The following is a 113,000-nucleotide window of genomic DNA, read 5'->3' on the forward strand; positions in this document are numbered from 1 at the left end:
TGCCAGAACTCGCCCAGGTCGAAGCCCTCGGGCCGGGCGAACCGTCCCGGCAGCGTCTCCAGCGTCAGGATCCGCGCCACCCGGTACGTGCGCGGCGTGCCGTCCGGCGGCGCGGCGACGAGGTACCAGGAGCCACCCTTGAGCACCAGCCCGAGGGGGTGGATCACGCGGTCCACCTCCTGCTGTCCCCAGCGCCGGTAGGTCATGTGCAGGGGCCGCTGGTCCCACACCGCCTCGGCCACCTCGCTCAGGTGCGGCACGTCGTCGCCCGAGCGGTACCAGCTCGGCACGTCCAGCACGAACCGCTCGCGCATCCGGGAGGCGTGCGAGCGCGGCTCGGGCGGCAGCGCGGCCAGCAGCTTCAGCTCGGCGTTGGCCGCCACCTCGGCCAGCCCGAGCTCGGCGGCCGGCCCCGGCAGCCCGGCCAGGAACAGCGAGGACGCCTCCTCGGCCGTCAGCCCGTTGAGCCGGGTGCGGTAGCCGTCGAGGAGCTGGTAGCCGCCCGCCGGTCCGCGATCGGCGTAGACGGGCACGCCGGCCGCCGACAGGGCCTCCACGTCGCGGTACACGGTGCGTACCGACACCTCCAGCTCGGCCGCCAGCTCGGGCGCGGTCATGCGGCCGCGGGTCTGGAGGAGCAGGAGCAGGGAGAGGAGGCGGCTTGCGCGCATATTTTCATTGTATTGCGCACATATGCCGTGTTTGTATGAACACATGGAACGTGTGCGAGCCATCATGAACACCTTGCGTACCCACGACAGCGTGTCCGTGGCCGAGCTGGCCGCCGAGCACGGGGTGTCCGAGATGACGATCAGGCGCGACCTGGACGAGCTGGCCCAGCAGGGGGTGGTGCGGCGGGTCAGGGGCGGCGCGCTGTCGCTGCTGCTGCGCGGCGAGGAGCCGCCGTTCGGGGTGCGCGAGCGGGAGGCGGTGGAGGCCAAGCGGCGCATCGGCGAGGAGACGGCCGCGTTGATCGCCGACGGCGAGGCGGTGGTGCTGGACGGCGGCACGACCGCGCTGGAGGTGGCCCGCGCGCTGACCGACCGGCGGGTGACGGTGCTGCCGCTGGCGCTGCAGCCGGTGATGCTACTGGCCGCCGCGCCGCGCGTGCGCCTGGTGCTGCCCGGCGGCGAGGTGCGCAAGGGCGAGCTGAACGTGATGGGCCCGCTCACCGAGAGCTCGATCGGGGCGCTGCGCTTCGACACGGCGGTGATCGGCTGCTGCGGCCTGTCCGCAGAGCACGGCCTGACCGCGCACGACCTGCCCGAGGTGGCGGTCAAGCAGGCGGCCATCGCCGCCGCGCGGCGGGTGATCGCGGTGTGCGACTCGGGCAAGTTCGCGCGGACGGCGTTCGGCGCGGTGTGCCCGATCGGCCGGCTCGACGTGGTGGTGACCGATCCCGGCATCCCGCCGGAGGAGCGCGACGCGCTGGCCGCGGCCGGGGTGACGGTCAAGGAGGCCGCGTGACACGGGAGCGGGTGGCCGTCTACCTGCTGTTCTTCCTGTCGGGCACGGCCATCGGCACGTGGACGGCCCGCATCCCCGCCATCAAGGAGCGGCTGGATCTCGGCGACGGCCAGCTCAGCCTCGCGCTGCTGGCCGTGGCGGCCGGGGCGGTCGTCGGCATGACGGCCGTGGGCCGCCTGGTGGACCGGTACGGCAGCAGCCGGGCCGTGGTCCCGGCGGCCCTGGCGCAGGGCGCGGTGCTGGTGCCGCCCGCGTACGCGCCGGACCTGCTCACGCTGTCGGCGACGCTGCTGGTGTTCGGGGTCGTGCACGGGATACTCGACGTGGCCATGAACGCCAACGCCGTCGAGGTGGAGCGGGCCCACGGGCGGCCGATCATGTCGTCGTTCCACGCCGTCTACAGCGTGGGCGGCTTCGCCGGGGCGACGGCGGGCGGGCTGTTCGCGCACCACGACCTGTCGGCGGCGGTCACGTTCTGGGCGGTGGGGGCGGGGATCGCGGTGCTGGCGGCCTGGGCGGCGCGCTGGGCGCTGCGCTCGGCGCCCGCCGGGGAGAGCGCCGCGCGGGGCCGGGGCGGTCGGCCGCAGGGCATCGTGTTCCTGGGCGTGCTGGCGTTCTGCTGCCTGGTGGGCGAGGGGGCCGCGGCCGACTGGAGCTCGGTCTACCTGCGCGAGGACCTGGCGGCCTCGCCGGGGATCGCCGCCGCCGGGTACGCGGCCTTCTCCCTGATGATGACGGCGGGCCGGCTGGCCGGGGACCGGCTGGCGGCGCGGTTCGGACCCGTCGCGCTGGTGCGTTGCTGCGGGCTGCTGGCCGCGGCGGGGCTGGGGCTGGCGCTGCTGGGCGGGCACCAGGTGGCCGGGGTGGTCGGGTTCGGCTGCTTCGGGGCGGGGCTGTCGTGCATCGTGCCGCAGGTGTTCTCGGTGGCCGGGCACCGGGATCCCGCCTTCTCCGGGCGGGCGCTGGCACGGGTGGCCTCGATCGGCTACCTGGGGATGTTGTCGGGGCCGGTGTTCATCGGGGCCGTCGCCGAGCTGACAGGGCTGCCCCGGGCGCTGGCCATCCCGGCGCTGCTGGCCGCCTTCGTCGCGCTCGCCGCGACGGCGCTGCGCGTGCGGGCCGAGGAGCCGGCCGCTTAGCAGGCCGCGTGCGCCGCACTCGCCGTTGACGGCACTGCGCGTACGGGCAGCCGGCCGGTCAGCCGAAGTGCTGCCAGCCGAGCCTGATCACCATCGCCACCACCACGACCAGCAGCACGATCCGGACGAATCCGGCGCCCCGCTTGAGCGCCATCCGCGCGCCGAGCTGGGCGCCGGCCACGTTGCACACCGCCATGCCGAGGCCGAGCGCCCAGTTCACGTGCCCCTGCACGCCGAACACGAGGAGCGCGCCGACGTTCGTCCCGATGTTGATGATCTTCGCGGAGGCGGAGGCGGAGACGAAGTCGAGCCCGAGGATGGTGGTGAAGGCGATGATGAGGAACGTCCCGGTGCCCGGCCCCATGATGCCGTCGTAGAAGGCGATCACCACGCCCGCCGCCGCCACCGCAGCGAACACGCGGGGCCCGGTGCGCAGGTGCGGCACGGGCAGCGCGCCCATCGACGGCCGCAGCGTCACGAACGCGGCCACGGCGAGCAGCACGACCATGACGGCGGGCCGCAGCACCTCGGCCGAGATCGACGCCGCCGCCCACGCGCCCAGCCCGGCGCAGAGCACGGCCAGCGCCGCGCCGGGGATCGCCACCTGCCGGTCCACCTTGGTGGAGCGGGCGTAGGCGACGGCGGCGGAGGTGGTGCCGAACACCGACGAGAACTTGTTGGTGGCCATCGCCTCGACCGTCGGGATGCCGGTCACGAGGAGGGCGGGCAGTTGCAGCAGGCCGCCGCCGCCCACGACGGCGTCCACCCATCCCGCTCCGGCCGCTGCGACCAGCAACACCGCGATCTGATCCAGCGGCACGCGCCACTCCCCCGACTTCCCCCGATAAAACCGTCATGAGTGTATAAGTCGGGCTTTAGTTGCTTTGCCGCGCCCTGTCCTCGGCTGCCAGATATTCGTTTCACCAGGACACGGGGGCTTCGATAGGGTCGAGGGCATGTCGATCTTCGGCCCGGCCATCGATGTCCGCCCCCTGTTCCCGCACGAGCGGGAGGCCATGCTCGGCCTGCTGCGCGGCCTGGAGCCGGCCGACTGGGCCAGGGCGACGGTCTGCCCCGGCTGGGACGTGCACGACGTCGTCGCGCACGTGCTCAACGACTACATGCGGCGCCTGTCCGGCGCCCGTGACGGGCATTCCGGCGCCGTCTTCGCCGATGACGAGACGCTGCCCGCCTACCTCGCCCGCACCAACGACGAGTTCGTCAGGGCGGGCCGCCAGCTCAGCCCGCGGCTGATGATCGAGCTGCTGGAGCACCTGGGGCCGCAGCTCGACGCGGTGTGGGCGGCGCACGACCTGGAGGCTCCCGCCGGGCTGAACGTGTCCTGGGCCGCCGCCGACGTCGACAGCCCCGGCTGGCTCGACGTCGGCCGCGAGTACACCGAGTTCTGGGTCCACCAGCAGCAGGTGCGCGACGCGGTCTCCCGGCCGGGGGCGACGGAGCCCGAGCTCCTGGCGCCGGTGCTGGGCGTCTTCGCGCAGGCGCTGCCGTTCACGCTGCGGGCCCACGACCGCCCGGAGGGGACGGTCACGGTCCTGGAGGTGCTCGGGCCGGCCGGCGGGCGGTGGAGCGCGGTGTGGCGTGCGGGCCGATGGCGGATGGCCGCATCCGGCGACCAGCCCGCCCCGCCCGTGACGGCCACGCCCGGCGACGAGCCCGTGACGGCCGCGCCCCGCGACGAGCCCGCACCGCCCGTGACGACCGCGCCCGGCGGCGAGCCCGCTGCCCGCGTCTCGATGGACCAGGACACGTTCTGGCGGCTCGCGACCAGGGGCATCGGCGTCGAGCAGGCCCGGGCGCGGGCCGAGGCGAGCGGCGACCCGGAGCTCACCGCCGCCATGACGACCCTGCTGGCCGTCGTCGCCTGAACACCGGCGCGCGAAGCCGTCCAGCGCGTCCCGATGATTCACTTCCCGGCCATCCGCCCGCCATCGCCCCCGCGCGAGAATCTGAGCGCGGCAGCGGAGCGGACCGGGGAGCAGCACTTTGACGACCGACCAGCGGCGCCATGCCACCGGCGGTGGCCGGTTCCTGCGGGAGTTCATCAGGTCGCCCCTGCGCACGGCCGCCGTGCTGCCGAGCTCGTCGCGGCTGGCGGCGCAGATGGTGGTGGGGGTCCCGGAGCGCGGCGAGCCGCTGGTGGTGGAGCTCGGCGCGGGGACCGGCGCCTTCACCTCCGCCATCCAGCGGCGGCTGCGCGGCCGGGGCAGGCACGTCGTGATCGAGCTCAACGACAGGTTCGCCACCGAGATCGCCCGCGCGTTCCCCTCGGTGGAGGTGGTGTGCGACGACGCCGTGCACCTGCCGCGGCTGCTCGCCGGGCTCGGCGCCGGGCCGGTGGACGTGGTGGTCAGCGGCCTGCCGTGGATCGCCTACGCCGGGCGGCCCCCGCTGATCGAGTCGGTGGCCCGGGCCCTGTCGCCCGCCGGGGGTCTACACGCAGTTCGCCTACACCTGGACGCGCTGGGCCGCCCCGGCCAGGCGGCTGGCCGGTGGCCTGCGGGCGGCGTTCGAGGAGGTCGTGACGAGCACGACGGTCTGGCGCAACCTGCCGCCCGCGGTCGTCCACGTGGCCCGCCGGCCCCGGGCGCCCCTGGCCGGTGGGGACGTCACCGGCTCATGACGCCGGCCGTCCCGCCCTGCCGTTCCGTGAAGCGCTGCTGCCCCAGCACCGCGAGCAGCCGCAGCTTCTCGTGGCCCTCGGTCCGCGGCGGGGCGGTGAGCACGAGCAGCGCCTGCGACTGGTCCTCGGTGAACAGCACCTGGCAGTCCAGCTCGATCTCGCCGAGCTCGGGGTGGACGAGGATCTTGTGGTCCTCGAAGCGCTTGGCCACCTCGTGCCGGTCCCACAGCTCGGCGAACTCCGCGCTCGCCTTGCGCAGCGCCCGTACGAGCTCGCCCGCCCGCGACTGCGGGCCCCTCGTCCCGTGGGCGGCGCGCAGGTTCGCGACCAGGGCGCGGCTCTGCCGGTCGCGGTCGGCCTCCGGGTAGCGCAGCCGCTCCGCCGGGTCGGTGAACCAGCGGTAGATCTCGGTGCGGGCGTGCCCGGTGTACCCGGACCTGTCGCCGAACAGGGCTTCGGCCATCCGGTTCTGCACGAGCGTCTCGCCCAGGTCGGACAGGATGAGCGCCGGGGTGTCGTCGAGCCGGTCCAGCACGCGCAGCAGGGCGGGGGCGACGTGCGTGGCGTCCGTCACCGAGGCCGGGGCGTTGTGCCCGGCGATCTGGAACAGGTAGTCGCGCTCGTCGCTCGTCAGCCGCAGCGCCCGGGCGAGCGAGGCCAGCATCTGCACGCTCGGCTGCGGGCCGCGCTGCTGCTCCAGGCGGGTGTAGTAGTCGGCCGACATCACCGCGAGCGACGCCACCTCCTCGCGCCGCAGGCCCGTGGCCCGCCGGCGCGCGCCCGCGGGCAGCCCGACGTCCTCGGGCTGCAGCGCCTCACGGCGGCGGCGCAGGAAGTCCGCCAGGGCTGCACGATCCATACGCCCATTATGTTCGCCCCAGGCCGGTGCTCCGAGGGCCGAGCCAGGGATCGCCGATCCCCCTCTGCGGCACGCGGCGGGCGCCCGCGCGACGCGAGATATGATCCATTCGCCGCATGGCGCGGGCCGGCGAACGGGTATGTCCCGGGAGAAGAGGCAGCGGAGGACATGAACCGGGCACCAGGCATGGTGGATGTGGCACGCGAAGCGGGCGTGTCGCACGTCACCGTGTCCCGCGTGCTCAACAACCACCCCTCCGTGCGGCCGGAGACCCGGGCCCGCGTCGAGGCCGCCATCGAGAAGCTCGGCTACCGCCGCAACAGCGTCGCCCGCGCGCTCAAGAGCCGCCGGTCCTCGACGATCGGCCTGGTGCTCGCCGGCACCGAGCTGTACGAGCTGCCCCGCATCCTGCGCGGCGTGCAGACCGCAGCGCAGCGGGCCGGCTACTGGGTGAACCTGGCCAGCTGGCAGGGCGGCAGCACCGTGGACCTGACCGAGACGCTGCAGCGGCTGACCGACCAGGCGGTCGAGGCCATCGCCGTCATCGCCGACCGGCCCATGGTCGTGGACGCCCTGACCGGCATCGTCACCGGCGTGCCGATGACCGTGATCATGTCGGGCAACGTGCCCAACCCGGACCTCGGCTTCGTCGAGCTGGACCAGGAGCTCGGCGCGCGGCTGGCCGTGCGGCACCTGGCGGAGCTGGGTCATCGGCACATCGCCCACCTGACCGGCTCCCTGCGGACGTTCGACGCGCGGGCCCGGGTGGAGGGCTGGCGGGCCGGGCTGAAGGACACGCCCGAGGCGCGCGGCGAGCTGCTCGAAGGCGACTTCACGGGCAACAGCGGCTACCGGCTCGCCCACTACCTGGTCACCCGCGAGGGCCACGAGCGCCCCACCGCGATCTTCGCCGGGAACGATCAGATGGCCATGGGCGTGCTGGCGGCCTTCGCCGAGCTGGGGGTGAAGGTGCCCGGCGACGTCTCGCTCGTCGGGTTCGACGACATCGCCGGGGCGGCCTACCTGGTGCCCGCGCTCACCACGGTGCGGCAGGACTTCGTCGCGCTGGGGGCGCGCTCGATCGAGCAGTTGCTGCGGATGATGCAGGGCGAGCCGGCCTCCTCCGAGCGGATCGCGCCCGAGCTGATCGTCCGGCGCAGCACCGCGCCGCCCCGGTCGCCGGCCTAGCCCGGCTGGTAGTCGAACCAGCGCACGATCGCGCGGCCGGTGCCGGGCCGGCCGTTGCCGGTGGCGTAGAGGCCGAGGTGGACCCCGACGAACCCGCCCGCGCGCTCGGTGCTGAAGAAGGACCGCTCGACGGTGGCCAGGTCGGTCCAGCCCTCGGCGTCCGGGTGCCGGGCGCGGAAGGTGTAGCCGGCCTCGTCCGCCTCGACGGCCAGCAGCGCCTGCCCCGGCGGGAGCGGGACGGCGGCCAGCCGGGTGCTCGTGCCCGCCTCCCTGACGGTCAGCACCGCCTGCGGCGTTCCTGCCCCGTCTACGGTGAGGGCGAGCGTGGCGTGGTGGTCCTGGCTCTGGAAGACGGCCAGGCCGGCCTCCTCGGACGGATGCGCCGCCGCGAAGCCGATCCGGGCCCGGGCCTGGAAGCGGACGTGTTGCTGGCGCCGTCCGATGAAGGCGGGGACGCCGGTGGAGCTGAGCGGCTCGGGCGCCACCCTGATCTCCAGGCCGTCCGCGGTGGGTTCGACGAGATCGGTGACGGGTCCGCGCAGGCTGTTCCACTCCAGGCCGAGCCGCGGCTCGTCGAAGCGCGTGCGGCCCGCCGGGGCGGGCTCCTCCCGCTGGGCGGGGGCGGAGGGGAGGCGCGGGAGGCGTTCCGTCAGCCGGACGCCGCCCGTCTCCGGGGCGAAGACCGGCCCGTGGGCGGTCCAGCCGACGGGCACGAGGAAGACCTCGCGGCCCAGCGTGTGGGTGCCCTCGATGGGGCGTACGCCGAGGGTCACCGCCCAGGTCTCGCCGTCGGGGGTGTCCACCAGGTCGACGTGGCCGACGTTGTGGATGGGCTCGTCCGGGCCGCGGTGCCGGTGGGTCAGCAGCGGGCTGCGCGGGTCGGTGACGTAGGGGCCGGTGACGGTGCTCGACCGGGCGGCGGTGACGCTGTGGTTGCGTTCGGTGCCGCCCTCGGCGGCGATCAGGTGGTAGACGCCGTCGCGCTTGTACAGGTGCGGCGCCTCCACCCAGGCCCCGCGTACGGCGCCGTGCCAGAGCACGTGGGTGGGGCCGACGAGCCGGAGCCGGTCCAGGTCGAGCTCGCGCATCCACAACTCGCCGGGGCCGCCGTCGCCCGCGGCGTCGCGGCAGGCGGTGAACCAGCAGCGGCCGTCGTCGTCGAAGAACAGCGACGGGTCGATGCCCTCGGCCTCCAGCGGTACGGGGTCCGACCACGGCCCGGCGGGGTCGGTGGCGGTGACGACGAAGGTGAGGCTCCCCCGCCGGTTCACCGCCAGCGTGGAGACCACGTAGAACGTGCCGTCGTGGTGGCGGATCGTCGGCGCCCACACTCCGTCGGAGACGTCCAGCCCGTGCAGCGGGAGCTGCCCCGGCCGGTTCAGCACGTGCGTGAGCTGCCTCCAGCGCACCAGGTCACGGCTGTGGAACAGGGGCAGGCCGGGGTAATACGCGAACGACGAGGTGACCAGGTAGAAGTCCGCCCCGACCCGGCAGATCGACGGGTCCGGATGGCAGCCGGGCAGGACGGGGTTGCGGAAGGTGCGCACGGGGGTGGGCTCCGAGGGGCTTGTTACAAGAAGGGGCTTGACAGCATGACAACGTTAACATCAGGTTAGATCCCAACGCACGAACCCGGCATCCCGCCGCGGAACGCACCACCTTGCCGAGGAGCCCGTCCATGACTGCACCGACCCCCACCTCGCCCCGAGCGGGGGGACACCGCCGCCGTACGCTGCTGGGCGCCGCCCTGGCGATCGCCCTGACGGCGTCGCTGGCCGCCTGCTCCTCCGGCGACAGCCCTTCGGAGACCGCGAGCGCGAGCGGGCCGGTCACGCTGGAGTTCTGGACCTGGAGCCTGAAGGGCAGCGACCCGGCGGCCAAGGCGATCGCCGACAAGTACCACCAGTTGAACCCGAACGTCACCGTCAAGCTGTCGGAGGTCGGCGGCACCACGGAGACCGCCTCCAAGCTGCTGGCCGCCGACCAGGCCGGCGACACCCCCGACGTGGTGCAGATCGAGTACCGCGGCCTGCCCGCCCTGGTGGTGGCCGGAGCCGTCAAGGACATCACCGCCGACGTGGCCGGCGTCAAGGCGAACGTCGAGCCCAACATCTGGGCCCAGACCACCTTCGGCAACCAGGTCTACGGCGTGCCCCAGGACATCGGCCCGATGGTCCTCACCTACCGCAAGGACCTGTTCGACAAGTACGGCGTCAAGGTCCCGACCACCTGGGACGAGTACGCCGAGGCCGCCGAGCAGATCCGCGAGAAGGACCCCGAGGCCTACATCGCCAGCTTCGCCGCCAACCAGCTCGAGTTCTTCGCCGCGCACGCCGCCCAGGCGGGCGCGGCGTGGTGGAGCACCGACGGCAACGCCTGGAAGGTCGGCATCGACGGCGAGTCCTCGCTGAAGACCGCCGACTTCTGGCAGGACCTGGTGGAGCGGGACCTGGTCAAGGTCGAGCCGCTGCTCACCCCCGAGTGGAACGCCCAGGTCAACAACGGCAAGATCCTGAGCTGGGCCGCCGCGGCGTGGGCGCCGAGCGTGATCTACTCGGTCGCGCCGGACACCGCCGGCAAGTGGGAGTCCGCGCCGCTGCCGCAGTGGACGAAGGGCCAGGCCGCCGTGCCGTTCCTGGGGGGTTCCGCATACCTGGTGCCGGCCAAGTCGCAGCACGCCAAGGAGGCCGCGGCGTTCGCCGCCTGGCTGGGCGCCTCCGAGGAGGGCTCCAAGCTGCTGCTCGGCCTCGATCTCTTCCCCGGCGGCAACGCCGGCAGGCAGGCGACCCTGACGCACGAGCCGCCGAAGCTGATGCCGCAGCAGAAGGACTTCTACCAGGTCACCGACCAGGTGATCAAGAACACCACGATCCCGGTGACGTGGGGGCCGAACGTGAACGTGGCGCAGACCGCCTTCGGTGACGCGCTCAACAAGGCCGCGCTCGACAAGACCTCCTTCCGCGCGGTGTACCAGGCCACGCAGCAGGCCGTCGTCGCGGACCTGCAGAAGTCCGGCTACACCGTCACCAAGTAGCGCTCGATCCCACTCTGGACGTCTCATGCCCGCCACCTCCGCCGGCCGGCGCCCCCGCCTGCGCGCCGTCGCCACCCCGTGGTTGTTCGCCACACCCGCGATCGTCTTCTTCGTCCTGTTCCTGGTCGTCCCGATCGGCTACGCCGTCTACCTGAGCTTCCGCGGCTTCCGCGTCGAGGGCGGCGGCGCGTTCGGGCGGCGGACGCAGGCGTTCGTCGGCTTCGAGAACTACCTCGCCGCGCTCACGGACCCCGAGTTCGTGGCCGGGCTCGGCCGGGTGCTGCTGTACGGGGTGATCGCCATCCCCAGCGTGCTCGGCCTGGCCCTGCTGTTCGCGCTGCTGCTCGACACCCCGAGGGTGCGGGCGCGCGGCTTCTCCCGTACGGCGATCTTCCTGCCGTACGCGGTGCCGGGCGTGATCGCCAGCCTGCTGTGGGGGTTCCTGTACCTGCCCAGCACCAGCCCCGTCTCCTACCTCGCCAGGCAGCTCGACGCCGGCCCGCTGGACTTCTTCGGCTTTCCCGCCCTGTACTTCTCGCTGGCCAACATCGCGCTGTGGTCCGGCGTCGGCTTCAACATGATCATCATCTTCACGTCGCTGCGCGCCATCCCCACCTCCATCTACGAGGCGGCCCGCATCGACGGGGCCGGCGAGCTGCAGATCGCCTGGCGCATCAAGATCCCGCTGGTGGCGCCCGCGCTCGTGCTCACCGGCCTGTTCTCGGTGATCGGCACCCTGCAGCTCTACAGCGAACCGGCCACGTTGCGGCCGATGACGACCACCATCAGCTCCACCTGGGTGCCGCTGATGAAGATCTACCAAGAGGCATTCGTGAACGACAACCTCGGCGGGGCCGCGGCCGCCTCCGTCGTGCTCGCGGCGGGCATCCTCGTCCTGTCGCTCCTGCTGCTGCGCTTCTTCCAGCGCCGCACGTTCGGGGACAACGCATGACGGCCATCACCTCCACCGGGGACCGCCAGTTCCGCCGCCGCCGTCCCCGCGCCGGGCGCCGGCCGCAGCTGCCGCTCGTGGTGCTGCTGCTCGGCGCGCTGTACTGCCTGACCCCCGTGGTCTGGGTGGTCATCGCCGCCTCCAAGTCGCCGCGCGAGCTGTTCACCACCTTCTCCTTCGCGCCCGGCAGCGGCCTGCTGGACAACCTGGCGAACCTGAGCTCCTACGGCGACGGCCAGTTCTGGCGGTGGGGGCTCAACTCGCTGCTGTACGCCGGCCTCGGCGCGGTCCTGTCCACGCTGGTGTCGGCCATGGCCGGATATGCCCTGGCCAAGTTCCGCTTCCGCGGGCGCGAGGTGCTGTTCTCGGTGATCCTGGCCGGGGTGCTCGTGCCCGGCATCGTGCTGGCCGTCCCGCAGTACCTGCTGCTGGCGAGCGTCGGCCTGGCGGGGACCCACTGGTCGGTGCTGCTCCCGGTGATCATCAACCCGTTCGGCATCTTCCTGTGCCGGGTGTTCGCCAACGCCGCGGTGCCGGAGAGCACCCTGGAGGCGGCCCGCCTGGACGGGGCAGGCGAGCTGCGCATCTTCTGCACCATCGTGCTGCCCATGATGGTGCAGGGGCTCGTCACGGTGTTCCTGCTGCAGTTCGTCGGCATCTGGAACAACTTCCTGCTGCCCTTCATCATGCTCTCCGACCAGGAGAAATACCCGATCACCCTGGGGCTGTACACGTTCCTGTCCAAGGGCGCGGGCGACAGCGACCTCTACCCGCTGGTGATCATGGGCTCGGCCGTGTCCGTCATCCCGCTGATCGCGCTCGTCCTGGTGCTGCAGCGGTTCTGGCGCGCCGACCTGCTGGCCGGCGGGCTGAAGGGATGAGCGGCCGGACTACGACTACCTCGACGGCCTGACCCTGCGCGCCTCCGGATGGACCTACGACCGCGTGTGAGGCTTTCGCCCTATATGATCACACTCATCACCTATAGGTATCGATATCCCCCTTAAGCCTGCCGAACGATCACGGAGCTGCATGGACCTCGCCACGCGACGGCGCCGGCAGGCGCTGTTCCTGTTCTTCCTCCTCCCCGGAATCGCGATGTCGTCGTGGGTGACCCGCACCCCGGACCTCCGTGACGGCCTGGAGGCGTCCACCGCCCAGATGGGCCTGATCCTGTTCGGCCTGTCGCTCGGCTCCATGATCGGGGTCCTGTGCTCGGGGCGGCTCGTCTCGCGCTTCGGGACCAGGCCCGTCATGGGCGTCGGCACCGCGCTGATCGTCGCCGGCCTGGCCGTCATCAGCGCCGGCAGCCTGCTGTCGTCGGCTCCCCTGGTCATGGCGGGCCTGTTCGCGTTCGGCGCGGGCATGGGCGGGGGCGAGGTCGCGATCAACGTCGACGCCGCCGACGTCGAGCGCATCACCGGGAAGACGACCATGCCCATCCTGCACGGCTGCTTCAGCCTGGGCACGGTCGTGGGCTCCTGCGCGGGCATCGCGGCCACCGCCGCCCGCCTGCCGGTGCACTGGCATCTGGCCGCGGTCACCCTGATCGCGGCCGCGATGCTCCTGTACGCCGTCCGCGCCATCCCCGCGGGCACCGGCACCGGCGCACCCGGGGAAGCCGGCTCCGGCCGGCCGCGGCCCAGGCTCTGGAAGGACACCCAGCTCGTCCTGATCGGCGCGATCGTCCTGGCGATGGCGCTGGCCGAGGGCGCCGCCAACGACTGGCTGCCGCTGCTCATGGTGGACGGGCACGGCGTGGACGCCACCGCCGGGTCGCTCGTCTACACCGGCTTCGCCGCCGCCATGACCATCGGCCGCTTCGGCGGCGCCTACTTCCTCGACCGCTTCGGCCGCACGGCCGTCGTCCGGGCCAGCGCCGTCTCGGGAGCGATCGGGCTGCTCCTGGTCATCTTCTCGGACAACGCCGTGCTGGCCGGAGCGGCCGTCCTGTTCTGGGGGCTCGGCGCCTCGCTGGGCTTCCCCGTCGCGCTGTCGGCCGCGGGCGAGACCGGGCCCGACGAGACGGCCCGCGTCAGCCTGGTGGCCACCATCGGCTACGTCGCCTTCCTCGTCGGGCCACCAGGCCTCGGCTTCCTCGGCGACCACTGGGGCCTGCGCACCGCCATGCTCGTGGTGCTCGCCTTCGTGATCTCCGCCGTCTTCCTGGCCCCCGCGGTCGACACCCGCGGCCGCGCCGCCGCGATGCGGGATCAGCGCAGGTAGACGTCGGGCTGGGCGGGGCGCTCATGCCCCTCCTGGCCGGGCTCCTCGGCGACCGGCTCAGGATCGTCCAGGACGTTGCTCACGGTCGTCGGCGAGACCCCGGCCTCCCGCGCGACCTGGCGCATCCCGGCGCGGCGCGGCCAGCCCGAACGCCCCGCGCACTGCCCGCGCCTTCGGGCCCCGGCAGGGCGGGCAGGCGGCGCATCGCCGGCGAGAGCAGGAGTTGCAGGGCGGCGAACGGCAGCTCGGCCTCGCTTCCACCCCGTGCAGCTCAGGCTGATCCCCGGCGGGCACTTGCTGGAGATCCACCGCATGGGATCACAATGGCCCATGGCTGACTTCACGCCGCTGTTGCCCGGTGACCCGGAGGAGCTGGGCGGCCTGGAACTCCTCGGCAGGCTCGGCGAAGGCGGGCAGGGCGTCGTCTACCTCGCCAGGACCCCCATGAACGTGCGCGTGGCCGTCAAGTGGCTGCGCCCGGCCGGGGAGGACGGCTTCGAGCGCTTCCTGCGGGAGGCGGAGGTCGCCCAGCGCGTGGCGCCGTTCTGCACCGCCGCCGTGCTGAGCACGGGCGTCGAGCAGGGCAGGCCGTACATCGTCAGCGAGTACGTCGAGGGCCGCTCGCTGGAGCGGGTGGTCAGGGAGGACGGCCCGCTCGCGGGCGGGGACCTGGAACGGCTGGCCATCGGCACCGCCACCGCGCTCGCCGCGGTCCACCAGGCCAGCGTGGTGCACCGGGACTTCAAACCCGGCAACGTCATCATGGGCGCCACCGGCCCGCGCGTGATCGATTTCGGCATCGCCCGCGCGCTCGGCCCGGCCACCCTGACCAGCAGCACGCAGATCGGGACGCCCGCGTACATGGCTCCCGAGCAGGTCATGGGGCGCGGCGTGGGACCCGCGGCCGACATGTTCGCCTGGGCGGGGACGATGGTCTTCGCGTCCTGCGGGCGAGCGCCGTTCGGCGGCGACGGGGTGCACGCCGTGATGAACCGGGTGCTCAACGCCCGGCCCGATCTGGGCTCGCTCGACGGGCCGCTGGGCGACCTGGTGCTGCGGTGCCTGGCCAAGGAGCCGGAGCGCCGGCCGACGGCCACGGACGTGATCACCTGCCTGCTGCGGAATCCGGAGCCGGGTGCCGACCCGCTCGCGGCGGGCGCCAGGCAGGCCGCTCCCGGCGGTGCCGCGCCCGCGGGTCGTTCCAGGCCGAGGCTCGCCGCGCTCCTCGTCGCCGCGGGGGCCATGATCGTCACGGCCGTCCTGGTGACCGGGCTGGCCGTGCCCGGCTGGCTGCGCCCGCCGGCGCCCTCGCCGTCGGGCCGGGCGGTGACCCCCGCCCCGCCGGTCGCCCCCTCCGAGATCGCGCTGCCCGGCGGCGCGATCACCCTCTACGAGCGCCCGTCCGACCCGATCACCCTGACGGCGTACGAGGTCTACGACAAGAAGCTCGACGAGGACGTCGACTACGCCCGGCAGTCGCTGCGGGGCACGTTCGACGCGTATCCGGACAACGTGGAGTCGCTGGTCTCCCCCGACGGCCGTTTCCTGGCGGGACGGCCGGACGACTACACCTCCGACGGCTACGACTCGCTGCTCATCACCGACAGGCGGGACGGTTCCAGCTTCCGGGTCAAGACCGTCAGGAAACCGCTGGACACCAGCCTCCGCGCCTGGTCGAGGGACAGCTCCAGGATCCTCCTCAACCTCGACAGGAAGACCGAGGACGAGCAGGGCGAGGACGTCTGGACCACCCTGGGCTTCGCCATCGTGGACGTGTCGCGCCGCGAGGTCGACGTGGTGCACGTGGCCGACGACTCCATCCGCGGCGGCAACTTCGGCTGGGACGGCGCCGAACAGGGCGTGGTCGCCGTCTACGGCAAGGACGAGGGGCTGCGCTTCTTCGACGCCGCCGGCAGGCGCGTCCGTGACGTCCCGGGCATCGGGCCGCTGGCGGCCGGCACCCTCGACATCTTCTCCCCCTCGGGCAGGACGTTCGTGACGGGCTGCCCCGGCAGCGACGATCACTGCCTGTGGGACGCGGGCACCGGCAAGCAGGTACGCAGGTTCTCCTCCGACTGCGACAAGGTGCTCGGCTGGTACGACGAGTCGCACCTGTACTGCTGGGAGCACGACAACGGCAGAGACGACGAGGTCCGCGTCGTCGCCTTCGACGGCAAGCTCACGCACAAGCTGCTGGAGTCGGCGGACGAGCTCGAGGTCTCCCCCTACTTCACGGTCACGCCCACGACCTCCTGAGACCCGGCGCCCGGGTGCGCCCTCCGGCTCCGTCAGCGCCGCTTCAGCACGCCGAGCAGGCTGGTGAGGCTGTCCTGGCCGTGGCCGGCGGTGACGCCCCGGCGGAAGATCTCCAGGGCGGCGGCGGGCAGCGAGTCGTCGACGCCGGACTCCTGCGTGGTGCGCAGGACGTGTTCCAGGCTCGCCACGCCCATGGAGACCCGGTCGACGTCCCCCTCGTGGTGGCCCGCGGCGATGCGCGGCGCGTAGAACTCCAGGAAGTAGCGCAGGTCCATGGTCTTCACCGCCCGCGGCAGGAACGCCTCCGCCGAGATCCCGTTGGCCTCCGCCACCGCCTGGCCGTGCAGGTAGCCGAGCAGCGCCGTCCAGAACATGTCGATCCCGATCTGGTAGTACAGCGCCGCCAGCCCGTGGTCAGCACCGAGGTAGTCGATCCCGGTCAGCACCTCGAGGGCGGCCCGGTGCGCCTCGACGGCGTCCTCGGGGCCGCTGTAGTACGTCATGGCGTCCGGCGCGCCGATGCCCGGAGGCGGCACCTGGACGCCGCCGGTGATCTGCACGGCCCCGCGCCCGGCCAGCCAGGCGGCCGCCCGGCGGGCCCTGTCCGGGGTGTCGGAGGTGAGGTTGGCCAGGGTGCGCCCGGCCAGCGCGGCCTCGGGCGCCTGCGCCAGGATGGCGTCCATCGCGTCGTAGTCGGTCAGGCTCAGCACCACCAGCTCGTTCGCGGCGAGCGCCGCCGCCACCGATCCCGCCCGCCGCGCGCCCTGCGTCACCAGCTCGTCCGCCCTGGCAGGCGTGCGGTTCCACACGGTCACGTCGTAACCGGCACGCAGGTAGGCGCCGGCCATGGCGCTCCCCATGGGGCCCAGCCCGATCACGGTCACCGACTTCATCATGGATCTCCCATCGCTGGAACGAACGCTCTATCCAGAACCTGGACCGTAGCACAGCGTTGGAACGAACGCTCTATCCAGTAAGATGCGGTCATGCACGAGATCGGCACCCGGGAGCGGATCGTCCGGACCACCTCGCTCCTGATGCAGCGCCAGGGGTACGAGGCGACGGGCCTCAAGCAGATCTCCCAGGAGGCGCGGGCCACCCTGGGCTCGGTCTACCACTTCTTCCCCGGCGGGAAGCGGGAGCTCGCGGTCGAGGCGGTCCGCCACGGCGGCGCGGAGTTCGCCGAGTTCCTCACCGCGGCCTTCGACCGGGAGGACGACCCCGCCGCGGCGGTCCTCGCCTGCACCCGCGACCTGGCGCGCGACCTGCGCGCGTCCGGGTGGCTGGACGGCTGCCCCGTCACCACCACGGCGCTGGAGAGCGCGGGCCGGGTGCCGGAGCTCCAGCAGGCCGCCGAGGAGGCCTACGAGCAGTGGCGCTCGCTGGTGCGCGACAAGCTCAGGCGCTCCGGCTTCGCCGAGGACGTGGCGCACGACCTCGCGCACAGCGTGATCAACCTGCTGGAGGGCGCGGAGCTGTCGGCGCAGGTGTCCCGGAGCGAGGCGCCGCTGGAGATCGCCGGCAGGCACCTCGCCCGGCTCATCGACTCCTACCGATGAGCCGGCCGGCCCTGACGCGTACGACCGTCACGCCGGCTTCCTGAGCACCTCGGTGAGGGCCGAGATGCTGTGGTCGCCGTGGCCCGCCTCGGCCGCCCGCCGCAGCAGGTCGTAGAGCGGGGCGAGCCAGGCCGTGTCGACGTTCGTCTCCTCGCCCAGCTCCGCGTCGTGAGCCGCGCCGGCGAGGAAGAGGTTCACGGAGGAGGCGGCGTCGGTGTAGTCGCCGCCGTCGATCTCGCGGGCGTAGACCGGCAGCAGGGATTTGATCATGTCCAGCCACTTGCCGGCGAACCGCACCATCGAGCTCACCTCCAGCCCGCGCGCCTGGACGGCGGCGGCGCCCTGGAAGAAGCCGGTGAGGGCGGGCAGCAGCATGGCGCCCACGGCCATCTCGTACAGGGCGGCGAGGTCGCTCTCCTCGCCGAGGTGCACGGTGTCGCCGCCGAGCACCCTCAGCGTCGCCTCGAACTCCTCGAAGACGGACCTGTCGCCGCTGTAGTAGAGCAGCGTCTCCGGCGCTCCCACGGCCGAGGGCACGTTCTTGACCGCTCCGGCCAGGAACCGGGCGCCGAGGCCGCCGGCCCATGCGGCCGTCTCGCGGGCGCCGGCCGGGGAGCCGCTGTTCAGGGTGACCAGGGCCCGGCCGCGAAGCCGCGCGGCGGCCGGCTCCAGGGCCCGCCGGGTGTCGTCGAACGTGGTCAGGCAGGTGACGATCAGCGGGCTCGCCGCCACCGCGTCCTCGACGGCCCGCGCGTGCCCGGCCCCCATCGCGACGAGGGGCGCGGCCTTGGCGGCGGTCCTGTTCCAGACGGTGGTCGGGTGCCCCGCCTCGACGAAGGCGCCGGCCAGTGCCGTGCCCATCGAGCCGAGGCCGATGACGGTCACAGGTGTCGCGGTCATATGCGTACTCCAGCCACAGAGATCGAAGGAGGAGCCACCGGTCTCAGCGCGGCGGCTGCGTCCATGCTGGCCGGAACACGCGCATTCGCTCAAGTACCTACTATTTCCCCGGGTACTGACAAGAATGTCAGTATGGGACCGTGAAGGAGACGAGGAAGCGGACGTTCACGTGCGGGCTCGACGCCGCCATCGCCGTCATGGGAGGCAAGTGGAAGGGGCTGATCCTCTTCGCGCTGCAGGACGGCGCCCTGCGTTTCGGTGAGCTGCGGCGCGCGGTCCCCGGCATCAGCGAGCGGGTGCTGATCTCGCAACTGCGCGAGATGGAGACCACCGGGCTGCTGCATCGCGAGGTGTACCACCAGGTCCCGCCGAAGGTGGAGTACTCGCTCACCGACTTCGGCCATTCGCTCAACAGGGCGATGGCACCGCTGGGCGAGTGGGGGGAGGAGCACATCGAGCGCATCGAGGGCATGCCCTGGGACGAGGTCAGATGAACGGGCGCGGCTCAGCGCACCTCCTGGATGCGGACCAGGTTGCCCGCGGGATCGCGGAAGGCGCAGTCGCGCACCCCGTACGGCTGGTCCATCGGCTCCTGGACGACCTCCGCACCGGCGGCCTGGACCTGCTCGAACGTGCTCTTCAGATCGGCGGTGGCCAGCAGGATCCAGCCGAAGGTGCCCTTGGCCATCATCTCCGCGATGGTGCGCCGCTCGTCGTCGGTGATGCCGGGATCGGCGGCCGGCGGCGCCAGGAGGATGGACGTGCCGGGCTGGCCGGTGGGGCCGACCGTGATCCAGCGCATCTTGCCGCGGCCGACGTCGCTGCGGACCTCGAAGCCGAGGGCGTCGCGGTAGAAGGCCAGGGAGGTGTCCGGGTCGTCGTGGGGAAGAGTCGTGGTGTGAATGGTGATGTCCATGACGTCACGTTAGCCGGGGCGCCTGGACCTGCGCCGCCCGCCGCCTGATCGGGCGGGTCACCTGCTTGGCGACGCAGGACGGCATGCCCGCGGTCGCGCGGGCCGCCTCACGCCGGTAGACGGTGGGCGGCACGCCGACCAGCTCGGTGAAGCGGGTGCTGAAGGTGCCCAGCGACGAGCAGCCGACCGCGAAGCAGACCTCGGTGACGGTCAGGTCGGCCCGGCGCAGCAGCGCCATCGCGCGCTCGATGCGGCGCGTCATCAGGTACGCGTACGGCGACTCGCCGTAGGCGCGCCGGAACTCGCGGCTGAGATGGCCGGCCGACATGTGCACGCCGCGGGCCAGCGCCTCGACGTCCAGCGGCTGCGCGTACTCCCGGTCGATCCGGTCCCGTACGCGCCGCAGCCGCGCGAGGTCGTTCAGGTGGTGCGCCGTGGCCAGGGCGCGGCTCCACGAGGGGTGGCACATGGGACCTTCCTTTCGACCAGGTCCGCACGGGCACCCGTGCGGTCACGCCGGCAGCCGGCTCACCGCGACGGTACGTCCGGACGCGTGATCTGCGCTTCTCGATTCCTGATCGCTCGCCAGGCACCGCCGGGCAGGAAGGGGGGAAGCCCAGGACATGGACGAGCAGTTGTACTCGCACGAAAGGCCCCTCCCGCGGCGCGCGGCCACCCTGCCGCCGACCGTACCGCCAGCCGTGCCGACGACCGTGCCGACGACCGTGCGACGACCGTGCGACGACCGCGCCGACGGCGAAGGCGCCGGTGAGCGGCTCGCGGCGGGCAGCTCGCGGCCGGCGGCGGGCTACCGGGCCGCCGGAGGCGCTGTGGAGCGGCGGGCCACGAGGGTCGGCGTGACGGAGAAGCGCACCGCGGCGGTGCGGCCGGCGATGCGTTCGAGCAGCAGCCGGCCGGCGGTCTTGCCCATGATGGCGCCGTCCTGGTCGATGCTGGTCAGCGCGACGTGCGCGAGGCCGGTGATGCGGGCGTTGTCGTAGCCGGCCACCGAGATGTCGCCGGGCACGGTCAGGCCCGCCTCGTGGATGGCGGCGAGGGCGCCAAAGGCGGCCTGGTCGGCGCCGGCGAAGACGGCGGTGGGGCGGGGGACGCGGGCCAGCAGCTCGCGGGTGCCCTCGTAGCCGCCCTCCTCGGTGTAGGAGGTGGCGGCGATGGCGATGTGCTCGGCCAGGCCGTGCTCGGTCATGACCCGCTCGTAGGTCGTGGCCCTGATCGTGTGCAGCAGGGTGGCGGTGCGGCCGCCGAGGGCGTCCTTCTGGGTGATGTGCGCGATGCGGCGGTGGCCGAGCCCGATGAGGTGCTCGACCACCAGCTCGGCGCCGACCTCGTCGTCGTCGAGCACGCAGTCGTACAGGGCGGAGCGGTCATGGCGGCCGAGCACCACGAGGGGGGTGTCCTTGGCCAGCTTCTCCAGCTGCGCCCTGGTGCAGACCGGGGCGACCCAGAGCACGCCGTCCACCTGCCGGTCCACCAGCGCGTCGCTCGCCCGGCGCTCGTCGGCGGGGTCGCGGCCGCCGCTCTGCACCATGATGGCCTGGTAGCCGCTGGCGGAGATCTCCTCGGTCAGGCCGTCGATGATGTCGGCGAAGAACGGGTTGCGGATGTGCGGCAGCAGCACGCCGATGGTGAAGGTGCGCCCGCGCATGGCCCGGGCCGCGTGCTGCGGGCGGTAGCCGAGCTCGTCGATGGCGGCCTGCACCTTGGCCCGCATCGCCTCGCTGACGCCGTAGGCGTTGCGCAGCACCTTCGACACCGCGGTGGTGGACACCTGGGCGTGCCTGGCCACGTCCGTGATCGTCACCCTGCGCTGCCGGTCTCGTGTGACCATGTGCCGCCTCTCCTCGTCCCGACGTCGCCAGATTGTACGGATCCGCCGCTCCGAACGCGATGGGTAACGTTACCCAGAGCAGCCGGTCAGCGCCTCTCCCTGCTCCCCTCCCGGCGCGACCGACGATGGAAAACCGTTACCCATCGAACCTCTTGACGCTTGGCAGGTTACGCCACCACCCCCACCGCGAAGGCCGGGTTCGACCACCTGGCCGACGTGCGCGCCAAGGGCTACATGCAGGAGGGCTTCGGCTCGGCCACCAACGACCAGGGCATCAAGATGCCGGCCGAGGGCAAGGGCGCGCACCACGCGATGCTCAGCTCCGCGCTGCCGCCGGTGATCGCCACGCTGCCGCAGCACCCGCCGACGACCTGCTTGCGGGCGGCACCGCCGACAGCCCGCCCCTGTCGGCATGCGCCTCTCTCCAGGGTGTGCGTGAGGGCATGCCGGTCGCGGTCCGTGAAGGCCGGCCGTAGACGTCAGGCCGCCGCACGCACCAGCGCCCCGGAGACCTGGGACAGCACGGCCCGCGCCACCGCGTCGGCCCGGCGCGGCAGCGTCACGGGGCTGTCGCCTCCCGTGCCGGCCGCGGCCAGGGAGCCCACGGCGAAGCGGCGGCCGTGGACGGAGCCGTCCCCGCCGACCAGCCGGCCGTCGGGGAGGCGCACGTCCAGCAGGCCCGCCGCTTCACGGCACTCGCCCCGCGCGTACAGGGCGGCGATCAGCGGGTCGGCGCAGCGGTCCAGGCGGGACCGGGGCCGCCGCGCCTCGATGAGCGTCCGCGCCGTCGTCGTGCCGGGAACGGTGGGGCCGCTCGCCCGCCAGCCGTCCTCGCCCTGCTCGATGCGCGGCTCGGCCCCGATGAAGGTGACGACCCCCGCCCTGGCCAGGGCGTGCAGCTCGGCCTGGCGGGCCAGGGACGGGCCGTCGGCCAGCAGGCCGAACAGCCCCTCGAACCACGGATCGCCCGCCATGCGAAGGCGCGCGTCCAGCAGCGCGCGGACCAGCGCCAGATCGAGGCTGAAGCCGGGGTCGGCCCGCCGCTCCAGGTCGGCCGCGAGGTAGCCGTGCATCCACCGTTGCAGCCCGGCCAGGTCGCCGAAGCGCATGCCGTGCAGCGGGCGTTCGAGCCGGTCGAGGTGAAGCCGGTCGGCGAAGCGCGGCACGGACCTGGTCACCAGGGCGCGCATCTCCTTGCCGCCCTGCTCGGCGCGGGCGAAGGCGGGCTCGAACGCCGCCCACGTCGTCCTCGTTCGGGACGGGTGGGCGGTGAACAGTTCCTGGTAGTAGGCGTACGCCAGCTCCTTGGCCGTCGCCTGCCGCGCGTCGCCTTCGTCCGGGAACCTCCGTGGCCTGAATTCGCCGGTCAGGCGGTACCCGGGACGCGCGTGGTGGGGCACGCCGCGCCGCGAGCCCACGTACAGGAGGGGTTCGAAGCCGCCGGGCAGGTAGACCGGCTCGCCCCGGCGTCCCCGGGTGAAGCGGCCGCCGCGCCCGACGGTGAGCGGCGCCAGCAGGTCGGCGAACGCCCGTCCCGCACCGCGCACCAGCACCGGCTCGCCCGCGGGCACGTTCTCCAGGTCAGGCTCCTGATCGGACCCACCGGGCAGGTGGAGCAGCCCGTGCCGGGCGGCGAAGGCCGCCTCCGGCTGCTGAGCGGGCTCGATCGGGACTCCGGGGCGGCCGTGGGCCAGCACCACGGCGTCCGCCTCCAGGGTTCCGCCTCCCATGAGCCGTACGAGCTGCCTGCCGTCCGACTCGGTGAGCCCGATCGCCCGGTCACGGTGCACGCGCACCCGGACGCCGCACGGCGCGTCGCGCACGATCCGCTCCAACGCGTGCTCACCTGCCGGGGCGTCGCTCCCCGGCGGGCGTCCCGTCCCCGGCGGGCCCGGATCCACCACGTGGACCTCCATCGCCCGTCCCCTGCCCGGCGGTGCGGCGTTGGCGCAGATCCTGTCCACCACGCACGTCCCGGCCGGTCCCGCGCCGATCACCACGATCGCGCCCACCGCGCGTCCTCCCTGGATGAGTCCGTGTCGTCACTTCACCGGCGTGCCCTCCTGCGGGTGTCCGGCATCGCGCGCCCGCGGGGCGCCGGGCAGCGGTGACTCATGATCATGACGCTACACACCGCGCTTCCGATAGTCAACTATTCCTACTTGATATGCATGAATTTTGCGGTCTCCTCAGCCGTCCCGACCGCTCGGGCCGCCGGACCGCGCGGCCACGTGGACGCCATCGACCTCGCCGCAGGGCTCCTCGCCCACGGCCGCTCGCCGCCGGGCCTCACGGCCGGGGTGCGAACAGGTGGGACAGCCGCTCGCCGAGCTCGTCGTAGGAGCCTTCGGCGGCGACGCGTCCCTCTTCCAGCAGCACGATGTGGTCGGCCTGGCGGATGGTGGACAGGCGGTGGGCGATGACGAGCGTGGCCCGGCCCGCCGCGGCTTGCCGGAGCGCCTCGGTGAGGCGCTTCTCGTTGTCGGTGTCGAGGTTGGCCACCGCCTCGTCCAGCACGAGCACCGGCGCGCCCGTGGCGAGTGCCCGGGCGACGGCCACCCTGGCGCGCTGCCCGCCGGACAGGGTGACGCCTCGCTCGCCGACCGGCAGTTCGGGGTCGATGGTGAGCTGGGCGGTGCGCAGGGCGCCTGCCACCTCGGCTCCGGGGGCGCCGAGCCGGACGTTCTCCTCGATCGTGCCGGCGAACAGGCGCACGTCCTGCGGCACCACCGTGACGTGCCGGTGCGGTGCGGCGATCCGCGGCAGCGGCACGCCACCCACCAGGATGCGCCCGCCGTCCGGGTCCCAGTAGCGCAGCAGGAGCGACACGCAGGTGGACTTGCCCGCCCCCGAGGCCCCGACCAGGGCGACCGTCTTGCCGTACGGGATGCGGAAGGACACCCCGCGCAGCACTTCGGGCCCATCGGGGGTGTACCGGAAGCGCACGTCCTCGAAGACCACGTCCGGCCGGTCGGCCACCTGGAGCGGCTCGCGCGGCGGGGACACGTTGGCGGGCGCGGTGACCAGCGTGTGCACGCGGTCGGCCGCCGCGCGCAGCGTGCCGTACTCCTTGAGCAGCAGCGCCACCCGCGCCGCGGGGCCCAGCGCGCCGGCGGCCAGCACCATGGCCACCGGGGCGTCGGCCGGGGTGCGGATCACCGTGGCGACCAGGAGCAGCGTCCCGGCCGCCGCGACGGCGAGGAGCAGGTCGGTGAGGGCCGCCTCCAAACCGCCGCGGGCCGCGTTGGCCGCCTGGGCGCGGGCCAGCCGGCGGGTCTTGCGCGCCAGCAGGTCCCTGCGGCGTTCCAGCGCGCGGAAGGCGGTGAGCTCGGGCATGCCCTGGACGGTGTCGATGACGTCGGAGGTCAGCTCGGCGGTGGCGGCGCGCAGCTCGTCGCCCTGCCGGCGCGAGGCCTTGCGGAACCACAGCGGCACGGCCACCACGCACGCGGCCAGCGGCAGCGACACCGTCAGCAGCAGCGGATCGATCGCCGCCGCGGCCACTCCGCCGGCGATCAGCACCGTGCCTGCCGTGATGAGCTGCGCCAGGGTGTGCGCGAACAGCCATTCCAGGGTCTCGATGTCCGAGAGCACGGCCGCCGACAGGTCGCCGCTGCGGCGGCCGAGCAGGCGGGCCGGGGCGATCCTGGCGATCGCGTCGTACACCTGGCCTCTGAGCCTGGCCAGCACCAGGTACGCCAGGTCGTGCGCGACGTAGGTCTCCCACCAGGCGGCCAGCGTGGCCACGGCGACCAGCCCGCCGAGCACGGCGCCGGCCAGGTCGAGCGGCGCGCTCTGCCCGCTGATCGCCCGGCCGACGAGCCAGGCGCCGGTGACGGCCGCGCCGAGCGCCGCGAGTTGCCCGAGCAGGTTCGAGACGAGGGTGGAGACGAAGGCGCGGCGGTGCGCGCCGACGGCGCCCGCGAGCCAGCGGATGGACGGGTTCATGCCACGGTCTCCAGAAGGGTGCCGTTCTCCAGGGTCACCACGTGGTCGGCCTGGTGGATGGTGTCGGGCCGGTGGGCGATCATCAGGCAGGTACGGCCGCGCCGCACCTCGGACAGGGCCTGCTCGGTGCGCGCGTCCACGTGCGAGGTGGCCTCGTCGAGCACCAGGACGGGGGCGCCGGCCAGCAGCGCCCGCGCGATGGCCAGGCGCTGCCGCTGACCGCCCGACAGTGTCGCCCCGCGCTCCCCCAGCGGCGTGTCGTAGCCGTCGGGCAGCGTGGCGATGAAGTCATGGGCGGCGGCCAGCCGGGCGGCGGCGACCAGGTCCTCGTCTGCGGCGTCCGGTCTGGCCAGGCGCAGGTTCTCGGCGACGGTGCCGTGGAAGAGGTAGGTGTCCTGCGCCACCACCGCGACCCCGCCGCGCAGGGTGTCGAGCGTGAGGTCGCGCACGTCGATCCCGCCGATCGTGATCCGTCCCTGGTCGGGGTCGTGGTGGCGTTGCAGGAGGGCGGCGAGCGTGCTCTTGCCCGCGCCGGACGGGCCGACCAGGGCGACGGTGCGGCCCGGCTCGACGGTGAAGGAGACGTCGCGGACGGCGGGCTGCCGGGAGCCCGGGTAGGTGAAGGTGACGTGCTCGAACGTGATGGCGGGCGCCGCGGGGAGGTCGCGCCGCGTGCCCCGGTCCTCGACGGCGGGGGACGCCGACAGCAGGGCCTCGATGCCGTCGACCGCCGTGATCCCGAGATATCCGGCGTGCCAGGCGTCGGAGAGGCCCTTCACCGGGCGGAAGCACTCCACGGCGATCACCAGGACCGCGAACACCTGCCACGCGCTGCCCGCGGTCGTGGCGGCGAGGATGGCCGCGGCCGTGCCCGCCTGGACGAAGAACGTGCTGATCCCGGTCTCCACCAGCGAGATCCTGAGCTGGCGCATGGTGGTCAGGTAGAGGTCGTGAGCCCGCCCGGCCAGCCGCGCGCCGAGCGTGCCGACGGCGCCGAACGCCCGCAGCGTCGCCATGCCCTGCATGGCCTCCAGGTAGTCGGAGGCGAGCGCGGCGAACGCGGCCCACCGGCCGCGCCCCCGCCGCAGCAGCGTCGCGTCCCAGAACCGCGGAATGATCAGGACCCCCGCCACCGCCACGGCCAGGACCGCCGCCGCCGGCACGTTGACCGTGAACAGCCAGCCGACCAGCGCCACCGGCACGCAGAAGGTGATGACGACCTGCGGCAGGTAGCGGCTGAAGTACGGGTCGAGCCCCTCCACGCCCTCGACCAGCGTGGTCTGCACGTTCCCGGTGCGGGCGCCGGCCAGGTGAGCGGGCCCCAGCCGGCCGAGGTGGACGATCAGCCGGTCGCGCAGCCTGGCCTTGATCAGCCCGCCGGCCCACACGGTCACGGCCTCCCTGGCCCACAGCAGCGCCGCCCGTGCCGCGATGACCGCCAGGGCCCAGGCCAGCAGGCGCACCGCGGCCATGGCGTCGCCGCGCACCAGAGCTGCCAGGGCCGCGGTGAGCAGGAGGGCCTGGGCGACGTACGCGGCGCTGACGGCCAGGCCCAGCCCCACGCAGGCCGCGATGGGCCCGCTGACGCTGCCGGCCAGGTGCAGCAGCCGGCGATGAACGATCACTCGCTGTCCTTTCCGATCCGGCGGGAGGCACGAGCCGCCCTTGATGCGAAGGATCGTAAATGATAACTATTTTCACCGTCTAGGGTTGATAATGGTTTTCACAACTGGAGGTCCCATGCGCCGCGGCGCTCTCTCCCCCGGCGGTCAGCGATTCTGGCCGGCGATGAGGCGGTCCCTCATCGCCGTCGCCCTGCTCGCTCCGGTGGCGTCCTGTGGTCAGAGCGACCCCCCGACCGGCACCGCCGCCCCGCCGAGCCCGCGAGCCGCCGCGGTGACGGCCGCCCCGGTCAGCGCGGCTCTGACCGTCACCGATCCGCACGGCCGGGCGTTCACGCTGAAGAAGAAGCCCGAGCGCGTGGTGTGCCTGACCGGCCTGTGTGACGACGCCCTCGTCGAGCTGGGGCTGACCCCGGTGGCCACGACGACGCCCAAGCTGCTGGCGCGCCCCGACTACCTGGGCGCGAAGGGCGCCGAGGTCCCGGTCATCCCGGGCAGCTTCGGCGGCGAGGACGTCGCGAAGATCGCCGAGGCGGAGCCGGATCTGGTGATCGGCCTGGCCGGCGTGCACGACCAGCTCAGGACCGCCGTGGAGAAGTTCGCGCCGCTGTGGGTGGTCCAGGTGAAGTCGTACGACGACTCGATCGGCTACCTGCGCGCGCTCGCCCAGCTCACCGACCGGGGACAGCAGCAGGCGGCGGCCGAGACGCGCTTCCGCGCCAAGCTCGCCGACGGGCTCACCCGGGCCAGGGCCGCGGGGCTGGACAAGAAGCCGGTCCTGGCGATGTACGGCGGGACCTCGGTCGGCGTGAACACCACCGAGGACGTGCTGGGCCACTTCATGTCGCAGTTCTTCGCCTACCCCTGGCCCAGCAAGGGCGGCGGCTTCGAGACCGCGCAGGCCTACAGCATCGAGGAGATCCTGGCCAAGGCCCCCCAGGTCATCTTCATCCAGTCCTTCGGCACCTCCGTCAGCGAGCACTACAAGGACAACCCGGTGTGGAAGCGCGTGCCCGCCGTGGCGGCGGGCAAGGTGCACGAGGTGCCGACCGAGCTGTGGGCGTCGGGCCGCGGCACCAGGGCGTTCGGCATCATCCTGGACCAGGCGCTGGCCAAGGCCGCGGCGTGACCACGGTGCTCGACGGCCGCCCGGCGAGCACCGCCGGGCGGCCCTTCACGCTCGCGCCGTGGGCGGCCGGGCTCGGCCTCGCCGCGGTGGTGCTGGCCGGATTGTGCCTGGGCACGCCCTTCGTGTCCCCTCAGGACCTCCTGTCGATCGCGCCGGACTCGATCGCGCACGTCGTGGTCTGGGAGCTGCGCGTGCCGCGCGTGCTGATCGGCCTGCTCGGCGGCGCGGCCATCGGCACGGCCGGGCTTCTCCTGCAGGAGTCGCTCAGGAACGCGCTCGCCGTCCCGGAGATGCTCGGCGTCTCGACGGGCGCCGCGCTGGCCGTGAGCGTGTGCGTGGTGTGGGCGCTGCCCGTGCCGCCCTCGCTGTACCCGCTGGCCGGCCTGCTCGGCGCCACGCTCGGCGGGCTGGCCACGCTGGCCGCCGCCCGGTCCGGGCGCAGCGCCGGCGGCGTCCTGCTGATCGGCGCCGCGGTCTCGACCGGCATCCAGGCGCTGCTGCTGGCCGTGATGGCCACCGCCGACCGGCTCCAGTACGACATGCTCTTCCGCTATCTCGTCGGCAGCCTGTCCGGCCTGATGTGGGAGCAGACCGCCAGGACGCTGCCGTGGTTCGCCGTCGCGATCCCGCTCGTCGTGCTCTGCGTCCCCGCGCTCGGCCTGCTGCGGCTCGGCGACGACGCGGCGGCCTCCCTCGGCAGCCGGGTGAACCGGGCCCGGCTGGGGGTGCTGGCGGTGGCGACCTTGCTGATCGGCGCCGTGACGGGCCCCTGCGGGCCGATCGCGTGGGTGGGGTTCCTGGCCCCGGTGGTGGCCAGGCGGCTGCGCCCGCACGCGGGCGTCCGGAGCTGGCTGCCGTGGTCGGCCGTGCTGGGCGCGCTGGTCACCCTGACCGCCGACGTCGCGGCGCGGCTGGCGTTCTCCCCGGTGGAGACCCCTCTCGGCGCCTGGACGGCGCTGGCCGGCGTCCTGACGGGGGCCGTCCTGCTGCGAAGGCGGGCCTCCACATGACGCGCACGCCGCGCACGACGCCCACGACGCACACGACGGGGCCGGCGCCCGGCGCACGCACGGCCGGGATCGGCCGGGTGGCCACGGCGGCGGCGCTGCTCGTGGCGATCGCGGCCATGCACCTGCTCGTCTCCGGGCAGCCGATCGGCGCCGTCGCGGGCCTGCTCGACGGCGCCGCCGACGGCCAGGCCGAGAAGATCGTGTGGGAGCTCGGCGTGCCCCGCCTGCTCACCGCGCTGCTCACCGGCGCGGCCCTGGGCGTCTCCGGCTACGTGCTCCAGGCGACGCTGCGCAACTCGCTGGCCGCGCCGGAGTTCTCCGGCGTGAACCCCGGCGCGGTGCTCGGCATCCTCGGCGGGCTCACCCTCGGCCTGTTCCCCGCCGACTCCGCGGCCGGGGCGCTGCTGGCCGCGCTCGCCGGAGGCGCGCTGGGCGGCGGGGTCACCTGGCTGCTCTCGGCGGGCCGTGACCCGGCGAACCTGGTGGTCCACGGCCTGCTCGGCAGCGCGTTGCTGGCCGGGCTGACCACGATGCTGCTGGCCTACCAGCCCAGCAGGTTCGGCAACGCGCTGCGCTGGCTGATCGGCTCGGTGGAGGGGCGGGTGTGGGAGCACCTGGCCTTCGCCTCCTGGTGGATCGCCGGCGGCATCGCCCTGGCGTGGGCGTGCTCGGGCCTGCTGGCCGTGCTGACGCCCGGCGACGACCACGCCGCCTCGCTCGGCCTGCACCCCGGCCTCGGCCGGGCCATCGCGCTCGCCGTGGCGATCGCCCTGACCGCCGGCGCGGCCGCTCTGGCCGGGGCGATCGCCTTCGTCGGCCTGGTCGCCCCGCACGTCGCCCGCAGGCTGGGGGGCCGCGTCCTGACCGCCGCCGTCGTCGGGGCCGTCGCGCTCGCCGGCGCGGACAGCCTCGCCCAGCTCGCCGGGCACCTCCTCAACGGCACGCACCGGCTCGGCGTCCCGACCGGCGTGATCACCGCGCTGGCCGGCTCCGCCGTCCTGATCAGACTGGGAAGATCTCAATGAGCGTCGTGGTCCAGGACCTGCACTTCTCGTACGCCGCCCGCCCCGTCCTGGCCGGGATCGACCTCACCGTCGAGCCCGGCGAGTTCGTCGCCCTGGTGGGCGTGAACGGGTGCGGCAAGAGCACGCTGCTGCGCCTCATCGCGGGCCTGCTCAAACCGTCGGCCGGCCGGATCCTGCTCGGCGGGACGGAGCTGGCCTCCCTGTCGCGCCGGCAGGTGGCCCAGCGGCTGGCGGTCCTGCACCAGACGTTGCCGCCCGTCCCCGCACTGACCGTCCGCGAGCTCGTGCGGCAGGGCCGTTATCCGCACCGGGGAGCGCTGGGACTGCTGTGGGAGTCGGACTCCATGGACGAGGCGCTGGAGCTGGCCGGGGTCGCCCACCTCGCCGACCGCGTCCTCGACACGCTGTCCGGCGGCGAGCGCCAGCGCGTACGGCTCGCGCTCGCCGTGGCCCAGAACACCGGCATCCTGCTCCTGGACGAGCCGACCGCCCACCTGGACATCCGCCACCAGCTCGAGGTCCTCGAACTCGTGAGCGCCCTGCGCGAGGCCCGCGACCTCACCGTCGTGACCGTCCTGCACGAACTGGACCACGCCGCCCGCTTCGCCGAGCGCATCGTCGCGCTCCATGAGGGACGGGTCCGGGCCGACGGCAAGCCGAAGGACGTGATCACACCGGCCTTGCTGGCCGACGTGTTCGGCGTGGCCGGGCGGGTGGTCATGGACGAACTGCACGGGACCCCTCGCTGCCTGCCGGACGCGGCACTCTGACCCCTGCCGCGCGCTCGCGGGCCTCCCGCACGCGCAAGCCGCGCGGCTCCCCGCACACGCGGCCGCGGGATCCCGCACGTGCCAGCCGCGGGTTTGCCGCACGCGCCGGCCGCGGGTTTGCCGCACGCGCCGGCCGCAGGGCTTGGCGGGCTCACGTGCCCGCCGATCGCCCTGCGGCCGGGTCACCTCATCCGGCCGTGATCAGCCCGCGCCGGTAGGCGCGGACGAGCCGGCGCGGGACGAGCAGCTCCCGCCCGCCGATCGTGATCGGCACCAGCTCCGGGACGGCGGCCTTCCACCGGCTGCGGCGGTGCCTGGTGTTGCTGCGGGAGGTCCTGCGCTTGGGGACGGCCATGGCTACCAGCTCGCCTTCGTGATCCCGGGCAGCTCGCCGCGGTGCGCCATCTCGCGGAAGCGCACGCGGGAGAGCCCGAACTTGGTCAGATGCCCGCGGGGGCGGCCGTCGACGGAGTCGCGGTTGCGCACGCGGGTGGCGCTGGCGTCGCGCGGCTGGCGGGACAGCTCCCGCGCGGCGTCCGCGCGGTCCTGGGGCGTGCCGGTGCGGATGATCTCCTTCAGCTCGGCGCGCCGTTCGGCGTAGCGGGCCACGACGGCCTTGCGGCGCTCGTTGGCGGCGATCTTGCTCTTCTTCGCCATCAGATCCTCTCCCCCCGTGCCCGGATGCGCGCCACGGCCTGCTCGATGCCGATCTTGTCGACCGTCTTGATCGCGCGGGCGCTGAGCGTGAGCTTGACGAAGCGGCCCTCGCTGGGCAGCCAGTAACGGCGCTGCTGGACGTTGGGGTTCCAGCGGCGCCGGGTGCGCCGGTGGGAGTGGGAGACGTTGTTGCCGAAGACCGGCTTGAGGCCGGTGAGCTGGCAGTGCGCGGACATCAGGTTCCTTTCGAGTTGCGGAGCGCTGCCATGATAATGACAATGGTTATCAATTCAAATACCGGCTGCCGAGGAGGGTCATGGGGATCAGCGATGCGGTCGTGCTCAGCGGGGTCACGGCGGGCTACGGCCGCACGACGGTCCTGCGCGGGCTGTCGGCCCGGCTGCCCCGCCGGGCCGTCACCGCGGTCGTCGGCCCGAACGGCTCGGGCAAGTCCACGCTGCTCGGCGTCCTGGCCGGAACCATCCGGCCGGTACGCGGCACGGTCGAGCTCGGCGGCGCCGGCCGGCCCGGGTACGTGGTGCAGCGCGACGCCGTCTCCGACGCGCTGCCGATCACGGTGCGCGACACGGTGGCGATGGGCCGCTGGGCCTCACGCGGCCCCTGGCGGCGGCTGACGGCGCACGACCGGGCGATCGTGGAGACCTGCATGGCCGCGCTGGACGTCTCCTCGCTGGCCGCGCGCCGGCTGAGCACGCTGTCGGGCGGCCAGCGCCAGCGCGTGCTGCTGGCCCAGGGGCTCGCCCAGGAGCCCGATCTGCTCCTGCTGGACGAGCCCGCGACCGGCCTCGACACGGCCGCCAGGCAGCACATCGCCGAGGTGCTCGACCGGGAGAGTGCCCGTGGCGTGACGATCGTCCACGTCACCCACGATCCGGCCGCGGCCCTGCGTGCCGATCACTGCCTGGTCCTCGACGAGGGCCGGCTCGTCGCGCAGGGCCCTCCCGCCTCCGTACTGCCCCCAGGAGAGCCGCTGATCAGCGGCGTCGCGTCCGGGCCGGCAGCCGCAGCGGCAGCGGAGCTCCGGGCGCGCCGGTGACCGCGCCGACCGGCGGCTCCCCGTTCGGGATCAGCGGTCGCGCGGCTGAGGTGAGGCTGACTCAGCTGCGGAGATCGATCGATGTTGTGACACGGCTGACCTGCCGGCAGCCGTGTCACCTGGTGCGCTTCACCCCGGCACGAGGCCGGGGCCGGCCCCGTTACGGCCGCGTGGTGCGGTGCGACATGTGCTCCGCGGTGCCGACGTGGTTGCGCTGCTTGCGCATGCCTGCCAGGCCCAGCAGGCCGAGCAGGCCCAGCAGGCCCCACAGTCCGGCGTTGCCGCCGCCTTCGTCCCGGTTGTTGTCCTGCGGTGCCGGCGTCACCTGGCTCTGGGCGACCGGCTCGACGGGTGTGTCGGCCGTCGCCGCAGCGGCCGGGGCTAGCGTCAAGAAGAACGCCAGGCCCAGCCCGGTCAGGGTCTTGCGCATTGGGTTCCCCCGATCCGGCGGTCTCTGCAACCGCGGAGACCGCCTATCACGCCTTCTTCGACGAAGGCTTCCGATAGCGGGGCGATCTCCAGATCCCCTGCTAACAGCCCCCTACCATCGTCCAGGGCGCATCAAACGCCTTCTCCCGGCAGGTGGCGGCCGGGCACGCCGGCACGTACGCGGGCCTCGGCGATCCCGGCCAGCTCCGCTCTCGCCCGCGGGCCGGCGGCGCCGGGCGCGGGCCGTACGGGAGCCAGCAGCCTCACCTCCACGACCAGGTCCCGCGTGGCGGCCACCCGCAGCAGGGAGGCCAGCAGCGAGTCGTCGCCCACGAAGCAGGCACGGGTGGAGGGCGCCGGCCCCTCGCGGTAGCGCAGCGTGGCCGGCCGGACGGCGGCTCCCGCGTCGATCGCCGCCTGGAAGACCGCGGGCCGGAACCCGCCCATCCCCCGCCCGCACCAGGTGGTCCCCTCGGGGAAGGCGACGACCGTGTCGCCCGCCCTGAGCGCGCCGGCCACGGCGGCCACCGCCGCCGGCAGCGCCATGAGCCGCTCCCTGTCGATGAACAGCGCCCCGGCCCCCGCCACCAGGGTGCCGATGAGCGGCCAGCCGGCGACCTCCCGCTTGGCCAGCGGCCTGGACGGCACCGTGGCGGCGATGACCAGCGGGTCGAGCCAGGAGATGTGGTTGGCCACCACCAGCGTGCCCGTCCCCGCGACGACGCCGGCCCCGTGCGCCTCCAGGCGGATGCCGAGCGCGCGCAGCATCAGCCGCGCCCACAGCCGTGTGAGCCGCGCCTGCGTGAACGCGCGGGCGACCAGGGCCACGGGCACGCCGCCCAGCACCACGACGACGGCGGCCAGCAGGCGCGCGGCACGCCGGACGCGGCCCACCGCGGAGGCCGGGTCCCCGATGCAGGCGGCGGGCGTGCACGGCCCCAGGGGCCGCCAGGGGTTGAGCTGCGCCGCGGGTGGCGGCAGGACGGTGCTCACAGGGGCTCGCCGAGGAAGTGGCGCAGGTAGCGGGTGTTGACGTTGGCCATGGACAGCAGCATGAAGAAGTCGGCGGTGCCGAAGTCCCGGTCGTGCGCGGGCTCCCCGCACACCCACGAGCCCAGCCGCAGGTAGCCCCGCAGCAGCGGCGGCGGCACGAACCGGTCGGGCAGCGCCACCCGGCCGGGCCGCCACGGCGTGCGCGGGCGCACCCGGTGCTCCTCGGGGCCGAGCGGCACCCGTTCCATCACGGCGGCGGCCAGCGCGCCCCCGTCGCCGAGCGGCACCGAGCAGCAGCCCGCCAGCCACCGGTACCCGCCGGAGACCATGTAACGGGCGATGCCCGCCCACATCAGGGCGACCACCGCCCCGTCCCGGTGGTCGGGGTGCACGCAGGTGCGGCCCGCCTCCACCAGCCCCTTCCTGAGGGGGGCGAGGCCGGTGAGGTCGAACTCGGCGTCCGAGTAGAGCCGCTCGGTGCGCCCGGGAGGCAGCAGCCGGTACGTCCCGACGACCTGGTCGCCGTCGCGGACGAGGAGGTGGTCGCAGTAGGCGTCGAACCGGTCGGCGTCGAGGCCGGAGACCGGGCTGTCGAGCCGCGCCCCCATCTCCCCGGCGAAGACCGCGTATCGCAGCCGCTGGGCCGCCTGCAGGTCGGCGGCGCTGGAGGCCATGCCGACCGTGTACCTGCCGGTGCCGAGAGAGATCGTCATGGGCGCGCGTCCTTCCCTGAAGGGTTCTCGCGCCTATGTCGACATGCCGAAATGACGTGCGCGTCTCGCGCCGGGGGCAGCCAGGCGACCGAGAGAAAAAATCGTTTCCCCGCGCGTCGACCGGCTCACTACACTCACCACCTGACGCCGATGACGTGATCAAGGAAGGGAGCCGGCCGTGCGTGACCACAGCACCGCTGCCGCCGCCTCCCTGTCGCGTTACGAGGTGATCCTGGTGTCTTCGCGCGCCCGGTGCCGGCTGCGCGGCCGCCACTGGTTGCTGCCCTGACGAGACCCTTCCCAAGGATCCTCCGCAGGCCATCGAATCGCGCCGTCCTGTCCGAAATGAGCCCCGAAAGGGTCATGGGCCGTGCGTGCTCACGTTTTCAACTCCCTGCAGACCGTCCGTAATCTCGGCATCCTCGCCCACGTCGACGCCGGCAAGACCACCGTCACCGAGCGGATGCTCTACCTGACCGGCGCCACCTACAAGCGCGGCGAGGTGCACGACGGCACCACCGTCACCGACTTCGACCCCCAGGAGCGCGACCGCGGCATCACGATCTTCGCCGCCGCGGTGAGCTGCGAGTGGGACGGGCACCGGATCAACCTGATCGACACCCCGGGTCACGTCGACTTCACCGACGAGGTGGAGCGTTCCCTGCGGGTGCTCGACGGCGCGATCGCGGTGTTCGACGGCGTGGCCGGGGTGGAGCCGCAGAGCGAGTCGGTGTGGCGGCGGGCCGACCGGCACGGGGTCCCGCGCATCGCGTTCGTGAACAAGCTGGACCGGGCGGGCGCCGACCTCGACGCGGCGGTGGAGTCGATCCGCCGCAGGCTGCATCCGGCGCCGCTGGTCGTGCAGCTCCCGATCGGCCGCGAGGACGGCTTCGCCGGCGTGGTGGACCTGCTCGCCATGCGGGCCCTGCTCTGGGACGGCGGCGTGCTGGAGGCCGGGCCCGTGCCGGAGCGCCTGCTGGCGGAGGCGCGGCGGCGGCGCCGGCTGCTGGAGGAGGCGGTGGCCGAGCTGCATCCGGGCGCGCTGGAGGAGTTCTGCGCCGAGCCGTCGGTCTCGGAGGCGACGCTGGTGGCCGCGCTGCGCGAGCTGACCGGCAGCGGTGCCGGCGTGGTGGTGCTGTGCGGCTCGGCGTACCGGGACCGCGGGATCGAGCCGCTGCTGGACGCCGCCGTCCGGTACCTGCCCTCGCCGCTGGACGTGCCCGCCGTGCGCGGGCAGGACGGGCAGTCCCGCCCGGCCGACCCGGCGGCGCCACTGGCCGCGCTGGCGTTCAAGGTCAGCGCGACGGCGACCGGCCGGCTGACGTACCTGCGGATCTACTCGGGCACGATGCGGAAGGGGGACACCGTGCTGGACGCGGGCACGGGCCGGACCGAGCGGATCGGCCGGATCCTGCGGGTGCAGGCCGACCGGCACGCCGAGGCGGACCGGGCGGTGGCAGGCGACATCGTGGCCGTGGTCGGGCCGAAGGCGGCCCGCACGGGCACGACGCTGTGCGCGCCCGGCGCTCCGCTGCTGCTGGAGCCGCCGGGCGCGACCGAGCCGGTGGTGTCCGTGGCCGTCGAGGCGCGCGGGAGCGGCGACGCCGACCGGCTGGCGGCGGCGCTGGCCCGGCTGGCCGAGGAGGATCCCTCGCTGGCCGTGCGCGCCGACGCCGAGACCGGGCAGACCGTGCTGTCCGGGATGGGCGAGCTGCATCTGGAGGTGGCGGCGGAGAAGCTGCGGCGCGACCACAGGCTGGAGGTGAGCGTCGGGCGGCCGCAGGTCGCGTTCAGGGAGACGGTCGTGCGTGGCGTGTCCGGGCTGCTGTACCGGCACGTCAAGCAGGACGGCGGCGCCGGGCAGTTCGCCCACGTGGTGATCGACGTCGAGCCGCTGGAGGAGGGCTTCGCGTTCGCCTCGGCGGTGACCGGCGGCCGGGTGCCGCGCGAGTACGTGCGCGCGGTCGAGGCCGGCTGCCGGGACGCCTTGTCCGACGGTCCGCTCGCCGGTCACCCGGTGACCGGGCTGCGGGTCACGCTGACCGACGGGGCCACGCACGTCAAGGACTCCTCGGAGATGGCGTTCCGCACGGCCGGGCGGCTGGCGCTGCGCGAGGCGCTGCGCCGGTGCGCGATGGTGCTCCTGGAACCGGTGGTGGAGGTGACGGTGACGGTGCCCGACGAGATGGCCGGCGGGGTGCTGGGCGACCTGGCCGCGCGGCGGGGCCGCATCTCGGGCTCCGAGGCGCGGGCCGGCGCGGTGGTGATCACCGCGGTGGTGCCGCTGGCCGAGGTGTTCGGGTACGCGACCCGGTTGCGCAGCCGTACGCAGGGGCGGGGCACGTTCACCACGCGCCCCGCCGGGTACGCCCCCGCCTAACCGGCGGTGAAGGAGATCCAGACGTCAGGGGGGACGTCGGGCCGGTTCGGCACGGCCAGGCGTTCCTCCGTCCACGCGGCGCCGGCGATCTCCGTGGCGACCCGCCGCCAGAACGCGACGGCCGTCGTGTTGGCGTCCTGGAAGGCGACCTTCCAGGGGCCGGGGTGACGCGAGATCACCTCCCGCACGACGGCCATCCCGATGCCGGCCCTGCGCGCGCCGCGTACCACGAAGAAGCTGTTCAGCACGCGCGCCGGGCCGGACAGCGCGCGCACGAACGCGAAGCCGACCGGCGACTCGCCGCTGGTGAACAGGTAGGGCGCCCAGTCGTCGCCCGCCAGCGCCGAGCGCAGCCGGTCGCTGTGGTAGGTGCCGTCGGGGCTGGGCAGGCCGCCCTGGAAGTCGGCCATGTCGTGGCGGAACATCAGCCAGAGCCGCTCGGCCGTGGGACGGTCGGCGGCCGTCATCGGCCGCACGGTCACATGTGGAGAAGTCATACAAAGACCTTCCGGCCGGGAGCAAACCCGACCGGAAGGGTAGAACATATCAGATCCGATCATGGAGTGGTGACGGCGGCCCCCGTGACCGAGGACGACCAGTACAGCGCCCCGGCCACCTGGGCGAACAGGCCCTTGGGATGGTTGCGGAACATCGGCTCGGTGCCGAACAGCACCACGGCCGCGCCCCGCTCGTCCCTGCCGCTGACCACGGCGGCCTGCCCTCTGGCCTGTTCCTGGCCGCCTCCCGAGCCGTCCTCCCTGGGCCGCCAGTGGCCCGCGACCAGCGGGCCGTCCGCCGCGTACGACTGCTCGACCGTGACCTCGGGCCCCAGGCCGGTGAACCAGAGCGGCGAGTACACGAACGAGTGGCCGGGCAGGCCGCTGTCGGCGGACACGGTGCGGACCACGCCGTTGCCGTCCGGGTTGCCGGCCACCGTGGTGGCGGTCAGCAGGCCGGCGGCGGCGTTGAAGGCGGCGCCCGTCCGGCCGCGGGTGATGACGCCGCCGGTGGCGAGGAACGCGTCGAGCGCCGTCCTGGCCGCCGCGTTGAGCGCCGCGTGGTTGAGGCCGCTGGAGACGTACAGGACGTCGGTGGCGCTCCAGTCGTAGCCGGCGTTCAGCACCGCGGTGGAGACCGGCGTGACGGGGAAGCCCAGCTCGCGCAGCGTGAACAGCTCGTCGGCGGACGCGGCGGCGGCGATGCGCACCCGGCTGAGGGGGACGCCGGTGGCCGTGCCCGCAGGGGTGAAGGCGACGCCGTAGCGGTCGGCCACCGTCCCGGCCGCCCGCCTGGCCGAGGCCGGGACGATCGCCGTGCCGTCGTCCCAGGTCACCGCGATGCCCTGGGAGAGCAGGTCGTTGAGCGCCCTGACCTCCTTGGCGTCGCCCACCTCCAGCGCGAGCGGGCCGGGGGTGCGCGGGACCGAGCCTGTCGGGGCGGCGGCCCTGACCGGCTCGGTACGCGCGCGCAGCGACCCGACCGGCTCCACCGTGGCGCCCCACAGCAACGCGTGGCTCCAGCCGGAGATGTCGTACATGGCGCCGACCCTGGGCGAGATGTCCGCGCCCGGCTCCAGCATGACGTTGGCCAGGCCGCGCTTCGGCTGGCGCATGTCCACCACGTACGAGCCTGCCGGGTACGTCCTGCCGCCCGAGCGGAACGCCGACCTGGCCCGCTCGACCCGGACGTCGTTGGCGACCAGGTGGTCCACCAGGCGTGCGGCAGCGGTGGCCGAGCGCTGCCCGGACCCTGCCGGGATGACGTACGCGCGCGGGAACGTGGTGGTGTAGACGTCCTCGGGGCCGAAGCCCGGCACGATGCCGAGCGGCACGACCTTCGCCGGCTCGCCCGCCGCGCCGCGCCGGAACACCTCGATCTGGTCGGCGATCAGCCGGTCGTGCCGTGCCTGCACGAAGCCGTAGGTGGCGCGCACCGCCGCGGCGGCCACGTCGGTGTTGATGGCCGAGCGGCGGCGCAGCTCCTCCACCGGCTCGTTGCTGTAGGCGGGCTCGTTGACGTCGAGGGGGATCTCCACGGTGTGCGCGGCGACCGTGCCGTGGAACGGCGCGTACTGCGGGGTGAAGATGGGCGGCCAGTCGTCCCAGCCGTCCGCGGAGTCGCGGAACGGGATCTGCGCCGGCTCCACGCCGTCCTTGTCCGGGGTGTAGCCGAGCGCGTTGACCGCGGCCTCCATGCCGAGGCCGTTGGCGTAGGTGTTGGTGATGAACAGGTCGTACTCGTAGTTGGCGCCGTGCGGCGGGGTGGTCGGCTCGATGAGCGTGCCGTTGACGTAGCCGTGCAGGTCGACCAGGGCGACCGGCTGGGTGTCCATGATCGCCTGGCGCATGGCGCGCGTCTCGGGCTGGGAGGCGGTGACGAAGTCGCGGTTCAGGTCGAAGCCGGCGCCGTTCTGGCGCACGCCGTTGACGCGGCCGTCGGGGTTGGCGGTGACGTTGAAGTACAGGCGGGTGCGGGCGAGCAGGCCCGCGACCGCCGGGTCCCTGCTGGTGGCGAGCTGCTCGATGGTGCGCAGGGACGCGTCGGTGCCCTCCCACTCGTTGCCGTGGATGTTGGCGTTGACGAAGACCGGCGCCTTGTACCGGGCGGCCAGCCCGCGCTCGCGGGCGGCGGCGGCCGGGTCGTTCTCGATGCGCTCGCGGATGCGCTCCTGCTCGCGCGCCCTGGCGGCGCTCTCCGGCTCGGTGACGGTGACGAGGTAGAGGTCGCGGCCCTGGTACGAGCGGCCGATGACCTCCACGCTCACCCGGTCGCTGCGCTGCTGCAGCTCGTTCAGCTTGGGCGCGATGCCGTGGTACGGCACCAGTCCCAGCTTGATCGAGGAGTCGGCCGGGTTCTCCGGCGGCAGCGGGAGCCTCGTCTGACGCGGGTAGCCGCGCTCGCGCGAGTGACCGTACGGTTGGGCCTCGGGCATGGCCCTGGCGTCGAGGGTGGCGGCCTGCTCGGGCACGCCCGCCGCGACCTCGTTCCGCTCGGGGCCGTTGCCGAAGTCCCGAACGGGGCCGCCGCCGGGGGCCTGGGCGGCGCCGGCCTGGGGCGACGGCTGCGGGCCTGCCAGCGCGGCCGGTGCGGGGACGGCGAGGAGCGCGGCCGCGACGGTCACGGCCAGGAGGCGGCGCATCAACGCTCCCTGTAGTCGGCGGCGATCCCGATGAGCGAGATGAGGCCCGCGGCGAACTCCATCGCCTCCGCGTGGCCCTCCTCGAACGGCGGCTGGAAGCCCACGCCCTCCCACGCGCGGGTCGCCGGGTTCCACAGGTCGGCGCCGACCTCGAAGTCCCAGCCGTAGATGCCGAAGTCGTACCAGAGCTCGTCGGCGGAGTTCCCGGCCGCCGAGTACAGCACGTCCGTCACCGGCCCGGTCTGCTGCGGCCAGATGACGGTGCCCCGCTCGGCGGCGATGGCCTGCTCGATCGTGCGGGCCGAGCGCAGGAAGTAGGCCAGCTCCTGCTGCGCGGGCCTGGGCAGGGTGACGCGGCCGTCGAGCTTGTACGCGCCCGGAGGCCACATGAAGAAGCCGCCGTAGCTGTGCACGTTCATGGCGAACTTGATGTTGCGGTACTTCTGCGCCAGCCAGATGACGTTGCGGCTCTCGGGCTCGGAGTGCTCGCCGGGGCCGGCGTACGTGCCGCTCTGGCAGTTGGCCGAGGCGCCGAAGTAGCCGTCGAACAGCGAGCCGGCGGCGTAGTTGCGGTTGACGTCCACGCCCCAGGTGTTGCGCAGCGCCGGGTCGGACTGCTGCGGCGGGCAGTGGTTCGTCATGTTCTTCCGCTGGGAGTTGAAGTCGTAGAAGCTGTAGTTCGCGCCGTCGGGGTTGACGGTCGGCACGATGAAGATGTCGGTGCGCTCCAGCAGCCGGCGCGTGGCCCTGTCACGGGCGTAGTTGCGCAGCAGCCGCTCGGCCGCCTCGATCGTGACCAGCGGCGTCACCCACTCCCTGGCGTGCTCCTGCGCGTAGGCGAGCACGCCGGTGCGCGAGCCGTCGCGGCGCTCGCCGATGCGCAGCGCGAGCACCGTCGCGGGCGCGCGGGAGACGTCGGCCGGGGCGTTGAGGAAGTCGTCGAGCTGGACCGGCGGCGCGGGCGCCATGACGCCCGCCCCCGGGTCGGTGCGGTAGAGGGCGGCCCTGACGGGGATGCCGGGCACGGCGTTGACGGCCGCGACGACCTGGGCGGCGGTGCTGGCCGGCGCGCCGGAGCCGTCGGTGGCCAGGCTGACGGTGATGAGCTTGCCGTTGACGGTGACCTGCAGCGGCCGGTCGGGCGTGCCCGGGGTGACCAGCTCGACGGACAGGTCGTTGCCGCCCTCGGAGCCGTACGCGGTGGAGGTGACGACGACGGCGGCGCCGGGCGGGGTGCCGATCAGCGCCTGGGCGTGCCTGCGGTACCCGTTCGTCCTGTACGGCAGCGCGATCAGGTCGGTGAGCTTGGGGAACTGCCGGTGCAGCGCCTTGATGCGCTCGTTGAGCAGGGCCGGCGGCATGTACTGGGTGATGAAGTCCTTCTGGTAGCCGCGGCCGGTGTGGTCGGGCCGCTCGCCGTCGGGCCATTCTCCGACCCGGGCCTCGGCCCTGCCGCCGCCGGTGGAGGTGACGGTGATCCGCTGCGGCCGGTCGCCGGCCGGGACGGGCGTGCTGAACTGGTGTCCCAGGTACGCGCCCGCGTCCACGTACGCGATCATCTCGGCCTGCCCGGTGGTGCCACGCCTGCCCTGCCAGGTGACGGTGAGCGTGGCGGCCTGGGCGGCGCTGCTGCTGGCCTCGACGGACAGGAAGTACCCGTCGCGGGACCTGAACCAGACCGCCCGCTCGACCACGATCTGGTCCTGCTGCGTGGTGGCGGTGGTGGCCTTGCGGGCCGCCTGCGGCACGCTGCCGGACGCCCGGGTCACGCCCGCGGGCAGCGCGGCGAGCTGGCTCGGGGTGAGCACCGCGTCGATCCGGACGCTGCCGTCCGCCTGCGGGCGCACGCGTTCGGTGAGGTCGGCGCCGGAGGCGACGAGCCGCTCCATGGCGGCCGCGTCCGGCACGGACAGCGTGACCAGGGAGACCGGCTCCGGGTCGGCGGGTCCGGCGACCGCCGGGACCGATGGCGCAGGTGCCAGGAATGTCGTGACGACGGTCAGCAGAACGACCGCGGACGCCCGTAAGCCGTGCATGAGCCCCTCCAGGAAGATCCCTTCTGGGGCTCATTGAAAGCCGACAATCATCAACCGGCAAGACCCAGGAAATTCACAACCTCTCGGACAAAACGCTCCCTGCCGCGTTCGGCGCGGTCGAGATGCACGTAGTGCGTCGCCTCCGGCAGCTCCACGCTGCGCACCTCGCGGGCGTGCACGAGGTGCTCGCGCAGCCTCGTCACGTCCTCGCGGCGGCTCCAGAAGTCGCGCTGGCTGCGCACGATGAGCGTGCGGGCGGTGATCGTGCCGGCGTCCCAGAGCTGGCGGCCCGTGGCCAGGTAGAAGCTGTCCTCCATGGCGCCGGAGGGGGCGCGGAAGCTGGGCGGCGTACGGGTGCCGCTGGTGGGGTCGGAGGCCAGCGCGGCCTTGACGTAGGCGCCCACCACCGCCGGGTCGCGCCAGGCCGTCTTGTCCCCCGCCGGGATGCTGCTGTCCCACGACGGCAGGAGGCTGTCTCCGGTGGCCAGGCGGTAGGCGCCGTAGCGGGCGGCGTTGAAGCGGCCCGGGTGGGCCGGGTCCTCGGAGTCGCTGCCGCGGCCCAGGGTGGGGTGGCCGTCGACGGGGCCGTACAGGGTGTTGTAGAGGACGAGGTGGCTGACCCGGCCGGGGTCAGCGGCGGCGTACTGGCCCAGCCAGTGGGCTCCGGTCGCCCAGCCGAGCAGGGCGACCTTGCCCCTGGGGGCGATCCGGTCCACCACGGCGGCGATGTCGCGGACCACCTCGTCGGAGCGTACGGCGGGCCGGTTCTCCTGGGGCGGCCGGGACAGGGCCGGCGGGCGGGTGGAGGCGCCGTAGCCGCGGGCGTCCATGACGTAGACGCGGTGGCCGGCGCGGGCCAGGTCCTCGGCGAGCGAGCCGCCGGGGACGGGCAGGTCGAAGCTCGCCACGCCCGGGACGCGGGCGCCGTGCAGCAGCAGGACCGGCGGGCGCCCACGCCCGGCGCCCGGGGCGGTCACCTCGCGGACGGCGATCCGCACGCCGGGGTCGCTCGTGACGTGGAAGTCCGAGCGTTTCACCTGGTCGCGGGGTTCGGCCGTCAGGGAGACGGCGGTGACCAGGCTGATGACGGTGTTGAGGATCAGGCGCATGGGCCGATCCTGCCGCCAGCGGTGGCGGTGACCCGGGATTCATCTCTTCATCGCATGCGATTGATATGCGGAAGCGACGTAATCGCGGGCGGCGCTCACGACGCGGTGACGTGCGGCGCCGGCGGTCGCTCGGTCACGACGCGGTGACGTGCGGCACCGCGTCGTAGGCCGCCCAGTCGGCGCTGATCGCGCTCGCCGTCTTCAGCAGCAGCGGCAGGTGCTCCTCCGTGAGCTGCTCGATGGAGGTCTCGGCGGCGTGCGCGTTGACGTTCACCGCCGCGATGACGTTGCCGAGCCCGTCGCGCAGCGGGGCCGCCACCGACCGGATGCCCAGGGCGAGCTGCTCGTCGGTCACCGCCCACCCCTTGGCCCGCACCGTGCGCAGCGCCGCCTCGCGCTCCTTGGCGTCCGGCCGCCAGCGCGGCTCGATGCCGGAGCGGCTCGGCTCGGACAGCACCCGCTCCACCTCGGCCGGCGGCAGCGCGGCCAGCAGCACCTTGCCCAGGGACGTCTGCAGCGCCGGGAAGCGGGTGCCGATCTGCACCGACAGGGCGACGATCTTCGGGACGGAGACCCTGGCCACGTACACGATGTCGGAGCCGTCGAGCTGGGCGATCGAGGACGACTCGCGCGTCTGCGTGACCAGCCGCTCCAGGTGCGGGCGGGCCACCTCCCACAGGCCCATCGAGCGCACGTACGACACGCCCAGCTCCAGCACCCTCGGCGTGAGCGCGAACCCGCCCTGCTCCGGCCTGGCGTAACCCAGCTCCTGGAGGGTGAGCAGGATGCGCCGGGCCGTCGGGCGGGCCAGGCCGGCGGCCGTCGCCACCTCGGTCAGCGACATGACCGGGCGGCCCGGCTGGAAGGCCCTGATGACGTCGAGGCCGCGTGCCAGCGCCTCGATGAAGTCAGGTCCGGTCTCACCACGTGCCATGTACGCCCTCGCTCGCTTCTGGATCTGCTTGATCCGACTTTAGGGTCTCCTACAGGCGGTGGGTGGAGTCGCTGCGGTAGTCGGTGTAGGTGTACGGGTTGTCGAGGACCTTGGTGCTGGGGATGTCGGGGTTCATGCCCTTCTCCCAGGCCTCCTCCCCCATCTCCCCCTTGAGGTACTCGACCGTGCGCTCGGCCTCGGCCCGCGCGGCGGCCAGGTCGATCCCGACCAGCCGGTGCTCGTGCTTGACGACCCGCCCGTTCACCAGCACGGTGTGCACGTCGCCGCGCTGCGCCTGGAACGCGACGTGCCCGAACGGGTTGAGCAGCGGGAACGACACGGGCGATGCGTCGTTCTTGATGAGCACGAGGTCCGCCTTCCGGCCGGGCGCGACGGTGCCGAGGTCGTCGCGGCCGATGGCGGCGGCGCCGCCCCGGGTGGCCCAGTCCACGACCTGGTCGGCGCGCAGCGCGCAGTGCGTGACCGTCTCGCTCTTGGCGTGCGCCTCCAGGTGCTCGCGGGAGCGGTCGGCGCCGAGCGTGGCGCGCATGGCGGAGAACAGGTCGCCGCTCCACCACACGCTGGTGTCCATGGACAGCGAGACCGGGATGCCGTGCGCGCGGACGGCCCAGGTGGGCGGGTAGCCCTGGCCCGCGCTCTGCTCGCTCTCCGTGGAGACCGAGATGGAGCCGCCGGTGGCCGCGATGCGGTGGTAGGAGTCGGCCGACAGCGAGGCGGCGTGCACGTAGACGGTGCCGGGGGTCATGAAGCCGTGCTCGTACATCAGCCGGATGCCGTCGTCGCCGGTGGCGCCCCACACGCCGGCGTGCGTGGTGACGGCCACGCCGAGGTCGCGGGCGACCTCGAAGGCGGGCTGCTCGGGGAAGGACGGGTCGCCGAGCACGTCGAAGGCCATCTGGAAGCCGAGCATGCCGTCGCCGGTGATCCTCCTGCGCACGAAGTCGCGGAACTCCGGCGCCGTCGCCCACTCGGCGGGCGGCTGCTGGATGTTGCCGTACGCGAGCACGTACCGGCCCGGCACCGACCGCAGCGCGTCGGCCGCGGCGTCGGCGTGGTCGGGGGTGCGCAGGCCGTGCGACCAGTCGACGACGGTGGTGACGCCGGCGTCGATGGCCTCGATCGCGGCCAGCGTGTTGCCGGCGTGCACGTCCTCGGGCCGGAACAGCTTGCCGTGCTCCAGGTAGAACCAGACGAAGTACTGGGTGAGCGTCCAGTCGGCGCCGTAGCCGCGCAGCGCGGTCTGCCACATGTGGCGGTGCGTGTCGATCATGCCGGGCATGACGATGCCGCCGGTGGCGTCGATCTCGGTGGCGCCCTCGGGGGCCTCCAGGCCGGGGCCGACGGCGGCGATCGTGTCCCCGGTGACGAGGACGTCCGTGCGGGGCAGCACGCGGCGGCCGTCCATGGGCAGCACGGTGCCGCCGCGCAGCACCAGGGGGCGTCCGGCCTCGAAGTCGTTCATGGCACGCTCCTCGTTTGCGAACGATTGTCCGCTGTACGGTCACCGTCACTGTGATGAGCCAATGATGTGCTGTCAAGACGGTTGACGAGGGCGGCGGCGCATGTTGTGATCACGTCGGCGGACATTCGTCCGTTACACGGACGCGAGGTGGAGCTGGATGACTGACGGGCCTTTGTCCGGCGTGCTGGTGGCCGACTTCTCCAGGATCCTGGCCGGGCCGTACGCCACGATGTTGCTCGCCGACCTGGGCGCCGACGTCGTCAAGGTGGAGGGGCCGCAGGGCGACGACACGCGGACGTGGACGCCGCCCGCGCGGGGCGAGGTGTCCACGTACTACCTCGGGGTCAACCGGGGCAAGCGGTCGATCGCGCTGGACCTGCGCGACGAGGGCGACGCGCGGCTGGCCAGGGAGCTGGCCCGGCGGGCCGACGTGCTGGTGGAGAACTTCCGGCCGGGCGGCCTGACCAGGTACGGGCTCGACTACGCGGCCGTCTCCTCCGGCAACCCCGGCGTGGTGTACGCGTCGATCAGCGGGTTCGGGTCGGGGGCCGGGGCGCGGGTGCCGGGTTACGACCTGATGGTGCAGGCCATGTCGGGGCTGATGAGCCTGACAGGGGAGCCGGACGGGCCGCCGTACCGGGCCGGGATCTCGGTGTTCGACGTGATGGCGGGCAACCACGCCGTCATCGGCGTGCTGGCCGCCCTGCGGCACCGCGACACGACCGGGCGGGGTCAGCACGTCGAGGTGAACCTGATGTCGTCCGCGCTGACGGGGCTGGTCAACCAGAGCTCCGCGTACGTGGCGGGGGACGTGGTGCCGTTCAGGATGGGGAACGCGCATCCGAGCGTCTTCCCGTACGAGCCGCTGCCCACCGCCGACCACGACCTGATCGTGGCCGCCGCCAACGACGGGCAGTTCAGGAAGTTGTGCGAGGTGCTCGGGATCCCCGAGGTGGCCGACGACCCGCGGTTCGCGCGCAACGCCGACCGTACGGCGCGGCGCGAGGAGCTGCGGCCGCTGCTCGTCGAGCGGCTGGTCACCCGGCCGGCGGACGAGTGGTTCGCCCTGCTGGTGGAGGCCGGGGTGCCGAGCGGGCCGATCAACACCATCGACGGCGGGTTCGCGGCGGCGGAGCGGTTCGGGCTGGAGCCGGTCGTGGTGGTGGGCGAGGGCGAGCGGGCGGTGCCGACGACGCGGCATCCGATCCGCTTCTCCGAGACGCCCGCCGGGTACGCGCTGCCGCCGCCCGAGCTGGACGAGCACGGCGCCGAGCTGCGCAAATGGCTGGAGGGCGGGACGCATGCCTGAGGACGTGGCGGGCGGACGGCCTCCTGCGGACGCTTCGGGCGGGCGGCAACCCGAGCACGTGGCAGGCGGGCGGCGGCCCGAGGACGCGGCCGGTGTGCGGCGGCCCGAGGACGCGGCAGGCGGGCGGCGGCCCGAGGACGCGGCCGGTGTGCGGCGGCCCGAGGACGCGGCCGGTGTGCGGCGGCCCGAGTATCCGACCGCGCTCGGGGCGTCCTCCCGCAAGGAGATCACGCTGCTCGGGCACGACCTGGCCGCGGACGTGATGGGCGAGGTGGGCTTCGGCGAGCTGGCGTTCTGGCTGGCCACGCAGCGCCGGCCCGCCCCCGGCGAGGTGCGGGTGTTCGAGGCCGTGCTGGCCGCGCTGGCCGATCACGGGTTCACGCCGACCGCGATCGTGACGCGGCTGACGTACCTGTCGGCGCCCGACTCCGTACAGGGGGCCCTGGCGGCCGGGCTGCTCGGCGGCGGCTCGCGCTTCCTCGGCGTCACCGAGGACTGCGGCCGGTTCCTGCACGAGATGATCGCCGGTCGCGACCCCCTGCCGTGCGACGACTCGGGCTGGGACGCGCTCGCCCTGGAGACCGTCCGGGCCCGGCGCGAGTCGGGGCTGCTCATCCCGGGGCTCGGCCACCACGTGCACAAGGACGGCGACCCGCGCACGCCGCGGCTGTTCGAGATCGCGGCCGAGGAAGGGCTGTTCGGACCGCACCTGTCGCTGTTCGCGGCCATCGGACGGGTGCACCCGCGCGTGCTCGGCCGGACGCTGCCGCTGAACGGCGCCGGGGCCTGCGGGGCCGCGCTGGCCGACCTGGGGCTGCCGCTGGAGCTGCTGCGCGGGTTCGCGCTGCTGGCCAGGACCGCCGGGCTGATCGGGCAGCTCGCCGAGGAGCTGCGCCACCCGGTGGCCAACGAGATCTTCCTGTCCGTGGACCTGAACAACCGGTCCGTCCCGCCCGAGCCGTACCCCGATGGAGGCCCGCATGGCTGAGCTCGTCGATGGAGGTCCGCATGGCTGAGGTCGTCGCCGTCATCGCGTCCACGCACCATCCCTTCTACTACCGCGCCAGCACCGCGACCGGCGAGGACCGCCCGCCGTTCGCCGACGAGTGGGTGCGCAAGGTGATGGCGTTCCGGGAGACGCTGACCAGCGCCAGGCCGGACGTGCTGGTGATGGTCGGCTCCGACCACTTCCACCAGCTCTGGCTGGACAACATGCCGCAGTTCCTGATCGGCAAGGCGCCCTACTACGACGCGAACTTCTACAACGAGGAACGCGAGTTCGGGCTCCCCCGCATGGTGTGCCGGGGGCAGGAGGACCTGTCGGCGCACCTCCTGCGCGAGGGCCTGGACGCCGGGTTCGACCTGGCCTTCTCCAACGAGCTGCGGATCGACCACTCGATCACCTGCCCGATCATCACCCTGCGGCCGCAGAACGACCTGCCGATCGTGCCCGTCTACACCAACATCTTCGCCCCTCCCCTGCCGCGGCCGAAGCGGTTCGTGCAGCTCGGACGGACCATCAGGGAGCTGGTGGAGTCGTGGCCGTCCGAGCAGCGGGTCGCGATCATCGGCACCGGGCACCTGTCGCTCGAGCTCGGCGGGCCGCGCCAGTTCGGGCCGCACGGCCCCGACCCCGAGTTCGACCGCAAGGCCGTGGAGTGGATCTCCTCGGGGGACATCGAAAGCTGCCTGGCCGAGGTCACCCTCGACAGCCTGCACCTGCCGGGCAACGCCACCCACGGGTTCATGGACTTCATGCTCATGATGGGGGTGGCGGGCGACGGCCGTAAGGCCGACTACGTGGACACCTACGACCTGTTCCACACCATGGAGGCGTACTTCACCTGGTTCCCGGACGGAGGCGGCCGGTCGTGAGCAAGTACCTGCTGAACAAGTTCCTGTTCACCGTAGACCGCGATCCCGAGCTGGTGGAGCGCTACCGCGCCGAGCCGCGGGCCACGGTGGAGTGGTGGGAGTCCGCGTACGCGAACCGGATCCTGGGATGCCACGAGGGCGAGTCGTCCACGTGGCTGGGCTTCGACGCCATCGAGCGGGAGGCGCTGGCCTCGCACGACTATCCGCGGCTGTTCGAGCTGGGGGCGCATCCGTTCCTGACGCTGACGCTGTTCATCGCGATGTTCGAGCGGGATCATCCGCCGCTGGGGTTCCAGACCGAGTACGCGCGACGGCTGGCGCACGTGCGGCTGCCGTACCCGGACATCGCGACCTGATGAACGACCACCCCACCGACCCGCCCACCAACTCGCCCGGCGGCCCGCCCACTGGCCGGGCCGCCGGTCAGCTCCGAGCTCGTCACCCGGCTGCGCCGGCCACGACCACGGCGGGGGTGGTGACGTCGGCGGCCTGGCCGGTCGGCGCCACCGGCCGGCGGCCTACCGAACAGCGCGATGGTGTCGAGCACCGGCTCGGAAGCCTGCCTGCGTCCTGTTCCACGCCTTGCTGCTCATGCGCACCAGTCTCGCGGCGGCCAGCGACTCCCGCGGCCTCCGCGAGACCGCGAGCGGACCGGGACCGGGCCAGGCCGGGAGCGGACCGAGCCATAGGTCTGATCCGATGGTCAGTGCAGCGCGGCGGCGAGGGTGCGCCACTCCTTGCGCGGGAAGACGTCGGCATCGGCGGTGATCACCTGCACGCACACGTGATCGGCCCCGGCGGCGCGGTGCTCGTCCAGCCGTCGCAGGATCGCCTCCTCGTCCCCCCACGCGAACACGTCGTCGAACAGGCGGTCGCTCACCGAGGCCACCTCCTCGGGCGAGTAGCCGAGACGCAGCAGGTTGTTGGCGTAGTTCGGCAGGGCGAGGTAGCCCCGCAGCCAGCCGTCGCCGATCGCGCGCGCCTCCTCCCTGTCCGCGCACAGGATCACCGTCTGTTCCGGGAGCAGAAGCGGCCCCTCCCCCAGTGCCTCCCGCGCACGCCGGGTGTGCTCGGGGGTGACGAGGTAGGGGTGAGCGCCACGCGCCCGCTTGGCGGCCATGTCCAGCATCTTCGGGCCGAGCGCGGCCAGCACCCGGCTCTCGGCGGGAACCGGCTGATCCGCCCCGTCGAGCTCGTCGAGGAAGGCCGACATCGCCGCCAGCGGCTTGCGGTAGCGGCCCGGGTCCTGTTCGTTGTTGACCGCGACCGAGTGGCTCACGCCGATGCCCATCAGGAACCGGCCGTCGTGCTGCGCGGACAGCGACGCGAAGGAGGCGGCGACGCCGGCGGGGTCGTGCATCCAGAGGTTGAGAATGCCCGTGGCCACGACGATCTCGCGGGTCGCCGTCAGCAGGTTGCTGACCGCCTCGAAGATCGGCCCTCCGCCGTCCGGGAACCACAGGGCGCGAAATCCCAGCTCATCGAGCTCCGCGGCCGCGTCGGCGGCTTCGCCGGGATCGCCGTAACGCAGGTGGTGACTCCACACGCCCACACCGGAAAGATCCATGACAACCTCTCCCTCAGCCGGCACACGAGGTGACGGCCCAACCCTATCCATGAAGATCCCCTGCGCAGAAGCGGAGGGCTCTCCCCCGCGCGGGGGAGGCGTCTCCCCCGCGCACGGGAGTGCCGCCCGGCCGGCCGGTTCTACGGTCGGTGCCATGGTTGATTTCGATCGTCCGCGGCGCTGGCCGGCGTACGGGATGGCGCTGCTGCTGCTCGGGTATGCCGCGGGCAAGGCCGCCTTCGCCGTGCAGGCCCGGCTCGGGTTCCCCGGCGGGCCGCCGGTGCCGGCCGCCGAGGCCGCTGCCTACTTCCTGGACCCGGCGTTCGGGCAGTGGCTCGCGAGCGCGTCGGGGGTGCTGGGCGCGTGCGTCGCGCTGGCCACCGTCACGTCGCTCGGGCGCCGGGTGTCCAGGGCGCTGATGCTGGTCGTGCTGGCCGCGATGACGCTGGCCGTTCTCGGCGGCGGCGGGATCATGGTGCTGGACGGGTTCATCGGCATGGGGGTGGGATGGCGGTGGTACCACGGGGTTCTCGGCCTCGTCGCGATCGCCTTGACCGTGGAGATGTCGCGGTCGTACCTGGTGGCGACGCGTCCGGCGCGGCGGCGCGGCGCCAGCGCGGTGTCTGGCGCCGGCGGGTGAAGCGGCCTTGGTAGCTGGTCGCCGCACCGGCGAGTGAGGCGGCGCTGGTAGCTGGTCGCCGCACCGGCGGGTGGGGCGGCGCTGGTAGCTGGTCGCCACGCCGGCGGGTGGGGCTCAGGTCTGGGCGAGCTGGGCCACTCCCGAGCGCGGCGACGACAGCACCGGGACACCACCGCCCGCCTCCCCCACGATCCGCGCCATGGACGCCTGGGCCAGCACCACCACGTCCACCTTCGCCGCCAGCTCCCGGAACCCGTCGAGGACCAGCGTGTCGTGCCGGGCAGCGTCACCGGCCCGCAGCGCCTCGAACGCCCCCTCGCACAGCCGTGGCACGACCTCCCGTTCCGCCTCGCTCCGCGCCGCCGCCCGCTGGACCGCCCGGGCGGTGGGGCCGAGGGTGGTGGCGAGCGTGGCCAGCACGCCGATCCGGGCGCCTTCCCGTACGGCCTGCTCGGCCATGGGCTCGTCGATCCGCAGGATCGGCAGCGCGGCGAAGGGGCGCGCCCGCTCGGCCGCCTCGCCGATGGACGAGCAGGTCACCAGCAGCGTGCCCGCGCCGGACTCCTCGGCGTAGGCCGCGTACGCCACCACCCGGCGCAGCACGTGCGGCGGCGGGCCGCCGGCGGTGATGGTGTCCTGGAGCAGGCTCTCGTCCACGAAGTGCATGATCCGGGCGTCCGGCCGCACCTCGGCGGCCAGCTCGGCGAGGGGGGCGGCGAGCGCCGGCACGGTGTGCAGCATCGCGATCGTCACGCCGGCGCCCCCCGCAGGCCGATCCGCACTCACCGCGAGACGACTCGCAGGCCCATCCGCACTCGCCGCGAGACGGCTCGCCGGGCGCTCCGAACCCGTCGCAGGACGGCCCATCGGATCCTCCGAACCCGTCGCAGGACGACTCCCCAGAGGCTCCGAACCCGTCTCGGGGCGGCTCATCGGGCGGTCCAGGGGCGGGCGTGCTCGTCCACGATCGCCGCCAGCCCTTGCAGTCGGGGCACGGAACGGGAGCGCAGCTCGGCGGCCACGTCCTCGGATCCGACCACGTCGCTCCAGACGGCCCGCCCGGCCAGCATGCCCGACGCCCCGGCCCGGCAGGCGGCCCGGACGGCGGCGGGGAAGTCGTCGCGCTCCACGCCCTGGGAGAGCACGACCCACGGGACGGGGATCACCTCGTCGAGCCGCGCGCACTCCTCGGCCAGCCGCTCCTCCGGCGCCGCCCCGCCCAGCGGGACCTGCGCCTTGTACAGGCTCGGCCGCAGCCCGGCCAGTTCCCCGGCCGCCTCGCGGATCGCGGCGGGCCCGTCGAATCCGGCGGCTCCGGCGGCCGGCTTGGCGACGCCTTCGAGGACCGACAGCAGCCCGGCGTCCGCGCACCGCCGCACGAACTCGGCGGCGATCTCCAGCCGCCGCCCCCGCCGCTCGTCGTCACGCCAGATGAGCAGCAGCTTGGCCGCCACGGCCCCGGCCTCCCTGGCGGCGGCCAGGTCGACCCGCTCGTCGATCCCGGTGTCCTCCACCGGCCCGTCAGGCTCCTGGCGCAGGCTGTCCACGGCGACGATCAGCCCGCCTGGCACCATCCGCTCGGCGGCCACCTGCCCGAACCCGTAGTCCTGGTCGATGAGGAACCCGGACGCGTACGGCCCCACCTCCCGCGCCACCGCCAGCTTGAACGACGTCAGCCGGTCGTCCCCCACCCGCTCCCCGAGGGCCGCCGTGAACATCTGCCTGAGGCTCTCCCGCTGGTCCATCGCCACCATCGCGAACCCGCCGGACGGGCGGGCCAGCAGGTCGAGCGTCGGTGTGGTGATCTGCTGGGCGGTCATGCGTGCTCCTGTCGTCGCGGTGCTCGGGCTGAGGTGCGGAATCGGTCGTAGAGGGGCAGGTAGGCGGCCTGGAGCTCGGGGTCGGGTGGCAACCGTTCCGCGGGCAGCACGGGTACGTCGTCCAGCGAGCCGCCCGCCTGCCCGGCGATGAGCGCGGCTCCCGCGCAGACGGCGTCGTCGGCCCGCACCACCTGGACGGGCACGGGCGAGACGGCCGCCTTGACCCGCATCCAGAGCGGGATCCTGACCTGGCCGCCGAAGACGGCCAGGCGCTGGGGGGTGGTGCCGGTCAGGGCGGTGAGCTCGTCGAGGGTCCAGCGGGTGTGCAGGCAGGTGCCCTCGATGGCTGCCGCGAGCAGGTCGCCGGCGCCGTGCCCGGCCGCGATCCCGGACCAGGTCATCCGCCGGTCCCGGTCGGGCGCGGGGGCCATGCGGCCGCGCAGGTACGGCTCGACGACGATCCCGGTCGGCAACCGCACGTCCGCCAGCAGCCCGGGCAGCGCCGCATACCCACCGTTCCCGCTCTCGCCCCGGACGTCATCGTCCCCGCACCCGCCACCCGCGCCACCGGTGCCCGCCGACGCGGCGAGGGCAGCGAGCAGCCAGTCCACCACCGCGCCGCTCGTCGCCAGCCCGCCCACCAGCACCGTACGGGCCCCGTCCAGCGACGGATCCGCCGTCACCCCCAGTGCCGGCCCCGCATCCGGATCGGGCCGCTCCGCCGTCGGCATGATCACCGCCTCGGCCGTCCCCAGCGAGTCCGCCACGTCCCCCGGCCGCCGTATCCCCGCCGCCCACGCCCCCACCGCGTGATCGTGTCCCGCGATCAGCACCGGCGTGCCGGGGGGCACGCCGCTGATGCGCGCCACCACCCCGCCGACCGGCTCCACCGCCGGTTGGAGGGCGGGCAGCCGCGCGCCGCTCAGCCCGGCCAGGGCGAGCAGCTCCGCGTCGTACTCGCCGAGCTCGACGTGGTAGCCCAGCGTGCGCGCCGCCAGCGTGGCATGCGTGCGCAGCACCCCCGTGAGCGCGTACGCCACCGCGTCCGGCACGCTCGCCCACCACCGCATCGACCGGAGCACCTCCGGCGCCTGGTCCCGCAGCCACAGCCACTTGGCCAGCGGGGCCTTGGCGTCGGCCCACCGCCCGGTCCGCGCGTACAGGGTCCTGGCGTCCAGGTCGAGCTCCGCGATCTCCGCCGCGCCCCGGGGATCGTTCCACCACAGCAGCGGGGTGAGCGCCTGCCCGGACGCGTCGAGCGGCACGCCGGTCTCGGCCATGCCGGCGATCCCGATCGCCGCGGGCGCCCGTCCGGCCCGCTCCGCGCACTCCTCGAGCCCCTGCGCCACGGCGGCCACGAGTGCGGGCAGGTCGCGGGGCGTGGCCCGGCGCACGGCGGCCACGCAGCCGCCCCGCTCGTCGAAGAAGCCCACCTTGACGTGGGTGGTGCCCACGTCGATCCCGGCGGTCAGTGCCCGCGGAGTCCCCGGCGTCATGTTGTCACTATAAGTCCAGAAGTTGGCGTAAATGTGCCAACCTTTGAGCCATAATGCTCACATGAGCAGCGAAGGCACCCTCCGCTACACCTCGGCCCCGCACCGCCGCGAGGCGATCCTGCGCCGCGTCGAGCTGGACGGGTACGTCGCCGCCGCCGACCTGGTCACCGACCTGGGCGTCTCCCCCAACACCGTCCGCCGCGACCTGCGCAGGCTGGCCGAGGACGGCCTGATCAGGGTCGTACGCGGCGGTGCCACGGCGGCGGACGCGACCGCCCCGCCCTTCGCCGACCGCTCCGCCCAGGCCGCCGCCGCCAAGCGCGCGATCGCGGCCGCGGCCGTCGAGCACGTCGAGCCGGGCACGGCCGTGGCGCTCGACTCGGGCACCACGACCCTGGAGATCGCCAAGCTGCTGCCCGCCGACGCCGGTCTCACGGTGATCACCCACTCGCTGCCCGCCATCGCCGTGCTGGCCCCCCGGCCGGACATCACGCTCATCGGCATCGGCGGCCAGTACGGCAGGGACACGCGCTCCTTCGGCGGGCCCGAGACCCTGGCGGCGCTGGAGCACCTGAGCGTGCGCACGCTGTTCCTGGCCGCCACCGCGCTCGACGGCTCGGGCGTGTACGGGGCGACGCCGTACGAGGCCGAGACCAAGCGCCGCCTCGTCTCCATCGCCCGCAGGACGCTCGTCGTGGGCGACGCGCGCAAGTTCGCGCTGAGCGCCCCCATCCGGGTGTGCGGCTGGGAGGCGGCCGAGCGCCTGGTGACGGACGGCGTCCCGGCGGGCTTCGCGGGCGTCAGGGTGCAACTCGCGCCATAGGCCGGCCTGTGAGCGCTCACACGGGCTGACGCGGGCAACGCCGTCCCGGCGCGCCCATGACCGGCCGCAAGGGCGATCGCCTTTTCCCATAACGCATTCAATTCGGCCCCGCGAGAGGCGCGGCTCATTTCTGGATGCCAGGAAATCAGCAGGAAACAGGTCCTTGACAAACCTCACAGGCGGCCAATACTCTCCAGCCAAAATTTAATCGATTCAATCAGCGGAGCTCGTCACATGAGACCCCCCAGCAGCATCCGCCGCGCGTTAGCCTCGGGCCTGGCCGCCCTGCTCTGCCTGCCGCTCACGGCCCTGCCCGCGTCAGCCGACGCAGCGGGCGGCCACCGTGACGGCATCAGGCTCGAGCACCTCGACCGCGGCCTGGTCGCGGCCTCCACCAGCGAAGGCACCTTCCTGAGCTGGCGCCTTCTCGGCGACGAGGTGACCGGCGCCGGCGCCACGGGCATGACGGGCGCCGACTTCCGCGTCTACCGCGACGGCCGCCCGATCGCCACGGTGACCGACAGCACCAACTACCGCGACCCCGCCGGCACGGCCGCCTCCGAGTACCGGGTCGCCCCGATCGTCAAGGGCCGCGAGGGCCGCCGCAGCGCTGCGGCGAAGCCTTGGCTTAAAACGTTTCATGACCTTCCGCTGAAGAAGCCGGCCGACGGGGTGACCCCGATGGGCGAGGCCTACACGTACGCGGCCAACGACCTGAGCGTGGGCGACGTGGACGGCGACGGCCAGTACGAGTACGTGGTCAAGTGGGACCCGTCGAACTCCAAGGACGTCTCGCAGCGCGGCTACACCGGCAACACGTACCTGGACACCTACGAGCTGGACGGCACCCTGCGCTGGCGGCTCGACCTGGGCGTGAACATCCGCTCCGGCGCCCACTACACGCAGTTCCTGGTCTACGACTTCGACGGCGACGGCCGCTCGGAGACGATGCTCAAGACCGCCCCCGGCACGAAGATCATCCGCTACGGCTCCGACGGCCGGGTGGTGTCCGAGCGGTACGTCACGATGCCGCGCGAAGACCTCAAGGCCGGATACGCCAACACCGACGACTATCGAAAGAGTGCCGCAGACTATTTCGACCACGTTGTTGAAATGTTCGCGAAATGGCACGAGCACCCGGAGGTCGTCGCGGGGCGCTGGCCGGCCACGCTGGAAGAGGCGTTCGGCATCGAGAAGAAGTACGCCTACCCGCTCTCGCAGGCCGACGCGACCGAGCTGGCGAACTACTTCATCGACGTCTACGCGCCGAGCCGCAGCGGCAACAACCGGCTGCGGGAGTTCAACGGGTTCGTCCTGACCGGCCCCGAGTACCTGTCGGTGTTCGACGGCGCCACCGGGCGCGAGCTGCAGACGATCCACTACAAGCCCGGACGGGGCGACGACGGCCTGCTGTGGGGCGACTACGCGATGGCCAGGGTCGAGCCGGGCAACCGGGTGGACCGCTTCCTGTCCTCGGTCGCCTACCTCGACGGCAAGCGGCCCTCGGCGATCTTCGCGCGCGGCTACTACACCCGTACCACCCTGGTCGCCTACGACTGGAACGGCAGGCGGCTCAAGGAGCGCTGGTACGTCGACAGCGGCCACGCCCCGATGTCCAACCCGTTCAACTCCGGACCGCACGGCGTGGACGGGACCGACCCCGAGTACGCCAAGCTCACCACCCAGGGCTTCCACTCGATGAGCGCCGCCGACGTGGACGCCGACGGCAAGCAGGAGATCGTCTACGGCGCCGCCACCATCGACGACGACGGCGACCTGCTGTACTCCTCCTTCGCCGAGGGCCCGCCGACCGGCAACTTCCCCGGCCAGTCCATCCGCCTCGGCCACGGCGACGCCATGCACGTGGGCGACTTCGACCCCGACCGGCCCGGCCTGGAGATCTGGACGGTGCACGAGGGCGGCCGCTCGGCCCCGTACGGCTGGGCGCTGCGCGACGCGGCCACCGGCCAGGTCATCCACGGCGGCTACAGCGGCGTGGACACCGGCCGCGGCATGGCCGGCGACATCGACCCCGCCGTCCGCGGCGTCGAGAGCTGGTCGTCGATGCCGCCCGACCAGGCCGTCCAGGCGGGCCTGTGGTCGGCGCGCGGCGAGTACCTGGGCCGCAACGCGCCCGGCACGAACATGAGCATCCGCTGGGCCGCCGACATGACCACCCAGCTCGTCAACGGCACCGCCACCACCGTCCTGCAGACGCCGACCATCGACGACTACAGGCGCGGCACGCTGCTGACGGCCGAGGGCACGCTGACCAACAACTGGACCAAGGGCAACCCCGGCCTGGTGGCCGACGTGTTCGGCGACTGGCGCGAGGAACTGCTGGTCCGGACGGCCGACAGCAGCGCGGTCCGGGTGTATCTCAGCACCGAGCTGACCGACCGCAAGCTGTACACGCTGATGCACGACCCGCAGTACCGGGTCGAGGTGGCCCGCCAGCAGACGGCCTACAACCAGCCCGCCTACCCGAGCTTCTACTTCGGCTCGGACATCGACTGGTCGAAGGTCCCCGTACCCGGCCGCAGGTGACCCGGAGGGAGGGGCCGGCTCACGGGCCGGCCCCTCCCGAGGGCAGGCGCAGGCCGTGGCCGCGTGTCAGCCGGCCACGCCGCCGGCGAACGGCATCGTCCGCCACTGGTCCACGGCCGGCTTCACGTACTCCGCAAGCACGGGCAGTTGCGGCACGAGCGCGTGGACGGCGATGACCCGCAGCATGCCGACGGCGTTCACGAAGGCCATGACGTCCTGGTTCAGCGGCCTCATGCCGTTGCGCTCGGCGCCGCGGTTGTAGGCGGACTCGCACTCGGCGCCGAGAGCGGCCAGGTCCCACTCGACGGGGCCCAGCGTGACCAGCTCGAAGTCGGAGTAGAGGTCACCGTCCACCCCGGCGAAGATGTTCGCGGGCGGGGAGTCGCCGTGGACCGGCTGGAGGTCGATCCCCGGGAACGCGTTCTCGAACGCGGCGCGTGAGCGGACGAGAGGCTCCAGGACCTGCCACTCGCGGCGCGCGCGGTCCAGGTCGGCCGGATCGACGAGGCCGGGGTGCTCTTCGAGCAGGGCAAGGCTCTCCGTGACGAAGTGCGGCTCCGCGGCGGACAGGAACTCCAGCTCGCCGGGGTACGCACGCATCGCGGCGTGCAGGTCGGCGACGCTCTCCGCGTTCGCCGCGTAGTCGGGCTCCTTGTCCTGCTTCTCCTCGACGAACTGCCAGAACGTGATCGAGAAGCCGTCACGCTGGACGGGCTCCCGCGGCACCAGCGGGCTGGGCGGGATCACGGGGGTTCCCCGGTCCGCCAGCCACTGGGACACGTCCAGTTCCGCCTGCTGGCGCCGGGCCAGGAAGCCGAGGTCCGTCCGGGGCGGCAGGACGGTGGGGACCCGGGCCACGACCGGTGCGGGCGCGAGGTGGACGACGACGGAGAACAGGTCATGGAGCACCCTGGCGCCGGTCACGGTGAGGCCGAGGTCGCGGCCCGCTGCGACGGCGGCGTCGAGCGCGGCGGCGGTGCGGCCGGCGAGGTGCGACGGTGTCAGGAAGTCGGTCATCATCCGATCGTTCCACAGAGCCGGGGGTGCGATGACGGCTCACACGCCCGCGGCCGGCGGACGCGCGAAGAGGGCGCCCCCGAACGGGGAGCGCCCTCTTCGTCAAACGTCAGTGGCCGGCGTTCTTGACCGACACCTGCTGGGTCATGGTGCTGTTGTCCTTCTCGGACCAGGCACCGGTGGAGAAGGCCACCGGGAAGCTCTTCTTGCCGACACCGTCGCCCCACTTGGTCACGACATAGTCGATCTTGATGTGGCCCTCGCCGCCGACGCCGTCCACACCCAGGGTGTCCGGGTTGAACGTGCCGCCGGTCAGCTCGGCGAAGGTCTTGGCGTCCAGGTCGATCATGACCCCGCGGTTGGAGGGGTCGCCGGGGCCGCGGTCACCCACGAAGAAGGGCATCTTCTTGCCCTTGTAGACCACGTAGCCCTCGGTCATGAGCGGCCAGCTCGGGCTGGCGACCAGGCCCTTCTGCATGGGCTTGCCGGCGGCCGGGAGGCCGGTGTCACCGGCGCGGCCCGAGGCGTCGTCCCAGAAGTAGGAGGCAGTGGTCGAGCCCTTCAGCAGGCCCTTGTTCTGGTCGGTGTGGCCAGAGTCGGCGTGCGCCGCGGTCGAGCCAATGGTCAGCGCCGTGGCAGCGGAGGCGGCGAGCATGGCAATGGCACGCAGGCGAGCAGACATAGTAAAATAAGGTCCTTTGTTAGGGGACGGGACATGCGCTCGCTGGACGGACGTAGCCGGGCAGCACGCCGTACGGTCGCTACGTGGAGCGCAGGAGAATCCATGGATCAGGATTCGGGACCCGGGAGGCCTGGCCTTCCTTCCAGAGGTAAGGCGAAGGTCACTCGCCGGTAACAGGTACTAAGTTACCTACTCAAACCGGACAAAGGCAAACGAAACCCCATGAAACCGGCAAAGATCTACCCTCGCCGGTAAAGCCCTCACTGCACGTCCCGCCGCAGCACGCGCAGAACGCCTACGGCCATGGGGATGACGACCCACACCGCCACCGACGCGGCCAGCCGCACGGCGTCACCGCCGCCCATGTTCCCGTCCATGAGCGCGTTGCTCGCGGTGTTCAGATCCAGCCATTCGGCCAGCGTCCCGCCCACCGGGCCGAGCTGGGTCACGAAACCCCACAGCATGGGCCTGACCAGGTAGATCACTATTGCCGCCGGCGCGTTCAGCAGCAGCATGCCCATCGCCAGCCCCTCGGCGGTCGACAGGACGGCCACCGCCGTCCAGCCCAGCAACCGGGCCGGATCGAGCCCCCAGGTGGCCTCCACGCCCCGCACAGCGGCGGAGACGGCCGTCATCGGCACCGCCACCAGCAGCGCCGCCAGGCACGCCAGCACGGCCGCGCCCAGCACGGGCAGGCACTTGGCCGCCAGCACCCGCCCCCGCCGCGGCTCCAGCGTGAACGTGGTGAGGGCGGTGCGATGGCTCCACTCGCCCGTGACGGTGAGGATGCCGAGCACCGGCAGCAGCACGCCCATCGCGATCCCCGCGGTGTTCGCCAGGGTGTTCAGGTCGGCCGGTCCTGCGAACAGGCCGCGGCCAGCGACGAGCGCGAGCGCCACGGCGGCCAGGATCCCTGTCATGATCATGCTGGTGCGGGTGTCCAGCAGCTTCCGGGTCTCGACCCGGAGCAGGGTGCTGAAGGGGATGCGGCGCTCGGTCGTCATGCTGCGCTCCGATCGGGGTGAAGGGCTCATGCGGGGCTCCGGTCCGTGTGGGAGGTGAGCTCCAGGAACGTCTGTTCGAGGCTGCGGCCGCGGCCGAGCTCGGCGAGCGTGCCCTGGGCCAGCACCCGGCCGCCGCCGATCATCACGAGGCGATCGGCCACCTGCTCCACCTCGTACAGCAGGTGCGAGCTGAGCAGCACCGCGCACCCCGACCCGGCCAGGCCGCGCAACAGCCCGCGCATCCACTGGATGCCCTGCGGGTCCAGGCCGTTGGCGGGCTCGTCGAGGACGAGCGCCCTGGGCTGCCCGAGCAGGGCGTGGCCGATGCCGAGGCGCTGCCGCATGCCCAGCGAGTAGCCGCCGACGGCCCGCCTGCCCTCCTTGCCGGTCAGCCCCACCAGCTCCAGCACCTCGTCCACGCGCGACCTGGGCAGGCCGAGCATCATGGCGCCCAGGGTGAGCACCTCCCGCCCGCTGCGGCCGGGATGCTGGGCGCCGGCGTCCAGCAGCGTGCCGACGTCGTACCCGGGGCGCTCCAGCTCCGCGTACGGCCGCCCGAGCACGGTGGCCGACCCCGAGGTGGGGCGGCAGAGCCCGGCCAGGATGCGCATGGCCGTCGACTTACCCGCGCCGTTGGGCCCGAGGAACCCGGTCACGGTGCCGGGCGGGACCGCGAAGGACACCTCGTCCAGCGCCTTGGCCCCGTTGTACGTCTTGGTGACGCGGTGGAATTCGATCACGAGGGCAAGTCCATCGGAAAACGCCGCCAGGGCTCATCAAGCCTGAGTCGACGGTTTCCTTCCTCAGGGCGGCCCCGCCATCCGTGAAGGTGGACCGTGGTCGCCACGGCGGTGGACCAGGGTCTGCGCAGGCGTGGCCCTGGGGAGCTAAAGCGCAGGCCAAGCGGTCTCTAGGCTGGAGCCCGTGCACGACCTCCATCACCGGTCACAGGCCGCCGCCGAAGGCCCCCGCCCCTCCCTCAGGTCTCCGGACACGCTCGGCACCGTGCTCCTCTACCTGTGTGCCTCCGCCCCGCTCCTGACCGCCGCCCTCCTGCTGATCACCTGGTCCGCCCGCGAGGGTGAGGCCGGCGACGATCTCCCGATGAGGCTCCTCGACCTGGCGCTCGGCGCCGCGGGCCTGGTGCTGCTGCGGTGGCGGGCGCGGTGGCCGTGGCAGGTGGCGCTGCTCACGGCGGTGCCGACCGTCGTCTCCTGGTGTCTCAACGGCCCGGCCATCGTCGCGTTCGCCTCGCTGGCCGCGCACCGCCGCTGGCGGCAGGTGGTACCGGTCGGGGTGGTGTTCTGGCTGAGCATCATCGCCTCCACCCTCTGGTGGCAGAGCAACTGGCTGCTGACCGTTCTCTACGCGGTGGTCGGCGGCGTCGGGCTCACGGCGCTGACGGTCTTCGGCCTCTACCTGCGCGGGCGACGGGAGCTGGCCGAGGCGCAGCGGGCGGCCGAGGAGGCGGCGCAGGCGCAGCGGGTCGAGCAGGCCAAGCTGGCGGAACGGCTCAAGATCGCCCAGGAGATGCACGACGTCCTGGCGCACCGGATCTCGCTGCTGGCGATGCTCGCCGGCGGCCTCGCCTACCGCAAGGACCTGAGCCCCGAGCAGACGCGCGAGGCCGCGCTGGCCATCCAGGAGAACGCCCACCAGTCGCTCAACGAGCTGCGCGCCGTGCTCGGCACGCTGCGGCGCGGCAGCGGCGGCCCCGAGGCGCCACAGCCCACGCTGGACCACCTGGACGCCCTGTTCGCGGAGGTACGCGCCGCCGGTCAGCGGGTCGAGGTGGACGACTCGGTGGATCGCAGGGAGCTGCTGCCGGCGCAGACGGGGCGGCACGCGTACCGGATCGTTCAGGAGGCCCTCACCAACGCGCGCAAGCACGCCCCCGGCAGTTCCGTGCACGCCGAGATCGGCGGGCGGCCCGGGGCGGGGCTGCGGATCCGGGTGAGCAACCCGGCGCCCGCCGGCGCGCCTGCCGGGCCTGGCGGGCGGCTCGGGCTGGTCGGCCTGGCCGAACGCACGCGGATGGCCGGCGGCACCATCACCCACGACGTACGTGACGGGCGCTTCGTCCTGGACGCCCTGCTGCCGTGGGAGGCTTGACCCCGTGATCAGAGTGGTGATCGTCGATGACGACCCGATGGTGCGCACGGGGCTGCGCCTCATCCTGGGCGGCGAGCCCGACCTGGAGCTGGCCGGCGAGGCGGGCGACGGGAAGCAGGCCATGGCGGTGATCCGCGACCTGCGGCCCGACGTGGTGCTGATGGACATCCGGATGCCGGAGCAGGACGGCCTGACCACCACCGAGCTGCTGCTGGGCCGCCGCGACGCGCCCCGGATCCTGGTGCTGACCACGTTCGACGCCGACGACATGGTGCTGCGCGCGCTGCAGCTCGGGGCGAGCGGCTTCCTGCTGAAGGACACGCCGCCGCCGAAGATGATCGAGGCGGTGCGGGCCGTGGCGCGGGGCGAGCCGGTGCTGTCGCCGAGTGTCGCCCAGCAGGTGATCGCGGCGGCCACCGGCCGCTACGAGCCGCTGCGGCCGGAGGCGGCGCGGGAGCTGGAGGCGCTGACCGAGCGGGAGCGGGAGGTCGCGGTGGAGGTGGCCAGGGGGAGCTCCAACGCGGAGATCGCGCGGGATCTGTCGGTGAGCGTGGCCACGGTGAAGGCGAACATCACGCGCATCTTCGCCAAGCTGGGGACCGACAACCGGGTGGTCGTGGCCATGAAGGTGCGCGACGCGGGCCTGCTCTGAGCCGGAAGGCGGGTCGCTCCCCCGGTCGCCGGCGGGCAGGGCTCGCGCAGGCGTGCGCGCCACCCCGTCGGGCAGGACGCGCACCGGAAACGGATTCGCCTACGTACGCACCGGTTTCTGGCCGTGCGGCGCGGTGCTGCGGCGGACGATGAGGGTGGTGGCCAGCTCGATGCGGGTGCCGGCGGGGCCCTTCGGGTGGGTGAGCTCCTCGTACACGAGCCGGACCGCCTCGTTGGCCATGTCGTCGAGCGGCTGGCGGACGGTGGTGAGCGGCGGCGAGAGCGTCTCGCACAGCAGCGAGTCGTCGAAGCCGACGACGGACAGGTCGTCGGGCACGCGCAGGCCGCGCTCGGTGGCCGCCTGGTAGACGCCGGCGGCCTGCAGGTCGTTGCCGGCGAAGACGGCGGTGGGCGGGTCGTCGCGGTCGAGCAGCTCGCCGCCGTAGCTCTTGCCGCTGCCGACCAGGAAGTCGCCGTAGCGGGTGAGCGCGGGGTCGGAGTCGATCCCGAACGTGCGGTGCGCGGCCAGGTAACCCTCGTACCGGTCGAGCGTGCACTGCGTGTCGAGCGGCCCGCCGATGAAGGCGATCCTGGTGTGGCCGAGCTCCAGCAGGTGGGTGGTGGCCATGACGCCGCCCAGCCAGTTGGTGGCGCCGACGGTGGACAGGCGCGGGTCGCGCTGGCCGACCGGGTCGAGCAGGACGAGCGGCACGTGCAGCAACTCCTCGATGGCGGCGATCTCGCGCTGGTCGGCGCGGGAGAGCACCAGGACGATGCCGTCGGTGTTGCGCTTGCGCACCATCCCGATCCAGCGCCGCAGGTCGAAGTCGGCGCGTGCGGAGGAGGTCACGACGAGCGAGAAGCCCCACCGGGCCGCCGCCTTCTCCGCGCCGCTGATGAGCACCTGGGCCCACGGGGAGCCGAGCCCGTCGATGAGCAGGTCGACGACGCCGACGCGGGGCGCGGTGGGCGGGCGCGGGGCCTCGTAGCCGGAGCTCCTGACCGCTTCGAGGACCTTGTCCCTGGTGGCGGCGGAGACGTGTTTCTTGCCGCTCAGCACCTTGGACACCGTCGGCACCGAGACTCCGGCGGCGGCCGCGACGTCGGCCAGCGTGGCTCGAGGCACAGGACCTCCCGTGTGTTGAAACTTTCGGAAAACCCACCTGAAACTAGGCAGCGCCTTCACCAGGGAAATTGGGAAGCCGCCGCCATTTGGTACGCGCTGTTGACAGGGTTGCGAGCAGGACCCTACCGTACTTGATCGGTAATGTCACGATAATCTTTCGGAAATCTGAACAGAAACTTTCTGGCCTCAGATATGCATGAACGAGGGTGTATGCCTGCACGTGTTGAGCAGCCGGACCTCGCCGAACGCCGGTCGCGGCGGGTCGAGGAACTGCTTGAGGAGATGACGCTCGACGAGAAGCTCGCGCAACTCGTGGGCGTGTGGCTGAACGTCAATCGCGAGGAGGGCGTGGTCGCGCCGCTGCAGGACTCGATGCAGGGCGAGGACGTGAAGTTCGAGGCGTTCGCCGAGCACGGCGTCGGCCAGATCACCCGCCATTTCGGCACCCGGCCCGTCGAGCCGGAGTGGGCCCGCTCCGCCCTGGCCGCGCGGCAGCGCTGGCTGCGGGAGAACACGCGGCTCGGCATCCCCGCGCTCGCGCACGAGGAGTGCCTGACGGGGCTGGCGGCGTGGCAGGCCACCACCTACCCGGTGCCGCCGGCGTGGGGCGCGTCGTTCGACCCCGCCCTGGTCGAGGAGATGGGCCGCAGGATCGGGGAGAGCATGCGCTCGCTCGGCGTGCACCAGGGCCTGGCACCCGTGCTCGACGTGATCCGCGACCAGCGGTGGGGCCGGGTCGAGGAGTGCGTCTCCGAGGACCCGTACGAGGTGGCCACGATCGGCGCCGCCTACGTGCGCGGCGTGCAGTCCACGGGCGTGATCGCCACCCTGAAGCACTTCGTCGGCTACTCCAACTCCCGGGCCGGCCGCAACCTCGCCCCCGTGCACGCGGGCGCCCGCGAGGTGGCCGACACGCTGCTGTTCCCGTTCGAGGTCGCGGTGCGCGACGCGGGCGCCGGCTCGGTGATGAACTCCTACGCCGAGATCGACGGCATCCCGATCGCCGCCGACGACCACTACCTCACCGGGATCCTGCGCGACCGGTGGGGCTTCGAGGGCACGGTCGTCGCCGACTACTTCGCGGTGGCGTTCCTGCACACCCTGCACGCGGTCGCCGAGGACGCCGGCGACGCCGCCGTCCAGGCGCTGACCGCCGGCATCGACGTCGAGCTGCCGACCGGCGTGACCTACCTGGAGCCGCTGCGGCAGGCGATCGCCGAGGGCCGGATCGAGGAGTCGCTGATCGACCGGGCGCTGCGCCGCGTGCTGCGGCAGAAGGCGGAGCTCGGGCTGCTCGACGACGACTACGACCCTGAGCCGTCCGGCCCCGTGGACCTCGACGACCCCGGCTCCCGCGACCTGGCCCGGCGGCTGGCCGAGGAGTCGATCATCCTGCTGACCAACGACGGCGTGCTCCCCCTCCAGGCCGAGGGGAAGAAGATCGCGGTCGTCGGGCCGAACGCCGACGACGTGGCCGCGCTGTTCGGCTGCTACTCCTTCGTCCAGCACGTGCTGCCGCACTTCCCCGGCGTCGAGACCGGCATTGCCGCCCCCACCGTGCTGGAGGCGCTGCGCGCGGAGCTGCCCGGAGCGCAGATCAGCACGGCGAAGGGCACCGGCGTGGACGACGGCGACCGCGAGGGCATCCCCGCCGCCGCCCGCCTGGCCGCCGGGTCCGACGTCGCGGTCCTGGTGCTGGGCGACCGGTCGGGGCTGTTCGGCCGGGGCACCTCCGGCGAGGGCTGCGACGCCGAGAGCCTCGACCTGCCGGGCGCGCAGCAGGAGCTGGCCGAGGCGGTGCTGGCCACGGGCACGCCGACCGTGGTGGTGCTGATGACGGGCCGCGCGTACGCCGTGCCCGGCATCGTCGAGGGCGCCGCCGCGGTCGTGCAGGCGTACTTCCCCGGCGAGGAGGGCGCCGGGGCCATCGCCCGCGTGCTCAGCGGCGCCGTGAACCCCTCGGGCCGGCTGCCGATGAGCATGCCGCGCGGCACCGCCGGCCAGCCCTACAGCTACCTGCACCCGCGGCTCGGCGCGGCCAGCTCGGTCAGCAACCTCGACCCCGCCCCCGTCCTGGCCTTCGGGCACGGGCTGAGCTACACCCGCTTCGAGTACGCCGGCCTCACCGTCGAGGCCGAGGTCCCGGCCGGGCAGCCGATCCGGTGCTCGGTGGTGGTGCGCAACACCGGCGACCGGGCCGGCGCGGAGGTCGTCCAGGTGTACGCCGCCGACCGGATCGCCTCGGTCACCCGCCCCCTCGCCCAGCTCGTCGGCTACGCCCGCGTCGAGCTGGCGCCCGGGAGCAGCGCGCGGGTCGCGTTCGACGTGCCGGCCCGGCTGCTGTCGTTCACCGGCAGGGACGGTCGGCGCGTGGTCGAGCCCGGCGAGGTCGGCCTGTCCGTACGCCGCTCCGTCGCGGACGTGGTGGACGAGCGGACGGTCACGCTGACCGGCCCGGTGTACGAGTTCACCGGCTCCGAGCGCCGTCTGACGGACGTTTCCATTGAAGATCACAACTGACGGGAGCAGTGGCATGTCGCGTATGGAGGGTTTCCGGCGGCGGGTGGGGGGATTCGCGTTCGGCGGCGACTACAACCCCGAGCAGTGGGACCGCGAGGTGTGGCAGGAGGACGTCCGGCTGATGCGCGAGGCCGGCGTGAACACCGTCAGCCTGGGCGTGTTCGCGTGGGCCTCGCTGGAGCCCGAGCCCGGCAGGTACGAGTTCGGCTGGATGGACGAGATCATGGATCTCCTCCACGACAACGGCATCAGCGTCAACCTGGCCACCCCCACGGCGGCGCCGCCCGTCTGGCTGACGCACCTGCACCCCGAGGTGTTCCCCATCAGGGAGGACGGGCACCCGTTCGGCTTCGGCAACCGCATGCAGTACGACCCGTCGTCGCCCATCTACCGCAAGTACGCGGCCCGGATCACCACCAAGCTGGCCGAGCGCTACTCCTTCCACCCGGCGCTGGCGATGTGGCACATCAGCAACGAGTACGGGCCCACCTCGTACGGCCCCGCCGCCGCCGCCAACTTCCGGACGTGGCTGAAGCGCAGGTACGGCACCCTCGACCGGCTGAACGAGGCGTGGACGACCCGCTTCTGGGGCCAGGTCTACGCCGACTGGGAGCAGGTCGACGTCCCGCACATCCCCCGCACCTGGATGAACCCCACCCGCCGGCTCGACTTCAAGCGCTTCACCTCCGACGCGCTGCTGGAGTGCTACCTCGCCGAGCGGGACATCGTGCGCTCCTTCCGCGACGACATCCCGGTCATGACCAACTTCATGCGTTTCTTCCGGCACGCCGACTACTGGAAGTGGGCGCCGGAGGAGGACGCGGCCGCGCTCGACATCTACCCGAACCCGGCCGACCCCGACTCCCACGTGTCGGCGGCCTTCAACTACGACCTGTTCCGCTCGCTCAAGGGCGGGCAGCCGTGGATGCTGATGGAGCAGTCGAGCAGCGCGGTCAGCCAGTGGCAGCTCAACATCGTCAAGGAGCCCGGCCGGATGCGGCTCGGCTCGCTGCAGGCGGTGTCGCGGGCGGCCGACTCGGTGATGTTCTTCCAGTGGCGGGCCAGCCGGGGCGGCCAGGAGCGCTTCCACTCGGCGATGCTGCCGCACTCCGGGCCCGACTCGCGCACGTTCAGGGAGATCACCGACCTGGGCCGGGAGGTCAAGCTGCTCGCCCCGGTCGCCGGCACCCGGTCGCGGTCGGACATCGCGATCATGTTCGACTGGGACGGCTGGTGGGGGCTGGAGGAGGTCTTCGGCCTGCCGCGCTCCGACTTCAGCTACACCGACACCGTCATGCGGCACTACACGCCGCTGTGGGAGCGCCACCACGCCGTGGACGTGGTGGGCCACGCCTCGCCGCTGGACGGGTACAAGGTGCTGATCGTGCCGAACGCGTACCTGATCGACGACGAGGCCGTCGCGCGCATCCACGAGTTCGCCAGGAACGGCGGGACCGTGATCATGTCGTTCTTCTCCGGCGTCGTGGACGCCGACAACCGGGTCAGGCCGAACGGCTACCCGGGGGCGTTCCGCGAGCTCATCGGGGCGAAGATCGACGAGTACTGGCCGGCGCGGCCGCACGAGGAGTTCGCCGTGACGTTCGCCGACGGGCGGCGCGCGACGGCGACCTGGTGGCGCGACGACCTGCACCTGGAGACGGGCAAGGCGCTGGCCACGTACGCGGACGGGCTGCTGGAGGGGCGGGCCGCCGTGGTCGAGAACACCTACGGCGCCGGGCGCGTCGTCTACTTCGCGACCCTGCTGGAGCGGGAGGCGTTCGACGCCACCGTGGCGGGGGTCGTCGAGGAGGCGGGTGTGCGCTCGCGCTTCGAGGGGGTTCCCGCGCACGTGGAGTGCACCGTGCGGGGCGACGACGCCTACGACTACGTGTTCCTGCTCAACCACAGCGCCGAGGCGGGCGCGTCCGTCCCCGTGGGAGGGGAGGGGACGGACCTGCTCACCGGCCAGGCGGTGGCGGGCGAGGTCGCGCTGGCGCCGCTCGGCGCGGCGGTCATCCAGATCGCCCGCGCGTGACGTCCTGAGCGGGGGCGCCGGTCGCGCCCCCGCTCGGAGCGCGGGATCCCGAGGTCCGGGGCTTCTGGTCCCCCCTGTCGTCACGCCTGCGAGGCCAGCGCCAGGGACACCAGGAACGGGACGGGGATGAGCACGGCCGCACCGAGCCATGCAGACAGCCGCCGCCCGTGCCAGAGCGGAAGGGCCACATCGAGCACGATCACCTGCGTCGAGGTCAGCAGACCGGTTACCACCAGGAGAACGGTGAGGACGAACCCGTTGTCGAGGGTCTCGTAGTTGCAGTTGGTGGGCTCGGTGAGGGCGCAGTCCATCGGCAGGTACTCGGTCAGCAGCCACCACGCCAGATGGAGCGGCACCATGGCGGGCACGCCGAGCCCGAGGTTCGTCAGAGCGGGGCCCCACAGGGCGCTTCTTGCTCGCCCTTCGCGGCCGACACGCGTATCAGTCAATTGTCACGCTCTCACTCCGTTTCCCTGCCTGACGGATCCGCATCGGTTCGTTCAGCCCCAGCCCTGGCCACGGACGGCAGCGGACGTCCGGGATCTTGATACACGTGCTCCGTACGAGGGTATGGGCTCGATATCCAGCGTTCTGTCCGCACGCGCGGAAATGCAGCACGATCAGCAGCCGGTCGTGCCGCTCCCGGGTGCCGGCTCCTACGCGTACGCGATCGCGACCTCGACGGCGGGCCGGTAGGCCGCGACCTGGTCGGGTGTCCAGCCGGTGGGGCCGTGCGCCGTGTCGTGAGTGACGATCCGGTAGATCAGCGCCCGCACCAGCATCTGGCCCCACTCCGGCAGGTGCGCCCAGCGGGCGGCCAGCGCGGGCGAGGCGCCGTACCAGCACAGGGCGTCGGCGACCGCGACCGCCGCCGCCCACGACGGTGGCCGCCAGTAGAGCGGCCAGTCGATGATCGCCGGAGGCAGTCCCGCGGCGAACAGCACGTTGCCCGGCAGGTCCCCGTGCACGGCCTGCGCCGGGAGCCCGACCGGGCGGCGCGCCCGGAGGAGGGGCTCCAGCAGCCCCGCCGCGCCGGACGGGGCCGGCAGTTCCTCCCACGCCACCCGGTCGCCGCGGGACCAGGGATCGTCGCGCGCGTCCAGGAAGGACGGGCGGGGCAGGTGCGCGATCGCCTCGTGGAAGGCGGCCGCGGCGCGCAGTATCTCGTCCTGCCTGCGCACGTCCGGCTCGCCGGGCACCAGCCGGTACGCCTCCCAGCCCCGCGTCACCCACCCGCCGTCCGCCGCCGCCACGGGACGCGGCACCCGGAAGGCGGGCGAGCCGGGCAGGGCGGCGAGGACCTCGGCCCGCCAGAGGGTTTCCGGCAGGAACGCGGTCCGCTTGAGCACCAGGGGCCCGGCCCGCCACGCGCCTCCCATCCAGACCGGCTCGGCCGCGGCCACCCCGTAGGCGGCCAGGACACCGGCAGGCGGCGGCCCGTCCCCGGGGGCCGAGGGGCCGGAGGGGGCCGCGGGAGGCGGTGCGGCGTTCATGGTGAGGCCGCGCGGTGGCAAGCGGAGGGCATGGCGGTCACGAGGACGCGGGCGGGGTCCCCGCCCGGAGCGCGGCGGTCACGAGGGGACGGGCGGGGTCGCGAGCCAGGCGGCGATGTCCGTCCTGAGCCGCGCCTTCGTCTCCTCCGGCGCGAACGACGCGTCGATCGACGCCCTGGCGAACCCGGCGAGCTCCGCGTCCCCGTAGCCGAAGACCTCCCGCAACCGCGCGTACTCCGCCGCCAGCGCCGTCTCCCCGTCCGTGTTGACCGTGACGGCCAGCCCCGCCTCCCGCAGCCGGGGCAGCGGATGCTCGGCCAGCGACGGCACGAGCCCGAGCAGCACGTTCGAGAACGGGCAGACCTCCAGCGGGAGCCCGCGCTCGCGCACCTCGGCCACCAGCGCGGCGTCGTCGAGCACCCGGATGCCGTGCCCGAGCCGCTCGGTGTGCCCCAGCTCGATGGCCTCCCGGATGCTGCCGGCCCCCGCCGCCTCCCCCGCGTGGTGCACCAGGTGCAGCCCGGCGTCCCTGGCCGCGTCGCACACCTGCGCGAACGGCGCCAGCGGGTAGCTCTCGTCCCCCGCCAGGCCGATGCCGATCACCCGGTCGTGGCGCAGGGCCAGCTTGTACGTCTGCCACATCCGCTCCACCGGCCGCCGCCTGGAGTGGTCGAGCAGCACCCGGCACTCGATCCCGTACCTGGCCTGCCCCTCGGCCAGCCCGTCGAGCACCGCCTCCAGCGGCATCTCCGGATCACCGACGCGTTCGCCGTGCGACGCGGCCGTGAAGGTGACCTCGACGTACCGGGTGCCCTGGGCCGCCTCGTCGGCGCAGAACTCCACCGCGACCCGGCGGAACCGATCGGCCGTGGTCAGCAGCTCGCGCACCTTGGCCCGCTGGTCGGCGAACTGCCTGAAGGTCGCGAACCCTCCCTCGGGCTCCGGCGGGCCGCCCCACTCGCGCACGGTCGCCGGCCGTACGGTGCTCTCCAGGTGAACGTGCAGGTGGGCCTTCGGCAACGTCCGTACGTCTCTCACGTGCGACCACCTTATGGGCCCGCCGAATCGCCCGCAGCTCAATTTCCGGACGTACCGTCACAGACGGGGCCTTCGCCGGAGGAACGGATGCCTAAGCAGGTGACCGCTTGGTGAGGCGGAGCTTCGACTGCTTGTGGGGCAGCCGTTCCCAGTCGTCCATGAACGTCGCGTTGAAACCGTACCTGCCGGCCAGCGCGACGAGCGTCTCGGTGCGGTAGTAGAAGTCCTCCCGCAGGACCTGGTGCTCCCTGCCCTCGGTGCGGTCGAAGGTGAAGTCGAACCACGCGCCGGGCTTCATGACCCTGCCCACGTGGGCGAAGCACTCCTCGATCACGTCCAGCGGGGAGTGCGAGAAGACGCTGTGCGCGTGCACGACGTCGAAGTGCTCGTCGGGCAGGAAGGCGAAGCGCAGGTCGCGTACGGGAGTGAGGTGGGGCAGCTTGTCCGCCAGGCCGTGCTGGACGAGCGTGTTCTGGGCGGCCATGAGGATGTCGGGCGAGATGTCGATGCCGTAGTAGTTGCCGGTGTGCAGGTAGTCGATGAACAGGTGGCCGGCCCGCAGGTTGCCGCAGCCGATCTCCAGCATCCGGCATTCGGGCTTCAGACCGTGCTCCACCAGGTAGTCGAACTGCATGCGGCCCAGGGCCAGCCACCGCTTGTGGGTGTGCGAGCCGACGGCGCCCTCGGGGTCGCGGGCCGTGTCGGACTTCATGACGGCCCTGTAGTAGCCGATGTGGTCCCGCGTACGCAGCCTGAACCACGTGTCGCGGGCCAGGCGCCGCAGGTGGGGGATGATCTTGTGTGGGTTCTTGACGGCGTACGTCGCTTGGTGGACGAGGCTCGATCGGGAGCGTTTCACGCCTTGGAATCTAGGCCAGGGGTGTGGTCGTCCATAGGGCTGTCGCGACACTCTTGATTTCCCGTTTGCGCAGCCTTTCTGTCACCCACCGCCCGCCCTCCTCCTCCGCCGCCCTGCGAGGGCTTGAGGAGGGGGCCATGGCGAAGGCCGCGGCGGGCAGGCAACGCTGCGCCCCGCCTCGGGCCACCGCCTGGCTCGGGCAGCGGCCTGGCTCGGGTGGCGGCCTGGCTCGGGTGGCGGCCTGGCTCGGCTGACCGCCCAGCTCAAGTAGCAGCCTGGCTCGGGTGGTCGCCTAGCTCAGGTAGTCGCGCAGGGCCAGGGAGCGGGACGGGTGGCGGAGCTTGGACATGGTCTTGGCCTCGATCTGGCGGATGCGCTCGCGGGTGACGCCGTAGATGCGGCCGATCTCGTCGAGCGTCATGGGCTTGCCGTCCGTGAGGCCGTACCGCATGCTGATCACGCCCGCCTCGCGCTCGGAGAGCTGGTCGAGCAGGGCCCGCAGCTGCTGCTGGAGCAGCGTGAACGAGACCGCGTCCGCCGGCGAGACCGCCTCGGTGTCCTCGATGAGGTCGCCGAACTCGCTGTCGCCCTCCTCTCCCAGCGGCGTGTGCAGGGAGATCGGCTCGCGCCCGTACCGCTGGACCTCGATGACGCGGTCGACCTCGAGCTCGCTCTCCTTGGCCACCTCCTCGGGGGTGGGCTCGCGCCCGAGTTCGCTCTGCAGCCGCCGCTGAACCCGCGCGACCTTGTTGATCAGCTCCACCATGTGGACGGGGATGCGGATCGTCCGGGCCTGGTCGGCCATGGCGCGGGTGATGGCCTGCTTGATCCACCAGGTGGCGTACGTGGAGAACTTGTAGCCGAGCTGGTAGTCGAACTTCTCGATCGTCCGGATCAGCCCCAGGTTCCCTTCCTGGATCAGGTCCAGGAAGAGCATGCCGCGACCGGTGTAGCGCTTGGCGATGGAGACCACCAGCCGCAGGTTGGCCTCCAGCATGCGGCGCTTGGCGCGCAGGCCGTCGTCGGCGATCCACTCGAGTTCGGTGCGCAGCTCGTCCGGCAGGTTCGGCTCCGTGTCGAGCCGTTCCCTGGCGAACAGCCCCGCCTCGATGCGCTTGGCGAGGTCGATCTCCTGCTCGGCGGTGAGCAGGGGCACGCGGCCGATCTCCTTCAGGTAGGCCTTGACCGAGTCGGCGCCGACGGCCGCGCCACCGTCGGCGCCGGCCTCGGCGCTGGTGTCGTCCAGTTCGAGAACCTCTGCTGCTTGGGACAAGACTCTCTCCTCGCTCGCTTTGGATGATGGACGGCGGCCTAAATTTAGGTCGCACCTAACTTTAGGTGCCCTCTAGGAGAGGGTCAACCTAAAATAAGGTCGAACCTAACTTTTTGTGGAAGACTGGGGCCATGAGCACCGACACCTTGGGGTTGAGGGAACAGAAGAAGCGAGAGACCCGGCAGGCCATCTCTGACCACGCTACCCAACTGTTCCTGGAACGTGGCTTCGACCGGACGACGATCGCCGACATCGCCGCCGCGGCCCGGGTCGCCAAGATGACCGTGACCAACTACTTCCCGCGCAAGGAGGACCTGGCTCTCGACCACCACGAGGAGTTCGCGGCGGGGCTGGCGGAGACGGTCGCGCGCCGCCCGGCCGGGGAGTCGGCGCTCGGGGCCGTGCGGGGGGCGTATCTGGCGGCGCTGGAGCGGCGCGACCCGGTCATCGGCTTCACCGGGCTGGACTTCGCCCGGATGATCGCCGACAGCCCCACCCTGGTGGCCCGCCTGCGCGACCTGCACGACCAGCGCGAGGAGGCCCTGGCCCGGCACCTCGTGCAGGAGGCCCCGGGGGATCCGGTCGCCGCGCGGGCCGTGGCGGCGCAACTCGCGGCGGCGGACCGGCTGCTCTTCCGGGAACTGCAGGTCCGCATGCTGGCGGGCGAGGCCGATGAGGACGGCATCGCCGCCACGCTGGGCGAGATGGCGCGCCGGGTCTTCGACCTGCTGGAGCCCGCCATCGGCGAATACGCCATCCGCTGAACGCCCCGCCACCGCCGTGCCTCGTGCCCGCCGGGCAAAGAAGTCAGCCCCGCTGCGTCCGGCAAGCAGGCGAAGCCCGCTCTGCCCGGCACACAAGTCACGCCACCCGGGCCTGGCACGCAGGCCGGGCCGCTCCGCCTGGCAAGCAGCCATGCCCACTCTCTGCCCGGCGAGCAAGTCACGCCACCTCTGCCGGCGAGCGGGACACGCACACGACAGCCTCCCCGCTCCCCCTCATGGGGCCGTCACGGAGCTCCCGGGCGGCGACCATACGATCTCCCCTTCCTCCACCCCGGCGAACGCCATCAATCGTGCCCCCTCGGCGGCCAGCTCCCCCATCACCTCGTCCGGCAGCGGTTGGAAGGGCTCGACCGTGAGCACGCCGTCCTTAAGGTCCCACACGCCACCGACAGTTCCGCCGACGAGGAAGGTGGGATAGACGACCGCCCCCACGCACACCGCCTTGCGCTGCTCGGTGGTCATCATCCGGCTCCGGTCGGCGAAGGCGACGATGAGGTTGTCGAACCAGGGCAGGAAGCGTACGGGCGCGGGCACGTCGCCGGCGGCGAGCGGCGCGTCCGCCAGGTCGTAGAGGACACGCCCGGAGACGTCGTGGTAGCGGCGGAGGCCGGGCATCGCCTCCATGACCCCGCGCAGCCGCGTCAGCCCCGACCACATCTGCACGTCCATCACGCTCGCCGGCCCGTACGCCGCCAGGTACCGCGCCACCAGCCGCTCCACCGCCGGCGCCGGCTCCAGCGGCCGTCCCAGCCACTCCTCCGCCAGCGTGAACGGCGTGGGCCCGCCCTTCCCCCAGATGCCGTTCGGCGGCGTGTGCACGATCGGCAGCAGCGCCTGCGCGGAGAAGCCCAGCGCCGTCGGGTCGACCTCGGGCCACCGCTCCCGCAGCAGGTCGCGGATCTGCGGGCGGGTGAGCGTGCGTCCGGCCAGGTGCCCGCGCGCCAGTGCCGCCAGCTCCTCCACGTCCACCCCGCGCATCAGCCGCCCGAACGCCCCCTGCCGGGTCCGGGAGAGGATCACCTGCACCAGCGGCCGGATCCAGACGTAGTCGTCGGCCAGCGTCAGGTGCTGGGTCCCGCGCAGCAGCGAGCCCCGCACCACCTGCCTGCCGTACAGGAGCGAGGCCAGGTCGTCCTGGGTGAAGGAGGCCAGGCGGGTCCACAGCCCGATGTACGGGGCGTCGATCTCCTGTCCCTGCACCGCGACCAGCCGCTCGATGGCCTGGGCGGCGGACAGCTCGGACCGGTTCAGCAGCAGTTGCCGCTCCAGCGTCGTACGGTTGAGCACTCGGAGGCCGAGCTCGCGGGTCAGCGTCATGTGCGCAGCGTACGAACTATTGCGGCAAGTTCCCTTCCGCATTGCGCAGCTCCTCCAGGGCGTCGCGCAGGTGCCCGGCCAGCTCCCAGGCGTCCGGCACCATCTCCCTGTCGGTGACGATCCCGATGTCGAGCGAGCCGTCGTAGGAGAAGGCCGTGATGTTCACGCCCCCGCTCACCTCGGTGATCACCGAGACGGGGAAGTGGCACAGCAGCCGCGCGCCGCACACGTACAGGGGGAACTGGGGGCCCGGCACGTTCGAGACGATCACGTTGATCGGCGGCGCGGCCTGCCCGACCAGCGCGAACGCCGAGCGCGAGGCCAGCCCCATGAGGGCCGCCGGCATCGACTCGCTGAACTCGCGCAGCCACCGCGCGGGCGCCAGCGAGAACCTGTCCTTGATCCGGTGCATGGCGTGCCGGACGTGGTGCAGCCGCGCGACGGGGTCGGCGACGTGGACGGCCAGCGGCGCCGTCATGATCGCCACCTGGTTGCCGGGCCCCTCCTCCCCCACCGCACGCAGCGAGAACGGCACCCCGGCCACCAGCGGCTGCCGCGGCACCCCGCCGTGCCGGGCCAGCCACGCGCGCAGCCCGCCCGCGCACACGGTCATGACCACGTCGTTGACCGTGACGCCGAACGCCTTGCGCACCTGCTTGATCTCCTCCAGAGGCAGCGACACGAACGCGAAGCGCCGGTGCCCGGACAGCGGCCCGCTGAACGGCGTCCTGGGCGCGGGCAGCGCCGGCAGGTCCGGCGCCCGGCCGCTGCCGGCCAGGCGGCGGGCGAGCCCGGAGACGGCCGCGGTGCCGGGGATCCAGGACACGACGGGGATCTCGTCCAGGTGCGGCATGGCGCGGGCGGCGAACCGCAGGGCGCCGGCGGGGTTGCCCGCCAGCCTGGCCAGGCCGCGCGCCACCATGGCCAGCGGCGCGGGCGCCGGCTCGTCCCGCTCGGGCGGGTGCGGGGGCGGCGGCCCGGGCTCGGGGGTGAGGTCGAGCAGCGCGGCCAGCACGTCGGCGCCGCCGATGCCGTCCACGGCCGCGTGGTGGATCTTCGTGTAGAGGCCCATGCGTCCGCCGGACAGCCCGTGGATCAGGTAGATCTCCCACAGGGGCCGGCCTCGGTCGAGCCGCCGGGCGTGCAGGCGCGAGACCTGGTCGGCGAGCTGCCGGTCGTCGCCGGGCGGCGGCAGGCCGATCTCGCGTACGTGGTAGTCGAGGTCGAGATCGTCCTCCTGCACCCAGTACGGGTGGTCCAGCCCCAGCGGCACCGTGGCCAGCCGGCGCCGTAGCGCGGGCACGTACGGGAGCTTGCGTTCGAGCAGGGCTTGCAGGTCGGCCCGGTTCAGATCGCCGTCCAGCACGGCCAGGCCGGCGATGTTGGCGATGTTGGTTGCGGTCTCGAAATGGAGGAACTGCGCGTCCAGGGCGGTCAGCTGTGGCATCGTCACACCTCCGCCCCCGAACCAATCAGACTGCGTCCACCGCTTCAAGGGCCAAGGAGCCGGCGTCGGGCTCGGCGAAGGCGAGCAGCCGCAGGCCCTCCTCCTCCAGCAGGCCCAGGTCGGTCCTGCCGAACGGGCTGACGAGCAGCCTGGCCTTCTTGCCCGAGCGCTTGATCTGCCAGGTGCCGGCCGCGAAGCCGTCCACCAGGTAGACGGCCCGTACCCGCAGGTTCTTGGTGGTGACGAAGCCCTTGTGCTCGTCGGCCAGCACGCGGGTGCGGTCGGCGTGGCCGAGGATCAGCGTGTCGAAGTCGGGCAGGAACCGTACGGGGGCGGGCACGTCGCCGCCGGGCCGGGGCGCGCCAGGCAGGTCGAACAGCTCGCGCCCGGCGAAGTCGGTCACCCGTTCCAGGTCCATGCCGGCCATGACCTCGCGCAGCCCGCCGAGCCCCGACCAGGTCTGCACGTCGGCGGGGGTGGCGGGCCCGAACGCGGCCAGGTAGCGCTCGACCAGGGCGGGCGCGTCCGCGGGCGCCATCGGGATGCCCGGCAGGCCGAACGCCGGGTCGCGCGGGTAGCTCCAGCGATCCTGCGTCGGCTCGATGACCAGCGGGGTGAGCATGCGCGCGGCGTACCCGAGCGCCCGGTCGTACCCGCCGGGGAACTCCTCCAGCAGCCGGGGCCGCAACTCGTTGAACGTCATGGGCCCCGCCGCCAGCAGCCGTCCGGCGGCGGCCGCGACCGCGTCGAGGTCGACCCCGTCGAAGCGGCGCGCCGCCGCACCCAGCACGGGCGCCACCAGCGGCCGGAACGCCGCGAAGTCGGCGGCCGTCACCAGGTGCAGCGTGGCCCGCCACAGGGTGGCGCGCACCAGCGTGCGCGCGTGCAGCGCCGCGTGCAGGTCGTCGCGCCCGAACCCGGCCAGCCGCGTCCACACCCCGAGGTACGGCGGGCGCGGCTCCTGCGCCTGCAACCCCACCAGCCGGTGCACCACGTCGGCCGCGTCCCCCTCGTGGCGGGAGAGAAGATGCTGGCGGGCCAGGGTGGCACGGTTGAGGTCGCGAAGGCTGAGCATCTACATATCATGCCCTTCCCCATTAAAGAGGTACGTGCCACGTACCCCGCCCTGTCCGACGGATACGCCTACCTCGACGGCGCCGCCGGCACGCAGACCCCCCGGCCCGTGATCGACGCCATCGCCACCGCCTACCGGACGGGGATCGGCAACATCGGCGGCGCCTTCCCCGCCAGCCACCGCTCCGACGCCATCGTGGCCGCCTGCCGCGCCGCCGTGGCCGACCTGGTCGGCGGCCATCCCGACGGCGTCATCCTCGGCCCGAACATGACCACCCTCACCTACCGCCTGTCCAGGGCCCTGGCCGGCCCGGGTGACGAGGTGGTGCTGTCCCGGCTCGACCACGACGCCAACGTGCGCCCCTGGACGCAGACCGGTGCCACCGTACGCTGGGCCGAGGTGGACCCGGTCACCGGCGAGCTGCCCGTCGAGCAGTACGCCGCCCTGATCAACGAGCGGACCAGGGTCGTCGCCGTCACGGCGGCCAGCAACATCCTCGGCACCCGCCCCGACGTGCCGGCCATCGCCGAGCTGGCGCACCGGGCCGGCGCGCTCATGTACGTGGACGGCGTGCACGCCACCCCGCACGGCCCCGTGGACATGCGGGCGATGGGCGCCGACTTCTACGCCACCAGTGCCTACAAGTGGTCGGGCCCGCACATCGGCGCCGTGATCGCCGACCCCGCGCTGCTGGAGACGATCAGGCCGGACAAGCTGGCCTCCTCTCCTGACACGGTGCCGCACCGGTTCGAGACGGGCACGCTGCCGTTCGCCGACCTGGACGGGGTGACCGCCGCCGTGGACCACCTCGCCGCCATGGTGCCGGGCGCGGGCAACCGCCGCGAGCGCCTGCTCACCTCGATGGCCGCCGCGGAGGAGCACGAGCTGGCGCTGTTCGCGGTGCTCATCGAGGGTCTTGAGACGATGCCGCACGTCACCGTGTACGGCAAGCCGGCCAGGCGCACCGCCACCGCGTACTTCAACGTGGCCGGCCACGCCCCGCGCCAGGTGGCCGAGCACCTGGCCAGGCGGGGCGTGAACGTGTGGAGCGGCCACAACTACGCCTGGGAGCTGACCGGCGCGCTCGGCATCCGCGACACGGGCAGCGCGGTCCGCGCCGGCCTGGTGCACTACAACGACCGCTCGGACGTGGACCGGCTCCTGGAGGGGGTGGCGGGCCTGGCGTGAAACCCGGCCGAGCTCGTCCGCCGGCGGGTGTGCATGGTGCACGGTCAGGCCGTGGCGACTGTGTGATGTCACCACTGACACCCTCCTGACCAGCGCATATGGTGGGCCGCCAAGCAACACCTCCCGCCTGCGAAGGAGCTCGGCATGGCCTCAGCCGTCGGCGTCGACGATTACGCGCTCACCCGGGTCCCCCAGAGCGCCCGCTACTCCTGGTGGTCGGTCGCCGTTCAACGGTTCGGCCAGGTTTCCGCGCTGAGCCAGTTCCTGCTCGGCGCCACGCTCGGCTTCGGGATGGGGTTCTGGGAGGCGTTCGTGGCGCTCACCCTGGGCGCCGTCATCCTCGAGGTGGTCGCCGTCTTCGTCGGCATCATCGGGATGCGGGAGGGGATGTCCACCTCCATGCTGGCCCGCTGGACGGGGTTCGGCAGGTCCGGGTCGGCGCTGATCGGGCTGGCGATCGGGATCAGCCTCGTGGGCTGGTTCGGCATCCAGTCGGCGGTCTCCGCGCAGGGGCTGGCCGCGCTGGTGGGCGTGCTGCCCGAGTGGGGCTGGTCGCTGGTGTTCGGGCTGGTGGTCACCTCGATCGTGCTGTGGGGGTTCGGCTCCATGGCGTGGACGGCGTACGTCACGGTGCCCGCGTTCCTCGTCCTGGTCGGCTGGTCGATCATCAGCGAGCTGTCCCGGCACGACGTGGGCGCGCTGATGGCCTCGGCGCCGCCGGGCCCGCAGCTCAGCCTGCTGGAGGGCACGACGCTGGTCGCGGGCGGGTTCATCGTGGGCTCGATCATCACGCCGGACATGACCCGGTTCAACCGCAGCGTCGCCGACGTGGTCAAGCAGACGGTGGTCGGCGTCACGCTCGGCGAGTACGTCATCGGCATGGCCGGCGTGCTGCTCGCGCACGCCGTCGGCACCAGCGAGATCACCACCATCGTCACCTCGTCGGTCGGCTGGGTCGGCATCCTGGTGATCGTCGCGGGCACCGTGAAGATCAACGACTGGAACCTCTACTCCTCCGGCCTCGGCCTGGTGAACTTCGTCGGCACCGTCTTCGGCAGGCGCGTGCACCGCGGCCTGGCCACCGCGCTGATCGGCGTCGTGGGCAGCGTGCTGGCCGCGGCCGGCATCCTGGGCGCCTTCACCGAGTTCCTGACGCTGCTCGGCGTGGCGTTCCCGCCGATCGCGGGGATCATGGTGGCCGAGTACTTCGTGGTCCGGCGCTGGCGCGGCGATCTGGAGGCGGCCAGGGCGAGCGGGCGGCTGCCCGAGCAGGCTCCGGCCTGGGTGCCGGCCACGCTGGTGATCTGGCTGGTCGCGGCCCTGGTGGGCAGGTTCGTGGAGATCGGGCTCGGCAGCATCAACTCGCTGGTCGTCGCGTTCGTTCTGTACGTGGTGGCGGGGAAGCTGGGCCTGGTGCGGGGCGTGGGGGCCGGGCGTACCGAGCAGGCGCGGGCCTGAGAGACAAGTGAGGGGATTTCTCGTGCGTATCGGCATCGACGTGGGCGGCACCAACACCGACGCCGTCCTCCTGGACGGGCGGCAGGTGCTCGCCGCCGTCAAGACCAGCACCACCGCGGACGTCACCTCCGGCATCGTGGCCGCCATCGCGGGGTTGCAGGAGCAGCGGCCGTTCGACCCGGCGGACGTGCGGGCGGTGATGATCGGCACGACGCACTTCATCAACGCCCTGGTCGAGGCGCGCCGGCTGGCCCCGACGGCGGCGCTGCGGCTGAGCCTGCCGGCGGGGGCGTCGCTGCCGCCGATGGTGGACTGGCCCGGGCGGCTGATCGAGGCGGTGTCCGGGCGCGGCTACCTGGTGCACGGCGGGCACGAGTTCGACGGCAGGCACATCGCCGAGCTGGACGAGGCCGAGGTGCGCAAGGCCGCCGCGGACATGGGCCAGGCCGGGGTGCGCAGCGTCGCGATCACGTCGGTGTTCTCGCCGGTCAACGCCGAGTTCGAGGCGCGCGCCGCGGAGATCGTCGCCGCCGAGCTGCCGGACGCGGCCATCTCGCTGTCCTCCGAGATCGGCCGCATCGGGCTGCTGGAGCGGGAGAACGCCACTATCATCAACGCCGCCCTGCGCGAGCTGGCCGCGCACATCGTGGACGGCCTGGCCTCCTCGGTCAGCGGGGCGGGCATCACCGCGCCGCTGTACCTGAGCCAGAACGACGGCACGCTCATGGACGTGGACTTCGCCCGCCGCTACCCGGTGGCCACGTTCGCCTCGGGGCCGACCAACTCCATGCGCGGCGCCGCCGTGCTGTCCGGGCTCGACACCTGCGCGGTGGTGGACGTGGGCGGCACCACCAGCGACGTGGGCGTGCTGCGGCACGGCTTCCCGCGCGAGGCCACGACCGACGTGACCGTGGCCGGGATCCGCACCAACTTCCGCATGCCGGACGTGCTGTCCATCGGCATCGGCGGCGGCAGCCGGGTGCGCGAAGGAGCCGTGGGCCCCGACTCCGTGGGCCCCGACTCCGTGGGCTACGAGCTGACCTCCAGGGCGCTGGTGTTCGGCGGCGACACGCTGACCGCCACCGACATCGCCGTGGCGGCGGGCCGGGCCGAGATCGGCGACCCCTCCCTGGTCGCGCACCTGGACAGGGGCCTGGTCGAGGCGGCGCTGCGGCGCATCGCCGACGACGTGGCCGACGTGGTGGAGCGCATGCGCACCTCCGCCGAGCCGCTCCCGGTCGTGGCCGTCGGCGGCGGCTCCGTGCTGCTGCCCGACGAGCTGGCCGGCGCGGGCGAGGTGCGGCGGCCCGACCACTACGCCGTGGCCAACGCGATCGGCGCGGCCATCGCCCAGATCGGCGGCGAGGTGGACCGCGTGTACGCCGTCGAGCCCGGCCGCCGCGACGCCGTCGTGGACGCCGCCAAGCAGGAGGCCGTGGACCGGGCCGTGGCGGCCGGCGCGTCCCCCTCGACCGTGCAGATCGTGGACTTCGACGAGGTGCCGATCCCGTACCTGCCCGGCAACGCCACCCGCATCAGGGCCAAGGCCGTGGGCGAACTGCAGCTCACCGACGCGAAGGGACGCTGACACATGCGCGAGATCACCCTGGCGGACCTGGACGACATCGCGACCGGCGCGGCCGTCCTCGGCACCGGCGGCGGCGGCGACCCGCACATCGGCCGCCTGCTGGCCGCCTCCGCGGTGCGCGAGTACGGCCCCGTGAAGCTGTGCCCGCTGGAGGAGCTGCCCGCCGGCGCCGCCCTCGTCCAGGTGGCGATGATGGGCGCGCCCACCGTGATGGTGGAGAAGCTGCCCTCCGTCGACCAGGTCTCCGCCGCTGCCGGCGCGCTGAGCGGCTACCTCGGCAGCGGCCTGACCCACATCGCCTGCGCCGAGGCCGGCGGCGTCAACTCGCTCATCCCGGTGGTCGCGGCGGCGCAGCTCGGGCTGCCGCTGGTGGACGCCGACGGCATGGGGCGGGCCTTCCCCGAGATCCAGATGGTCCTGCCCACCCTGTACGGCGTGCGCGCCACGCCGATGGCCATCGCCGACGAGAAGGGCAACCGCGCCGTCCTGGACACCGTGGACAACCACTGGGCCGAACGCCTGGCCCGCTCCGCGACCATCGACATGGGCTGCTCCGCCATGATCAGCTCGTACGCTATGACCGGCGCCCAGGCTCGCGACTCGCTCGTGCCCGGCACCCTCAGCCTCTGCGCCGAGCTGGGCAGGCTGGTGCGCGAGTCGCGCGCCGCGCACGCCGACCCGGTGGCCGCCGTGGTCGCCCGGCTGGGCGGCTCGACGCTGTTCACCGGCAAGGTGACCGACGTCGAGCGCCGCACCGTGACCGGGTTCGCCCGCGGCACCGCGACCCTGTCGGGCCTGGACGGCGACGCCGGGAGCGCGCTGACGCTGCGCTTCCAGAACGAGTACCTGGTCGCCGAGGTGGACGGCCGGGTGCGGGCGACCGTACCGGACCTGATCTGCACCCTGGACCGCGAGAGCGGGGAGGCCGTCACGACCGAGGCGCTGCGGTTCGGGCAGCGGGTGACGGTCATCGCCGCCCCCGCGGACCCGCGCTGGCACACCCCCGAGGGGCTGGCGCTGGCCGGGCCGCGGTACTTCGGCTACGACCTCGACCCCGTCGGGGCGGCCGGATGAGCTGGGAGCTGACCGAGGAGGACCTGCCGGACCTGGCCCGCGGCGCCGCCGTCCTGGGCACGGGCGGGGGCGGCGACCCGTACGTGGGGCACCTGCTGGTGCGCGAGGCCATCCGCGAGCACGGCCCTGTCACCGTGCTGGACCCGGACGAGGTGGACGACGACACGCTGGTCATCCCCACCGCCCAGATGGGCGCGCCGACGGTGGTGCACGAGAAGCTGCCGCGCGGCACGGAGCCGGTCGCCGCGCTGCGCGCGCTGGAGGCGCACCTGGGCAGGAAGGCCGGCGCGACCATGCCGATCGAGTGCGGCGGCATCAACTCGATGATCCCGCTCGTCGTCGCCGCCAGGACCGGCCTGCCCGTCGTGGACGCCGACGGCATGGGGCGCGCCTTCCCCGAGCTGCAGATGGAGACGTTCGCGGTGTACGGGGTGCCGGGCTCGCCGATGGTCGTGGCCGGGGAGCGCGGCGAGACCACGATCATCGACACCGGCGCCGACAACGCGCGCATGGAGTGGCTGGCCCGCGGCGTCACGATCCGCCTCGGCGGCGTGGCGCACATCGCCGAGTACCCGATGACCGGCGCCCAGGTCAAGCGCACGGCCGTGCCGCGCACGCTGTCCCTCGCCCGCACGGTGGGCCGCACGCTCGGGCAGGCCAGGCAGATCTCGGCCGACCCGATCGCGGCGCTGGCCGAGGCCCTGCGCGACACCCTGTACGGGCACCTGCGCGTGCTGTTCCGCGGGAAGGTCACCGACGTCGAACGGCGTACCGAGGCCGGCTTCGCCCGCGGCAGGGCGGCGGCGGTGTCCTTTGACGGGCGGCACGAGCTGGAGCTGATGTTCCAGAACGAGCACCTGGTGGCGCTGGTGGACGGCCAGCCGCGCTGCCTCGTCCCGGACCTGGTGTGCGTGCTGGAGTCGGAGCAGGCCGAGCCGATCACCACCGAGAGCCTGCGGTACGGCCAGCGGATCACGGTCGTGGGCATCTCCACGCCCGCCCTCATGCGCACCCCCGAGGCGCTCGCGGTGTTCGGGCCCGCCGCGTTCGGCCTGCCGTACGCGTTCAGGCCCGTCGAGGAGGTCGCGTGAGAGGGGCGGAGGCGTCCTCCGGCGGGGTCAGGCCGCCGGGGGGTCGTAGTCGTTCCAGCTCGGCGGCTGGGTCATGAGCTGCTGCCAGGTGGGCCAGCTCTGGCCGGTGTGCTGGCGCAGGAGCTCCCCGGTCAGGGTGAACGGCGGGGCCTTGTGGGGTTGGGCGAGCCCCTGGGCGACGATCGCGTCGTACAGGGCGGCCGAGGCCCGCAGGCGGGGCAGCGCCGCGTGGATGCGGTCGGCGTAGCCGGCCGGGAGGGTGTAGGGCCCGTGCGGGCCGAGGTCGAAGCCGGCGCCCGCCGAGACGAGCGCGATCTCCGGCCGCTTGCGCAGGGCGACGTCGGGGTGCAGGTGCAGGGCGATGGCGTCCCAGACGACCTCGAGGCGCTCTGGCGACACTCCCAGGCCGGTGAGGAAGCTGACGGCGTGGTCGGCGCCGTCGATGTCGAAGGGCTGCTCGCTGCCGCTCAGCCCTGTGTCGCCCAGCCCCGTGTCGTGCAGCACGCAGCCCAGGAACAGCAGCTCGTCGTCGTAGTCGTGGCCGGGGCGCCGCCCCTCCTGCCCGCCGATGAAGCGGCCGTACAGGTAGCTGCGCATGCTGTGGTTGAAGATGGCCGGGTGCTCGATGTCCCGGGCGTGCCGCATCGCGGCCAGGGCGAGGTCGGTGCGGGGGAAGGGCAGGGAGTCGTAGTCCACCGGAGTTCCTCTCGGCAATCCTTCAGTTAGCCTGAAGCTTAGTGGATGCTTCAGGCACCCTGAAGGTTGGGGACATGGCGCGATCTGTGGGAAGCATGTCGTTGACGCCATCCCGGCGCGAGCGCGAACCTGGGGGACGTGCACTCATCCCGCATCGCCTTCGTGATCTTCGAGGGCTTCCAGTCGCTCGACCTCGTCGGGCCGCACGAGGTGTTCCGGCAGGCCGGAGGCTACGACTGCAAGATCGTGGCCCCCCTGTCAGGGCCGGTGAACGCCGAGAGCGGCCTGCCGGTGCACGCCGGGCACGGGGTCACGGCGCTGCGGCCGACCGGCTTCGACACGCTGATCGTCGCCGGCGGCGCGGGCGTCTACACCGCCAGGCACGACCCCGGCCTGACCGGCTGGATCGCCACCGCCGCCCGCGACGCCCGGCGGGTCGCCTCCGTCTGCAGCGGAGCGTTCCTGCTGGCCGAGGCCGGCCTGCTGGACGGCCGGCGCGTCACCACCCACTGGGCCAGGGCCGAACGGCTCGCCCGGGAGTACCCCGCCGTCACCGTCCAGCCCGATCCCATCTTCATCCACGACGGCCGCATCTGGTCCTCCGCCGGAGTGACCGCCGGCATGGACCTCGCGCTGGCCCTGGTGGAGGAGGACCGGGGACAGCAGGTGGCCCTGAAGGTGGCCCGCCAGCTCGTGCTGTTCCTGCGCAGGCCCGGCAACCAGTCCCAGTTCAGCGTGGGCCTGTGGTCGATGCAGCCCTCCTCCGACCCGATCCGCCGGGCCGTGACGGCCATCCACGCCGACCCCGGCGCCCGGCACGACATCGCCGGCCTGGCCGCGCACGCCGGGCTCAGTCCCCGCCACCTGCAACGCCGCTTCACCACCGAACTCGGCATCCCGCCCGCCGCCTACGTCGAACGGGTCCGGGTGGAGGCCGCGCAGCGAGCCCTGGAGAACGGCGGCGACCCCGTCGAGGCCATCGCCCGCCGCTACGGCTTCGGCACCGCCGAGACGCTGCGCCGCAGCTTCCACCGCTGCCTGGGCATCGCCCCCTCCGACTACCGCGACCGTTTCCGATCCACCACGGGAGAACACCTGTGACCACGTACGGACTGCTGCTCTTCGACGTCGCCGAAGAACTCGACTTCGCCGGCCCCTGGGAGGTCTTCACCACCTCGGCCATCCTGCGCGGCGGCGCCGACACCGCGCTGCTCCTCGCCGAGCACCCCGACCCCGTCCGCTGCGCCAAGGGCATGCACGTGCTGCCCGACCGCACCCTGGGCGACCACCCGCCGCTGGACGTCCTGCTGGTGCCCGGCGGCCGCGGCGCCCGCGAGATCGAACCGCACAACCCCGCCGTCACCGGCTGGATCGCCAAGACCGCCGCCCAGGCCGACTGGGTCATGAGCGTGTGCACCGGCGCCTTCCTGCTCCACGCCGCCGGCCCCGCCCGCGGCCGCCGCGTGGCCACGCACCGCACCTACGAGGACGCCCTGGAAGCGCGCGGGGACGTCACCGTCGTCCGCGACGCCCGCTACGTCGTCGACGGCGACCTGATCACCACCCAGGGCGTCTCCGCCGGCATCGACGGCGCGCTCTGGCTCATCGGCCGCCTGCACGGCCGCGACCACGCACGCGCCGTACGCCGCGAGATCCAGTACGAGCCCGCCCCGCCCTACCTCGCCGACGAGCCCCTCTGACCGTGCCGCCCCGCGCCGGCGGCCGGGGCTGGACAACCCGTCTCACCGCATGATCACAATATGGCGCTGTTCGATATGAAAGGCCGAACGTGATCAGAAAAGGCATCGCGGGGCTGCTGGCCCCGATCGCCATACTTCTCAGCACCAGCGTCACGGGTGCCGCAGCGCAGGACGGAGCCCCCGCGCCCACCCATCCCGGACCGGTCTACGCGACCGTCACCGACACGAGCGGGAAGCTGTCCTTACAGACGTTCGGGCGTCCGGACGGAAAGGACATGGTGTTCCGGATCTCCGGATCGGTGTACGCCAACATCGAGGGCAACAGCCTGGACCCGGCGATGCGGCACGGCCAGAAGCTGTTCAACATCGAGGGCTACAACATCCGGCGGCTGTACCGGGTCCCCGACACCAACCAGCTCTACCAGCTCTCGCGGGAGATCGTCTTCTACACGGATCCGGCGGATCCGCGGCGCGTCCTGCGGGAGTGGAAGAACCCGATCGACGGCAAGACGTACCCGGTCGTCCCCATCAACAACGACACCGTGAACTTCGGCCCGTTCACGATCACCTCCGCCTACGCCGGCCCGCCGCTGCAGCACCTGCACGACGAGACGGTGTGGACCAGCGACATCCCCGTCCGCACGAACTTCGCCACCACCCTCGGCGAGGGGTTCGGCCTGACCGGAGGCGTGTACGCCGCGCAGGAGATGTTCGACTTCTCCGTCGATGAGCGCGAGGTGGCGGAGCGCACCGGGCCCGGCGTGCCGGGCGGCGCGATGGAGACGAAGATCAGCTGGGCGCGGACCAGCCCGTGGGCGCCGTTCATGTGCCTGCCGGAGACCGACGTGCGCGGTCAGCTCACCTACCACGCCCGGAGCTGGTCGCTGGACTCCTACGCCCAGATCGAGCCGTGGCTGCGGGCCGAGGTCGAGGCGGGCTACCCGCTGTACAAGTCCGCCCCCAGCGCGCCGGGGGCGAGCGAGAACTCCTGGACGTCCTTCTACAACAAGCAGCTCGGCAAGGGGGCCACCACCTGGGCAGGATGGTGCGCCGCCAACGGCCGCGCCTGAACGCCGGAACCGGTCACGGCACGGGGTGCGGTGCGGTGCGGGCCTTGGCGGCCATCAGATGGTCGATGAGCGCCAGCAGCACATCGCGCCCCTCCTTCCGGTCACGGGCGTCACACAGGACCAGGGGCACCTGCGGGTCGAGATCGAGCGCCTTGCGGATCTCCTCCCGCGTCCGGTCCCGGACACCGTGGAAGCAGTTGACGCCGACGACGAAGGGGATGCCGCGGCTCTCGAAGAAGTCGATGGAGGCGAAGCTCACCTCCAGCCGGCGGGTGTCGACCAGGACGACCGCGCCCAGCGCTCCGTTGACCAGGTCGTTCCACATGAACCAGAAGCGCTCCTGCCCCGGCGTGCCGAACAGGTAGAGCACCAGGTGGTCGTTGATGGTGATGCGACCGAAGTCCAGCGCGACGGTGGTGGTGGACTTGCCGCTCACGCCGTCCAGGTCGTCGACGCCGACGCTGGCATGGGTCAGGTACTCCTCCGTACGCAGCGGGGCGACCTCGCTCACCGCGCCCACCATGGTCGTCTTCCCGACACCGAAACCGCCGGCGATCAGGATCTTCACCGCCAGGGGCGCATCGTCCCCGTGGTCAGAGTTTGCGTAACCCATCCCTCACCGCCTCAAGGATTGCCATGTCGGGGAAACCGCCTGCCTGCGCGAACGCCAGCGGTGGCCGGGCCCGCGCCTGACCCGACTCGATCAGATCACCGATGAGAATCTTGGTCACCGACACCGGGAGGTCCAGCGCGGCGGCGATCTCCGCCACCGCCAGCGGCCGCAGGCACAGCGCGTGGATGGAGCGGTGCTCCGGCTGCCATCTCCGCTGGCCGCGTCCCGTCTCCTCGAGAACCTCGGAGACCGCCGCCACCACGGTGATCAGCGCCAGGTCCTCCCGCTCGGCAGCGGTTCGCCCGCCGGTGATCGTGTAAGGACGGACAAGGGGCTCGTCGGCGTCGTCGTCGGCGAACCCCTCCGTCCAGTGTTTCATCCGTGTCCCCAGACATCGTGGCCCTGCGGGGTGCGCGCGTCGGTGCCCAGCTTCTTCCCGACCTGCTGGATCAGGGTGTGCATGGCCACGCTCATGAGCTCGGCGTCGACCTCCTGGGAGGCGACCACGGCCAGGTGGGTGCCCCGGCCCGCGGCGGTGATGAACAGCCACAGATCAGCCATCTCGATGATGACCTGGTGGACCTGCCCGCCGCCGAAGAGCTGCCCGGCGCCGCGGGCCAGGCTCTGCTGGCCGGTGGCGATCGCGGCCAGGCGTTCGGCGTCCGCGCGCTTGATGGTCCGCGACCGGCTGATCACCAGGCCGTCGTCGGACAGCACGATGGCGTGCCGGGTGCCCGCGACTTGATCGACCAGGCCGTCCAGCAGCCAGTCCAGGTCCGTGTCGGTGGCGGTGGTGCGCTGCGTCATCATCGATCTTCCGTCGTCGGGGAGGTGGGTTCGGGGGATCCGCCCGGCGGGGTCGGGGGTACGTCCTCGCCGGTGCGGCGCTTTCTGGACTGCCGTTGGAAGGCGCCGATCATGGCGCCGGATCGGGCGGGTTGTTCGCGTTCGGCCCAGCTCTCCTGGTCGCCGCCGTCGCCCTGGTCCGCTGGGACCTTGAGCTCCTCGGCCAGGCTGGCCTGGCGGACGCGCTGAGGGAGCGGCCGGAGGCCGGGCGCCGCCGGCGAATCGGGCGCCGCCTGCGATCCGGGCGGCGGCGATCCGGGCGGCGGCGACCCGGGTGCAGCCGTGACGGAGGCCATCGCGCGTCCCCTGGCACGGGTCGGCAACGCCTCGTTCCGGTCCGGCGGGCGGGGAGGTTCCGTGGCCGCCCGCGGGGCGGCCGCCTCCTCGGGGGCGGCGACGGGCTCCGGCGCCGTACGCGGGCGGTCCACCACCAGCGTCTCCGGCAGGAGAACGATGACGCGGGTGCCGCCGAAGGCCGACGAGCGCAGCTCCACCTGCACGCCCAGGCTCGCGGCGAGCCTGGCCACCACGTAGAGGCCCAGGCGCACGTCATCGGCGTGCGTCATCATGTCGAGCTGCGGCGGCGACTGCAGCAGGGCGTTGACGGCGTCGTACTGCTCGGGCTCCATGCCCAGGCCGCGGTCCTCGATCTCCACGGCGACGCCCCGGCTGACCGGTGCGGCCCGCACCTCGACAGGGGTCAGCGGCTTGGAGAAGGTGGTGGCGTTCTCCATCAGCTCCGCCAGGACGTGGATCAGCGGCCCCACGGCGCGCTCGGCGATCCAGGGCTCGCCCTCGACGTCGATGGAGATCCGGCGGTAGTCCTGGACCTCGCTCTGCGCGGCCCGCAGCACGTCGAGCAGGCGTACCGGCTTGCGCCAGCGGCGCTGCGGCTGGCCGCCGCCGAGGATCACCAGGTTCTCCTCGTAGCGGCGCAGCCGGGCGGTCAGGTGGTCCAGGTCGAACAGGCCCTCCAGCACCTCGGGATCCTCGTGCTTGCGCTCGAGCTCGTCCAGCTTCTTCAGCTGCAGGCCGATGAGGATCTGGGTACGGCGGGCGATGCGCTGGAGCATGCGCTGGAAGCCGCGGTGCTGTTCGGCCTGCCGCACCGCGGTGCGCACGGCGCTGCGGCGGGCCAGGTTCAGCGCCTGCCCGAGCTCGCCGAGCTCGTCGCCGGTGGGCTCGATCATGCGCACCTCGGCGTCCGCGTCGACGTCCTCGCCGCGCTCCAGGCGGGCGACCACGTCGGGCAGCCGCTCCTGGAGCTCCTGGGCGTCGTGACGCAGGTGCAGGATGCGCCGCCGGAGCACGGAGGTCAGCCGCCAGCTCGTGAAGATCACCAGGCCCAGAGCGAGCACGCCCACGGTGGAGATGCTGACGAACACCGTGAAGATCATGTCGGCGTGGCCGTAGCCGACCCTGCCGAGATGCTCGAACCGCAGGCCGACCAGCTCGCGCAGCTGCCCGGTGACCGTCTCCGCCGAGGAGCGCCATTCGGCGCTGTCGTCGCGGAGCCTCACCTGGTCGCCGTCGGCGAGCGACAGCCGCCCCTCCACGGCGGTCATGGTGCGCCAGGCCTGGCCGTCGGTCATCTTCGCGTACCGGGTCTCCTCCCCCGTCAGAGCGGGCACCACCCGGGCGTGCATGAGGTGGTTCCTGGTGCCGGCGGCCTCGGTGACGATGTTGTACTCGCTCCTCGTCAGCCTGCCGGTCGGCCAGCCGCGCGCCAGGACGGCGTCCTCGCGGCCGACCATGTCGACGATCCAGAGCAGGTCGACCAGGGGCCGCGCCGTGGTGTTCACCTGGCCCTCGCCGGTGTTGCCGAGGGCGGCCAGCACGCGCAGGCCCGACTCGATGACGCCGCTGTAGTACTCGAACGCCTGGCGGCCGCTGGACCAGCCCGAATCCACCGCCCGGCGCTGCTGGTCGAGGAGACCGAGCTCGCGCCCGGTCGTGGCCAGGGCCTCGGCGAGGCCCTCCTGCGCGTCGGCCGGGTCCAGCGCGGTGAGGGGGCGGAAGGCGCGCACGGCGCGGTCGGTCGCGGCCCGCTGCTCCGCGAGCCTGTCACGCGCGGCGCCACCGGGGGCGGCCTGCACCTGCGCGGTCAGCCTGCGCTCCCGGTCCAGGGCGAAGAACAGGTCGGCCGTCGGCTTGCCGACCTTCGTGGTGGCCAGGTCCATCTGGACCTTCTCCGTCCGCCACTGCCCGAACAGCTGCGACATGCCCGACGCCAGCAGCGGGGTGAACGTCACGGTCGGGACGATCACCACGACGAGCAGCACCGTACGCAGGCGCAGCCGGCGCACCCCCGCCGGCCCGCTGGTGTCGTCGGGGGTCCCCGTTGGCCGTCGCCTGTTCCTGCCCCATCCAGCCACGTGCAGGACACTCCTCGCCGATCGGTGAAACCCAGGACGTAAGATCGCCGCAGAGGCGATCGGTGCCCGATCGTAGCCATACGGCAGTTGAACCGGAAAGTCCCCCTTCCTGAGCGGAATCTACCGTTACCTACCGGAAGCCGCCCCAGCGATGGCGCTCCCCAGCCAGGCATGGGTGGCCGCCGCCACGAGGGCCGGGAGGATCGGCTCCGCGATCCGGAGACCCGTCTCCGGCGGGGCCGCGCCGCGGGGCCGGCGCGGCGCTGAGGGTGCGCGACGCCGCGCCGGCCACGTGCGGCAAGCTGAGGGCATGCTGCGCATCGAGTCGCCGGACGTGGACGCGCTGGAGCGGGGCGTGGCCGTGCTCGGCTCCGGAGGCGGCGGCGACAGCCGGACCGCGGCCACGCTGCTGCGCCGGCGGCTGGCCGAGGGCCTGGACGTCGCCGTGCGCCCGCTCGACGGCCTGCCTCCCGGCGCGCGGGTCGTGCCGGTGGGCGTGGTCGGTGCGACCGCCGTCTTCGCCGAGAAGCTGCCCGGCGGCCACGAGGTCGCCGCCGCCGTGGAAGCCATCCAGCGCTGGACGGGCGAGCGCGCCGACGCGCTGGTCTCCATCGAGATCGGCGGGCTGAACGGCGTCCTGCCGCTGGTCGCCGCCTGCGACCTCGGCCTGTGCGCGGTGGACGCCGACCTGTCGGGGCGCGGGCTGCCACGGCTGGACCAGCTCTCCCTGGCCGCCGCCGGCCGCCCGCTCACCCCGGCCGCGCTGGCCGAGCCGAGCGGGCAGGTGCTCGTGCAGGGCACCGGCGCGCCCGCCGACCTGGAGCGCACCGCCCGCACCTTCCTGCCCGCCGCGGGCGGCTGGGCGGCGCTCGCCCTCGCCCCCGTCCCGGCGGGCGAGCTGGCCGCCTGCTGCGTGACCGGCTCCGTGTCCGGCGCGGTGCGGCTGGGGCGGCAGATCCTCGCCCTCGGCGAGTCACCCGACCCCGGACGGCTGGCCGCCGCCACCGGAGGGCGGGTGCTGTCCGTGGGGCGCGTGGTGGAGGTCACCCGGCGGCCCGGCCCCGAGGTGCACGGGCGGCCGGGGTTCGCGCGCGGCAGCGTCACGCTGACCGGGCACGCGTCGGGTGAGCTGCTGCGGGTGGAGATGGAGAACGAATACCTGCTCGCGCTGCGTGACGGGCTGGTCGTGGCGTCCACGCCGGACGTGATCGCGGTGCTGGACCGGCGGACCGGAGTGCCGATCGCGGGGGACACGGTTCGGGTGGGTATGGAGGTCATGGTGCTGCAGGTGGCGATCTCGGCGTTCTGGACCGCTCCAGGCAGGATCGGGGTTCTCGCCCCGCGCGCCTACGGGCTGGACTCCGATCCCGTGCTGCTGGAGCGGGGCGGGGAGTCCGTCGATCCGGGCCCGGAAGGGCGCGCCCAGCCCGGCGGCGCGCTCCCGGAAGGTGGCGCTCAGCCCGGCGGGGCGGGAGCGGGGGCGGGAGCGTGACCGGATCGAGGGGACTTCTGGAGGTGCGCCGATGACCAGCGTGCGCAGGCTGCTGGCGCTGCCCGAATGGAGCGGTCAGGTCCGGGTGCTCGCCGGGGCCGCCGGGCTCGACGCGCCGGTACGCACCGTCCGGCCCGTCGCCGGCCCGGCAGCCGGTCATGCCGTCGCCGCCGACGAGCTGATCATCGTCACGAACCCGCCGCAGCCCGCCGACTGGCGCGTGGACGCGTTGCTGCGCCGGGTGGTGGACGCCGGCGGCGCGGGCGTGCTCGTGCCCTGCGGCCCCGCGACGGGCACCGGGACAGCGCCAGGCTCCGGCGCGCCGGCGGGCACCGGGACCATGGTGGGCACCGGGACCACGACCGGCTCCGAGACCACGACCGATTCCGGGGCCGCGGCGGGGTCCGGGAGCTCGTCGGGATCGGAGGTGTCGCGGGCGACGTTGCTGCTGGCCGACCGGCTCGGCCTGCCGCTGCTCGGCACCGTGGGCGGTGACCCGCTGGAGCTGGTCGTCGCCGCCCGGCTGCTGCTGGCCGAGCCGGAGATCGACCGCGCCCGGCTCGTGCTGGCCGCGCACCGCGCCTTCGACAACCGCACCTGCGCCCCCGAGGACGTGGTGCGCAGGCTGAAAGACCTGCTCGGGGTGCCGGTGGCGCTGCTCGACGACCGAGGGGAGCCGCTGGCGGGGGAGGTCACCGAGCCCGGCGCCGTGCGCGTGGACGAGTTCGTCCCGCAGCGCGTGGCGCTGGCCGGCGGGGTGCTGCTCGCCCATCCGGCGCTGCTGCCGCACCCGGCGCGGCCGACGCTCTGGCTGGTGGCCGAGCTGCGGGGCACGGCGGCGGCGCGGGCCGAGATCGTGCCGCCCGCCCTGGCCGTGGCCGCCGCCGCGGTGCAGCGCTGGCTGCTGGCCCACCGCGTGGAGCTGGAGCGCGACGCGCGGGCCCGTACCGCGCTGCTGGGCGACCTGCTGCGGCTGGACGCCGAGCCCTCGGCCCAGCTGCGCAGGCGGGTGGCCGACGCGGGATGGCAGCTCGGCGGCTGGCACGTCGGCCTGCGCATCGGCGCGGTCCCCGCGCTCGACCTGGTGCCGTGGACGGCCGAGATCTCCCGCGTCCTGCGCGCGGAGGGCGTGGAGGCGGTGGTCGTCGAGCACGGCGAGGGCTGGACGGGCTGGACCACGTTCGCCCAGGAGCCCACGCCCGCGCGGGTCCGCGCCCTGGCGGCCAAGCTGCGCGCCGCCCACAGGAAGCTGAGCGGCTCGATCGCCGACCACATGGGGGTCGGCCGGCCGCACCCCTGGCCGGAGGGGCTGGCCGGCACGGTGGCGGAGGCCACGGACGCCGCCAGGCTCGCCGCGACCCGCCCGGAGGCCGGCTTCTTCCTCCAGGTGGACCAGCTCGGCATGGCGCAGCTCCTGCTGGAGTGGACCAGGACCGACACCTTCGAGCCCGCCGCCCGCGCGCTGCTGGCGCCCCTGCGCGACCAGCCGGGCGACCTCATCCGTACGCTGTCGGCCTACCTGGACGCGGAGTCGTCGATCGCGGAGACCGCCGCCGTGCTGGGGGTGCACCGCAACACCGTGGCGGCCCGCATCGACCGCGTGGAGCGGCTGCTGGGCGTGGACCTCGGCCACCGGGACGAACGCCTGGCCCTCCACCTCGCCTGCCGCACGGTCACCCTGCCCGGCCGCTGACCCCGCCGTCACGGAAGACCGGCGGCGCGACCGAGGAGCGGTGGATGAGCCGGGAGCGCAGGGTGTGCATCTCGCGCGCGGGCTCGGCCCCGCCGAGGATGTCGAGCAGGACCTGGGCCGCCTTGGCGCCCAGCTCGTGCACCGGCTGCGCGATCATCGTGAGCGGCGGCTCCATCACCGCCGCCCACGCGCTGTCGTCGAACCCGATCAGCGCCACGTCGTCCGGGTACGACAGCCCCGCCTTCCGCAGCGCGCGCAGCGAGCCGGTCATGCCGTCGGTCTCGGAGCAGAACACGGCGGTGACCCGGTCGGGCAGCGCGAGCATGCGGCCGACCTCGGTGACGACGCGCTCCTCGGTCTTCGGCCCGACCATCACGAGCTGCGGGTCGAACGGGATGTGCGCGTCGTCGAGGGCGTCGAGGTAGCCGCGCAGCCGCTCGCCGTCGGTCCACAGGTTGCGCGAGGCCGCCGTCAGCAGCTCGCGCCTGGTGGCCGGCGCCTCGGCCACGGGAGGCCCCCAGACGAAGCCGATGCGCCGGTGCCCGGCGGCGATGAGCACCTCCACCGCCTCGCGGGCGGCGTCGCGGTTGTCGATGACGACGGAGTCGAGGTCGAGCGCGGAGACGGCGCGGTCGACGAGCACGACCGGGATGCCCCGGTCGATGGCGGCCTTGAGGTGCGCGACCTGGTCGCGGCCGAGCGCGGCCGAGGCCACGATGACGCCGTCGACGCGCTTGTCGATGAGCACGTTGGTGGCCGCCACCTCCTCCTGCAGGTTCTCGTACGTGCTCAGCACGATCACGTCGAACCCCCGCGCCCGCGAGGTGTCGGAGACGCCCCGCAGCAGCCCGGCGAAGAACGGGTTGCCGATGTCGGCCACGATGACGCCCAGGGTGTGGCTCACCCCGGTGGACATGCTGCGCGCGAGCGCGTTGGCGCGGTAGCCGAGCTTCTCCGCCGCCGCGAGCACGCGGGCGCGCAGCTCGGGGCTGACGTATCCGTAGCCGCCCAGCGTGCGCGCCGCCGTGGCCCTGCCCACACCGGCCTCCGCCGCCACCTCGGAGATCGTCGGCCCCGCCTGGCCGCGGTCAGTCGGCATGGATCCCGTCCCTTGTCACTGAATCATGCTAGCTACGCGCTGGTACGGCCGTGCCCGAAGGCGCCTTCGACGAAGCACTGCGCGTGCGCCGCCTCCGCGCCCCCGTGCAGCGCCCGCTCGATCGCGGCGGGCGCCGCCGGATGACCGGCGGCCCAGCCGTCGCGCAGCAGCGAGACGGCGAACCCGGCGAGGAAGGCGTCGCCGCAGCCCATCGTGTCCACGATGTCCTCGGCGAGCCAGGCCGGGGCCGACACGGTGACGTTCCCGTCATGGGCGAAGGCGCCGGCCACGCCGCGGGTGCCGAGCGCGAGCCCGGCCCCCCGGCGTACGGCCTCGGCGAGCAGGTCCGCCGTGGCGTCCTCGTCGAGGTGGGAGCAGGACAGCAGCACCAGGTCGGCGTGCGGGCAGACCCGGTCGAGGTAGTCCGGGTCGCGGTACTCCTCCTCGCTGGACAGGTCGAAGCTGACCAGGGGGCCGAGCCCGGCCAGCTTGGGCAGCTCCGGCTCGCTGCGCGAGTAGACGCTGGAGTGCACCAGGTCGAAGCCGCCCAGGTAGCCGAGCAGGTCCGCGTCGAGCGCCAGCGGCTCGCGTACGGTGACGCCGCCGCCGTTCCAGCCCAGGAAGACGCGCTCGCCGTCGTCCACGCGCAGGCGGGAGACGCCGCTCTCGCCCGCGCGGACGACGCAGCGGTCCACGGCCACGCCCTCGGCGGCGATCGCGTCGCGCAGGAACGCCCCGAGCCCGTCGTCGCCGAAGACCCCGAGGTAGGCGGACTCGACGCCGAGCCTGCGGGCGTAGACGGCGACGTTGACGCTGTTCCCGCCGGGGTAGTCGATGCCCCGGTCGACGAACCGGTCGACGATGTTGTCGCCGAAGCCGAGCACTCTCATCGGCTCAGTAGTCCATGACCCGGTAGTAGCGGCGCAGGTCGAGCGAGTGGTCGCGGACCCGCTCCAGGTGCTTGCTGACCCGGCTCATGACGGTGTCGAGCACGAGCGGCGCGAGCAGGCCGCGGAACTCGGGGCTGATCCCGGTGAGCGGGTAGTCGCGGGTGTCGAAGACCGTGACGTCCTTGGAGACGCGCCTGGCGAAGGCCTCGGCGCGGTCGGTCAGGGCGCGGGTCTCGTCCTCGCCCTGGAAGACGATGACGCTGGTGTCCTCCTCCAGCAGCTCCAGCGAGCCGTGGAAGAACTCGGCGCTGTGCACGCGGGTGGTGCGCAGCCACTGCATCTCCTCGAGGATGCACATGGAGTAGAGGTAGGTGAAGCCCCAGAGGTTGCCGCCGCCGATGAGGAAGTAGTAGTCGCTGTCCTTGTGAGCGTCGGCGAACGCGGCGGCCACCGGCTCGGCCTGCCTGGCCACCTCGACGAGGATCTCCGGGATCCCGGCCAGCTCGCCGGCGAGCTTGTCGTAGCCGTCGAACTCGCCGCGGCGCGCCAGCAGCCTGCCCATGAACAGCAGGAGCTGGAAGTCGAACGGCCAGGTCTTGGGCCGGGAGACCAGCGCCGTGTCCACGTTGGCGGCCACGGGCGAGTCGGGGTGGCCGGTGAAGGAGATCGTGTACGCCCCCTTGGACTTGCAGTACTCGATGGCCCGCACGCTGTCGTCGGTCGTGCCCGAGACCGAGGTGAACAGCGCCACCGTGCGCTCGCCCAGCCGGGCGTCACCGGAGGCGATCAGCTCGGCGGCGATCACGGCGCGCACGTCGAGCGCCGAGGCACGCCGGGCGAGGTGCTCGTACGGCCACATCTGCGCGTACGTGCCGCCGGCCCCGACCAGGAGCAGGGTGTCGAACCCCTCGTCCACGAGCCGGTCGACCAGCTCCTCGATCTGAGGGCGCAGGGCCACCGCGCTCGCCACCTGGGAGAGAAATTCCGGCTCGTCGAATCCGAGCATCGTCGCATCCTTTCGCAGAACCCGGCGTCCGCCTGATCGGGACCTGATACCGGTATCACGCGGGGGTCACGTTGGCACAGGCCACCGCGCGGCGTCAACAGCCGTCCGCCGAGATGCCGTTCTGAGCTGCGACTACATCACCTCCCTTCAGGTCACGCGAGGTTAACGAATGAAAGATCTTGGCGAACGGGTCTGGTACCGGTATCAGACGAGCTGTATGGTCGGCCAACACCACGCACCGGTGGAGAAAGGAAGCCCATGCGCCCTCGCGCCCTGCCGACGTTCGCGGCACTCCTCGGGACACTCACGCTGGCCGCCTGCTCCGGCGGCGGAACCACCCAGGCCCCCAAGGCCGACGCCGCCGCCACGCCGGAGTTCTCCGGCACGCTGAGCATCCTCACCAAGTTCGCCGGCGACCCCACGGGCCCCTACTTCGAGAACCTCGCCGCCGCGTACACCAAGCAGCACCCGCAGGTGAAGTTCGAGCTGATCCAGGAGACCGACCAGAGCGTCAAGGACAAGCTCAAGACGCTCACCGCCTCCGACGCGCTGCCCGACATCTACTTCACCTGGACCGGAAACTGGGCCGACAACTACATCCGCGGCGGCCGGGCCGCCGACCTGACCGCGGTGATCGGCCCGGACACCACGTGGGGCAAGACCTTCAGCCCCGGCTCGCTGGCCGCCTTCGCCCGCGACGGCAAGAACTACGGGATCCCGCTGTACGGCAACGGCAAGTTCATGGGATACAGCAAGAGCGCCTTCGACAAGGCGGGCGTCGCCCCGCCCAAGACGTTCGAGGAGCTCATCGCCGCCTGCGGGCCGCTGCGCAAGGCCGGGTACGAGCCCATCGCCTTCGGCAACAAGGACGGCTGGCCGGCCCTGCACTACCTGCAGCAGCTCTTCGCCTACAACGTGCCGGACGCCACGCTGCAGGCCGACTTCGCCCCGGCCACCGCCAAGCTCGACGACCCCGGCTACGTCACCGCGCTCAACCAGTTCAAGACCCTGGTCGACCAGTGCACCGACACCAGGAGCGGCACCAACGGCGTGCTCTACAGCTCCGCCCAGGAGGCGTTCGCCAACGGCAAGGCCGCCATGTACTACCAGGAGATCCTGGAGTTCGACAACGCGACGTCGGCCAAGGTCAAGCCGGACGACTTCGGCATCTTCCAGCTCCCGGTGCCGCGGAACGCGCCCGGAGACGGCACGGTGCTGGAGGGCTCACCGGAGGGTTACCTGATCAACGCCAAGTCGCCCAGGGTCGCGCTCGCGGTGGACTTCATGAAGTTCGCCACCAGCCTGGAGAACGCCAAGACGCTGTCGGCGCCGCCGTACGGGCAGCCCAGCACCGTCGTCGGCGCGGTCACGGAGGAGACCTCCAGCAAGGCCGTCCACGAGGGCGTGCAGCTCGTCAACAAGGCGCCCAAGCTGGCGATCTGGCTCGACACCGTCACCGTCCCCGAGGTGGCCGACGCGTGGCTGGCCGGCGGCGAGGCGCTCATCAGTGGCGGCAAGACGGCGGAGCAGGTGCTCGAAAGTGTCCGCCAGGCCTCGAACGCCGCCAGGTAGGAGCTCCCGCGTGCGCGCCACCCTGCGAAGGACACTCGGGCTCGCGTGGGTCGTCCCCGCCCTCGTGCTGGTCGGAGTGTTCGTCTACCTCCCCCTCGTGCAGAACCTGCAGTTCAGCACGCTGAAGTGGGACATCTACAGCGGCAGCCAGGAGTACGTCGGCCTCGGCAACTACGCCAAGCTGGTCGAGGACCCCGTCTTCTGGTCGTCGCTGGGCAACAACGTGCTGTACGCGGTGGTCTCCATCGTCTTCCAGGTGTTCGGCGCGCTCCTGCTGGCCGCGCTCATCGAGGGCGTGCGGAGCGAGCGGTGGCAGCGCGCGCTGCGGGCGATCTACTTCATCCCGTCGGCGATCTCCCTGACCGTCGCCGGCCTGCTGTTCTACTTCATCTACGAGCCGAACCTGGGGCCGCTCAACCACGCGCTGAAGGCCGTCGGGCTCGGCGAGCTCGCGCAGGCGTGGCTGGGGCAGGAGAGCACGGCCATGTCGTCGATCATCGCGATGAGCCAGTGGCAGGGCTTCGGCTACTCGACGCTGCTGTTCGCGGTGGCGATCCAGCGCATCCCGGCGGAGATCTACGGCGCCGCCGCCATCGACGGCGTCGGCGCGGTCGGCCGCTTCTTCCGGATCACGGTGCCGCTCGTGCGGGAGATGACCGGGCTCATGGCGATCGTCACGCTCTCCGGCGCGTTCCAGGTGTTCAACGAGGTCATGGTGATGACGGCCGGCGGCCCGGACAACTCGACGCAGGTGCTGGGCACCTGGCTGTACCGCAGCGGGTTCGTGCGCAACAACTTCGGGTACGCCGCCGCGATCGCGACTGTGCTGTTCGTGATCACGCTCGGCGTGGCGGTGGCGCAGCTCTGGGTCACCCGCAGGAGAAGGGTGGAATGGTGACGCGCCTGAGCTTCCTCGGGGTGATCGCCCGCGTGTTCATGTGGGCGTTCCTGCTGGCCCTGGCCGTGGTGGTGCTCTACCCGCTGCTGTGGATGACGCTCAACGGGTTCAAGACCAACGCCGAGCTGTTCGGCGACCCGTTCGCGCTGCCGCTGGACTGGAGCTTCGGCAACTACGCCAAGGCGTGGAACCGCGGCGTCAGCGACTACCTCACCACCAGCGTGCTCGTCACGGTGACCTCGACCGTCGCCACCGTGTTCATCAGCGCGTGGGCCGCCTACGGGCTGACGCGCGTGGACGTCCCGCTGAACAGGACGCTCACGGCGGTCGTGCTCGGCGGCCTGATGCTCGCCCCGACCGTGGCGCTGGTGCCGCTGGTGAAGCTGTTCCAGGCGATGGGGCTGTACAACACGTTCTGGGCGCTGCTCATCCTCTACACCGCCTTCCGCATCCCGTTCACCACGTTCCTCATCAGGGCGTACATGATCGACCTGCCGCGCGAGGTGGACGAGGCCGCCGAGATGGACGGCGCGGGCCGGTGGACGGCGTTCTGGCGGATCATCCTGCCGATGTGCAAGCCCATCCTCACCTCGACGGTGCTGCTGCACATCCTGTTCACCTGGAACGAGTACCTGTTCGCGATGATCTTCACCAGCGGCTCCGGCGTGCAGACCCTGCCCGTCGGGCTGACGAGCCTGATGAGCAAGCACGGCACCGACTACCCGGTGGTGTTCGCCGGGATGGTGATCGCCGCGCTGCCGGTGGTGCTGCTGTTCTTCCTCGGCCAGCGCTACATCGTCAAGGGCCTCGCAGATGGGATCGGCAAATGATCGAGCCTGCCCGTTTCACCGGATCGAACTTCGCCTACCAGCATCTGCCGTTCGACCGCTTCCTCGACGACATGGCCGACCTCGGCCGGGAACGGCTGGAGCTGTGGGGCATCGCGCCGCAGCTCCACGTCCCCGAGCTGAGCGACGCCGGGGCGCGGGCCATCCGCCGCCGCGCCGGGTCGCGCGGCATGACCGTCGCCTGCCTCACGCCCGAGCAGGTGATGTACCCGGTCAACCTGGCCTCCCCGGACATCGGGCTGCGGGCGCGCAGCGTGGCGATGTTCCGCCGCGCCGCCGAGCTCTGCGCCGAGCTCGGGGCGGAGCTGCTGCTGCTCACGCCGGGGCGCGGCTTCGAGGACGAGCCGGTGGCGGCCGCCTGGCGCCGCTCGGCCGACGCGATCGGCGAGATCACCGCGTACGCCGGGACGCTCGGCGTGACGTGCGTGCTGGAGGCGCTGCAGCGCGTCGAGTCGAACCTGGTCAACGACTCACGGGCGCTGGCCAGGATGATCGGCGAGATCGGCGCGCCGAACCTGGGCGCCGTGCTGGACACCGTGGCCATGGCCGTGGCCGGCGAGAGCGTGGACGACTACTTCGACGCGCTCGGCGACCGCGTACGGCACGTGCACCTCATCGACGGCCGGCCCGCCGGGCACCTGACGTGGGGCGACGGGGAGCTGCCGCTGGCCGGCTTCCTGGAGGCGCTGGACCGGCGGGGGTATCGCGGGCTCATGACGTTCGAGCTGTTCGGGGACGGCACGTACGCCATGGCGCCGCGGGCCGCCGTGGAGCGCTGCCTGGACGCGTGCCGCGGCTTCACCGGCTGAGATCGATCCCGCCACCGCGCTCGGCCGAGGGCCGCAGGCGCGTGAGGGCGTAGTGGCCGGTCCTGTGTTCCGGGCCGACCACTACGCCCTCTGGAGGTGGGGCCTGCCGCACGCACACCCTCTTCGAGCACATCACGCCCCCTCTTCACGCCCCCATCTTCTGAGGACATCAGGCGCAACCGTGGAGCAGGCTTTTACCATCCGATGCCTGCGGCGGGCCGTCAGGGCGATCGTTCCGCCTCCGGCCAGTGCGGGCGCAGCCGGGACCAGGCGAGCAGGACGTGCACCCGGTCGGGCAGGCCGAGCTTGGCCAGGATGCTCGACACGTGCACCTTCACCGTGTACCGGCTGATGACCAGCCGCGCCGCGATCTCGTCGTTCGACAGGCCCAGGGCGATCAGCCCGCACACCTCGCGCTCGCGCCCGGTCAGCCGCCCCGCCGCCGCCAGCAGCAGGCGGTCCTCCTCGGTGGGCAGCATGGGCTGCAACGCCTCGATCATCCGGGTCGTCGCCTCGGGCGCCAGCACCGACTGGCCGGAGGCGACGATCCGGATGCCGTCACGGATCCGCTCCCCCGGCGCGTCCTTCAGCAGGAACCCGCTGGCCCCCGCCTGGAGGCCCGCGTAGACGTAGCTGTCCAGGTCGTACGTGGTCAGGATCAGCACCCGGGACGGCCCGCCCCGCGCCACGATGCGGCGGGTGGCCTCGATGCCGTCCATGCCAGGCAGCCGGATGTCCATCAGCACCACGTCCGGCTCGTGCGCGGCGGCGGCCTCGACGGCGGGACGGCCGGTGGCGCCGTCGAACAGGGTCACCCGCAGCCGGAACTCCCCGTACGCCCCCGGCCGCTCCGGCTCCACCTCGACCAGCGGCTGCGCGTTCGGCCTGCCGAGCAGCTGCTCCCGCTCCGTCACCGCCGGCGCCCCGTCAGGCACCGGGGGCGCGAACCACGGCGACAGCCCGCCCGCGGTGAACGCCCCGGCCGTCGCGACCACGAACGCGACGGTGCACGCCCCGGCCATCCCCCGCCGCGACAGCGCCGCTCCCGCCAGGGCCCCGATCAGGGCCACCGCGGCGCAGGCGAAGGCCGCGTACACGACCACCTCCCACAGCGGCGCCCCCGGCACCAGCAGGTCGAACGGCAGCACCGACCGCTCGCCACCGGCCCGCACCTCCAGCTCGTGCGGGCCCACCCGCTCCGCCCGCAGGACCACCGGGTACATGCCCGGCCCGCCCTCCCGCACCTCGGCGGCGCCGGACGAGGAGCGGCCCGTCCCTGCGGAGCGCGGCGTCAGCTCGACCCTGCCGCCCCGCCCGGCGTCGTGCGCCACCACGTCCACCTGCAGCGGGGCGGGCACCTGCAGGCCGGACCGCACCACCACCGTCAGCTCCATGCCGGCGATGGTCTGGGCGAAGCGCGCGTCGGCCTCGCCGCTGCGGCCGTGCGCCAGGGCGGGAGCCGCCCAGGCGAGCACGGCCGCCAGCGCGAGCAGGGCGGGGATCAGGCGTTTCAGCACGGGTCCGAGCGTAGGGACGGGCCTGTGCCCGGCACATCGCGCGCGGGCACTGACCTGCCTAGTTCCAGGGAACTACGCCGTCACGGCCCTCGATCGAGCCACACCGTGCAGCCGCTCGGCGTCCGCCACGCCACCCGCACGCCGCTCGGCTTCCGCCACGCCGCTCGGCTTCCGCCACGCCGCGCCGCTTCTGCCACGCCACCCGCACGCCGCGCCGCTTCCGTCACGCCACCCGCACGCCGCGCGGGCCGTACCCGAGCTCTGGCCGGCGCTCAGCCGCGCAGGAGGAGCAGCGGCACCGGCCGGCCGGGCTCGTGGCCGTGCGGGACCGCCGCGAGGGCGTCGGCCAGGGCCGCGCCGTTGAGGAACGCCGGGCGGTCGCCGCCGAGAGCCCGCACGCCGGGGCCGTCCCAGACGACCGGGACGATGCGGGTGCGACCGGCGGGCACCGGGAGCCGGGAGGTCAGCGGAGCCTGCGGCAGGTCGCCGAGCGCGCGGCCGGACAGCCCCGCGAGGAGCGGGCCGAGCAGGGTGTGCGCGGCGGCCAGTGCGGCGAACGGGTTGCCGGGCAGGCCGACGACGTACGGGCCGCCGCGCGGCCGGGCGAGCAGGGCGGGGTGACCCGGACGGCACGCGACCGAGTCGACGACCCAGCGGGCGTCGCGTTCGGCGAGCAGGCGGCGCAGCCCGTCGGTGACGCCGACCGACGTCGATCCGGTGACCACGACGACCTCGGCGCCGGCCGCCGACTCCACCGCCTCGGCCAGCGCGGAGACGGGCTGGTCGGGCACGTGGACGAGGCCGTCGAGGCGGCCTCCCAGTTCGGCGATGAGCGGCGGCAGCAGCGGGCCGAGCGCGTCGCGCACCCGTCCTGGCCCGGGCAGGCCGTGATGGGCCAGCTCGTCCCCGGTGACGATCGCCCGGACGGCGGGCGCGCGGTGGACCAGCAGCTCGTCGTAGCCGCAGGAGGCGGCCAGGCCGAGCAGCGCCGGGCCCACCGGGGTGCCGGCAGGCGCGAGGCGCGTGCCAGCGGGCGCGTCCTCCCCGGTGTACCGGATGTGCTTGCCACGCGCCAGGCCGGGAGCGGCGACCCGGCCGTCACGAGCCGCGCCCGGCTCATCGCGACCTCCGGCCTGGCCGTCACAAGCCGCGCCCGGCTCGCCGCGACCTCCGAGCTGGCCGTCAGGAGCCTCGCCTGGCTCGTCGGGGCCGGTGACGCGGCCGTCGCGGACGGCGGCCGACTCGACCGGCAGCACCGCCCAGGTGCCGGGAGGGACGACGGCCCCGGTCGAGATCTCCACGGCGTCCCCGGCCGCCAGCCGCCGGCCCGTCCACGGCCGGCCGGGCCGGGCGCTGCCGACGATCGTCCACGGCCCGGCGCCCGACACGGCGAAGCCGTCCATGGCGGAGGTGTCGAAGGCCGGTAGCGGCGTCGCCACGACGAGGTCCTGCGCGAGTGTGAGGCCCGACGCCTCGCCGAGGGCCACCCGCACGGGCGGCGCAGGCTCGGCCGCCGCGTGCGCGAGCTGTCTCGCCATCGCCCAGGCGACGTCCCGTCGGGTTTCTTGATCGGCTGCCGTGACCACGCCTCACGTTCCCATCCGCGGCTCGCTACCCGCAAGTCGGCCCACCGGCCCTGCCCCGGTACCTCGGCCAGACGGGCTTGACAGATACCACCAAGTGGTATTGATTAGCCCTCACACATACCCCCTATGGGTACATGAACCCCATGTCCACACCATCCCCCCGGCGCTGGACCGCCCTGGCCCTGATCGCCACGGCCCAGTTCATCGTGATCATGGACACGTCGATCATCGGCGTGGCACTGCCCCGCATCCAACAGGACCTCGGCTTCTCCCAGGAAACCTGCCCTGGGTCTTCAACGCCAACGTCGTCGCCTTCGGCGGCCTCCTCCTGCTGGGCGGCGCCTGGATCCCCATCGTCCTGCCCGCCAGCCTGCTCGCCGCCCTCGGCATGTCACTGGCCTTCATCCCCTCCCTCGGCACCGCCATCTCCTCCGCCCGCCCCGAGGAAGGCGGCCTGGCCTCAGGCATCGTCAACACCAGCTACCAGGTCGGCTCCGCCCTCGGCCTGGCCGCGATGACCGCCGTGGCCTCGGCCAACGGCGCCGACCAGCTCGGCGACCTGCCCGCCCTCACCACCGACTTCTCCGCCGCCTTCGCCGGAGCCGCCACCATCGCCCTCGCCGGCGCCCTGATCGCCGCAGCAACCCTGCGCACCCGCACCGGCACGCCCACCGACGAGCTCACCGCCTCCCGCGGCTGACACCTCGTCGGCCACCGCCGATCGGCGCCCCCGTGCAGGATCGTCCGAGGACCGACGCGACGGCGCCCCGGCTCCCGTTGACGGAGCCGGGGCGCCGTCGCGTCACAGACATGACGCGCTCACGTACGAGAAAGGCTGCGGCTCGACAGCCAGGCCCGCCAGCCGCCGTACTTCGTGATGTCCTCGCCCGCCGACGCCGCCTCCTGGGTGCAGCCGAACCCCACAGCCCAGCGGCCGTCGGAGAGCTCCACCCGTCCCAGCGTCATGGGCGCGGGCAGGCTCGCCAGGAACCGCCCCAGCGCCCCCTCGGAGATCAGCCAGACCTCGCCCTCGACGGGCGCGCCGCCTTCGAAGCCGACCCTCGCCAGCCCCGGCTTCCGCGGCACGGTGTCGAGGGCGCGCAGGGCGTAGGCGGCGGAGGTCCGCGCGGGCCGGTCCCACCGGGCGCCGAGGTCGCGCAACTCGTGTTCGAGCGGCTGGCCTGCCAGGTGGGCGCCGACCACGAAGAGCTCGACGGCCCGGACGCCGCCGTCCGCGATCGCCGCCGGCCACGGCAGCGGCCCGGTGGGGAGCGGCGGGGCGCCTCCGGCGTACTCCGCGGGGGGCTCCGGCTGGACGGCGACCAGGCGGGCCAGGTCGAGCGCGACCGCGTCGTGGAACGGGCGGGCCAGGACGGTGACGCCGAACTGGGCGATCCCCCGGTCAGGGCCCTCGTCCACCGTGCCGGTCGGCACCGCGACCGCGCACAGGTCGAACAGGTTGCAGAAGTTCGTGTACGTGCCGACGCGCGAGTTGACCGCCACCGGCTCGGCGGCGACCTCGGCCACGGTGGGATGGCAGGGCGCCGTCGGCACGAGCAGCGCGTCGAAGCCGCCGAACAGCCCCATGCACTCCTGCCGCAGCAGCTCCAGGCGCGCGACGTCGCGTACCAGGCTCGGCGCGGAGACCTTCCCCGCCCGGCTGATGATCGCGCCGACCGTGGGGTCGACGTCGTCCGGGTGGGCGTCCACGAACTCGCCGACGGCGGCGTGCCGCTCGGCGACGAGCGCGCCGTCGTAGAGCAGCCGGGCCGCGGCCAGGAACGGCTCGATCCGGATCGGCTCCACCACGGCCCCCGCCTCCCGCAGCCGCGCCACGACGCCCTCGAAGGCGTCGGCCCAGCCGGGGTCCATGGCCGGCAGCTCGTCGGGGACGGCCACGCGGGCGGTCGCGGGCGCGGCCAGGGGCGCGCCGGCCGGCCAGGGCCGCGTCCCCGGGCCGCCGGCCATCGCGGCCATGGCGGCCCCGGCGGTGCCGAGGTCCCGCGCCATGATCGTGACCGCGTCGTACGAGCGGCACGCCGGCACGACCCCCGCCACGGACACCGTGCCGAGGGTCGGTTTGATCCCCACGATGCCCTGGAACGCGGCGGGGACCCGGCCGGAGCCGGCGGTGTCGGTGCCGATCGCGAGGTCGGCCAGGCCGAGCGCCACCGCGACCGCCGAGCCCGAGCTCGAACCGCCCGACACGAACGACGGCCGGCGGGCGTCACGCACCCCTCCGTACGGGCTGCGCTGCCCGACCAGGCCGGTGGCGAACTGGTCGAGGTTCGTCACCCCGACGACGGTCGCACCGGCGGCCCGCAGCCGTGCCACCGCCTGCGCGTCGGCCGCCGCCGGGCCGGAGGCGAAGGCGGGGCAGGCCGCGGTGGTCGGGAAGCCCGCCACGTCCACGTTGTTCTTCACGGCCAGCCGGAGCCCCGCCAGCGGCCCGGTGGCCACCGCCAGCTCGGCCGCCACGTCGGCCTCGTCGCGGTGGGCGATGAACACCTCCGGCCGCCGCCCGCGCAACACCTCGCGGGCGCCCCCGCCCGGCACCTCGCGGGCATCCCCGCTCAGCACCTCGCGGGCGCCCCCGCCCAGCACCTCACCGCCGCCTCCGCTGAGCACCTCGCGGGCATCCCCGCTCAGCACCTCGCGGGCGCCCCCGCGCGGCCGCTCGCCGGCGCTCATGCGAGCGGCCCCAGCACGACGAGGCAGTCACCGGGAGCGACCTGGGTGCCCGCGGCGGCACGCACCTCGGTCACGACGCCCGCGGCCGGCGCCGCCAGGTACGTCTCCATCTTCATCGCCTCGAGCGCCACCAGCGTCCGCCCCTCCTCGACCACGTCGCCCACGGCGACCTCCACCTTCCACACGTTCGCCACGAACGGCGCGTCCAGCCGCGCGCCGCCCTCCGGCACGACGACCTCGGCGGGCGCGGCCGTCTCGACGGCCGCCGCCTGCTCGGCCCGGGTGAACTCGCCCGCCTCCTCCCAGGCCCGCCGCTCGGCGGCGAACGCCGCCGCCTGCCTGGCCCGGAACGCGGCGATCGATCCGGCGTTGTCCGCCAGGAAGCGCTCGTGGGCGGCCAGCGAGAACGACCCGTCGGCGGCGTCGAGGGTCGTCCGGCCGGCGGCCAGGTCGGCCCGCAGGTCGAGCAGCTCCTCCGCCGAGACCGGATACCAGCGGATCCGGTCGAAGAACCGCAGCAGCCACGGGTCCTCGCCGGGCTCCGGGTGGGTGCGCCACACCTGGGTGGTGCGGCCCACGAACTGGTAGCCGCCGGGGCCCTCCATGCCGTAGACGCACAGGTAGGCGCCGCCGATGCCGACGGAGTTCTCCGCCGTCCAGGTACGGGCGGGGTTGTACTTCGTGGTGACCAGCCGGTGCCGCGGGTCGAGCGGCGTCGCCACCGGAGCGCCCAGGTACACGTCCCCCAGGCCGAGCACGAGATACTCGGCGTCGAACACCGTGCGGTAGACGTCGTCCACGCTGTCGAGCCCGTTGACGCGGCGGATGAACTCGATGTTCCACGGGCACCAGGGCGCGTCGTCGCGCACCCCGGCCATGTACCGCTCGATGGCCTCCCTCGTCGCCGGATCGTCCCAGCTCAGCGGCAACCGCACCGTACGGCTCGGCACGACCAGGTCCGCGGTGCGCGGCAGCGTGGCCTCCAGCTCGGCGAGCAGGCCGAGCAGGCGGGGCACCGGCAGCACCTGCGGATCGACGTGCACCTGCAGGGAGCGGATGCCGGGCGTCAGGTCGAGCACGCCGGCCGGGGCGAGCTCGGCCAGCGCCGTGTGCAGCGCGTGGACGCGGGCGCGGAGCGCGAGGTCGAGCACGAGGTCGCCGTACTCCACGAGGACGCTGTCGTCGCCCTGCCGCCGGTACGTCACCGCCGGCCCGTCGTTCCCGTCGAGCCTGCGCAGCACGCCGTCGTCGAGGTCTCCGCCCGGCACGAGTACGGGCAGGTCGAGCGAGCGCGGCGGCACGGATCCGGCGGCACGCACCGGGACGAACGAGACCGTGTCGCCCGGCCTGAGCTGGCCCAGCTTCCACCGCTCGCCCGACACCACCGTGACCGGGCAGACGAAGCCGCCGAGGCTGGGGCCGTCGGGGCCGAGCAGGATCGGGGTGTCGCCGGTGAAGTCCAGGGCGCCGACCGAGTACGGCGTGTCGTGGATGTTGGAGGGGTGCAGGCCGGCCTCGCCGCCGTCGCGCCGCGCCCAGGCCGGTTTCGGGCCGGCCAGGCGGACGCCGGTGCGCGCCGAGTTGAAGTGCACGCTGTAGCGGGTGGCGTAGAGCTGGGCGATGTCGTCCCTGGTGAAGAAGTCGGGCGCGGCGTGCGGGCCCTCGGTGACGCCGAGCTCCCAGTGGTCGCCGAAGCGGGGGCGGCGCTCGGCGGGGACGGGCCCGGACGGCGCTCCGGAAGGCGTGCCGGTGCGGAGCACGTCGCCGGGGCGCAGCGCGCGTCCGCCGTGACCGCCGAAGCGGCCCAGGGTGAAGGTGGCCGCGCTGCCGAGGTACGGCGGCACGTCCAGGCCACCCGCGAAGGCGACGTAGCTGCGCAGGCCGGCGGTGGCGTCGCCGACGTGCAGGGTGGCCCCGGCCGGCACCACCACGGGCTCCCACATCGGGACGGGAGCGCCGTCCACGGTGACCGTCGCGGGCGCACCGGTGACGCACACCAGCGTGTCGTGGCTGACCTGGAGGGTGGGGCCGCTCGCGGTGCACTCCAGGCCGGGCGCGTTCTCGTCGTTGCCGAGCGCGAGGTTGGCCAGCCGCAGCGAGCGGTCGTCCATCGCCCCGCTCGGCGGCACCCCGACCTGCCAGTAGCCGACGCGTCCTTCGGCGTCCTGGACGGTGGTCATCAGGCCGGCGCGCACGACGGTGACCCGCGGCTCGGGGTCGCCGACGCCGGCGAGGGTGCCGGTGGTGTGCGTCGCGGCCCTGAACTCCGCGATCCCGACCGCGGCGCGCAGCAGGCCGAGGTTGACCTCGATCCCGTCGGCCCGGGTCGTGGCGAGGGCCTGCCCGAGGCGGTCCAGGGCCTCCTCGCGGCTGCGGCCGGTGGCGATCACCTTGGCGAGCATCGGGTCGTAGGCGGTGGACACCTCGGTGCCGGTCCCGGCCCAGCCGTCGACCCGGATGCCCTCCCCTGACGGCAGCTCCACCCGGGTCAGCACGCCGGCGCTCGGGCGGAAGCCGGCGGCCGGGTCCTCGGCGTACACGCGCGCCTCGACGGCGTGCCCGGACACCGGCACGGCGCCGGTCGCCAGGTGCGGCGCGAGGAACGAGTCGTCGCCGCCGGCCAGGCGCAGCATCCACGCGACCAGGTCGACGCCGGTCACCTGCTCGGTGACGGGGTGCTCCACCTGGAGGCGGGCGTTGACCTCCAGGAAGGAGAGCTCCTCGCGCTCGGCGTCGTAGACGAACTCCACCGTGCCGGCCGAGCGGTAGCGGATCGACGCGGCCAGGTCGCGCGAGGTGCGGTGCAGCCGCTCGCGCACGTGGCCGGGCAGCGCCGGCGCGGGCGCCTCCTCCACGACCTTCTGGTTGCGCCGCTGCAGCGAGCAGTCGCGGTCGCCGAGGGTGACGACGCCGCCCGCGCCGTCGCCGAAGAGCTGCACCTCGACGTGGCGGGCGCGCTCGACGTACCGCTCGGCGAAGACGCCGGCGGAGCCGAAGCTGCGCAGCGCGAGGCCGGTCACCCGGTCGTAGGCGGCCCGCAGCTCCCGCGGCGTGCGGCACACCGTCATGCCGATGCCGCCGCCCCCGCCGGTGGCCTTGAGCATGACGGGGTATCCGATGGCAGCCACCTCCGCCACCGCGTGGTCGGCGTCCGCCAGCAGGCCGGTGCCGGGGAAGACCGGCACCCCTGCGGCCACCGCCACCTCACGGGCGGTGTGCTTGTCGCCGAAGGTGCGCAGGTGGGCGGGCGCCGGGCCGACGAACGCCAGCCCGGCGCCCTCGACGAGCTCGGCGAAGCCGGCGTCCTCGGCCAGGAACCCGTACCCCGGGTGGATCGCGTCCGCGCCGCTCTCCTTGGCGGCGCGCAGGACCGCCTCCGCGTCGAGATACGACTGCGCGGGCGCCGCCGGGCCCAGCAGGACGGCCTCGTCGGCGAGCCGGACGTGCGCGGCGGCCCGGTCGATCTCGGAGAACACCGCGACCGTGCGCAGGCCGAGCTCCCGGGCGGTGCGGATGATCCGGCAGGCGATCTCGCCGCGGTTGGCGATCAGCAGCGTGCCGGGTGTACGCCTCGGCTCAGGCACCGGCATACACCACCATCTGAGCGCGGCTGGGGTCGAAGCCGTTGCAGGGGTTGTTGATCTGGGGGCAGTTGGAGACGACGACGAGGGTGTCCTTCTCGGCGCGGAGCGCGAGGGACAGGCCGGGGGCCGAGATGCCGTCCACGATGCCGAGGGCGCCGTCGGGGTCGACGGGCACGTTCATGAACCAGTTGACGTTGGAGACCTGGTCGCGCTTGCCCATGCCGTACTTGGACAGCTCGGCGAGGAAGTTGTCGGCGCAGGCGTGCTGGGCGTAGGTGTGGTGGCCGTACCGCAGGGTGTTCGACTCGCGGGAGCAGGCGCCGCCCAGGGTGTCGTGCCGGCCGACCTCGTCGGCGACCACGGTGAGGAGCGGCTCGGACTCGTTGTCGCGCAGCACGCTGCCGGTGGTGAGGAAGATCGTCTCCTGCTCCTGCAGCGTCGCCTGGGCGCTGTAGGCGCGCCAGGTGCGGTGGGCGTCGTAGGCGAGGAAGTCGACGGCCTGGTTGCCGTCGAGGTCGACGATGGCGAGCACCTGCCCGCGCCGGAGCACCCGCGACCAGGGGGCGTGGGGCGGGACGGTCTCCCGGTGCAGCTCGGCCCCGAACGCGTCGGTGTTCACAGTGCCCTGCCCTTCCGGTGGTCGGCGGTGTTCTCGAAGGCGCGCCGGCCCTCGGGCGTGGCGCTCCACTGGGGGTCCTCGGGCGCCGTCACCCGGTCCCGCCAGGCGAGGATCTCCAGCGGGGTGACGGTGTACTCGGGGCGCGGATCGAGCGGGTGGGCGGCGTTCGCGAGGAGGACGACGAGCGGGAGCTCGGTGCGCAGGGTGAGGCTCGTGCCGGCGCCGGCCGATCCCTGCCACTCGGGCCGCCCCTCGGCGTCGATGCGCACGCCCTGGAAGAAGGAGATCGACGGGGGCAGGTCCCGCCGTTCGAGGCCGTTCTTGGCGCCGGCGAGGGCGAGCAGCTCCCGTCCGGCGGGGCTGGGGCCCTGGGGTGAGCCGTCGCCGTAGCGCCGCTCGTTCCTGGCGCGCGTGGAGGCGCCGTACAGGGTGTCGTGCCGCCCCGAGCCGTCCGTGAGCACGGTCGCCAGGACCCGGGCCTGGTCGCTGAGCAGCAGGTACGACTCGCCGGCGTACACCTGCCACTGCACCTTGACGGTGTCGGCGACGTTGAGCCGCTCCCACGGCATGCCGGCGTGGAACAGCAGCAGCGACGCGCAGGCGTCGCCGTCGGGGTCGGTGAGCCGGATCGCGGTGCCGGCCGCGAGAACGCGGTGGGCGTAGCCGCCCGCGGGGACGCGGTCCGCCCAGACGATCTCATCGGCGGCGACTCCGTCGGGCGGGTCCGCCCAGCGCGAGGCCGGCACGGTCGGCGCGGTGTGGACCGCGGTGCCCTCCTGGGCCCGGGCGTGGGCGCGCGCACCTGCGGTGGTGGCGGTCCCGTTCTGGAGTGTGGTCACGACGCTCCTCGTAATTTCTGTCGCTCGACAGAAATGCTGTGCGGCATCGCGAACGCTCATGGGTCAGGCCGGTAAATCCCGTGTTAAGCGGGGCTCACGCGGGCCTCGCGCCTGAAGTGATCAGGCCGCACGGTGAGTTTTGCGTTACGGCAGATGAACGCCGGCGTCATGAGGCGGAAACGACGGGCCCGTACATATCGGTCAACCGACAGAAATTCGAGCGCCCG

102 protein-coding genes and 1 pseudogene (1 of these 103 only partly in view) are annotated in these 113,000 nt (G+C 73.2%); 45 read left to right on the forward strand and 58 right to left on the reverse strand.

Going from position 1 to position 113,000, the window contains the following annotated elements; genetic code table 11:
- Positions 1-671: the 5' portion of a YafY family protein gene (locus tag AB0I79_RS28325; protein ID WP_357878709.1), read on the reverse strand. Its footprint begins 298 nt before the window's first position; only the first 671 of its 969 coding nucleotides appear in the window; its start codon is at positions 669-671; its stop codon lies off the left edge, out of view.
- A 43-nt stretch (positions 672-714) separates the two neighbouring features.
- Between AB0I79_RS28325 and AB0I79_RS28330 the strand changes: the two genes are divergently transcribed.
- Positions 715-1,467 carry a DeoR/GlpR family DNA-binding transcription regulator gene (locus tag AB0I79_RS28330; protein WP_357878712.1) on the forward strand — a complete coding sequence of 251 codons (753 nt, stop codon included), beginning with the start codon at positions 715-717 and terminating at the stop codon, positions 1,465-1,467.
- Positions 1,464-2,606: an MFS transporter gene (locus AB0I79_RS28335; protein ID WP_357878715.1), complete on the forward strand. Its 1,143-nt coding sequence runs from the start codon at positions 1,464-1,466 to the stop codon at positions 2,604-2,606. Before AB0I79_RS28330 ends, AB0I79_RS28335 begins: the two co-directional genes overlap by 4 nt.
- A 58-nt stretch (positions 2,607-2,664) precedes the next feature.
- Here AB0I79_RS28335 and AB0I79_RS28340 read toward each other — a convergent pair whose 3' ends face one another.
- On the reverse strand, positions 2,665-3,426 hold the full coding sequence (locus AB0I79_RS28340) for a TSUP family transporter (protein WP_357878718.1): 762 nt from the start codon (positions 3,424-3,426) through the stop codon (positions 2,665-2,667).
- A gap of 136 nt (positions 3,427-3,562) precedes the next feature.
- On the opposite strand from AB0I79_RS28340, the gene AB0I79_RS28345 reads away from it, so the two are divergent.
- Both AB0I79_RS28345 and AB0I79_RS28350 read left to right on the forward strand, forming a co-directional pair.
- Complete coding sequence (locus AB0I79_RS28345) at positions 3,563-4,492, forward strand: maleylpyruvate isomerase family mycothiol-dependent enzyme (RefSeq protein ID WP_357878721.1); 930 nt, start codon at positions 3,563-3,565, stop codon at positions 4,490-4,492.
- A 235-nt stretch (positions 4,493-4,727) separates the two neighbouring features.
- Positions 4,728-4,994, forward strand: a pseudogene (locus AB0I79_RS28350) (SAM-dependent methyltransferase); the annotation flags it as partial.
- 78 nt (positions 4,995-5,072) lie between these two features.
- Here the strand turns inward: AB0I79_RS28350 and AB0I79_RS28355 are convergent.
- A complete protein-coding gene (locus AB0I79_RS28355; protein WP_357879045.1) occupies positions 5,073-5,237 on the reverse strand; it encodes a hypothetical protein in 165 nt (54 codons plus the stop codon).
- Complete coding sequence (locus AB0I79_RS28360) at positions 5,234-6,106, reverse strand: helix-turn-helix transcriptional regulator (protein WP_357878725.1); 873 nt, start codon at positions 6,104-6,106, stop codon at positions 5,234-5,236. Before AB0I79_RS28360 ends, AB0I79_RS28355 begins: the two co-directional genes overlap by 4 nt.
- A 195-nt stretch (positions 6,107-6,301) precedes the next feature.
- Here AB0I79_RS28360 and AB0I79_RS28365 point away from each other — a divergent pair, with 195 nt between their 5' ends.
- The gene (locus AB0I79_RS28365; protein WP_357878728.1) at positions 6,302-7,294 is read left to right on the forward strand and encodes a LacI family DNA-binding transcriptional regulator; all 993 of its coding nucleotides are present in this window, start codon (positions 6,302-6,304) and stop codon (positions 7,292-7,294) included.
- Here the strand turns inward: AB0I79_RS28365 and AB0I79_RS28370 are convergent.
- A complete protein-coding gene (locus AB0I79_RS28370; RefSeq protein WP_357878731.1) occupies positions 7,291-8,841 on the reverse strand; it encodes a glycoside hydrolase family 43 protein in 1,551 nt (516 codons plus the stop codon). The two genes, AB0I79_RS28365 and AB0I79_RS28370, sit on opposite strands and share 4 nt — an antisense overlap.
- A gap of 131 nt (positions 8,842-8,972) precedes the next feature.
- On the opposite strand from AB0I79_RS28370, the gene AB0I79_RS28375 reads away from it, so the two are divergent.
- The 4 genes from AB0I79_RS28375 (at position 8,973) to AB0I79_RS28390 (ending at position 13,506) form a co-directional block, all read left to right on the forward strand.
- Positions 8,973-10,328 carry an extracellular solute-binding protein gene (locus AB0I79_RS28375; RefSeq protein ID WP_357878734.1) on the forward strand — a complete coding sequence of 452 codons (1,356 nt, stop codon included), beginning with the start codon at positions 8,973-8,975 and terminating at the stop codon, positions 10,326-10,328.
- A 25-nt stretch (positions 10,329-10,353) separates the two neighbouring features.
- Positions 10,354-11,280: a sugar ABC transporter permease gene (locus AB0I79_RS28380; RefSeq protein ID WP_357878737.1), complete on the forward strand. Its 927-nt coding sequence runs from the start codon at positions 10,354-10,356 to the stop codon at positions 11,278-11,280.
- Entirely contained in the window at positions 11,277-12,161 is an 885-nt protein-coding gene (locus tag AB0I79_RS28385) for a carbohydrate ABC transporter permease (RefSeq protein WP_357878741.1), read from the forward strand. Before AB0I79_RS28380 ends, AB0I79_RS28385 begins: the two co-directional genes overlap by 4 nt.
- Positions 12,162-12,312: 151 nt before the next feature.
- A complete protein-coding gene (locus AB0I79_RS28390; protein ID WP_357878744.1) occupies positions 12,313-13,506 on the forward strand; it encodes an MFS transporter in 1,194 nt (397 codons plus the stop codon).
- Here AB0I79_RS28390 and AB0I79_RS28395 read toward each other — a convergent pair.
- Positions 13,494-13,631 carry a LacI family DNA-binding transcriptional regulator gene (locus tag AB0I79_RS28395; RefSeq protein WP_357878747.1) on the reverse strand — a complete coding sequence of 46 codons (138 nt, stop codon included), beginning with the start codon at positions 13,629-13,631 and terminating at the stop codon, positions 13,494-13,496. The genes AB0I79_RS28390 and AB0I79_RS28395 overlap by 13 nt on opposite strands.
- A 205-nt stretch (positions 13,632-13,836) precedes the next feature.
- Here AB0I79_RS28395 and AB0I79_RS28400 point away from each other — a divergent pair, with 205 nt between their 5' ends.
- Complete coding sequence (locus AB0I79_RS28400) at positions 13,837-15,762, forward strand: WD40 repeat domain-containing serine/threonine protein kinase (RefSeq protein ID WP_357878750.1); 1,926 nt, start codon at positions 13,837-13,839, stop codon at positions 15,760-15,762.
- 32 nt (positions 15,763-15,794) lie between these two features.
- Here the strand turns inward: AB0I79_RS28400 and AB0I79_RS28405 are convergent, their stop codons facing one another.
- The gene (locus AB0I79_RS28405; RefSeq protein ID WP_357878754.1) at positions 15,795-16,658 is read right to left on the reverse strand and encodes an NAD(P)-binding domain-containing protein; all 864 of its coding nucleotides are present in this window, start codon (positions 16,656-16,658) and stop codon (positions 15,795-15,797) included.
- Between the two features lie 90 nt (positions 16,659-16,748).
- Here AB0I79_RS28405 and AB0I79_RS28410 point away from each other — a divergent pair, with 90 nt between their 5' ends.
- Positions 16,749-17,321 carry a TetR/AcrR family transcriptional regulator gene (locus tag AB0I79_RS28410; RefSeq protein WP_357878757.1) on the forward strand — a complete coding sequence of 191 codons (573 nt, stop codon included), beginning with the start codon at positions 16,749-16,751 and terminating at the stop codon, positions 17,319-17,321.
- A gap of 27 nt (positions 17,322-17,348) precedes the next feature.
- Here the strand turns inward: AB0I79_RS28410 and AB0I79_RS28415 are convergent, their stop codons facing one another.
- The gene (locus AB0I79_RS28415) at positions 17,349-18,221 is read right to left on the reverse strand and encodes an NAD(P)-binding domain-containing protein (RefSeq protein WP_357878760.1); all 873 of its coding nucleotides are present in this window, start codon (positions 18,219-18,221) and stop codon (positions 17,349-17,351) included.
- Between the two features lie 140 nt (positions 18,222-18,361).
- Between AB0I79_RS28415 and AB0I79_RS28420 the strand changes: the two genes are divergently transcribed.
- A complete protein-coding gene (locus AB0I79_RS28420; RefSeq protein ID WP_357878763.1) occupies positions 18,362-18,715 on the forward strand; it encodes a helix-turn-helix domain-containing protein in 354 nt (117 codons plus the stop codon).
- An 11-nt stretch (positions 18,716-18,726) separates the two neighbouring features.
- Here AB0I79_RS28420 and AB0I79_RS28425 read toward each other — a convergent pair whose 3' ends face one another.
- From AB0I79_RS28425 to AB0I79_RS28450, 6 genes are all read right to left on the reverse strand, one after another.
- On the reverse strand, positions 18,727-19,137 hold the full coding sequence (locus tag AB0I79_RS28425) for a VOC family protein (RefSeq protein WP_357878766.1): 411 nt from the start codon (positions 19,135-19,137) through the stop codon (positions 18,727-18,729).
- A gap of 4 nt (positions 19,138-19,141) precedes the next feature.
- Positions 19,142-19,606: a helix-turn-helix transcriptional regulator gene (locus AB0I79_RS28430; protein ID WP_357878769.1), complete on the reverse strand. Its 465-nt coding sequence runs from the start codon at positions 19,604-19,606 to the stop codon at positions 19,142-19,144.
- Positions 19,607-19,945: 339 nt separating this feature from the next.
- Positions 19,946-20,986: a LacI family DNA-binding transcriptional regulator gene (locus AB0I79_RS28435; protein WP_357878773.1), complete on the reverse strand. Its 1,041-nt coding sequence runs from the start codon at positions 20,984-20,986 to the stop codon at positions 19,946-19,948.
- Positions 20,987-21,465: 479 nt separating this feature from the next.
- Positions 21,466-22,998 carry an FAD/NAD(P)-binding protein gene (locus tag AB0I79_RS28440; protein ID WP_357878777.1) on the reverse strand — a complete coding sequence of 511 codons (1,533 nt, stop codon included), beginning with the start codon at positions 22,996-22,998 and terminating at the stop codon, positions 21,466-21,468.
- Positions 22,999-23,275: 277 nt separating this feature from the next.
- Positions 23,276-24,934: an ABC transporter ATP-binding protein gene (locus tag AB0I79_RS28445; protein ID WP_357878780.1), complete on the reverse strand. Its 1,659-nt coding sequence runs from the start codon at positions 24,932-24,934 to the stop codon at positions 23,276-23,278.
- Positions 24,931-26,559: an ABC transporter ATP-binding protein gene (locus tag AB0I79_RS28450; protein WP_357878783.1), complete on the reverse strand. Its 1,629-nt coding sequence runs from the start codon at positions 26,557-26,559 to the stop codon at positions 24,931-24,933. The genes AB0I79_RS28445 and AB0I79_RS28450 overlap by 4 nt, the downstream gene beginning before the upstream one ends.
- Positions 26,560-26,722: 163 nt before the next feature.
- Here AB0I79_RS28450 and AB0I79_RS28455 point away from each other — a divergent pair, with 163 nt between their 5' ends.
- Genes AB0I79_RS28455 through AB0I79_RS28470 form a run of 4 tightly spaced genes read left to right on the forward strand, consistent with a single transcriptional unit; the run spans position 26,723 to position 30,490 of the window.
- On the forward strand, positions 26,723-27,685 hold the full coding sequence (locus tag AB0I79_RS28455) for an ABC transporter substrate-binding protein (RefSeq protein WP_357878786.1): 963 nt from the start codon (positions 26,723-26,725) through the stop codon (positions 27,683-27,685).
- Positions 27,682-28,695 carry an iron ABC transporter permease gene (locus AB0I79_RS28460; protein ID WP_357878789.1) on the forward strand — a complete coding sequence of 338 codons (1,014 nt, stop codon included), beginning with the start codon at positions 27,682-27,684 and terminating at the stop codon, positions 28,693-28,695. The genes AB0I79_RS28455 and AB0I79_RS28460 overlap by 4 nt, the downstream gene beginning before the upstream one ends.
- Positions 28,692-29,720: an iron chelate uptake ABC transporter family permease subunit gene (locus AB0I79_RS28465; protein ID WP_357878792.1), complete on the forward strand. Its 1,029-nt coding sequence runs from the start codon at positions 28,692-28,694 to the stop codon at positions 29,718-29,720. Before AB0I79_RS28460 ends, AB0I79_RS28465 begins: the two co-directional genes overlap by 4 nt.
- Positions 29,717-30,490 carry an ABC transporter ATP-binding protein gene (locus AB0I79_RS28470; RefSeq protein WP_357878795.1) on the forward strand — a complete coding sequence of 258 codons (774 nt, stop codon included), beginning with the start codon at positions 29,717-29,719 and terminating at the stop codon, positions 30,488-30,490. The genes AB0I79_RS28465 and AB0I79_RS28470 overlap by 4 nt, the downstream gene beginning before the upstream one ends.
- 187 nt (positions 30,491-30,677) lie before the next feature.
- Here AB0I79_RS28470 and rpmF read toward each other — a convergent pair whose 3' ends face one another.
- From rpmF to rpmB, 3 genes are read right to left on the reverse strand one after another with little or no spacing between them, the layout of a single operon-like run.
- Positions 30,678-30,845 (reverse strand): 50S ribosomal protein L32, encoded by a 168-nt coding sequence (rpmF, locus tag AB0I79_RS28475; protein WP_357878798.1) that lies wholly within the window; start codon positions 30,843-30,845, stop codon positions 30,678-30,680.
- A 2-nt stretch (positions 30,846-30,847) separates the two neighbouring features.
- Positions 30,848-31,147: a 30S ribosomal protein S14 gene (rpsN, locus tag AB0I79_RS28480; RefSeq protein ID WP_357878801.1), complete on the reverse strand. Its 300-nt coding sequence runs from the start codon at positions 31,145-31,147 to the stop codon at positions 30,848-30,850.
- Positions 31,147-31,383, reverse strand: coding sequence for a 50S ribosomal protein L28 (rpmB, locus tag AB0I79_RS28485; protein WP_357878804.1), 237 nt, complete (start codon positions 31,381-31,383; stop codon positions 31,147-31,149). The genes rpsN and rpmB overlap by 1 nt, the downstream gene beginning before the upstream one ends.
- 80 nt (positions 31,384-31,463) lie before the next feature.
- Here rpmB and aztA point away from each other — a divergent pair, with 80 nt between their 5' ends.
- Positions 31,464-32,204, forward strand: a complete 741-nt coding sequence (aztA, locus tag AB0I79_RS28490; RefSeq protein ID WP_357878807.1) for a zinc ABC transporter ATP-binding protein AztA — start codon at positions 31,464-31,466, stop codon at positions 32,202-32,204.
- A gap of 160 nt (positions 32,205-32,364) precedes the next feature.
- Here the strand turns inward: aztA and AB0I79_RS28495 are convergent, their stop codons facing one another.
- From AB0I79_RS28495 to AB0I79_RS28505, 3 genes are all read right to left on the reverse strand, one after another.
- Complete coding sequence (locus tag AB0I79_RS28495) at positions 32,365-32,634, reverse strand: WGxxGxxG family protein (protein WP_357878810.1); 270 nt, start codon at positions 32,632-32,634, stop codon at positions 32,365-32,367.
- 131 nt (positions 32,635-32,765) lie between these two features.
- Entirely contained in the window at positions 32,766-33,626 is an 861-nt protein-coding gene (locus AB0I79_RS28500; protein ID WP_357878812.1) for a lysophospholipid acyltransferase family protein, read from the reverse strand.
- Positions 33,623-34,339 carry a GNAT family N-acyltransferase gene (locus tag AB0I79_RS28505; RefSeq protein WP_357878815.1) on the reverse strand — a complete coding sequence of 239 codons (717 nt, stop codon included), beginning with the start codon at positions 34,337-34,339 and terminating at the stop codon, positions 33,623-33,625. Before AB0I79_RS28505 ends, AB0I79_RS28500 begins: the two co-directional genes overlap by 4 nt.
- A 370-nt stretch (positions 34,340-34,709) precedes the next feature.
- Here AB0I79_RS28505 and fusA point away from each other — a divergent pair, with 370 nt between their 5' ends.
- Positions 34,710-36,719: an elongation factor G gene (fusA, locus tag AB0I79_RS28510; RefSeq protein WP_357878818.1), complete on the forward strand. Its 2,010-nt coding sequence runs from the start codon at positions 34,710-34,712 to the stop codon at positions 36,717-36,719.
- Here fusA and AB0I79_RS28515 read toward each other — a convergent pair.
- The 6 genes from AB0I79_RS28515 to AB0I79_RS28540 form a co-directional block, all read right to left on the reverse strand.
- Positions 36,716-37,216 (reverse strand): GNAT family N-acetyltransferase, encoded by a 501-nt coding sequence (locus AB0I79_RS28515; protein WP_357878821.1) that lies wholly within the window; start codon positions 37,214-37,216, stop codon positions 36,716-36,718. The genes fusA and AB0I79_RS28515 overlap by 4 nt on opposite strands.
- Before the next feature lie 59 nt (positions 37,217-37,275).
- A complete protein-coding gene (locus AB0I79_RS28520) occupies positions 37,276-39,858 on the reverse strand; it encodes a M14 family zinc carboxypeptidase (RefSeq protein WP_357878824.1) in 2,583 nt (860 codons plus the stop codon).
- Complete coding sequence (locus tag AB0I79_RS28525) at positions 39,858-41,894, reverse strand: M14 family zinc carboxypeptidase (RefSeq protein ID WP_357878827.1); 2,037 nt, start codon at positions 41,892-41,894, stop codon at positions 39,858-39,860. Before AB0I79_RS28525 ends, AB0I79_RS28520 begins: the two co-directional genes overlap by 1 nt.
- A gap of 50 nt (positions 41,895-41,944) precedes the next feature.
- Positions 41,945-43,003, reverse strand: a complete 1,059-nt coding sequence (locus AB0I79_RS28530; RefSeq protein WP_357878830.1) for an alpha/beta fold hydrolase — start codon at positions 43,001-43,003, stop codon at positions 41,945-41,947.
- Between the two features lie 133 nt (positions 43,004-43,136).
- The gene (locus AB0I79_RS28535) at positions 43,137-43,937 is read right to left on the reverse strand and encodes an IclR family transcriptional regulator C-terminal domain-containing protein (protein ID WP_357878833.1); all 801 of its coding nucleotides are present in this window, start codon (positions 43,935-43,937) and stop codon (positions 43,137-43,139) included.
- Positions 43,938-43,986: 49 nt separating this feature from the next.
- Complete coding sequence (locus AB0I79_RS28540; protein WP_357878836.1) at positions 43,987-45,420, reverse strand: amidohydrolase family protein; 1,434 nt, start codon at positions 45,418-45,420, stop codon at positions 43,987-43,989.
- A gap of 157 nt (positions 45,421-45,577) precedes the next feature.
- On the opposite strand from AB0I79_RS28540, the gene AB0I79_RS28545 reads away from it, so the two are divergent.
- The 4 genes from AB0I79_RS28545 to AB0I79_RS28560 are packed head-to-tail and all read left to right on the forward strand — an operon-like array spanning position 45,578 to position 48,960.
- Positions 45,578-46,729 (forward strand): CoA transferase, encoded by a 1,152-nt coding sequence (locus AB0I79_RS28545; RefSeq protein WP_357878839.1) that lies wholly within the window; start codon positions 45,578-45,580, stop codon positions 46,727-46,729.
- A complete protein-coding gene (locus AB0I79_RS28550; RefSeq protein WP_357878842.1) occupies positions 46,722-47,717 on the forward strand; it encodes a citryl-CoA lyase in 996 nt (331 codons plus the stop codon). Before AB0I79_RS28545 ends, AB0I79_RS28550 begins: the two co-directional genes overlap by 8 nt.
- A gap of 20 nt (positions 47,718-47,737) precedes the next feature.
- Positions 47,738-48,604, forward strand: coding sequence for an extradiol ring-cleavage dioxygenase (locus AB0I79_RS28555; protein ID WP_357878845.1), 867 nt, complete (start codon positions 47,738-47,740; stop codon positions 48,602-48,604).
- Positions 48,601-48,960, forward strand: a complete 360-nt coding sequence (locus AB0I79_RS28560; RefSeq protein ID WP_357878848.1) for a hypothetical protein — start codon at positions 48,601-48,603, stop codon at positions 48,958-48,960. Before AB0I79_RS28555 ends, AB0I79_RS28560 begins: the two co-directional genes overlap by 4 nt.
- Before the next feature lie 347 nt (positions 48,961-49,307).
- Here AB0I79_RS28560 and AB0I79_RS28565 read toward each other — a convergent pair whose 3' ends face one another.
- Positions 49,308-50,171: an LLM class F420-dependent oxidoreductase gene (locus tag AB0I79_RS28565; protein WP_357878851.1), complete on the reverse strand. Its 864-nt coding sequence runs from the start codon at positions 50,169-50,171 to the stop codon at positions 49,308-49,310.
- A 154-nt stretch (positions 50,172-50,325) separates the two neighbouring features.
- On the opposite strand from AB0I79_RS28565, the gene AB0I79_RS28570 reads away from it, so the two are divergent.
- The gene (locus AB0I79_RS28570) at positions 50,326-50,811 is read left to right on the forward strand and encodes a hypothetical protein (RefSeq protein ID WP_357878854.1); all 486 of its coding nucleotides are present in this window, start codon (positions 50,326-50,328) and stop codon (positions 50,809-50,811) included.
- A 114-nt stretch (positions 50,812-50,925) separates the two neighbouring features.
- Here AB0I79_RS28570 and AB0I79_RS28575 read toward each other — a convergent pair whose 3' ends face one another.
- The 3 genes from AB0I79_RS28575 to AB0I79_RS28585 all read right to left on the reverse strand — a co-directional run bounded on the left by AB0I79_RS28575 (position 50,926) and on the right by AB0I79_RS28585 (position 54,127).
- Complete coding sequence (locus tag AB0I79_RS28575; protein WP_357878857.1) at positions 50,926-51,564, reverse strand: aspartate/glutamate racemase family protein; 639 nt, start codon at positions 51,562-51,564, stop codon at positions 50,926-50,928.
- Between the two features lie 176 nt (positions 51,565-51,740).
- Positions 51,741-52,631: a hypothetical protein gene (locus tag AB0I79_RS28580; protein WP_357878860.1), complete on the reverse strand. Its 891-nt coding sequence runs from the start codon at positions 52,629-52,631 to the stop codon at positions 51,741-51,743.
- Entirely contained in the window at positions 52,628-54,127 is a 1,500-nt protein-coding gene (locus tag AB0I79_RS28585) for an FGGY family carbohydrate kinase (RefSeq protein ID WP_357878863.1), read from the reverse strand. The genes AB0I79_RS28580 and AB0I79_RS28585 overlap by 4 nt, the downstream gene beginning before the upstream one ends.
- 61 nt (positions 54,128-54,188) lie before the next feature.
- On the opposite strand from AB0I79_RS28585, the gene AB0I79_RS28590 reads away from it, so the two are divergent.
- Both AB0I79_RS28590 and AB0I79_RS28595 read left to right on the forward strand, forming a co-directional pair.
- Entirely contained in the window at positions 54,189-54,950 is a 762-nt protein-coding gene (locus tag AB0I79_RS28590; RefSeq protein WP_357878866.1) for a DeoR/GlpR family DNA-binding transcription regulator, read from the forward strand.
- Between the two features lie 234 nt (positions 54,951-55,184).
- The gene (locus tag AB0I79_RS28595; protein ID WP_357878869.1) at positions 55,185-57,497 is read left to right on the forward strand and encodes a rhamnogalacturonan lyase; all 2,313 of its coding nucleotides are present in this window, start codon (positions 55,185-55,187) and stop codon (positions 57,495-57,497) included.
- A 66-nt stretch (positions 57,498-57,563) separates the two neighbouring features.
- On the opposite strand, the gene AB0I79_RS28600 is transcribed toward AB0I79_RS28595, so the two are convergent.
- The 4 genes from AB0I79_RS28600 to AB0I79_RS28615 all read right to left on the reverse strand — a co-directional run bounded on the left by AB0I79_RS28600 (position 57,564) and on the right by AB0I79_RS28615 (position 60,940).
- On the reverse strand, positions 57,564-58,514 hold the full coding sequence (locus AB0I79_RS28600; protein ID WP_357879042.1) for a phosphotransferase: 951 nt from the start codon (positions 58,512-58,514) through the stop codon (positions 57,564-57,566).
- 109 nt (positions 58,515-58,623) lie between these two features.
- Positions 58,624-59,196, reverse strand: coding sequence for a hypothetical protein (locus AB0I79_RS28605; RefSeq protein ID WP_357878873.1), 573 nt, complete (start codon positions 59,194-59,196; stop codon positions 58,624-58,626).
- 260 nt (positions 59,197-59,456) lie between these two features.
- Complete coding sequence (locus tag AB0I79_RS28610; RefSeq protein ID WP_357878877.1) at positions 59,457-60,200, reverse strand: hypothetical protein; 744 nt, start codon at positions 60,198-60,200, stop codon at positions 59,457-59,459.
- Positions 60,201-60,226: 26 nt separating this feature from the next.
- Positions 60,227-60,940 (reverse strand): ATP-binding cassette domain-containing protein, encoded by a 714-nt coding sequence (locus AB0I79_RS28615; RefSeq protein WP_357878881.1) that lies wholly within the window; start codon positions 60,938-60,940, stop codon positions 60,227-60,229.
- A 184-nt stretch (positions 60,941-61,124) separates the two neighbouring features.
- Here AB0I79_RS28615 and AB0I79_RS28620 point away from each other — a divergent pair, with 184 nt between their 5' ends.
- Positions 61,125-62,312 (forward strand): histidine kinase, encoded by a 1,188-nt coding sequence (locus AB0I79_RS28620; RefSeq protein WP_357878884.1) that lies wholly within the window; start codon positions 61,125-61,127, stop codon positions 62,310-62,312.
- Positions 62,313-62,316: 4 nt separating this feature from the next.
- The gene (locus AB0I79_RS28625) at positions 62,317-62,964 is read left to right on the forward strand and encodes a response regulator transcription factor (RefSeq protein WP_357878886.1); all 648 of its coding nucleotides are present in this window, start codon (positions 62,317-62,319) and stop codon (positions 62,962-62,964) included.
- Between the two features lie 99 nt (positions 62,965-63,063).
- Here the strand turns inward: AB0I79_RS28625 and AB0I79_RS28630 are convergent, their stop codons facing one another.
- Positions 63,064-64,089: a substrate-binding domain-containing protein gene (locus AB0I79_RS28630; protein WP_357878889.1), complete on the reverse strand. Its 1,026-nt coding sequence runs from the start codon at positions 64,087-64,089 to the stop codon at positions 63,064-63,066.
- 210 nt (positions 64,090-64,299) lie between these two features.
- On the opposite strand from AB0I79_RS28630, the gene AB0I79_RS28635 reads away from it, so the two are divergent.
- Both AB0I79_RS28635 and AB0I79_RS28640 read left to right on the forward strand, forming a co-directional pair.
- A complete protein-coding gene (locus AB0I79_RS28635; protein WP_357878893.1) occupies positions 64,300-66,609 on the forward strand; it encodes a glycoside hydrolase family 3 N-terminal domain-containing protein in 2,310 nt (769 codons plus the stop codon).
- Positions 66,610-66,622: 13 nt separating this feature from the next.
- Positions 66,623-68,644 (forward strand): beta-galactosidase, encoded by a 2,022-nt coding sequence (locus tag AB0I79_RS28640; protein ID WP_357878896.1) that lies wholly within the window; start codon positions 66,623-66,625, stop codon positions 68,642-68,644.
- 80 nt (positions 68,645-68,724) lie between these two features.
- Here AB0I79_RS28640 and AB0I79_RS28645 read toward each other — a convergent pair whose 3' ends face one another.
- The 5 genes from AB0I79_RS28645 to AB0I79_RS28665 all read right to left on the reverse strand — a co-directional run bounded on the left by AB0I79_RS28645 (position 68,725) and on the right by AB0I79_RS28665 (position 73,307).
- A complete protein-coding gene (locus tag AB0I79_RS28645; RefSeq protein ID WP_357878898.1) occupies positions 68,725-69,093 on the reverse strand; it encodes a hypothetical protein in 369 nt (122 codons plus the stop codon).
- A gap of 207 nt (positions 69,094-69,300) precedes the next feature.
- On the reverse strand, positions 69,301-70,158 hold the full coding sequence (locus tag AB0I79_RS28650; protein WP_357878901.1) for a TIGR02569 family protein: 858 nt from the start codon (positions 70,156-70,158) through the stop codon (positions 69,301-69,303).
- A 57-nt stretch (positions 70,159-70,215) separates the two neighbouring features.
- Positions 70,216-71,175 (reverse strand): adenosine deaminase, encoded by a 960-nt coding sequence (gene add, locus AB0I79_RS28655; RefSeq protein WP_357878904.1) that lies wholly within the window; start codon positions 71,173-71,175, stop codon positions 70,216-70,218.
- 91 nt (positions 71,176-71,266) lie between these two features.
- Positions 71,267-72,034 (reverse strand): class I SAM-dependent methyltransferase, encoded by a 768-nt coding sequence (locus AB0I79_RS28660; RefSeq protein ID WP_357878907.1) that lies wholly within the window; start codon positions 72,032-72,034, stop codon positions 71,267-71,269.
- 292 nt (positions 72,035-72,326) lie between these two features.
- Entirely contained in the window at positions 72,327-73,307 is a 981-nt protein-coding gene (locus tag AB0I79_RS28665) for an RNA polymerase sigma factor (protein WP_357878911.1), read from the reverse strand.
- A 131-nt stretch (positions 73,308-73,438) separates the two neighbouring features.
- Here AB0I79_RS28665 and AB0I79_RS28670 point away from each other — a divergent pair, with 131 nt between their 5' ends.
- Entirely contained in the window at positions 73,439-74,071 is a 633-nt protein-coding gene (locus AB0I79_RS28670; RefSeq protein ID WP_357878914.1) for a TetR family transcriptional regulator, read from the forward strand.
- Positions 74,072-74,305: 234 nt separating this feature from the next.
- Here AB0I79_RS28670 and AB0I79_RS28675 read toward each other — a convergent pair whose 3' ends face one another.
- The 3 genes from AB0I79_RS28675 to AB0I79_RS28685 are packed head-to-tail and all read right to left on the reverse strand — an operon-like array spanning position 74,306 to position 77,931.
- Complete coding sequence (locus AB0I79_RS28675) at positions 74,306-75,409, reverse strand: winged helix DNA-binding domain-containing protein (protein WP_357878917.1); 1,104 nt, start codon at positions 75,407-75,409, stop codon at positions 74,306-74,308.
- A gap of 16 nt (positions 75,410-75,425) precedes the next feature.
- A complete protein-coding gene (locus AB0I79_RS28680; RefSeq protein WP_357878920.1) occupies positions 75,426-76,856 on the reverse strand; it encodes a wax ester/triacylglycerol synthase family O-acyltransferase in 1,431 nt (476 codons plus the stop codon).
- 25 nt (positions 76,857-76,881) lie between these two features.
- Positions 76,882-77,931, reverse strand: a complete 1,050-nt coding sequence (locus AB0I79_RS28685; RefSeq protein WP_357878923.1) for a winged helix DNA-binding domain-containing protein — start codon at positions 77,929-77,931, stop codon at positions 76,882-76,884.
- Between the two features lie 9 nt (positions 77,932-77,940).
- Here AB0I79_RS28685 and AB0I79_RS28690 point away from each other — a divergent pair, with 9 nt between their 5' ends.
- From AB0I79_RS28690 to AB0I79_RS28710, 5 genes are all read left to right on the forward strand, one after another.
- Positions 77,941-79,119: a cysteine desulfurase-like protein gene (locus AB0I79_RS28690; protein ID WP_357878926.1), complete on the forward strand. Its 1,179-nt coding sequence runs from the start codon at positions 77,941-77,943 to the stop codon at positions 79,117-79,119.
- A 144-nt stretch (positions 79,120-79,263) separates the two neighbouring features.
- Complete coding sequence (locus tag AB0I79_RS28695; protein ID WP_357878928.1) at positions 79,264-80,577, forward strand: cytosine permease; 1,314 nt, start codon at positions 79,264-79,266, stop codon at positions 80,575-80,577.
- A gap of 22 nt (positions 80,578-80,599) precedes the next feature.
- On the forward strand, positions 80,600-82,165 hold the full coding sequence (locus AB0I79_RS28700) for a hydantoinase/oxoprolinase family protein (RefSeq protein ID WP_357878931.1): 1,566 nt from the start codon (positions 80,600-80,602) through the stop codon (positions 82,163-82,165).
- Positions 82,166-82,168: 3 nt separating this feature from the next.
- Positions 82,169-83,239: a DUF917 domain-containing protein gene (locus tag AB0I79_RS28705; protein WP_357878934.1), complete on the forward strand. Its 1,071-nt coding sequence runs from the start codon at positions 82,169-82,171 to the stop codon at positions 83,237-83,239.
- Entirely contained in the window at positions 83,236-84,330 is a 1,095-nt protein-coding gene (locus AB0I79_RS28710) for a DUF917 domain-containing protein (protein ID WP_357878937.1), read from the forward strand. Before AB0I79_RS28705 ends, AB0I79_RS28710 begins: the two co-directional genes overlap by 4 nt.
- A 27-nt stretch (positions 84,331-84,357) precedes the next feature.
- On the opposite strand, the gene AB0I79_RS28715 is transcribed toward AB0I79_RS28710, so the two are convergent.
- Positions 84,358-85,026, reverse strand: coding sequence for an HD domain-containing protein (locus AB0I79_RS28715; protein ID WP_357878940.1), 669 nt, complete (start codon positions 85,024-85,026; stop codon positions 84,358-84,360).
- A gap of 138 nt (positions 85,027-85,164) precedes the next feature.
- On the opposite strand from AB0I79_RS28715, the gene AB0I79_RS28720 reads away from it, so the two are divergent.
- From AB0I79_RS28720 to AB0I79_RS28730, 3 genes are all read left to right on the forward strand, one after another.
- Positions 85,165-86,127, forward strand: coding sequence for a GlxA family transcriptional regulator (locus tag AB0I79_RS28720; RefSeq protein WP_357878943.1), 963 nt, complete (start codon positions 85,165-85,167; stop codon positions 86,125-86,127).
- Complete coding sequence (locus AB0I79_RS28725) at positions 86,124-86,726, forward strand: DJ-1/PfpI family protein (RefSeq protein ID WP_357878946.1); 603 nt, start codon at positions 86,124-86,126, stop codon at positions 86,724-86,726. The genes AB0I79_RS28720 and AB0I79_RS28725 overlap by 4 nt, the downstream gene beginning before the upstream one ends.
- 89 nt (positions 86,727-86,815) lie before the next feature.
- Positions 86,816-87,796 (forward strand): DUF1838 family protein, encoded by a 981-nt coding sequence (locus AB0I79_RS28730; protein ID WP_357878949.1) that lies wholly within the window; start codon positions 86,816-86,818, stop codon positions 87,794-87,796.
- A gap of 13 nt (positions 87,797-87,809) precedes the next feature.
- On the opposite strand, the gene AB0I79_RS28735 is transcribed toward AB0I79_RS28730, so the two are convergent.
- The 4 genes from AB0I79_RS28735 to AB0I79_RS28750 are packed head-to-tail and all read right to left on the reverse strand — an operon-like array spanning position 87,810 to position 91,630.
- Entirely contained in the window at positions 87,810-88,409 is a 600-nt protein-coding gene (locus AB0I79_RS28735; RefSeq protein ID WP_357878952.1) for an ATP/GTP-binding protein, read from the reverse strand.
- On the reverse strand, positions 88,390-88,788 hold the full coding sequence (locus AB0I79_RS28740; RefSeq protein ID WP_357878955.1) for a DUF742 domain-containing protein: 399 nt from the start codon (positions 88,786-88,788) through the stop codon (positions 88,390-88,392). The genes AB0I79_RS28735 and AB0I79_RS28740 overlap by 20 nt, the downstream gene beginning before the upstream one ends.
- Positions 88,785-89,216, reverse strand: a complete 432-nt coding sequence (locus tag AB0I79_RS28745) for a roadblock/LC7 domain-containing protein (RefSeq protein WP_253759359.1) — start codon at positions 89,214-89,216, stop codon at positions 88,785-88,787. Before AB0I79_RS28745 ends, AB0I79_RS28740 begins: the two co-directional genes overlap by 4 nt.
- Positions 89,216-91,630, reverse strand: a complete 2,415-nt coding sequence (locus tag AB0I79_RS28750) for a nitrate- and nitrite sensing domain-containing protein (RefSeq protein ID WP_357878958.1) — start codon at positions 91,628-91,630, stop codon at positions 89,216-89,218. Before AB0I79_RS28750 ends, AB0I79_RS28745 begins: the two co-directional genes overlap by 1 nt.
- A gap of 310 nt (positions 91,631-91,940) precedes the next feature.
- On the opposite strand from AB0I79_RS28750, the gene AB0I79_RS28755 reads away from it, so the two are divergent.
- Positions 91,941-93,122 carry a DUF917 domain-containing protein gene (locus AB0I79_RS28755; RefSeq protein ID WP_357878961.1) on the forward strand — a complete coding sequence of 394 codons (1,182 nt, stop codon included), beginning with the start codon at positions 91,941-91,943 and terminating at the stop codon, positions 93,120-93,122.
- Positions 93,123-93,153: 31 nt separating this feature from the next.
- Positions 93,154-94,815 carry a helix-turn-helix domain-containing protein gene (locus AB0I79_RS28760; RefSeq protein WP_357878964.1) on the forward strand — a complete coding sequence of 554 codons (1,662 nt, stop codon included), beginning with the start codon at positions 93,154-93,156 and terminating at the stop codon, positions 94,813-94,815.
- Here the strand turns inward: AB0I79_RS28760 and AB0I79_RS28765 are convergent.
- Genes AB0I79_RS28765 through AB0I79_RS28775 form a run of 3 tightly spaced genes read right to left on the reverse strand, consistent with a single transcriptional unit; the run spans position 94,796 to position 97,810 of the window.
- Entirely contained in the window at positions 94,796-95,914 is a 1,119-nt protein-coding gene (locus AB0I79_RS28765; protein WP_357878967.1) for a LacI family DNA-binding transcriptional regulator, read from the reverse strand. The two genes, AB0I79_RS28760 and AB0I79_RS28765, sit on opposite strands and share 20 nt — an antisense overlap.
- 32 nt (positions 95,915-95,946) lie before the next feature.
- Entirely contained in the window at positions 95,947-96,804 is an 858-nt protein-coding gene (locus tag AB0I79_RS28770; protein WP_357878970.1) for a PfkB family carbohydrate kinase, read from the reverse strand.
- Between the two features lie 4 nt (positions 96,805-96,808).
- Positions 96,809-97,810 carry an SIS domain-containing protein gene (locus AB0I79_RS28775; RefSeq protein WP_357878973.1) on the reverse strand — a complete coding sequence of 334 codons (1,002 nt, stop codon included), beginning with the start codon at positions 97,808-97,810 and terminating at the stop codon, positions 96,809-96,811.
- A gap of 258 nt (positions 97,811-98,068) precedes the next feature.
- On the opposite strand from AB0I79_RS28775, the gene AB0I79_RS28780 reads away from it, so the two are divergent.
- Genes AB0I79_RS28780 through AB0I79_RS28795 form a run of 4 tightly spaced genes read left to right on the forward strand, consistent with a single transcriptional unit; the run spans position 98,069 to position 101,937 of the window.
- Positions 98,069-99,382, forward strand: coding sequence for an ABC transporter substrate-binding protein (locus AB0I79_RS28780; protein ID WP_357878976.1), 1,314 nt, complete (start codon positions 98,069-98,071; stop codon positions 99,380-99,382).
- Positions 99,383-99,392: 10 nt separating this feature from the next.
- Positions 99,393-100,280, forward strand: coding sequence for a sugar ABC transporter permease (locus AB0I79_RS28785; protein ID WP_357878979.1), 888 nt, complete (start codon positions 99,393-99,395; stop codon positions 100,278-100,280).
- Positions 100,274-101,110, forward strand: coding sequence for a carbohydrate ABC transporter permease (locus tag AB0I79_RS28790; protein ID WP_357878982.1), 837 nt, complete (start codon positions 100,274-100,276; stop codon positions 101,108-101,110). Before AB0I79_RS28785 ends, AB0I79_RS28790 begins: the two co-directional genes overlap by 7 nt.
- Complete coding sequence (locus AB0I79_RS28795) at positions 101,107-101,937, forward strand: TIM barrel protein (protein ID WP_357878985.1); 831 nt, start codon at positions 101,107-101,109, stop codon at positions 101,935-101,937. Before AB0I79_RS28790 ends, AB0I79_RS28795 begins: the two co-directional genes overlap by 4 nt.
- A 221-nt stretch (positions 101,938-102,158) precedes the next feature.
- Here the strand turns inward: AB0I79_RS28795 and AB0I79_RS28800 are convergent, their stop codons facing one another.
- The 3 genes from AB0I79_RS28800 to AB0I79_RS28810 all read right to left on the reverse strand — a co-directional run bounded on the left by AB0I79_RS28800 (position 102,159) and on the right by AB0I79_RS28810 (position 105,290).
- Positions 102,159-103,454, reverse strand: a complete 1,296-nt coding sequence (locus tag AB0I79_RS28800; protein WP_357878988.1) for a response regulator transcription factor — start codon at positions 103,452-103,454, stop codon at positions 102,159-102,161.
- Between the two features lie 272 nt (positions 103,455-103,726).
- Positions 103,727-104,992 (reverse strand): molybdopterin-binding protein, encoded by a 1,266-nt coding sequence (locus AB0I79_RS28805; RefSeq protein ID WP_357878991.1) that lies wholly within the window; start codon positions 104,990-104,992, stop codon positions 103,727-103,729.
- 172 nt (positions 104,993-105,164) lie between these two features.
- Complete coding sequence (locus tag AB0I79_RS28810; protein WP_357878994.1) at positions 105,165-105,290, reverse strand: hypothetical protein; 126 nt, start codon at positions 105,288-105,290, stop codon at positions 105,165-105,167.
- Between the two features lie 138 nt (positions 105,291-105,428).
- Between AB0I79_RS28810 and AB0I79_RS28815 the strand changes: the two genes are divergently transcribed.
- Positions 105,429-105,740 carry a hypothetical protein gene (locus tag AB0I79_RS28815; RefSeq protein WP_357878997.1) on the forward strand — a complete coding sequence of 104 codons (312 nt, stop codon included), beginning with the start codon at positions 105,429-105,431 and terminating at the stop codon, positions 105,738-105,740.
- A gap of 119 nt (positions 105,741-105,859) precedes the next feature.
- Here AB0I79_RS28815 and atzF read toward each other — a convergent pair whose 3' ends face one another.
- From atzF to AB0I79_RS28835, 4 genes are read right to left on the reverse strand one after another with little or no spacing between them, the layout of a single operon-like run.
- Entirely contained in the window at positions 105,860-107,731 is a 1,872-nt protein-coding gene (gene atzF / locus AB0I79_RS28820) for an allophanate hydrolase (RefSeq protein ID WP_357878999.1), read from the reverse strand.
- A complete protein-coding gene (gene uca, locus AB0I79_RS28825) occupies positions 107,728-111,315 on the reverse strand; it encodes an urea carboxylase (RefSeq protein ID WP_357879001.1) in 3,588 nt (1,195 codons plus the stop codon). Before uca ends, atzF begins: the two co-directional genes overlap by 4 nt.
- Positions 111,308-111,934 (reverse strand): urea amidolyase associated protein UAAP2, encoded by a 627-nt coding sequence (locus AB0I79_RS28830; RefSeq protein ID WP_357879004.1) that lies wholly within the window; start codon positions 111,932-111,934, stop codon positions 111,308-111,310. Before AB0I79_RS28830 ends, uca begins: the two co-directional genes overlap by 8 nt.
- Positions 111,931-112,773, reverse strand: coding sequence for an urea amidolyase associated protein UAAP1 (locus tag AB0I79_RS28835; protein WP_357879007.1), 843 nt, complete (start codon positions 112,771-112,773; stop codon positions 111,931-111,933). Before AB0I79_RS28835 ends, AB0I79_RS28830 begins: the two co-directional genes overlap by 4 nt.
- Between the last annotated feature and the right edge of the window lie 227 nt (positions 112,774-113,000).

Source organism: Nonomuraea sp. NPDC050202 (genome assembly GCF_040656115.1).
In the GTDB taxonomy this organism is placed as follows: domain Bacteria; phylum Actinomycetota; class Actinomycetes; order Streptosporangiales; family Streptosporangiaceae; genus Nonomuraea.

Coding starts and splice junctions, on each gene's coding strand:
- AB0I79_RS28445 (WP_357878780.1), bottom strand. CDS start 24,934: ATGAACCCGTCCATCCGCTGGCTCGCGGGCGCCGTCGGCGCGCACCGC.
- AB0I79_RS28745 (WP_253759359.1), bottom strand. CDS start 89,216: ATGACGCAGCGCACCACCGCCACCGACACGGACCTGGACTGGCTGCTG.
- AB0I79_RS28405 (WP_357878754.1), bottom strand. CDS start 16,658: ATGATGAAGTCGGTGACCGTGATCGGGCTGGGCCCCATGGGGAGCGCC.
- AB0I79_RS28540 (WP_357878836.1), bottom strand. CDS start 45,420: ATGAACGACTTCGAGGCCGGACGCCCCCTGGTGCTGCGCGGCGGCACC.
- AB0I79_RS28780 (WP_357878976.1), top strand. CDS start 98,069: ATGCGCCCTCGCGCCCTGCCGACGTTCGCGGCACTCCTCGGGACACTC.
- AB0I79_RS28790 (WP_357878982.1), top strand. CDS start 100,274: ATGGTGACGCGCCTGAGCTTCCTCGGGGTGATCGCCCGCGTGTTCATG.
- AB0I79_RS28495 (WP_357878810.1), bottom strand. CDS start 32,634: ATGCGCAAGACCCTGACCGGGCTGGGCCTGGCGTTCTTCTTGACGCTA.
- AB0I79_RS28435 (WP_357878773.1), bottom strand. CDS start 20,986: ATGGTCACACGAGACCGGCAGCGCAGGGTGACGATCACGGACGTGGCC.
- AB0I79_RS28775 (WP_357878973.1), bottom strand. CDS start 97,810: ATGCTCGGATTCGACGAGCCGGAATTTCTCTCCCAGGTGGCGAGCGCG.
- AB0I79_RS28675 (WP_357878917.1), bottom strand. CDS start 75,409: ATGACGCTGACCCGCGAGCTCGGCCTCCGAGTGCTCAACCGTACGACG.
- AB0I79_RS28470 (WP_357878795.1), top strand. CDS start 29,717: ATGAGCGTCGTGGTCCAGGACCTGCACTTCTCGTACGCCGCCCGCCCC.
- aztA (WP_357878807.1), top strand. CDS start 31,464: ATGGGGATCAGCGATGCGGTCGTGCTCAGCGGGGTCACGGCGGGCTAC.
- AB0I79_RS28565 (WP_357878851.1), bottom strand. CDS start 50,171: ATGGATCTTTCCGGTGTGGGCGTGTGGAGTCACCACCTGCGTTACGGC.
- AB0I79_RS28525 (WP_357878827.1), bottom strand. CDS start 41,894: ATGCACGGCTTACGGGCGTCCGCGGTCGTTCTGCTGACCGTCGTCACG.
- AB0I79_RS28805 (WP_357878991.1), bottom strand. CDS start 104,992: ATGGCGAGACAGCTCGCGCACGCGGCGGCCGAGCCTGCGCCGCCCGTG.
- AB0I79_RS28735 (WP_357878952.1), bottom strand. CDS start 88,409: ATGGGTTACGCAAACTCTGACCACGGGGACGATGCGCCCCTGGCGGTG.
- AB0I79_RS28670 (WP_357878914.1), top strand. CDS start 73,439: ATGAGCACCGACACCTTGGGGTTGAGGGAACAGAAGAAGCGAGAGACC.
- AB0I79_RS28520 (WP_357878824.1), bottom strand. CDS start 39,858: ATGCGCCGCCTCCTGGCCGTGACCGTCGCGGCCGCGCTCCTCGCCGTC.
- AB0I79_RS28600 (WP_357879042.1), bottom strand. CDS start 58,514: ATGACCGACTTCCTGACACCGTCGCACCTCGCCGGCCGCACCGCCGCC.
- AB0I79_RS28425 (WP_357878766.1), bottom strand. CDS start 19,137: ATGGACATCACCATTCACACCACGACTCTTCCCCACGACGACCCGGAC.
- AB0I79_RS28375 (WP_357878734.1), top strand. CDS start 8,973: ATGACTGCACCGACCCCCACCTCGCCCCGAGCGGGGGGACACCGCCGC.
- AB0I79_RS28555 (WP_357878845.1), top strand. CDS start 47,738: ATGGCTGAGGTCGTCGCCGTCATCGCGTCCACGCACCATCCCTTCTAC.
- AB0I79_RS28690 (WP_357878926.1), top strand. CDS start 77,941: ATGCCCTTCCCCATTAAAGAGGTACGTGCCACGTACCCCGCCCTGTCC.
- AB0I79_RS28415 (WP_357878760.1), bottom strand. CDS start 18,221: ATGACCGCGACACCTGTGACCGTCATCGGCCTCGGCTCGATGGGCACG.
- AB0I79_RS28590 (WP_357878866.1), top strand. CDS start 54,189: ATGAGCAGCGAAGGCACCCTCCGCTACACCTCGGCCCCGCACCGCCGC.
- AB0I79_RS28815 (WP_357878997.1), top strand. CDS start 105,429: ATGTCACTGGCCTTCATCCCCTCCCTCGGCACCGCCATCTCCTCCGCC.
- AB0I79_RS28580 (WP_357878860.1), bottom strand. CDS start 52,631: ATGACCGCCCAGCAGATCACCACACCGACGCTCGACCTGCTGGCCCGC.
- AB0I79_RS28400 (WP_357878750.1), top strand. CDS start 13,837: ATGGCTGACTTCACGCCGCTGTTGCCCGGTGACCCGGAGGAGCTGGGC.
- AB0I79_RS28760 (WP_357878964.1), top strand. CDS start 93,154: ATGACCAGCGTGCGCAGGCTGCTGGCGCTGCCCGAATGGAGCGGTCAG.
- AB0I79_RS28795 (WP_357878985.1), top strand. CDS start 101,107: ATGATCGAGCCTGCCCGTTTCACCGGATCGAACTTCGCCTACCAGCAT.
- AB0I79_RS28515 (WP_357878821.1), bottom strand. CDS start 37,216: ATGACTTCTCCACATGTGACCGTGCGGCCGATGACGGCCGCCGACCGT.
- AB0I79_RS28595 (WP_357878869.1), top strand. CDS start 55,185: ATGAGACCCCCCAGCAGCATCCGCCGCGCGTTAGCCTCGGGCCTGGCC.
- AB0I79_RS28390 (WP_357878744.1), top strand. CDS start 12,313: ATGGACCTCGCCACGCGACGGCGCCGGCAGGCGCTGTTCCTGTTCTTC.
- AB0I79_RS28545 (WP_357878839.1), top strand. CDS start 45,578: ATGACTGACGGGCCTTTGTCCGGCGTGCTGGTGGCCGACTTCTCCAGG.
- AB0I79_RS28585 (WP_357878863.1), bottom strand. CDS start 54,127: ATGACGCCGGGGACTCCGCGGGCACTGACCGCCGGGATCGACGTGGGC.
- AB0I79_RS28550 (WP_357878842.1), top strand. CDS start 46,722: ATGCCTGAGGACGTGGCGGGCGGACGGCCTCCTGCGGACGCTTCGGGC.
- AB0I79_RS28710 (WP_357878937.1), top strand. CDS start 83,236: ATGAGCTGGGAGCTGACCGAGGAGGACCTGCCGGACCTGGCCCGCGGC.
- AB0I79_RS28380 (WP_357878737.1), top strand. CDS start 10,354: ATGCCCGCCACCTCCGCCGGCCGGCGCCCCCGCCTGCGCGCCGTCGCC.
- AB0I79_RS28530 (WP_357878830.1), bottom strand. CDS start 43,003: ATGCGCCTGATCCTCAACACCGTCATCAGCCTGGTCACCGCCGTCTCC.
- AB0I79_RS28395 (WP_357878747.1), bottom strand. CDS start 13,631: ATGCGCCAGGTCGCGCGGGAGGCCGGGGTCTCGCCGACGACCGTGAGC.
- AB0I79_RS28430 (WP_357878769.1), bottom strand. CDS start 19,606: ATGTGCCACCCCTCGTGGAGCCGCGCCCTGGCCACGGCGCACCACCTG.
- AB0I79_RS28605 (WP_357878873.1), bottom strand. CDS start 59,196: ATGTCTGCTCGCCTGCGTGCCATTGCCATGCTCGCCGCCTCCGCTGCC.
- AB0I79_RS28410 (WP_357878757.1), top strand. CDS start 16,749: ATGCACGAGATCGGCACCCGGGAGCGGATCGTCCGGACCACCTCGCTC.
- AB0I79_RS28360 (WP_357878725.1), bottom strand. CDS start 6,106: ATGGATCGTGCAGCCCTGGCGGACTTCCTGCGCCGCCGCCGTGAGGCG.
- AB0I79_RS28455 (WP_357878786.1), top strand. CDS start 26,723: ATGAGGCGGTCCCTCATCGCCGTCGCCCTGCTCGCTCCGGTGGCGTCC.
- rpmB (WP_357878804.1), bottom strand. CDS start 31,383: ATGTCCGCGCACTGCCAGCTCACCGGCCTCAAGCCGGTCTTCGGCAAC.
- AB0I79_RS28635 (WP_357878893.1), top strand. CDS start 64,300: ATGCCTGCACGTGTTGAGCAGCCGGACCTCGCCGAACGCCGGTCGCGG.
- AB0I79_RS28535 (WP_357878833.1), bottom strand. CDS start 43,937: ATGGCACGTGGTGAGACCGGACCTGACTTCATCGAGGCGCTGGCACGC.
- atzF (WP_357878999.1), bottom strand. CDS start 107,731: ATGAGCGCCGGCGAGCGGCCGCGCGGGGGCGCCCGCGAGGTGCTGAGC.
- AB0I79_RS28345 (WP_357878721.1), top strand. CDS start 3,563: ATGTCGATCTTCGGCCCGGCCATCGATGTCCGCCCCCTGTTCCCGCAC.
- AB0I79_RS28695 (WP_357878928.1), top strand. CDS start 79,264: ATGGCCTCAGCCGTCGGCGTCGACGATTACGCGCTCACCCGGGTCCCC.
- AB0I79_RS28505 (WP_357878815.1), bottom strand. CDS start 34,339: ATGACGATCTCTCTCGGCACCGGCAGGTACACGGTCGGCATGGCCTCC.
- AB0I79_RS28765 (WP_357878967.1), bottom strand. CDS start 95,914: ATGCCGACTGACCGCGGCCAGGCGGGGCCGACGATCTCCGAGGTGGCG.
- AB0I79_RS28685 (WP_357878923.1), bottom strand. CDS start 77,931: ATGCTCAGCCTTCGCGACCTCAACCGTGCCACCCTGGCCCGCCAGCAT.
- AB0I79_RS28640 (WP_357878896.1), top strand. CDS start 66,623: ATGTCGCGTATGGAGGGTTTCCGGCGGCGGGTGGGGGGATTCGCGTTC.
- AB0I79_RS28570 (WP_357878854.1), top strand. CDS start 50,326: ATGGTTGATTTCGATCGTCCGCGGCGCTGGCCGGCGTACGGGATGGCG.
- AB0I79_RS28680 (WP_357878920.1), bottom strand. CDS start 76,856: ATGCCACAGCTGACCGCCCTGGACGCGCAGTTCCTCCATTTCGAGACC.
- rpsN (WP_357878801.1), bottom strand. CDS start 31,147: ATGGCGAAGAAGAGCAAGATCGCCGCCAACGAGCGCCGCAAGGCCGTC.
- AB0I79_RS28755 (WP_357878961.1), top strand. CDS start 91,941: ATGCTGCGCATCGAGTCGCCGGACGTGGACGCGCTGGAGCGGGGCGTG.
- AB0I79_RS28610 (WP_357878877.1), bottom strand. CDS start 60,200: ATGACGACCGAGCGCCGCATCCCCTTCAGCACCCTGCTCCGGGTCGAG.
- AB0I79_RS28705 (WP_357878934.1), top strand. CDS start 82,169: ATGCGCGAGATCACCCTGGCGGACCTGGACGACATCGCGACCGGCGCG.
- AB0I79_RS28810 (WP_357878994.1), bottom strand. CDS start 105,290: ATGCGGGGCAGTGCCACGCCGATGATCGACGTGTCCATGATCACGATG.
- AB0I79_RS28330 (WP_357878712.1), top strand. CDS start 715: ATGGAACGTGTGCGAGCCATCATGAACACCTTGCGTACCCACGACAGC.
- AB0I79_RS28770 (WP_357878970.1), bottom strand. CDS start 96,804: ATGAGAGTGCTCGGCTTCGGCGACAACATCGTCGACCGGTTCGTCGAC.
- rpmF (WP_357878798.1), bottom strand. CDS start 30,845: ATGGCCGTCCCCAAGCGCAGGACCTCCCGCAGCAACACCAGGCACCGC.
- AB0I79_RS28385 (WP_357878741.1), top strand. CDS start 11,277: ATGACGGCCATCACCTCCACCGGGGACCGCCAGTTCCGCCGCCGCCGT.
- AB0I79_RS28465 (WP_357878792.1), top strand. CDS start 28,692: ATGACGCGCACGCCGCGCACGACGCCCACGACGCACACGACGGGGCCG.
- AB0I79_RS28740 (WP_357878955.1), bottom strand. CDS start 88,788: ATGAAACACTGGACGGAGGGGTTCGCCGACGACGACGCCGACGAGCCC.